This is a genomic window from Pseudomonas sp. xss_2, assembly GCF_043104195.1.
GTDB classification, from domain to species: domain Bacteria; phylum Pseudomonadota; class Gammaproteobacteria; order Pseudomonadales; family Pseudomonadaceae; genus Aquipseudomonas; species Aquipseudomonas urmiensis.
In genome coordinates, this window is the sequence record NZ_JBICKL010000059.1 from 1 (window position 1) to 88,805 (window position 88,805).

The window sequence follows — 88,805 nt, forward strand, 5'->3', positions numbered from 1 at the left end:
GAAGGGCGAAATCGGCGGCGACCGCAAAGAGACGGTGCTGATCACCACCCAGACCGTCACTGGCCATGACAACACCCGCAAGACGCTCACCCATGAGCATTCGCTGAACCATGGCCAGCCCTTGCTCAGCGAGGACGACAACGGGGTGCAGATCCGCTATGAGTACGATGCGCTGCAGCGGGTCACCAAAGAGATCGTGGCGCCGAACCTGGAGGCCTTCAGGGCCGAGCGCGAGTACAGTTATGCCTTGTGTGCCACCGACCAAGATCAGGCCGGGCAAACACGTATTGATGTTCAGGGTGTAGAGACCTACACCAGCTTCGATGGCCTGAATCGGGTTGTGGATGAGAAGCGCCAGGACAAAGACTTCTCGGCTGGCACCGTGCGACAGCTCTATACCGCGCTCTACGATGTACTCGGTCAGTTGCAGGAGCAAGTCCAGACTGACTGGTGCTCTGCGAAGACCGCCGAAGACCTGACCATGACGACCAAATATGAGTACGACGATTGGGGCTCTCAACGTGTGACGGTGAGCCCTGATGGCGTGCGTATGGTGAGCGAAACCGATCCGATTGGAACCGCCCGTCATAGGGGCGTCATCGTGACCCAATGGAGCGAGCCACGCACTGGCAGCCTCAAGACCGGTAGAACCATCGTTGACCAGGACCTGTTTGGCAATCCGGTGCAGATCGAACGCAAAAGAAGCGACAACACCACCCGCGAGAGCGTGCAGGTGAACATGCATGATGGTCTCGGCCGTCTGGTCAAGAAAACACTGGGCAGTGGCTCGCAGCAGGCGCGAATCAGTGAATACGAGTACGACGCCTTCGGCCGTGTGGTGAAAGAGGTGCTGCCTGACAAGTCCGAGGTCATGCGCGAGTATGCGGCACACAGCCGCGAGGATCTGCCCACGAGTATCAAGGTCAAGGATGTGCGCACTGGCTCGACATTCGAGCTCGGTACGCAAACGTTCGATGGTCTGGGGCGGATGTCGGAAAGCGTCACGGGCGGGCGCAATCAGGTCTTCAGCTACCAGCCTGGGATGCGTAAACCCCAGACCGTCACTGTGAACAGTGGCGAAGTGATCAATTATGAATACGAGCCTCGTCACACTGACCAGCCTGTTTCGCGTTCATTGGGCGGGGATGGCAAACGGCAGGCGCAAAGTGCCAGTTATCAGTACCACGGCCAGACTGCACGCTTGTCCTCCTGCAAGGTTGGCGATCAAGAGCTGCTCAAGCGTGAGTACTACACCAATGGCAAGATCAAGAGCGAGGCACGGCCTCAATCCGGACTACCCGCTGCAGCGTACGGATACAGCCACCTCGGGCTGTTGACGAGTTTCACCACGGTGCTCGGCCAGGTTCAGACCTATGAGTACGACCTCACCTCTGGGCAGTTGAAAAAGACCACGATAGGTAGCCTGGCAACGACCTTCCTTTATGATCTGCTTGGACGTCTGCTTTCGTTCACGACAGTCGAAGGTGGCCAATCACTAAGAACGGCCCTGACGTACGATGATTTTGGGCGTGAGCTCACCCGTACGTTCACCTACGAGGGGGGCACCCAGGTGCTGACCCAGGCGTATAACGATGACGATGCCCTCAGTTCCCGGGAGCTAAAGCAAGGTACCACCTCATTGCGCAGAGAGACCTTTGTCTATGACCGGCGCCAGCGCTTGATCGATTACACCTGCATCGGCAGCGAACGCCCGCAGGATCAATACGGCAATCCGATGAAAAGCCAGAAGTTCGAGTTCGACGGCCTGGACAACGTGCGCAAGGTCACCACCGTTCATGACACCGGTACGAACGTGGCCGACTATGCATTCGCCGCTGATGATGGCAAGCAAGGGGACCCTGTACAGCTTGTGAATATCACCAACAGCACTTATCCGGACGCGTCGATTTCGCTCGAATACGACGCCAATGGCAACCTGATCCGCGACGAACAGGGCCGGGTGCTCGAATATGATGGACTCAATCGGCTGCTCAGCGTCAGCGACCCATCGGCCAAGCAGCTTTTGGCCCGCTATAGGTACGATCCGCTGGATATCCTCAGCGCCACGGAGCATGAGGCAGGCACTGAGCAGCGCTTCTATCAGGGCAACGAGCTGATCAACATGGTGGAGGGCGCCAGCAAGCGGACCTTCTTCAAGGCGGGTGGGCAGGTGCTTGGCGAGCAAGAGGATCAGTAGCGCGCAGGAGGCAAGCTGCGGCCTGTGCCATGCCGGCCGCAGCCCCCTTGTCAATGATGGGTGTCAGGTGCGCCGACGCTCAGCAGTTGCTTCTCCTGATGCCAGTCGAATGGCTCGTCATTCTGCTCGGCTTCAAAGCGGCGTTCTTCCAACTGCTGGTACATCGCCAGCTCTTCGTCGGGCATGAAATGCAGGCAGTCACCGGCGAAGAACCACAGCAGGTCGCGCGGCACCAGGTGTGCGATCTGTGGGTAGCGCTGGATCACCTGGCAGATCAGGTCCTGGCCTAGGTACTGGCTTTCCAGCGGGTCCTGCGGTAGCAGGGTCAGCAGTTCGTCGAAGCGGTCGAGGAACAGGGCGTGGCTTTCCTCCGGCACCTGCTCGGCTTCACCCAGGGCGACCAGGATGGTGCGCAAGTGGTTGAGCAGTTGCAGGTGGTATTCCAGGTGGGGGTTGGCCATGGTGGCGGTCCTCGATGAAGTTGAAACGGGCGCGGAGTATACGCGGTATCAGCGCACCTTGCCTTGCTCGGGGAGCAGTTGCTCCTTGTCGAAGGCATCTACATCGATCACGGCTCGCCGTACCTTTTCTGCCTCATGCAGCCGTTGGCCTTCACCTGGCTGCAGCACGCCGATCTCGACTGCCGCATCGATTGCCGACTGCCCGGGCGCTGGTTGCACCTTGCCGTCCTTGATGGTTTGGTGCAGCGCCTTGTGTAGCGGCACTGCTTCGTCCAGCAAATCGCTGGCCCGTTGCAGCGCCGCTACTGGGTCGCCTTCGGCCTGAGGCCTGAAGCAGCCTGCAAGCAATTCTTCCAGCGCTGGGTCGCCCTTGCTGCGGCCGATCAGCTGCGCCACCTCGGCATCCAGTTCGTCGCTCGGCCCGGTGTGGCGGCGGCCGAAGGGGAATACCAGCACCCGCAGGGCACAGCCGACGAAGCGATTGGGGAAGTTGTCGAGCAGGCGGTCCAGGGCGTTTTCCGCCTGGCCCAGGCTCTCTTCCATGGCCCAGCGCAACAACGGCTGCATGTGCTCCGGCGACCCCAGGTCGTGGTAACGCTTGAGCGCGGCCGAGGACAAGTACAGGTAACTCAGCACATCCCCCAGGCGCGCGCTGAGGCGTTCACGCCGTTTCAGTGCGCCGCCCAGCAGCATCATCGACAGGTCTGCCAATAAGGCGAAAGCCGCGGCCTGGCGGTTCAATGAGCGGAAGTAACCTTGACTCAAAGCATCGCCCGGCACCCGTTCGAAGTGGCCCAGGCCCAAGCCCAGTACCAGGGTGCTGGCGGCGTTACCAGCGGCGAACATGATGTGCTTGAGCAGCAGCTCGTCAAACTCCTTGAGTGCCTGATCGCGGTCTTCGCGCCCGGCCAGGGCCATTTCCTTGAGCACGAAGGGGTGGCAGCGGATCGCGCCCTGGCCGAAGATCATCAGGTTGCGCGACAGGATGTTTGCACCCTCGACAGTGATGAAGATCGGCGCCCCTTGCCAGTTGCGGCCCAGGTAGTTGTTCGGCCCCATGATGATGCCCTTGCCGCCATGCACGTCCATGGCGTGTTGGATGCACTCGCGGCCCCGTTCGGTCAGGTGGTACTTGAGAATCGCCGACAGTACCGAAGGTTTTTCGCCCAGGTCCACGGCCTTGGCAGTCAACAGGCGGGCGCTGTCCATCAGCCAGGCGTTGCCGCCGATGCGCGCGAGCGACTCTTGAATGCCCTCGAACGCGGCCAGCGGTACGTTGAACTGTTCGCGGATATTGGCGTATTGGCCAGTCACCAGGCTTGTGTACTTGGCCGCCCCCGTGCCGACTGCCGGCAGGGAGATCGAGCGACCCACCGACAGGCAGTTCATCAGCATCATCCAGCCCTTGCCGAGCATTTCCTGGCCGCCAATCAGGAAGCTCAGCGGCACGAACACGTCCTTGCCACTGTTGGGGCCGTTCATGAACGCCGCGCCCAGCGGTAAGTGCCGTTTGCCGATCTCGACCCCAGGTGTGTCGGTGGGGATCAGCGCCAGGCTGATGCCCAGCTCTTCTTGTTCGCCCAGCAGGTGCTCGGGGTCGTAGGCCTTGAACGCCAAGCCCAGCAGGGTGGCGATGGGGCCTAGGGTGATGTAACGCTTCTCCCAGTTCAGGCGCAGGCCGATCACCTCTTCGCCTTGCCATTGGCCTTTGCAGATGATGCCGGTGTCGGGCATGGCACCCGCGTCGGAGCCGGCCAGCGGACCGGTGAGGGCGAAGCAGGGAATCTCATCGCCACGGGCCAGGCGCGGCAGGTAATGGTTGCGCTGCTCATCGGTGCCGTAGTGCAGGAGCAGCTCGGCCGGGCCCAGGGAGTTGGGCACCATGACCGTGGAGGCCAGGTCGCCGCTGCGGGTGGCCAGCTTCATCGCCACCTGGGAGTGGGCGTAGGCGGAGAAGCCTTTGCCGCCGTATTCCTTGGGGATGATCAGGGCGAAGAAGCCGTGCTCTTTGATGAACTGCCAGGCCTCTGCGGGCAGGTCCAGGTCCTGGCCGATCTGCCAGTCGCTGACCATGGCGCACAGTTGCTCGGTGGGGCCGTCGATGAACGCTTGTTCTTCGTCAGTGAGCTTGGGCGCGGGGTAGTCGAGCAGGGTGTTCCAGGCGGGGCGGCCGCTGAACAGCTCGCCATCCCACCACACGGTGCCGGCCTCGATCGCCTCGCGTTCGGTCTGTGACATCGGTGGCAAGGTGCGCTGAAACCATTTGAAGATTGGGCCGGTGAAGACTTTGCGGCGCCAGTCGGGCAGCACCAGCAGCGCGGTCTTGGCGGCCAGTACCAGCCAGATCAGCGTCAGCAGCCAGCCCGGGGCGCTGCTGAAAATGCCCATCAGCAGCGTGTAGGCGCCGACGATGCCAAGTATCTGCAAGGGCGGCAGGCGCCGATGGGTGAGATACGCCGCGCCGATCACCAGAACCACCAACCACAACAGCAACATAATCCTTCCTCCTTGGAACCTTAGGCGTGGGCCGACCCCACAGAGCTTAGACGGCATCCGGCGAACGGCCTTGTCAGATCAGTGACAGGGTGTGGCGGCAGGAGTTCGCTGGGGGTTGTCAGGGTATGTGTCTGGATTGCCAGGGCTGGCCCTGCGATCAGGCCGGTACAGACGATCGGGCTCTGGAGTAAACTGCCGAATTCGCGCATTCATAAGGACGTTGTCATGCTGAAGATCTGGGGTCGCAAGAATTCGAGCAATGTACGCAAGGCGTTGTGGATCGCCCACGAGCTGGGCCTGGACTTCGAGTCGATCAACGCCGGCGGCGCCTTCGGTGTGGTCAACGACCCCGAGTACCGCTCGCGCAACCCCAATGGCCTGGTGCCGATGCTCGAAGATGGCGACCTGGTGCTGTGGGAGTCGAACGCCATCGTGCGCTACCTCTGCGCCGAGTACGGCCGCGAGCAGGGCTGGTATCTGGGCGACCCTCGCCAGCGCGCCCTGGCCGATAAGTGGATGGACTGGACCACTTCATCCTTCGCCACGCCTTTCCGCCCGCTGTTCTGGGGCCTGCTCCGCACCCCCGAGCAGCAGCGCGACTGGGTCGCGATCAATGCCGCGCAAAAGGCCTGCGCCGAGCTGCTGTCGATTGCCGACCAGACCTTGGCCAGGCAACCCTACCTTTCCGGTGAGCAGATCGGCATGGGTGACATTCCGCTGGGCAGCTTCGTCTACGCCTGGTTCGAAATGCCCATCGAGCGTCCGCACATGCACCACCTGCAGGCCTGGTACCAGCGTTTGCAAGAGCGCCCGGCGTACCAGGCGGCAGTGATGACTGCGCTGACCTGATCGAACACCTGCACTATTTCGATAGTCACTATCAATACACATGACTGTACTTGTGCGGCCAGGCCTTGCACCATGGCCGCACTCACTGCGCCAGTGACCTGATCTGGCGTGTCCTGAACCTCTTCGCATGGTACGTGACCCGCTATGAGTTCTGCCCTGTCCATAAGACAGCTGACCAAGACCTACGGCAATGGCTTCCAGGCCCTCAAGGGCATCGATCTGGATGTCGCCGAAGGTGACTTCTTCGCCTTGCTCGGCCCCAATGGCGCCGGCAAATCCACCACCATCGGCATTCTCTCGACCCTGGTCAACAAGACCAGCGGTACGGTGAATGTGTTTGGCCATGACCTGGACCGCGAGCCAGCCGCGCTCAAGCGCTGCCTGGGCGTGGTGCCGCAGGAATTCAACTTCAATCAGTTCGAGAAGACCTTCGACATCGTCGTCACCCAGGCGGGCTACTACGGCATCCCGCCCAAGCTTGCCAAGGAGCGCGCCGAGCAGTACCTGACCCAGTTGGGGCTGTGGGACAAGCGTGATGTGCAGTCACGTTCGCTGTCCGGTGGCATGAAGCGCCGCTTGATGATCGCCCGCGCGCTGATCCACGAGCCGCGCTTGCTGATTCTCGATGAGCCAACCGCAGGGGTGGACATCGAGCTGCGCCGCTCGATGTGGAGCTTTCTGACCGAGCTGAACCAGAAAGGCATCACCATCATCCTCACCACCCACTACCTCGAAGAAGCCGAGCAGCTGTGCCGCCATATCGGCATCATCGACCACGGCACCATCGTCGAGAACACCAGCATGCGCAAGCTGCTGAGCAAATTGCATGTGGAAACCTTCGTGCTCGACCTCAAGCAGGATCTGGCCGTTGCCCCCACCTTGCAGGGCTACCCGTGCCGGCTGATCACGCCACATACCCTGGAGGTGCAGGTGGATAAGGATATTGGCATCACCGCGCTGTTCGGCCAATTGGCCCTGCAGAACATCGAGGTGCAGAGCCTGCGCAACAAGACCAACCGACTTGAGGAGCTGTTCGTGTCCCTGGTGGAGAAGAACTTGTCGAAGGTGGCGGTATGAATGTGGAGCTGCGCACCAACTGGGTGGCCCTCAATACCATCGTCTACCGCGAAGTCCGGCGCTTCTTGCGCATCTGGCCGCAGACCTTGCTGCCGCCGGCGATCACCATGGTCTTGTACTTTGTGATCTTCGGTAACTTGATCGGCCGGCAGATTGGCGATATGGGTGGCTTCACCTACATGGAGTACATCGTCCCCGGGCTGATCATGATGTCGGTGATCACCAACTCCTATGGCAACGTGGTGTCGAGCTTTTTCGGCAGCAAGTTCCAGCGTTCGATCGAGGAGTTGATGGTTTCGCCGGTGTCGCCGCACACCATCCTCGTCGGTTATGTGCTGGGTGGGGTGTTGCGTGGCCTGGCAGTGGGGGTGATCGTGACCATCCTGTCGCTGTTCTTCACCCACCTGCAAGTGCATCACCTGGGCGTTACCGTGGTGGTGGTCTTGCTCACGGCAACCATCTTCTCGCTGCTGGGCTTCGTCAACGCGGTGTTCGCGCGCAACTTCGATGACATCTCGATCATCCCGACCTTCGTGCTGACGCCGCTGACCTACCTGGGCGGGGTGTTCTATTCGATCAACCTGCTGCCGCCCTTCTGGCAGACCGTGTCGTTGGCCAACCCGGTGCTGCACATGGTCAACTCGTTCCGCTACGGCATTCTAGGGGTGTCGGATATCAGCATTGGTACGGCGATCACCTTCATGCTGGTTGCTACCGCAGTGCTGTATACCCTGTGCATCCGCTTGCTGGTCAGCGGCCGCGGCATGCGTGCATGAAGCCTTGAGTTTGCGCCGGCGCCACTGCCGGCCAACCCACCAGCGCCAATAGAACATGGTGATGAAGTAGGCGGCGATACCGAGTACCACGCCGCAGACCACCGAACCGAGCAGAAACGGCTGCCACAAGGTCGACAGCTGATCGGTGATCCATTCGAAGGTCAGGTCGTCGGGCAGGGTGCGCGGTGGCGTCTGCAACAGCCAGGCGCCGGTCATGTAGGTGACGAAGAACACCGGTGGCATGGTCAGCGGATTGGTCAGCCAGACTAGGCTGACCGCGATTGGCAAGTTGCCGCGCAGCGGAATGGCCAGGCTGGCGGCCAGCAGCATTTGCATCGGGATAGGGATCAACGCCGCGAACAGGCCTACACCCATGGCCCGCGCCACTGAATGGCGGTTCAGGTGCCAGAGGTTGGGATCGTGCAGCAGTTTTCCGAAGAAGCGTAAGGATTTGTGTTCCCGAATGCTGGTCGGATCCGGCATGTACCGTTTGAAGAGGCGGCGCGGCATGTAGGCTCCCCGGGTTTGAAGGGGGTCAGTATGCCTTGATTCCCTGACCGGCTTGTTCAGAGTTTGTGACAATTGTTGAGCAAGATTAGGCGCCAATTGCGCTATTGCTGTGCAGGCTTATCGGCTTGCGGAGCTCTACCTCATGCGCACAGGGATGTTTGCGCTCGCCGCGGGGTTGTTGGCCCTGCGTTTTCTTCCGGTTCTGCCATCGGTCGGATGGCTGCTGACCCTACTTTTGCTAGGGCTGGGCTGCTTGTGTACGCGCGTTTGGCCGCTGGGTTGGCTGCTGCTGGGCTTTTGCTGGGCGTGTTGGTCGGCACAGCAAGCGCTGGATGACCGTCTGGCGGCCACTCTGGATGGCCGTACCTTGTGGCTGGAGGGCAGGGTGGCGGGGCTGCCAGCACAGACTGGCCGAGGCGTACGCTTTGAGCTGGATGAGGCAGCGTCGCGCCGCGCTGATTTGCCCAAGCGCCTGCAATTGAGCTGGTTTGCCGGGCCGCACGTGCAGGCCGGCGAGCGTTGGCGCCTGGCCGTTACACTCAAGCGCCCGCATGGCCTGCTCAACCCCCATGGGCCAGACCGCGAAGCGACGCTTTTGGCTCGCAGGATCGGTGCGACCGGCACAGTCAAGGCCGGGCAACTGCTGACGCCAGTCTCCGGCGGCTGGCGCGACAGTCTGCGCCAGCGCTTGCTGGCTGTGGATGGCCAGGGCCGCGAAGCCGCTTTGGTCGCACTGGTACTCGGTGATGGCTCGGGGCTGGCGCGCGAAGACTGGCAGGCCCTGCAGGCCAGCGGCACAGTGCACTTGCTGGTGATTTCCGGGCAGCACATCGGCCTGGCTGCGGGGCTGATGTATGGGCTGGTGGCGTTCATGGCCCGTTGCGGCGCCTGGCCGCACCGCTGGCCGTGGCTGCCCTGGGCCTGTGGCCTGGCCATGGCGGCAGCATTGGCGTATGGCTGGCTGGCGGGTTTTGCGGTGCCGGTGCAGCGCGCTTGCCTGATGCTCGCGGTAGTGCTGGCCTGGCGCTTGCGTTTTCGTCATCTGGGCACCGGCTTGCCGCTATTGCTGGCGTTGTGCGGCGTGTTGCTGATCGAGCCGGTGGCCAGCCTGTTGCCAGGGTTTTGGCTGTCGTTTGCGGCTGTGGCGGTGCTGGTCTACTGCTTCGCCCACCGGCTCGGTGGTTGGCGACCTTGGCAGGCCTGGACCCGGGCGCAGTGGGTGATCGCTGTCGGCCTGCTCCCGGTGTTGCTGGCGGTGGGGCTGCCGATCAGTGTCAGCGCACCTGTGGCCAATTTGCTGGCTGTGCCCTGGATCAGTCTGCTGGTCCTGCCTTTGGCGTTGCTTGGCACTGTTCTGCTGCCTGTGGCGGGGGTAGGCGAGTCGCTGTTGTGGTTGGCGGGCGGGGCGCTGGATTGGCTGTTTCGCGCGCTCGGCCACCTGGCCCACTGGCAGCCCGCCTGGATACCTCGACCCCTGCCGCTAATCGCTTGGCTGCTGGTCGCCAGCGGCGCCTGGCTGGTGCTGCTGCCTCGTGGCTTGCCGCTGCGAGGCTTGGGGGCAGTGATGTTGCTGGCGTTGTGGGCGCCGAGGGAATCCGTGCCGCATGGCCAGGTGCAGGTGCTGCAACTGGATGTCGGGCAAGGGCTGGCGATACTGCTGCGTACCCGCCAGCACACCCTGCTCTACGACGCAGGTCCCGCGCAAGGCGACAGCGATCTGGGGCAGACGGTAGTGCTGCCCACCCTGCGCAAGCTGGGGGTGGATCAGCTGGACGTCATGCTGATTAGCCATGCCCATGCCGATCATGCTGGGGGGGCGTTGGCTGTTCACCGCGGTCTAGCGATTGCCCAGGTGCTGGCCGGGGAGGCCGCTGAGCTGCCAGCGGTATTGCAGGCCAACACGTGCCTGACGGGCGAGAGCTGGGAGTGGGACGGGGTGAGTTTTTCACTCTGGCATTGGCCCGAGGGGCCGGGGAGCAACGAGCGTTCCTGCGTGCTACTGGTCGAGGCCAATGGCGAGCGGCTGCTATTGGCCGGGGATATCGAAGCCGGCGCCGAACGGGCCTGGCTGGCGGCCAATGGCCAGACGCGGGTCGACTGGCTGCAATCGCCGCATCATGGTAGTCGCAGTTCTTCCACTGAACTGTTCATCCGCGCCACGGCGCCGCGTGGGGTATTGATTTCGCGGGGGCGGTACAACGGTTTTGGGCATCCGCATGCGCAGGTGATCGAGCGTTATCAGCGACATGGGGTGGTGATTCACGACACGGCGGTCGAAGGGGCCTTGAGTTTACGCCTGGGTAGCTTTGGCGGTGTAGAGGGGCAGCGGGGACAGCGGCGGTTCTGGCGTACTGGGGATTGAGTAGAGCATAGGCTGGGCCGACCTCTTCGCGGGGCAAGCCCGCTCCCACGGTGCCTGTGGTTGGTTAGCGTCGAGGGAGGGGATGCCCTGCTGCGCATTGCGACCTCCGGCAGATGAGGCGACCTGCGTCCTATGTTAGAGTGGCGGCCTTTTTCCGAGGGGATGCTTACTGTGTGGGAATTGGTCAAGTCCGGTGGTTGGATGATGCTGCCGATCATTCTGAGCTCCATCGCCGCCATGGCGATCGTCGCCGAACGCCTGTGGACCCTGCGCGCCAGTCGCGTGACCCCGCCGCACCTGCTCGGCCAGGTGTGGATGTGGATCAAGGACAAGCAGCTCACCAGTGACAAGCTCAAGGCCCTGCGCGCCGATTCGCCACTGGGCGAGATCCTTGCCGCAGGCCTGGCCAACTCGCGCCATGGCCGCGAGATCATGAAAGAGTGCATCGAAGAGGCCGCCTCGCGCGTCATTCATGAGCTGGAGCGCTACATCAGCACCCTGGGCACCATTGCTGCGATGGCGCCGCTGCTCGGCCTGCTCGGCACGGTGCTGGGCATGATCGATATCTTCAGCGCCTTCATGGGCTCGCAGATGACGGCCAACGCCTCGGTGCTCGCCGGCGGTATCTCCAAGGCCCTGGTCACCACGGCCGCAGGCCTGATGGTCGGTATCCCGGCGGTATTCTTCCACCGTTTCCTGCTGCGTCGTATCGATGAGCTGGTGGTGGGTATGGAGCAAGAGGCGATCAAGCTGGTCGAGGTCGTGCAGGGCGACCGCGAAGTGGAAGTGGCTGGAGGCAAGGCGTGAAGTTTCGGCGCAATCGCCAGCGCGAGAACGTCGACATCAACCTGGCGTCGTTGATCGACGTGGTGTTCGTGCTGCTGCTGTTTTTCGTCGTCACCACCACCTTCACCCGCGAGAACCAGCTGCGCGTCGAGCTGCCGGAGGCCACCACGGCCGCGCCGCCTAGCGCCGACGAGGGTAAGCGGGTGGACATCACCATCAGCGCCGACGGCGTGTATTCGGTGAACAACCACCTGCTGCCCAAGAGCGACCTGGCGACCCTGACCGAGGCGCTGCAGCAGGAGTCCGGTGGCGACACCCAGTTGCCGCTGTCGATCAGTGCTGATGGCAAGACGCCGCACCAGGCTGTGGTTACCGCAATGGATGCTGCCGGCAAGCTCGGTTTCAGCCAACTGCGCATAACCACCGTCGAGGCGGCGCCGGGGACGCCCTGATGGCTTTCGCCGATCGTCTGCTGGAGGCCTGGTATGCCGGGCATCCGGCCTTGGCCCTGTTGCGCCCGCTGGAGGCGCTGTACCGGCGCGTAGTGCTGCGCAAGCGTGCGCGCTTTCTCAGCGGCGAGAGTGCCAGCTACCGCGCCCCCGTACCGGTGATCGTGGTGGGCAATATCACTGTTGGCGGTACCGGCAAGACGCCGATGATCCTCTGGCTGATCGAGCACTGCCGCCGTCAGGGGCTGCGGGTGGGCGTGGTCAGTCGCGGTTATGGCGCCAAGCCTGCGCAGTTGCCCTGGCGGGTCGAGGCGACTCACAGTGCAGAGCAGGCAGGCGACGAGCCGTTGCTGATCGTCCAGCGCACCGGCGTGCCGCTGATGATCGACCCTGACCGCTCCCGCGCCGTGCAGGCGCTGTTGGCCAGCGAGCCGCTGGACCTGATCTTGTGTGACGACGGCATGCAGCATTATCGCCTGGCCCGCGACCTTGAGCTGGTGCTGATCGATGCTGCGCGTGGCCTGGGCAATGGCCGCTGCCTGCCGGCAGGCCCGCTGCGTGAGCCGGTCGAGCGTCTCCAAGACGCGGATGCCGTTCTGTACAACGGCGCGAGCGGCGACCGTGATGGCGGTTTTGCCTTCCAGTTGCAGCCCTCAGCGCTGATCAACCTGCGCAGCGGCGAGCGCCATTCGCTTGAGCATTTTCCTCCTGGCCAGGCCCTGCACGCGGTGGCTGGTATCGGTAACCCACAACGTTTCTTCAACACCCTGCTGGGGCTAAACTGGCAGCCTGTGCCGCATCCTTTCGCCGACCATGCGCAGTTCTCTGCCCAGGCGCTGACGTTCAGCCCGGCTTTGCCGCTGGTAATGACTGAAAAAGATGCGGTGAAGTGCCGGGCGTTCGCCGCTGATGACTGGTGGTACCTGGCGGTCGAAGCGCAGCCTTCGCCAGCCTTCGTCGGTTGGTTCGACGCTCAGCTCGACCGGTTGCTGCCTGCGCGCCGTCAGCCCTGAGCCTTATTCATTTTTCCGGCCACTGGCCTCAAGGAAGCTTCCATGGACACCAAACTGCTCGACATCCTGGCCTGCCCGATCACTAAAGGCCCGCTCAAGCTCAGCGCCGACAAGACCGAGCTGATCAGCAAAGGCGCAGGCCTGGCTTATCCAGTGCGTGACGGCATCCCGGTCATGCTGGAAAGCGAAGCGCGCACCCTGACTGACGACGAGCGTCTGGACAAATGAGCCTGAATTTCACCGTGGTGATCCCCGCTCGCCTGCGCTCGACGCGCTTGCCGGGCAAGCCATTGCTGCTGATCGCCGGCAAGCCGATGGTCCAGCACGTGTGGGAGCAGGCGCGTAAGAGCGGTGCCAGCCGCGTGGTCATCGCCACTGACGATGCCAGCATCGTCGAGGTGTGCCAGGCGTTCGGCGCCCAAGTGCTGCTGACGCGCGCCGATCATGAATCCGGCACCGACCGTTTGGCCGAAGTCGCCGCGCACCTGGGGCTGCCCAGCGATGCCATCGTGGTCAACGTGCAAGGTGACGAGCCGCTGATTCCGCCAGTGATCATCGATCAGGTGGCGGCCAACCTGGCGGCGCACCCTGAGGCGGGCATCGCCACCCTGGCCGAGCCGATCCATGAGCCGCAGACGGTATTCAACCCCAACGCGGTCAAAGTCGTCAGCGACAAGCATGGCCTGGCCTTGACGTTCAGCCGCGCGCCGCTGCCCTGGGCGCGTGACGCCTTCGCCAAGGATCGTGAGCAGCTGCCTGAGGCAGTGCCTTATCGTCGCCACATCGGCATGTACGCCTACCGCGTGGGCTTCCTGCAAGACTTCGTCAGCTGGGGCCCGTGCTGGCTCGAGCAAACCGAGGCGCTGGAGCAGCTGCGGGCGCTGTGGCATGGCGTGCGCATTCATGTCGAGGACGCCATCGAGGCGCCTGCCGTGGGTGTCGATACCCCTGAAGACCTGGAGCGCGTTCGGCGCTTGCTGGAGGCTTGATGCGCGTCTTGTTCGTCTGCCTGGGCAATATCTGCCGTTCGCCAACGGCCGAGGGCGTGTTACGCCATCAATTGCAGGTTGCCGGCCTGGCTGACCAGGTCCACGTAGCGTCTGCCGGGACGGGCGACTGGCACGTGGGCAAGGCGCCCGACGCGCGTACCTGCCGTGCAGCGCTAAGCCGCGGCTACGACCTGTCGGCGCAGCGTGCCCAGCAGGTCAGTGCACGCCATTTCGCCGAGTACGATTTGGTGCTGGCGATGGACAAGAGCAACCTTGCCCATTTGCAGGCGTTGCGCCCGCACGCGGCAAGCGCTGAGCTCGATCTGTTCCTGCGCCGCTATGGCGCGGCGCTGGATGAAGTACCCGACCCGTATTACGGCGGCGCCGACGGCTTCGAGCAGGTCCTGGACCTGATCGAGGCGGCCTGCCAGGCGCTGGTCGTGGAAATCAAGGGGCAGCTATGACGGCGCAGTGGCAGGAGCGGGTCTCGCTCAAGCCGTTCAACACCTTCGGCATCGACGTCAAGGCGCGCTATTTCACTCAAGCGCGCAATGACGATGACGTGCGTGCGGCGCTGGCCGATGCGGCGCAGCGGCACGTTGCCGTGCTGGTGATTGGTGGTGGCAGCAACCTGTTGCTCACCCATGACATCGACGCCCTGGTGCTGCATATGGCCAGCCGTGGTCGCCGAGTGCTGAGCGAGCAGGGCGATCGGGTGGTGGTCGAGGCCGAGGCCGGCGAGCCCTGGCATGCCTTCGTCCAGTGGAGCCTGGAGCAAGGCCTGAGCGGCCTGGAAAATCTCAGCCTGATCCCTGGCACCGTAGGCGCTGCGCCGATGCAGAACGTCGGTGCCTATGGAGTGGAGATCAAGGATGTGTTCGCAGGGCTGACGGCGCTGGATCGCCAGACCGGCGAGCTGCGTGATTTCGGCCTTGAAGAATGCGCATTCGGCTATCGCGACAGCTTGTTCAAGCGCGAGCCGGGGCGTTGGCTGATCCTGCGGGTACGCTTTGCCCTCGATCGCACGCTGCGGGCGCACCTGGACTACGGGCCGGTGCGTCAGCGTCTGAGTGAGCAGGGCATCGAACAGCCCACTGCCCAGGCGATCAGTGATGCGATCTGCAGTATTCGTCGCGAGAAGCTGCCGGATCCGCTCGAACTGGGTAATGCCGGCAGTTTCTTCAAGAATCCGGTGGTCAGTGCTGCCCTGACTGCACAGATCCGTGCGCGCTATCCGAGTGTGGTGGCTTATCCCCAGGCCAATGGCCAGGTGAAGCTGGCTGCGGGCTGGTTGATCGAGCAGGCGGGTTGGAAGGGGCATCGTGAGGGTGATGCGGGCGTGCATCGTTTGCAGTCGCTGGTGCTGGTCAATTATGGCCACGCGACCGGGGTTCAGCTGCATGAGCTGGCGCGCAAGATCCAGGCGGATATTCTCGAGCGGTTTGGGGTTGAGCTGGAGATGGAGCCAAATCTGTATTGATGGCCTGCCTGTGATGGCCTCATCGCGGGGCAAGCCCGCTCCCACGCAAATCATTCGATTGCGAGGGGTGCGTGGGAGCGGGCTTGCCCCGCGATAAGGCCGGTACAGGCCACACATTACCAAAAGCCATGAAAAAGCCCCGCCAGTTCACACTGGCGGGGCTTTTTCATTCAGCCGTTGCAATCAACCGTGATGAGGCTTCTGCTCTTCGGTTGTTTCCAGGGCTTCAGGTTGCGCAGCTTCAGCAGCCTGTGCTGCGGCAGCGGCAGCAGCGGCGGCCTCGGCTTCACGCTTGCGGCGACGCACTTCACGTGGGTCGTTTGGCGCGCGGCCGTTAGGCAGCATTACCGGTGCAGGTTCGGCGGCAACCGGTGCTGGCTCGACAACCTCAGGCTTGGCTTCGACAGCCGGAGCAGGCTGCTCAGCTACTGGCGCCTCGACCGGTGCGACCGGTGCAGCTTCGGCAACTTCCGGCGCTTTCTCGGCTTCACCCGATTCAACCGCTGGAGTTTCGATCGCTACAGTCTCGACAGCAACTTGTGGCTCAGCAGCTTCAGCGACAGGCGCTTCAACCACAGCTTGCGGCACCACTTCGACAACTGGCTCGGCGCTCGGCTCGACCACAGCTACCGGCTCGCTGAACGGCTGCTCGACCACAGGTGCGGCGGCAACGGTTTGTTCTACCTGGGCGTTAGGCTCAGATGGCAGGGCGATGACTTCGCCTGTCGCAGCCTCTGGGGCCTCGGCAGTGGCGATTTCAGCCTGTTGATTGGCCTGGGCCTCAGCTTCAGCGCTGATGTTGCTGGTGGCAACGGCAGCGGTGACGGCCAGGCCAGCTGCCAGTTCGGCACCCAGTTCGGTCGCTTGGTGCTGCTGTGGCTGCTGCTCATCAGTGGCTTCTTCATCGCCATCGATCAGCTCGCCATTGGCATTGCGCTGACGTTCGCGACGGTTGCTGCGACGACGCTGGCCACGGGAGCGGCGACGTGGACGCTCGCCATCGGCGCCTTCCAGTTGATCGTCCTGCAGCAGCTCTTCGTTTGGCAGTTGCTCGTCGGCGATTTCCGCTGCCTGCTCGGCGGCTTGTTCGGCAGCGCGCGGCTGGCGTTCTTCACGAGGAGCGCGTTCTTCACGCGGTGCACGCTCTTCACGAGGAGCACGTTCTTCGCGCGGTGCACGCTCTTCACGAGGAGCACGTTCTTCGCGCGGTGCACGCTCTTCACGAGGAGCACGTTCTTCGCGCGGTGCGCGCTCTTCACGAGGGGCGCGTTCTTCGCGTGGTGCGCGCTCTTCACGAGGGGCGCGTTCTTCGCGTGGTGCGCGCTCTTCACGAGGGGCGCGTTCTTCGCGTGGTGCGCGCTCCTCACGAGGTGCACGCTCTTCACGAGGAGCGCGTTCTTCGCGGGCAGCCGGTGCGGCGTCCAGAGGTTCGCGCAGTTCGCGAACTGGGCGTTCCTCACGGTTACCGCGGCGGTCCTGGCGTGGAGCGCGTTCTTCGCGAGGTGCTCGCTCTTCACGTGGGGCGCGTTCCTCACGCGGTTGACGCTCTTCGCGCGGGGCGCGCTCGGCACGTTCTTCGCGCGGCTTGCGGTCTTCATCGCGGCGGCCGTTGCGGTTGCGGCTCTGCTGGCGACCGTTGCGCCGCTCTTCGTTGCGCTGTGGGCGCTCGGTAGCAGGCTTCTCGGTGGTGGCAGCGGGTGCAGCGACAGGCTCGTCCTTGCCGGCGAACAGGCTGACCAGCGACTTGACCAGGCCTTTGAACAGGCTTGGCTCAGGCGCATTGGCAGCTGCTGCGGCAGGGGCGGCGGGCTGTTCTGATGCGGCGGCAGGAACCGGAGCGTTGGTGCGGGCCGGGGCCGTCTTGACCGCTGCTTCCTGGCGAACCAGGGTGCGAGTGGCGGCGGTCGGTTGCGGCGCTTCCTCGGTTTCGGTGGCAGCGATTTCGTAGCTGGACTGGTTGGTCAGCACGTCCGGATTGTCGTCGCGCAGGCGCTGGACTTCGAAGTGCGGGGTTTCCAGGTGATCGTTCGGCAGGATGATGATCCGTGCGCGCGTGCGCAGTTCGATCTTGGTGATCGAGTTGCGTTTCTCGTTGAGCAAGAACGCGGCCACCGGGATTGGCACTTGGGCACGCACTTCAGCAGTGCGGTCTTTCAGGGCTTCTTCTTCGATCAGGCGCAGGATTGCCAGCGACAGCGACTCGACGTCACGGATGATACCGGTGCCCGAGCAGCGTGGGCAGACGATGCCGCTGCTCTCGCCCAGCGATGGGCGCAGGCGCTGACGGGACATTTCCAGCAGGCCGAAGCGCGAAATGCGGCCAACCTGGACGCGGGCGCGGTCAGCTTCAAGGCACTCGCGCACACGCTCTTCGACGGCGCGCTGGTTCTTGGCTGGGGTCATGTCGATGAAGTCGATGACGATCAGGCCGCCGATATCACGCAGACGCAATTGACGGGCGATTTCCTCGGCCGCTTCCAGGTTGGTCTGCAGAGCGGTTTCTTCGATGTCGCTGCCTTTGGTGGCGCGCGCCGAGTTGATGTCGATGGACACCAGGGCTTCGGTCGGATCGATCACGATCGAACCGCCGGAAGGCAGGTCGACCACGCGCTGGAAGGCGGTCTCGATCTGGCTTTCGATCTGGAAACGGTTGAACAGCGGTACGCTGTCTTCGTACAGCTTGACCTTGCTGGCGTACTGCGGCATCACCTGGCGGATGAAGGTCAGGGCTTCTTCCTGGGCATCGATGCTGTCGATCAGCACTTCGCCGATGTCCTGGCGCAGGTAGTCGCGGATCGCGCGGATGATGACGTTGCTTTCCTGGTAGATCAGGAACGGCGCAGTGCGGTCCAGCGAGGCTTCTTTAATTGCGGTCCACAGTTGCAGCAGGTAGTCCAGGTCCCACTGCATTTCTTCGCTGCTGCGACCAAGGCCGGCAGTGCGCACGATCAGGCCCATGTCGCCCGGCACGGTCAGGCCATTGAGGGCTTCGCGCAGTTCGTTGCGCTCTTCGCCTTCGATGCGACGGGAAATACCGCCTGCGCGGGGGTTGTTCGGCATCAGTACCAGGTAGCGGCCAGCCAGGCTGATGAAGGTGGTCAGGGCGGCGCCTTTGTTGCCGCGCTCTTCCTTCTCGACCTGGACGATGACTTCCTGGCCTTCGCTGAGCACTTCCTTGATGTTGACGCGGCCTTCAGGGGCCTTTTTGAAGTACTCGCGGGAGATTTCCTTCAGCGGCAGGAAGCCGTGACGGTCGGAGCCGAAGTCGACGAAGGCGGCTTCGAGGCTGGGCTCGATCCGGGTGATCTTGCCTTTGTAGATGTTGGCCTTTTTCTGCTCACGGGCGCCGGATTCGATATCCAGGTCGTAGAGGCGTTGGCCATCCACCAGGGCTACACGCAACTCTTCGGGTTGAGTTGCGTTAATCAGCATTCTTTTCATGTTGTACCGTCGGTTTCCGGGCTGCCGGAAACGGCGTTCGGCACACACGACTTCTCATGGTCGGTGCCAAGGTGCGCAAAGGGTAGCGAGCCACCCCCGTGTCGGCGACATTCGGCACCAGCCGGTTGCCCAGCCTGCCGTGGTCGCGACGACGCGTCCTGTTGCTGCGGTGCCAAGTGCACTCAGTCAGGAGGAGGAATCAGCCAGTGAATCGTGGACGCCCGTAGGCATCTGGAGAACATCGAGGCTCGCTCGCCGGGCCATTACAGAGGGCCGGTGGCCGAACGCCGTGCTACACGATCCGGGAGGCTGTACATCTCCACCCTGCACGTATCCCTGAAAATTCGGGTGCTGCCGCGCGCTGAATCCGCAACGGGTTGCATTTTTCGCCAGCTTCGATTCAGAAGCTGACGCCATTCATGTCCAAGGCAGGTATTTCCGAAGCATTCGCCGGGTGTGACGCGGAAGCGACGGTGGCGGGGCAGAGGTCCAGCGAAAAGAAGCGGGAAAGCAGGTGAAACACCGCGCTTGTCGTTTTTTTTCGGTCTTCTCTACTCGGCGCTGGTGGCGATTCCAGGCATTTCGGTAAACTGGCGAAAACCCCGTAGGACGGCCTCGCGTCCTCGAGAATTGCGATGGTCAGGGCCCGGCGTAGAGCCAGGTGCCGCTGGCCTGCCGCTTTTGGCGGCGTTCGCGACTATAGCAGTAATGATTAAGTGCTTCAATTCCATAAAAAATTGTTATGATCGAGCAATGACGACCAATACCCCTCCGACTTCCGGCGTTCAGCTGATCGAAGTCGCGCCGGAGCTTGCCGGCCAACGTATCGACAATTTCCTTATCACGGCCCTCAAGGGCGTGCCCAAGACCCTGGTCTACCGCATCCTGCGCAAGGGTGAGGTGCGGGTCAACAAGGGGCGAGTCAAGCCTGAGTACAAGATCCAGGCCGGCGACATCGTGCGGGTACCGCCCGTCCGACTGCCTGAGCGCGACGAGCCGGTACCGGTCGCCCAGGCGCTGTTGCAGCGCCTGGAGGCAGCGATTGTCTATGAAGACAAGGCGCTGATCGTGCTCAACAAGCCAGCCGGTATCGCCGTGCATGGCGGCAGCGGCCTGAGCTTTGGGGTGATCGAGGCGCTGCGTCAGCTGCGCCCGGATGCCAAGGAGCTGGAGCTGGTTCACCGCCTGGATCGCGACACTTCCGGCCTGTTGATGATCGCCAAGAAACGTAGCATGTTGCGCCACCTGCATGCCGCCCTGCGCGGTGATGGTGTCGACAAGCGTTACATGGCGCTGGTGCGCGGTCACTGGCCGACCTCGAAGAAGCAGGTCAATGCGCCGCTGCAAAAGAGCAACCTGCGCTCGGGCGAGCGCATGGTCGAAATCAATGACGAAGGCAAGGACGCGCTGACCCTGTTCCGCGTGCTGCGCCGCTTTGGTGAGTTCGCCACCATGGTCGAGGCGCGGCCGATTACCGGCCGTACGCACCAGATCCGCGTACACACCCTGCATGCCGGGCACATGATCGCCGGCGACAGCAAGTACGGTGACGAGGACTTCACTCGCGAGATCCGTGAGCTGGGGGGCAAGCGCCTGTTCCTGCATGCCTATGCCCTGACCGTGCCGCTGCCCGATGGCGGCGAGCTGAAGATCGAGGCGCCGGTCGATGAGATGTGGGCCAAGACCGTGGAGCGCTTGAGTGCGAGCTGATTGTCGATGAGTAAACGCTACGAGCTGTTGATCTTCGATTGGGATGGCACGTTGGCCGACTCGATCGGGCGGATTGTCCTGGCCATGAACCTGGCGGCCGAGCGTGCAGGCGAGGCGCCAAGCGCCGAAGATGCGGTAAAGGGCATCATTGGCCTGGCGTTGAGCGAGGCGATCTCGGTGCTCTATCCCCATCTTCAGCCGGTCCAGGTCGAGGTGTTCCGTCAGCACTACGCTGACGTCTACATGGCGCTCGATCAGCAGCCTTCGCCGCTGTTCGAAGGCGTGCTGGAGTCGCTGGATGCCTTTCGTGCCGAGGGCTATCGTCTGGCGGTGGCAACCGGCAAGGCGCGTCGCGGCCTGGATCGGGTGCTCAAGGCCAATGGCTGGGAGCAATTTTTCGACATCACCCGGGCGGCCGACGAAACCCGTGGCAAGCCTCATCCGCTGATGCTTGAAGAAATTCTCGCGCATTGCCAGGTCGAACCTGGGCAGGCGCTGATGGTCGGAGATTCGGCGTTCGATCTGCAGATGGCCAGCAATGCCGGGATGCATTCGGTGGCGGTGGGCTACGGCGCGATGTCGCTGCAGGCGCTGGCTGAATTCGGTCCGCAGGTCTGTATTGATCATTTTTCCCAGTTGCGCCAGTGGTTGAGCGGTTCGGCGCAACTTCAATTCCAAGGTAGGTGAGCATGGCTGACGAGTGGAAAGCGCCCAAGACCGAGGTGGTCGAGGACGAAGATCGCAAGAGCTGGAAGCTGCTGGAAAAGACCCTGCTGGCCGGTGTGCAAGAGCAGCGCCGAGCGCGGCGGTGGGGCATCTTCTTCAAGCTGCTGACGTTCCTCTATCTGTTCGGCATCCTGTTCCTGTTCTCGCCGCTGATGAGCATGGATAGCACTGCCTCGCGCAGCGACAGCCATACGGCGTTGGTCGAAGTGCGTGGCATCATTGCTGACCAGGAGGCCGCCAGCGCCGACAATATCGTCAAGAGCCTGCGTGAGGCGTTCAAGGACGCCAAGACCAAGGCCGTGGTGATGCGCATCAACAGCCCGGGCGGCAGCCCGGTGCAGTCCGGTTATGTGTATGACGAGATCCGTCGCCTGCGTGCCGAGTACCCGCAGATCAAGTTGTATGCGGTGATCGCCGATCTGGGGGCTTCGGGTGCGTATTACATCGCCAGTGCGGCGGACGAGATCTACGCCGACAAGGCGAGCCTGGTCGGTTCGATCGGCGTGACCGCAGCGGGCTATGGCTTTGTCGGCACTATGGACAAGCTCGGGGTGGAGCGTCGTACCTACACCGCCGGTGAGCACAAGGCGTTTCTTGATCCGTTCTCGCCAGCCAAGCCTGAAGAGACCGAGTTCTGGCAAGGTGTGCTCAACACGACCCATCAGCAGTTCATTGCCATGGTCAAGCAGGGTCGCGGCGAGCGCCTGAAGGACAAAGAGCATCCAGAGCTGTTCAGCGGCCTGATCTGGTCGGGTGAGCAGGCCAAGGCGCTTGGGTTGGTGGATGGTCTGGGTAGTGCCAGCTATGTGGCACGGGATATTGTCGGTGAGAAGAACCTGGTCGATTTCACTGTCCAGGAATCGCCGTTCGATCGTTTCTCCAAGCGCATTGGCGCCAGCGTGGCTGAGCATTTGGCCATGTGGATGGGGTTCCAGGGGCCGACCCTGCGTTAAGGTTGAACGAGTCTGGGGGCAAAGCGCCCCCAAAATTCTCAAGGAATCTGCACGCCCTCCTTAAGCAGCATATCCACCAGCCGAATCAGTGGCAGCCCGATCAGGCTGGTCGCATCGCAGCCATGGGTGCTCTGAAACAGGCTCACGCCCAACCCTTCCGCTTTAAAGCTGCCAGCACAGTCAAACGGCTGCTCGGTCCTCAGGTAGCGCTCAACGCGCCCCCGGTCCAGTTCACGCATCGCAACGGTAAATGGCACGCAGTCGACCTGGCACTGGCCTGTCTGGCTGTTGTATAGCGCCAGGCCGGTGAGGAAGGTAACGTGCTGTCCGCTCGCCGCAAGCAGCTGCTCGCACGCCCGATCGAAGGTATGCGGCTTGCCAAGGATCTGTTCGCCCAGCACGGCAACCTGGTCAGAGCCAATGATCAGATGATCAGGGTGGCTGTGCGCGAGTGCCTCGGCTTTCTGTTGGGCCAGGCGTCGAACCAGTTCGACAGCCGGCTCGTCATCCAGGCGCTGCTCGTCTATATCGGGGCTTGCCCAGGTAAAGGGCAGGCGCAGGCGCTCGAGCAGTTCGCGCCGGTAAGGGGAGCTGGAAGCCAGTAACAGGGGAAGCATGGTAGACTCCTGGGCAGATCATCCGATTCTAACATGTCAGATGCCGCCGAATTTCCTTTGACAGGGGCGGGGGGCATCCCTAGAATGCTGCGCCTATGTTGAATGACCCGATTCCACCTCACGTTGACCCGCGCAAATTAGCCGATCGTGGCGTAACCCTCCAAGGTTCGCTGCAACTCGCTGATTTGGAAAGACTCTGCGACCCGCTTTCCGACAATGTCGGTACGGTGCAGGCGAAGTTCGATTTTGAACGAGACGAACAGAACGCTGTGGTTATCCACAGTGAGCTCGACGTCGAAGTCAAAATGGTTTGCCAGCGTTGTCTTGAGCTGGTCACCCTGCCGATTCACAGCGAGTGTTCCTACGCTGTGGTGAAGGAGGGTGCGAATACCCAGTCGTTGCCGAAAGGCTATGACGTGCTGGAACTGGGCGAAGATCCTTTGGATCTGCAGGCGCTGATCGAGGAAGAGCTTTTGCTCGCCTTGCCCATCGTGCCTGCTCATCATCCGGAAGAATGCCAGCAGCCGGCGGGCGCAGACGAGCCCGAATCGAGCAAGGACGAGGTAACGCGGTCCAACCCGTTCAGTGTCTTGGCGCAGTTAAAGCGTGACCCAAACGTTTAGGAGTTAATCAATTATGGCTGTTCAGCAGAACAAAAAATCCCGCTCTGCCCGTGACATGCGCCGTTCGCACGACGCCTTGTCGGAAAACGCGCTGTCGGTAGAGAAAAGCACCGGTGAAGTACACCTGCGCCACCACGTATCGCCAGAAGGCGTATACCGTGGTCGCAAAGTGATCGACAAGGGCGCTGACGAGTAAATCTTGTCCGCTCAGATCATCGCGATCGACGCAATGGGCGGGGACTTCGGTCCCCGCAGCATTGTCCAGGCAAGTATCGCTTGCCTCTCGGCTACTCCCTCGCTACACCTGACCCTCGTCGGTCAACCCTCCCTTCTTGAAGATCTTGTCAGTGGCCTCTCGGCTGCGGATCGCGCGCGCCTGCAAATCGTGGCCGCCAGCGAAGTGGTGGGCATGGACGAGCGGCCTTCTCAGGCATTGCGCGGTAAGCCTGACTCGTCGATGCGCGTCGCCCTCGAATTAGTGCGTGATGGCAAGGCGCAGGCCTGCGTGAGTGCCGGCAATACCGGTGCGCTGATGGCCTTGTCGCGTTTCGTGCTCAAGACCCTGCCGGGTATCGACCGGCCGGCGATGGTGGCGGCGATTCCGACCCAGTCAGGCTTCTGCCAGTTGCTCGACCTGGGCGCTAATGTCGATTGCAGCGCCGAGAACCTCTTCCAGTTCGCGGTGATGGGCTCGGTCGCGGCCCAGGCGCTGGGCATTCATCGCCCGCGCGTGGCGTTGCTCAATATTGGCACCGAAGACATCAAGGGCAACCAGCAGGTCAAGCTGGCTGCCACGCTGTTGCAGAATGCCCGCGGCCTTAACTACATAGGTTTCGTCGAAGGTGACGGCCTGTACCGGGGTGAGGCTGACGTGGTGGTGTGCGACGGTTTTGTCGGCAATATTCTGCTCAAGTCCAGCGAAGGCCTGGCGACCATGATCAGTGCGCGCATCGAGGCGCTGTTCAAGGGTGGCGTGTTCGCCCGAGCTGTCGGCGCCATGGCCTTGCCGCTGCTCAAGCGTCTGCAGGCCGATTTGGCTCCAGCGCGGCACAATGGCGCGAGCTTTCTCGGCTTGCAGGGTATCGTCATCAAAAGCCATGGCTCGGCGGGCGTCGAGGGCTTGCAGAGCGCAATCCAGCGCGCGCTGATCGAGATCCAGGAAAACCTGCCGCAGCGCTTGCATGGTCGCCTGGAGGACTTGCTGCCTTAGGCATAATCGCCATGAAGTGGTTAAATGTGACCGCTTGGTTTTCGTTTTCATCCAAGTTTTCAGATTGCGCGTCCAGCCTTAGGCTCGGCGCACCCTATCCGACGACAAGATCATAAGGGCTTGTTCAATGTCTGCATCCCTCGCATTCGTCTTTCCCGGCCAAGGTTCCCAGTCGCTGGGCATGCTTGCTGAACTCGGCGCCGAAAAGCCGGTGATCATCGAGACCTTCAAGGAGGCCTCCGAGGCTCTGGGTTACGACCTGTGGAAGCTGGTTCAGGAAGGCCCGGAAGAACAACTCAATCAAACCGACAAGACCCAGCCGGCGATCCTCACCGCGTCCATCGCCTTGTGGCGCTTGTGGCTGGAAGAGGGCGGCGCACAACCTGCCTTCGTCGCAGGTCACAGCCTGGGCGAGTACAGCGCGCTGGTCGCCGCTGGCAGCCTGTCGCTGAAAGACGCCGTTCGCCTGGTCGAGCGTCGCGGTCAGTTGATGCAGGAAGCCGTGCCGTCCGGTCACGGTGCCATGGCCGCGATCCTTGGCCTGGACGATGCCGTGGTAGTCGAGATCTGCGCCAAGGCGGCTGAAGATGAAGTGGTCAGCGCGGTGAACTTCAACTCGCCGGGCCAGGTTGTGATTGCCGGCAACAAGGCTGCGGTCGATCGTGCCATGGAGCTGTGCAAAGAGGCCGGTGCCAAGCGCGCCCTGCCACTGGCGGTCAGCGTACCGTCGCACTGTGCCCTGATGAAGCCGGCCGCCGAGCGTTTCGCCGAGCACGTCAACGCCATCGACTGGAAAGCCCCGCAGATCCCGGTAGTACAGAACGTTACCGCTGGCATCGCCGCTGATCTCGATGCGCTCAAGCGCGACCTGCTCGAGCAGCTGTACAAGCCAGTGCGCTGGGTCGAGTGTGTGCAGACCCTGGCTGCCAACGGCGCGGTCAACCTGGTCGAGTGCGGCCCGGGCAAGGTCCTGGCTGGCCTGAACAAGCGTTGCGCTGACGGCGTGACCACCTACAACCTCAATACCCCTGACGCCGTCGCCGCCACCCGTGCGGCGCTGGCCTGAATTTGGAGAAGCTTGCATGAGCCTGCAAGGTAAAGTTGCACTGGTCACCGGCGCGAGCCGAGGCATCGGCCAGGCTATCGCCCTCGAACTGGGCCGCCAGGGCGCGACCGTGATCGGTACCGCGACCTCGGCCTCGGGCGCAGAGCGCATCGCCGCCACCCTCAAGGAGCACGGCATCACCGGTACCGGCATGGAGCTGAACGTGACCAGCGAAGAGTCGGTCACCGCCGTTCTTGCGGCCATTCAGGAGCAGTTCGGCGCTACCGCGATCCTGGTCAACAACGCCGGCATCACCCGCGACAACCTGATGCTGCGGATGAAAGACGACGAGTGGTTCGACGTGGTCGACACCAACCTCAACAGCTTGTACCGCTTGTCCAAGGGCGTGCTGCGTGGCATGACCAAGGCGCGCTGGGGTCGTATCATCAGCATCGGTTCGGTTGTGGGTGCCATGGGCAACGTCGGTCAGGTAAACTACGCCGCCGCCAAGGCAGGCCTGGAAGGCTTCAGCCGCGCCCTGGCGCGTGAAGTGGGTTCGCGCAATATCACCGTCAACTCGGTCACTCCTGGCTTCATCGATACCGACATGACCCGTGAATTGCCCGAAGCGCAGCGTGAAGCGCTGCAAACCCAGATTCCGCTGGGCCGCCTGGGTCAGGCTGATGAAATCGCCAAAGTGGTGGCCTTCCTGGCATCCGACGGCGCAGCCTACGTCACTGGCGCTACCGTGCCGGTGAACGGCGGGATGTACATGTAACACCGCAACTCAATGTGACGGATTGGTTCAAAAAAGAGTCATACTCCGAGCCTAAAATCCGTTATAAAGCTGCAACCAGATTCCGGACAGAGGGTTGGGTGACTATTCAATGGGGTATGGCAGGGCGCGTTCCGCTTGAAAAGCAAACGTCTTGCTATAAACTTGGTCACCGGCCAGCTGCCTGACATATGTCCATTAGGAGTGAAAACTAGGTATGAGCACCATCGAAGAACGCGTCAAGAAAATCGTCGCCGAGCAACTGGGCGTCAAGGAAGAGGAAGTGACCAACGAGAAGTCCTTCGTCGATGACCTGGGTGCCGATTCGCTTGACACCGTTGAGCTGGTGATGGCTCTGGAAGAGGAATTCGAGACCGAAATCCCTGACGAAGAAGCCGAGAAGATCACTACCGTTCAAGCTGCCATCGACTACGTCAACAGCCACAAGGCCTAAGACGTTTGTAGTCGACGCTTCTTGTCGGGAAAAACCGCACTGCCTTTGCTGGCGTGCGGTTTTTTCTTTGCGAGAACCGTGAATCAAGAGTTTGTTGCCATTGCATTCCGAGTCCTGGATGCAATGGCAAGAGACTCTGTTATTAGAAAATGAGGAGAGTACTGTGTCGCGTAGACGCGTCGTGGTCACCGGTATGGGTATGCTGTCGCCACTGGGTACCGATGTACCGAGCACCTGGCAGGGCATTCTGGCTGGCCGCAGTGGCATCGGTCCGATCGAACACACGGACCTGACCGCTTACTCAACCCGTTTTGGCGGCTCGGTCAAGGGCTTCGAAGTCGAGCAGTACCTGTCGGCCAAGGAAGCACGCAAGCTTGACCTGTTCATTCAGTACGGCTTGGCAGCGGGCTTTCAGGCAGTGCGCAACGCCGGGCTGGACATCACCGATGCCAACCGCGAGCGCATTGGCGTGGCCATGGGCTCGGGCATTGGCGGTCTGACCAATATCGAAGAAACCAGCCGGACCCTGCACGAGCAGGGCCCGCGGCGCATTTCGCCGTTCTTCGTGCCAGGTTCGATCATCAATATGATTTCCGGCTTCCTGTCGATCCATCTGGGTCTGCAAGGGCTGAACTACGCCATTGCCACGGCTTGTACCACCGGCACCCATTGCATCGGCATGGCCGCGCGCAACATTGCCTACGGCGAAGCTGACGTGATGATCGCCGGCGGTGCCGAGATGGCCGCGTGTGGCCTGGGCATGGGTGGCTTTGGCGCCTCGCGTGCGCTGTCGACGCGCAATGACGAGCCGACCCGGGCCAGCCGTCCGTGGGACAAGGGTCGGGATGGCTTCGTACTCTCCGACGGTGCCGGTGCGCTGGTGCTCGAAGAGCTCGAGCACGCCAAGGCGCGTGGTGCGACCATTTATGCCGAGCTGGTTGGTTTCGGCATGAGCGGTGACGCCTACCACATGACCTCGCCACCTGATTCGGGTGAAGGCGCTGCCCGCTGCATGGCCAACGCCTTGCGCGATGCCGGCATCCAGCCTGAGCAGGTCAGCTACATCAACGCCCACGGCACCTCGACCCCTGCCGGCGACATCGCTGAAGTGGCCGCGATCAAGCGCGTATTCGGCGAGCACGCCTACAAGCTGGCAGTCAGCTCGACCAAGTCGATGACCGGCCACTTGCTCGGTGCGGCGGGTGCGGTGGAGGCGATCTTCAGCGTCCTGGCGATCAACAGCCAGATGGCGCCGCCGACCATCAACCTGGATGAGCCGGACGAAGGTTGCGACCTGGACTTCGTGCCGCATCAAGCTCGCAGCATGCCGATCGATGTGGTGCTGTCCAACTCGTTCGGCTTTGGTGGAACCAACGGTTCGCTGGTATTCCGCCGGTTCGCCGACTGATGCACAGCTGGATCGACGGTCAGCCTGCGACTGCGGTGAATCTGCACAATCGTGGACTGGCCTACGGCGATGGTCTGTTCGAGACCATTGCCGTGCACTCCGGTAGGCCGAGCTTGCTGGAGCTGCATCTCGAACGCCTGGCGTTGGGTTGCCAGCGCCTGGCGATCGAAGCCGATTTCCCCCTGATTCGCGATGAACTGACGCGTTACGCCAGCCAGCTTGGCGATGGCGTGGCCAAGCTTATCCTCACCCGCGGCGACGGCCTGCGCGGCTATGGGCCTGCTGCCGGATCACCGGCGCGACGCATTGTGCAAGGCAGCCCGCTGCCAGCTTATCCCGCCGCCAATGCCGAGCGAGGCGTGCGCCTGTTCGCCTGTCAGACGCGTCTGGCGGAACAACCGCTGTTGGCCGGGCTCAAACATCTCAATCGCCTTGAGCAGGTGCTGGCCCGTGCCGAATGGCAGGACGCCGAGCATGCCGAAGGGCTGATGCGTGATACCCAAGGGCGGCTGATCGAAGGCGTCTACAGCAATCTGTTTCTGGTTCGCGATGGCGTCTTGCTGACTGCCGACCTGAGTCGTTGCGGCGTGGCTGGAGTGATGCGCGCAGCGTTGCTGCAGCAGGCGTCAGTGCTGGGTATCCCGTTTGAGGTGCGAGACCTTGAGCTGGCGGACCTGGAGCAGGCCGACGAAGTCTTCGTTTGCAACAGCGTGTATGGAATTTGGCCCGTGCGTGAGTGCCCTGCACACACGCTCGACTGGCCGCCGGGGCCGCTCACCCGTAAACTGCAGGCCGTTGCCCGTACGCTACTGGATACCTGATTCGTGAGACGCAAATTCCTGCTGCTGCTGGAAATGGGCCTTATCCTTGCCGGCCTGGCATTGGGCTGGTCGGCCTGGAAGGTCCATTCGGTCCTGGAGCAGCCGCTGCACGTTGAGCAAGAACGCATGCTCGACGTACCCAACGGCACCACGCCCAACCGTATGTTCTATCGCATGCAAAGCGAAGGGCTGCTGGACGACGCGGTCTGGCTGCGCCTGTATTGGCGCTTCAATATGGCCGGCACGCCGCTGCATACCGGTGAATACCGCCTGACCCCAGGCATGACCGTGGAACAGCTGTTCGACGCTTGGCGTCGGGGTGATGTGGTGCAGTACAATCTGACCCTGGTCGAGGGCTGGACCTTCCGCCAGGTCCGCGCCGCCGTGGCCAAGCACGAAAAGATCAAGCACACCCTCGAAGGGTTGTCCGACGCTGAGGTGATGGACAAGCTTGGCCATACCGGCGTGTTCCCCGAGGGGCGCTTCTTCCCTGACACCTATCGCTTCGTGCGCGGCATGAGCGATGTCGAATTGCTCCAGCAGGCCTACATGCGCCTGGAAGAGGTGCTGGCCAAAGAGTGGGCTGAGCGGGTCAGCGACCTACCGTACCGCGACCCTTACCAGGCGCTGATCATGGCCTCGCTGGTGGAAAAGGAAACCGGCATACCGCAGGAACGTGGGCAGATCGCCGGGGTATTCGTGCGCCGTCTGCGCCTGGGCATGATGCTGCAGACCGATCCGACGGTGATCTACGGCATGGGTGAGCGTTACAACGGCAGGATTACCCGTGCCGACCTGCGTGAGCCGACGCCCTACAACACCTACACCATCAGCGGCCTGCCGCCGACGCCGATCGCCATGGTCGGGCGTGAGGCGATCCATGCCGCGTTGAATCCGTCCAATGGCACCAGCCTGTACTTCGTCGCCCGTGGCGACGGCAGCCATGTGTTCTCCGACGACCTCGACGATCACAACACCGCAGTGCGCGAGTACCAACTCAAGCGCCGCGCCGACTACCGCTCCAGCCCCGCGCCACAGGCCCAGCCAGGGGTAGAAGGGGGCGTAGCGCCAAGCCAGGCGCCTGCTGAGAACGGTGAAGCGCCGGCCGACGCCAACCAAGCGCCAGGCGATAACCCGGCGCCCGAGGCCGACGCCCCTGCTACCGACCCTGTGCCAGCCGATGCGCCGGTACCTGACGAACAACATTAAGGACTGCCCGTGAGCGGCTTGTTTATTACCCTGGAAGGCCCCGAAGGCGCGGGCAAGAGCACCAACCGCGAATACCTGGCGCAGCGTCTGCGCGAGCAGGGGCTGGACGTGGTGCTGACCCGTGAGCCTGGTGGTACGCCCGTGGCCGAGCAGATCCGCGAGCTACTGCTGGCGCCCAGTGACGAGTGCATGGCGGCTGATACTGAGCTGCTGCTGATGTTCGCTGCCCGTGCCCAGCACCTGGCCCAGGTGATCCGGCCGGCCCTGGCGCGCGGCGCGGTGGTGTTGTGCGATCGCTTCACCGATGCCACCTACGCCTACCAAGGCGGTGGGCGTGGCCTGCCGGTGGAGCGCATCGCCATTCTGGAAAACTTCGTTCAGGGCGAGCTACGTCCGGACCTGACCCTGGTCTTCGATCTGCCGATTGAGGTCGGCTTGGCACGGGCTGCTGCGCGCGGTCGCCTGGACCGCTTCGAGCAAGAGGGCCAAGCGTTCTTCGAAGCGGTGCGTCAGGCCTATCTTGAGCGCGCCAAAGGTGAGCCACAGCGTTACAGCATTGTCGATGCTGGCCAGTCCCTGGACGCTGTGCAGCGGGCCATCGACGGTTTGCTGCCGGGCATCCTGGAGCGTTGCCGTGGCTGAGGCCTACCCCTGGCAGCAGTCGATCTGGCAGCAGTTGGCCGGTCGTAGCCAGCACGCCCATGCCTATCTGCTGCATGGGCCGCAAGGTATTGGCAAACGCGCCCTGGCCGAGCGGCTGATGGCGCGTTTGCTGTGCCAGCAACCGCAGGGGCTTGATGCCTGTGGCCAGTGCAAGTCGTGCCTACTGCTCAAGGCCGGTAGCCACCCGGACAACTTCATCCTCGAGCCGGAAGAGGCCGATAAGCCGATCAAGGTTGATCAGGTCCGTGAGTTGGTGGCGTTCGTCGTGCAAACGGCGCAGTTGGGCGGGCGCAAGGTGATCTTGATCGAGCCGGTGGAGGCGATGAATATCAACGCCTCCAACGCTTTGCTGAAAAGCCTGGAAGAGCCCTCTGGCGATACCGTGTTGCTGCTGGTCAGCCACCAACCCAGTCGCTTGTTGCCAACCATCAAGAGCCGCTGCCAGCAGGTCACCTGCCCGCAACCAAGCCTGGCCCAGAGCCAGGCCTGGCTGGCCAGCGCTTTGCCCGACAGTGACGAGACCGAGCGCGAAGAGCTGCTGACCCTGGCGGCCGGTTCACCGCTGATGGCGGTCAGCCTACAAGCGCAGGGTGTACGCGATCAGCGTGCACTGGTCACTGATGGGGTAAAGAAGCTGCTCAAGCAGCAACAGTCCCCCAGCCAGCTGGCCGAGGCGTGGAACACCGTGCCGCTGCTGCAACTGTTCGACTGGTTCTTCGATTGGTCGCAGTTGATCCTGCGTTATCAATTGACCCAGGACGAGGAGGGGTTAGGCTTGGCTGATATGCGCAAGGTGGTGCAGTACCTGGCGCAGAAGAGCCGGCAGGGCAAGGTCCTGGAGGTCCAGGCGTGGATCCTTGAACAGCGCCAGAAGGTGCTGGGCAAGGCCAACCTCAATCGTGTGCTGTTGCTGGAAGCCTTGCTGGCCCATTGGGTCCAATTGCCCGGCGCCCGGTAATTTTTCTTAGATTTCTTTTTGTGTGTCGTGCTCCCATGCTCGTAGATTCCCATTGCCACCTCGACCGTCTTGACCTCAGCGCCCATCAGGGCTCGCTCGATGCCGCCCTGCAAGCTGCCCGTGAGCGCGGCGTGGGCCACTTTCTGTGCATTGGTGTCAGCGCTGATAACGCTGGGGCAGTGAAGGCGCTCAGTGAGCAATATGCCGACGTCGATTGTTCGGTGGGAATCCATCCGCTCGATCTGGCGCCGGGCGAGACGCCTGCGCTTGACTGGTTGCTCAAGGAGCTGGCGCACCCGCACGTAGTGGCGATCGGCGAAACTGGCCTGGATTATCACTACGAGCCTGAGGCCGCTGAGTTGCAGCAGGCGTCTTTCCGCCTGCACCTGGAAGCGTCGCGCCAGACCGGCAAGCCGGTGATCGTCCACACCCGCGCGGCACGGGCTGACACCTTGGCATTGCTGCGCGAGGTCAATCTGCCGCAAGCCGGCGTGCTGCACTGCTTCACCGAAGACTGGGAGATGGCCAAGGCCGCGTTGGACCTGGGTTACTACATCTCGTTGTCCGGCATCGTCACCTTCCGCAATGCCGATGCCCTGCGTGAGGTGGCTCGCCAGGTGCCGGCTGATCGTCTGCTGGTGGAAACCGATTCGCCCTATCTGGCGCCGATTCCCCACCGCGGCAAGCCGAATCTGCCGCAGTACGTGCGTGAAGTGGCTGAGTACATCGCCTCGCTGCGCGGTGTCAGCTATGAGCAGTTGGCTGAGCAGACCACGGGCAACTTCAAGCGGTTGTTCCCGTTAGCCCGGGTTGCGTGATTCCTGCAGCCGTTATCGCGGGTCGAACGGTTATCGCTAACCCTGTAGGAGCGGGCTTGCCCGCGATGAGGCCAGACCAAACACTTCACAGCAGCACCTGCCCATCCTCCCTTTAAACAGCCCAAAAAAAACCCGGGTTCTGGGGGGGGAATCCGGGTTAAGACCATTAGGAGTAAAACAAAGGTACGCGGTCCCTGAGCACCTTTATCGGCGCGCCACTTGGGGGGATGCGCCGCGCCAACACTTCAAGTATTGGTCAGGTTTGGCGCAGTGCCAGCGACAGCTGGTCGTTTTTTAAACAGATTTGGAATACGTGCGGGATCCATAGCGCATTCAGTGCATGGCAATTCGCCGAATATGTCGAAGTGTTTCGTCGATGATCCACTCTGAGGTGTAGAAGTGCGGTGATAAGCGCACACCGCCGCCGCGTTTTGCACAGATCACGCGTTGCTCGCTCATCTGCTGGAAAACCCAGCCACTGTCATGCCCGTCAATAGCGAACGTCACGATGCCGCCCCGGCGTTCTGGCTCACGCGGGCTAAGCAACATTACCCCTGGGATAGCCGAAAGCCCCTCGAGCAATTGCTCGACGCGCCGCTGTAGCTGCTGTGCAACGCTGTCCATGCCCACTTCCTCAAGCAGCGACAGGCTAGCGTCCAGCGCACAGGCACCGAGCATGTTCGGGCTGCCGCACTCGAACCGACGTGCGCTGCGGGCAATTTGCCAGTGTTCACGCTCGAAATCGCCTAGATGTTCCAGCATGTGCCAGCCATAGGCGTGCAGCTTGAGGCGTGGTCGCAGCGCCGCGCGGCAGTAGAACACCCCGAGCCCCTCAGGCCCGAGCATCCATTTATGGCCATCAGCCATGGCAAAGTCGCATTGATAATGCTGTACATCGAAGGGCAGGGCGCCGATCTGCTGGATGGCATCGACGCAGAACAGCACGCCACGTAGCTGGCAAGCCTGGCCCAGGCGGGCCAAGTCCAGGCGCAAGCCGCTGGCGAACTGTACCGCGCTGACCGCCAGCAGGCGGGTGTGCTCAGTGCAAGCGGCCAGCAGCGCCGTTTCTGGCTCGTCGCCAGCGAGGCTTACCTGAATCACCTGCACGCCCTGATCGGCCAGGGCTTGCCAGACGATTCGGTTGGAAGGGAACTCTTCGTCGCTGATCACCACCTGATCGCCCACCTGCCAGTCGAGGCCGAATGCCACCAGCGAGAGCGCCTCGGAAGTATTCTTCACCAGCGCGATATCGCCTGAGCTTGGGGCATTGATCATCCGCGCCAGGCGCTGGCGCAAGCGCCGCTCGGTAGCCAGCCACTGCGGGTACTCGCTGGCCCCTAGGCAAACGTTGTCGCGGGCGAAGCGCGCCACCGCATCGGCACTGCGTCTAGGCCACGGCGCCACGGCAGCATGGTTCAGATAGCACAGGCCCGGGGCCTGCTCGAACTCATCGTGAAACATAGACATGGTTGGATGATCCGTGCAATTTCCTGCAAGTTAGGCATAATAATCGGCTTCGATTGTCAACCAGTCCTTCCTATGCAGAAAGAACCTCGTAAGGTCCGTGAGTTTCGCCGCCGCGAACAAGAGATCCTCGATACCGCCCTCAGGCTGTTCCTCGAACAGGGTGAAGACAGCGTCACCGTCGAGATGATCGCCGACGCCGTGGGTATCGGCAAAGGCACGATCTACAAGCACTTCAAATCCAAGGCAGAGATCTACCTGCGCCTGATGCTCGATTACGAGCGCGATTTGAACGGCTTGTTGCATTCGGCCGATGTCGACCGCGACAAAGAGGCCCTGTCGCGTGCCTATTTCGAGTTTCGCATGCGTGATCCGCAGCGCTACCGTTTGTTCGACCGTCTGGAAGAAAAGGTGGTCAAGGGCAACCAGGTGCCGGAAATGGTCGAGGAGTTGCACCGCATCCGCGCGTCCAACTTCGACCGCCTGACCCAGCTGATCAAGGGCCGCATCAGCGAAGGCAAGCTTGAAGACGTACCGCCGTACTTCCATTACTGCGCCGCCTGGGCCTTGGTCCACGGCGCCGTGGCGCTGTATCACTCGCCGTTCTGGAGCAATGTCCTGGAAGATCAGGAAGGCTTCTTCCAGTTCCTGATGGACATCGGTGTGCGGATGGGCAACAAGCGTAAGCGCGACCCAGAACCGGCCAGCTGAAGGCCTTTGCCGGCATCCGTCCGGCGCGCTCCGATAGGGAGGCTTGCAAAAACCTGATTTATGAGTCAGGTTTTGCACGCCCCATTCTTCCATGTCGGAGTCATCCATGATCGTCGATCGTCAAGGCAGGCGCTTTCGCAACCTGCGGGTCAGTCTTACGGCTGCCTGCAATTACGCCTGTACCTATTGTGTGCCCGACGGCAAGCGCCTGGTGGCGGCGCAGGATGAACTTAGCGGCCAAGCACTGGCCCGCGGCGTGGCCTATCTGGTGGAGGCGGCAGGCATCGAGCGGCTGCGCATCACCGGCGGTGAGCCGCTGATCAGCCCCAGGCTGGACGCCTTCCTGGATTCACTGGCCGGGCTGGGCCTGCAGGATGTCTCGCTGACCACCAATGGTCAGCTGCTTACGCGCAAGTTGCCGCTGCTGCGCGCGGCGGGTATCCGCCGCTTGAACGTCTCCCTCGACACCTTGGATGCTGGCGCTTTCCGCCAGATTGCCCGTGGTGGTGATCTGGCCAGTGTTCTCGATGGCATGGCCCAGGCGCGTGCGGCGGGCATGAGCATCAAGGTCAACATGGTGCCCATGCGCGGGCAGAACCTGGATCAGGTGCTGCCGTTGCTCGAATACTGCCTGGCTCAGGGTTACGAGCTGCGTTTCATCGAGCTGATGCGCATGGGGCACCTGGCGCGTGACGGCAATGCCTTCTTGCAGCAATTTGTCAGTCTGGAGCAGCTGCTGGCGCTGATTGGCCAGGCGTATGACTACCAGCAGGCCAGTGCCGCCCTGGATGCCACTGCCTTGCGCTACCAGATCCCGGGCAGGGGCCATTTTGGAGTGATCGCCAACGAGAGCGTGCCGTTCTGCCGTACCTGCTCGCGCCTGCGCTTGTCCTCCACTGGCTGGCTGCATGGCTGTCTGTCCTCGGGCAATCGTCATTTCATCGGCGATCTGCTCGACAAGCCGCGCCATCAAGCGCTGCCGGCGCTGCAGCGCTTGCTGGTCAAGGCCCTGGCAGACAAGCAGGACATGGCGTTTTCCGGGGGTGTGACGGTGATGAAGGTGATCGGCGGCTGACTCTGGCGCAAAAGCTGCATCTGGCGGCTATTCGCCGGTTTTTCGTCACCGGTTTCTGGAGGAAAGATGCGTAGCCTGGTCTTGCTGCTGGCGCTGATGGCGTTGGGCGGCTGCATGAATGTCAGCGATATGGGCGAGGGTGTCCGTTATCACATGAGCGATGCGGGGTTGCTCGACCACAGTGATACCCAGCGTAACCTGTCGATTCGTTTGCAGCCCGACTCATTCATCTTCATTGGCCAGGGCGCATTCGTGCCACCCGGCAAGGGCCCAGTGCCAGGGCAGAATGTGGTGGCCGAAGAGGCCTTCAAGAGCTTCGTCGAATACTTCCCGCTGGTGCGTCGCGCCCAAGGCCCACTTGGCTTGGAAGAGGCGATTGCCGAGGCGCGCTCGGTGGGCGCGCACTATGTGTTGTACACCCGCTTCGCTCGCACCGATGACCGCATCGGCAATGGCGATCAATGGTATGACGAGCAGGCAGTGGATCGCCTTGGTTGGGATACCGGCGTGGTCCAGCTGATGTTGATCGAGACCAGCACTCGCTATCTGGTCGACACTGCCCGCATCAAGAGCCGTGGCGGTTTGTTGACGTTCCACGACAACGCCCCGCAGGATTTGCTCGCTGCCCCCATGCGCGAGTACGCTCGTAGCCTGTTAGGCATGAGCCGCTGATAGGAGAGGGTGATGACCGATTCCGCCAAGGCCAATGATCTGCTGGCGCAGATCCCCAAGGCGAAAGGGCCGGCGCCGGTGCATCTGTGGAATCCGGATTTCTGCGGCGACATCGACATGCGCATCGTCCGTGATGGCACCTGGTACTACCAAGGCACGCCGATCGGCCGCAAACCCATGGTGCGCCTGTTCTCCACCATCATTCGCCGCGATGGCGACGCTTACTTCCTGGTAACTCCAGTGGAGAAAGTGGGCATCCAGGTGGATGACGTGCCGTTCGTTGCGGTGACGCTGGAGGTGCTGGGCAGTGGCGAGCAGCAGGTCCTGCGCTTTACCAGCAATGTCGACGACCAGGCCGAGGCGGGTGTCGATCATCCGCTGCGGGTGCAGGTCGATCCTGCGACCCAGGAGCCATCGCCCTACATTCTCATGCGCACCAACCTCGAAGCGCTGATTCACCGCAATGTGTTCTATCAGTTGGTGGAGCTGGCGGTGCCGCGTGGAATCGATGGCCAAGAGTGGCTTGGGGTATGGAGCCACGGCCAGTTTTACCCGATTGGGCGTGTTGACTGATATCGAACTGTTTCACTGGCGGCCTCCCGTTTTTTCTCTGAATTGGCCATTTGTCGCTGCACTCCCTGGGCATAACCTGCAGGCAGTTGCCCACTCAGGAGATGCCCCGATGAAACCCGCGCACCCGTCGCTCGCCTTGCTCATGGCTATAGGCCTGGTTACCTCGCAACCTGCCGCCTGGGCTCATGGCGAGCGCCATGACCAGGTCAAGGTCCTGCAAGAACAACTGCCGACAAACGCCCCTGGTAAGAAAGCGGTGATGCTTACCGTCAGCTACGCCCCAGGCGAGGCCTCGCCTGCGCACCAGCATCCGGGCGCAGTCATGGCCTACGTGTTGGAGGGCGCGGTGGTGTCCAAGCTGAACGATGAGCAGGAAAAAACCTACAAGGCGGGGCAATACTGGTACGAAGCGCCAGGGACCGTGCACAGCGTTTCGCGCAATGCCAGTGCGAGCCAGCCGGCCAAGCTGCTGGTGTGGAGCCTGGTCGATCAAGGCAAGCCCGTCACCGAGCCGCTGAAGTAATCCAAGCTCGCGACAGAAATGAAAAAACCTCCAGTGCTTGCGCATCTGGAGGTTTTCAATATTTGGCTCCGCGACCTGGACTCGAACCAGGGACCCAATGATTAACAGTCATTTGCTCTACCGACTGAGCTATCGCGGAATCTGCGGCTATCTTACTGATTGAAAAGGGGAAGTCAAGCCTGATCCCCCTTAACAATCAAGCAGTTACAGCACTTCTACGATGGCCTTGGTGACCACGTGGATATTGCTTTGGTTCAGCGCTGCCACACAGATGCGGCCGGTATCCAAAGCATAGATGCCGAACTGATCCTTCAGGCGCGCTACCTGCTCGGCGGTCAGGCCCGAGTAGGAGAACATGCCGCGCTGGCGACCGACGAAGCTGAAGTCGGTTTTCGCGCCGTACTGGCTCAGCAACTCGACCATCTGCTTGCGCATGCCGTGGATGCGCTCGCGCATTTCGCCCAGCTCCGCTTCCCACATCTGACGCAGCTCAGGGCTGTTCAGCACGGTGGCAACGATGGTTGCGCCGTGGGTTGGCGGGTTGGAGTAGGTGGTGCGAATCACCCGCTTGACCTGCGACAGCACGCGGCTGCTTTCGTCTTTCGACGCGGTGACGATCGACAGCGCACCGACGCGCTCGCCATACAGCGAGAACGACTTGGAGAACGAGCTGGAAACGAAGAAGTCCAGGCCGGATTCGGCGAACAGGCGCACGGCGAAGGCGTCTTCGGCGATGCCGTCACCAAAGCCCTGGTAGGCCATGTCGAGGAATGGCACGTGACCTTTGGCCTTGACCACTTCCAGGACGTTTTTCCAGTCGTCCAGGCTCAGGTCGACGCCGGTCGGGTTATGGCAGCACGCGTGCAGGACGATGATCGAGCCCGCTGGCAGGTTGTTCAGGTCTTCGAGCATGCCGGAACGGTTGACGTCGTGGCTTGGCGCATCGTAGTAGCGGTAGTTCTGCACTGGGAAGCCAGCGGTCTCGAACAGCGCGCGATGGTTCTCCCAGCTTGGATCGCTGATGGCGACGACGGCGTTGGGTGACAGGCGCTTGAGGAAGTCGGCGCCAATCTTCAGAGCACCGGTACCGCCTACTGCCTGCACGGTCACTACACGGCCTGCGGCCAGCAGCGGCGACTCGGCGCCGAATAGCAGTTTCTGCACGGCCTGGTCGTAGGTGGCGATACCGTCGATCGGCAAGTAGCCGCGCGAGGCATGCTGGGCGGCACGCTGGGTTTCGGCTTCGATTACCGCGCGCAGCAGCGGGATACGGCCTTCCTCATTGCTGTAAACGCCCACACCCAGGTTGACCTTGTCGGTACGTGGGTCGGTGTTGAAAGCTTCGTTGAGGCCCAGGATAGGGTCGCGGGGTGCCAGCTCGACAGCGGAAAACAGGCTCATTGTTACCTTGGCTCTGAATGGAGTGTGATAGGACGCGCACGCTCCAGCCGAATGCACTGAAGCGGTGCACAAACGGGGAGTCAGTATAGTGATACCCATCGGTCACTGCGACAGTCTGGCGCAGCTTTTCCGGCGTTTTTGCCGAATTTTTTTCAACCATTGGTCGAATTGCCAGGTCCACTGACACATACACTCACTCAGCTAACCTGAAAGCGATCCTGAAAGGGCTCATTTCGGTATAGACTACTGGCTATATTTACAGTTGCTCGAGGTCAGACATGTCCGAGTTCCAGCTCGTCACCCGTTTCCAGCCGGCCGGCGACCAGCCCGAGGCCATTCGCCTGATGGTCGAGGGCATCGAGGCCGGGCTATCGCACCAGACCCTGCTGGGTGTGACCGGCTCGGGCAAGACCTTCAGCGTGGCCAACGTCATTGCGCAGGTGCAGCGCCCGACCCTGGTGCTGGCGCCGAACAAGACCCTGGCCGCCCAGTTGTATGGCGAGTTCAAGGCGTTTTTCCCGAATAACGCAGTCGAGTACTTCGTCTCCTATTACGACTACTACCAGCCCGAAGCCTACGTACCGTCGTCGGATACCTTCATCGAGAAGGACGCCTCGATCAACGACCACATCGAGCAGATGCGCCTGTCGGCGACCAAGGCGCTGCTCGAGCGGCGTGACGCGATTATCGTTACCACCGTGTCCTGCATCTATGGTTTGGGTAGCCCCGAGACCTACCTGAAAATGGTCCTGCACATCGATCGCGGCGACAAGCTCGACCAGCGTGCGCTGCTGCGCCGCCTGGCTGACCTGCAATACACCCGCAACGAAATGGACTTTGCCCGGGCCACTTTCCGCGTGCGTGGCGATGTGATCGACGTATTCCCGGCCGAATCCGACCTGGAGGCGATCCGCATCGAGTTGTTCGATGACGAGGTAGAGAACATTGCCGCCTTCGATCCATTGACCGGCGAGGTGATCCGCAAGCTGCCGCGTTTCACCTTCTACCCCAAGAGCCACTACGTCACCCCGCGCGAAACCCTGCTCGAGGCGGTCGAGGGCATCAAGGAGGAGCTCAAGGAGCGCCTTGAGTACCTGCACAAGGCCAACAAGCTGGTCGAAGCCCAGCGCCTGGAGCAGCGCACCCGTTTCGACCTGGAGATGATCCTTGAGCTGGGCTACTGCAACGGCATCGAGAACTACTCGCGCTACCTGTCCGGACGTCCGGCCGGCGCGCCGCCGCCGACCCTGTATGACTACCTGCCCGCTGACGCCTTGCTGGTGATCGACGAGTCCCACGTCAGCGTTCCCCAGGTCGGCGCGATGTACAAGGGTGACCGCTCGCGCAAGGAAACCCTGGTGGAATATGGCTTTCGCCTGCCGTCGGCGCTGGATAACCGGCCGATGCGTTTCGATGAGTGGGAATCGGTCAGTCCGCAGACCATCTTCGTCTCGGCCACCCCAGGCCCGTACGAGGCCGAACACGCCGGCCGGGTAGTCGAGCAGGTGGTGCGCCCGACTGGCCTGGTCGATCCACTGGTCGAGGTGCGTCCGGCGCTGACCCAGGTCGATGACCTGCTGTCGGAAATCGGCAAGCGGGTCGCGGCGGGTGAGCGCGTGCTGGCCACCACACTGACCAAGCGCATGGCCGAGGACTTGAGCGATTACCTGGCCGATCACGACGTGCGCGTGCGCTACCTGCACTCGGATATCGACACGGTCGAGCGGGTCGAGATTATCCGCGACCTGCGCTTGGGCACCTTCGATGTTCTGGTGGGGATCAACCTGCTGCGTGAAGGCCTGGACATGCCGGAAGTGTCGCTGGTGGCCATCCTCGATGCCGACAAGGAAGGCTTCCTGCGCTCCGAGCGTTCGCTGATCCAGACTATTGGCCGCGCCGCACGTAATCTCAACGGCAAGGCGATCCTGTATGCCGACAACATGACCGGTTCGATGCAGCGTGCCATCGACGAGACCGAGCGCCGCCGGGCCAAGCAGATCGCCTTCAACGAAGCCAACGGCATCGTGCCCAAAGGCGTGGTCAAGGATGTCGCCGACATCATGGAGGGCGCCAACATCCCGGGTGGGCGCAGCAAGAAGCGCAAAGGCATGGCCAAGGCGGCCGAGGAGAGCGCCCGCTACGAGGCCGAACTGCGTACCCCTGGCGAGATCACCAAGCGTATCAAGCAGCTGGAAGAGAAGATGTTCCAGCTTGCCCGCGACCTGGAGTTCGAGGCCGCCGCGCAATTGCGCGACGAGATCACCCAGCTGCGCGAGCGCTTGATTACCAGCTGATCGGCAAGCGACACGCTCCTGTAGGCGCGCATTCGTGCCGTGATAGCGCCTACCTGGGCGTCGCGGTTGTCAGCAATGACGCTATCGCGGGGCAAGTCCGGTCCTGCACGATTAATAGCACCTGGCGGTCGGATCACACGTGACGATCGCGCCATTGCTGGAGCCAGGTGCCTGCTCCCTGCTAACATCCTGCCTTTGTTTCATCTTTCGTTCGAGACTCTCCATGACCACCGTTCGCACGCGTATCGCGCCATCGCCCACCGGCGACCCCCATGTCGGCACCGCCTACATCGCCCTGTTCAACTACTGCTTTGCCAAGCAGCACGGCGGCGAGTTCATCCTGCGCATCGAAGACACCGACCAGCTGCGCTCGACCCGTGAGTCGGAACAGCAGATCTTCGACGCCCTGCGCTGGCTGGGCATCGAGTGGAACGAAGGCCCGGACGTCGGCGGCCCGCACGGCCCTTACCGGCAGAGCGAGCGTGGCGAGATCTACGCCAAGTACGCCAAGGAGCTGGTCGACGCCGGTCACGCCTTCTACTGCTTCTGCACTGCCGAAGAGCTCGACCAGATGCGCGCCGAACAAATGGCCCGTGGCGAAACCCCGCGTTATGACGGCCGCGCGCTGAAACTGAGCGCCGAGGAAGTGCAGCGCCGCCTGGCTGCGGGCGAGCCGCACGTGATCCGCATGAAGGTGCCGAGCGAAGGCATCTGCGTGGTGCCGGACATGCTGCGCGGCGATGTCGAGATCCCGTGGGACCGCATGGACATGCAGGTTCTGATGAAGAACGACGGCCTGCCGACCTACTTCCTGGCCAACGTGGTCGATGACCACCTGATGGGCATCACCCACGTGTTGCGTGGCGAAGAGTGGCTGCCCTCGGCGCCCAAGCTGATCAAGCTGTACGAGTACTTTGGCTGGGAGCAGCCCAAGCTGTGCTACATGCCGCTGCTGCGTAACCCGGACAAGAGCAAGCTGTCCAAGCGCAAGAACCCGACCTCGGTGACCTTCTACGAGCGCATGGGCTTCATGCCCGAAGCGATGCTCAACTACCTCGGCCGCATGGGCTGGTCGATGCCCGACGAGCGCGAGAAGTTCTCCCTGGCGGAAATGGTCGAACACTTCGACCTGTCGCGCATCTCCCTGGGGGGGCCGATCTTCGACATCGAGAAGCTGTCCTGGCTCAACGGCCAGTGGCTGCGTGATCTGCCCGTCGAAGAGTTCGCCGCACGCGTGCAGAAATGGGCCTTCAACAGCGACTACATGATGAAGATCGCCCCACACGTGCAGGGCCGGGTCGAAACCTTCAGCCAGATCGCCCCGCTGGGTGGTTTCTTCTTCGAAGGTGGGCTCAAGCTCGATGCCAAGCTGTTCGAGCACAAGAAGCTTTCGGCAGACCAGGTGCGCCAGGTCATCCAGCTGATCCTGTGGAAACTCGAAAGCCTGCGCCAGTGGGAAAAAGAGCGCATCACCGGTTGCATCCAAGCCGTGGTCGAAGCCCTGGAGCTGAAGTTGCGCGACGCCATGCCCTTGATGTTCGCTGCCATTACCGGCCAGGCGAGCTCGATCTCGGTGCTCGATGCCATGGAAATCCTCGGCCCTGACCTGACCCGCTTCCGTCTGCGCCAGGCGCTGGATCTGCTCGGCGGCGTGTCGAAGAAAGAAAACAAAGAGTGGGAAAAGCTGCTGGCGAACATCGCCTGAACCACCCAGTAGCATTTGCGTGGAAGCGGGCTTGCCCCGCTATTGCAATGGCAAATCCACCATCGCAATCGCGGAGCAGGCCCGCAACTGCACGATAAAACCCCAGCAGCGATGGGGCAGGGCGGTAAGTGATTGTTATCTGTGAAAAAACTTTTGATTAATTTCAAAAATTCGTTTGACAGCTCTGCAATCCGCTCTTAATATGCGCCCCGTCCACAGCGATGAACGAAACGAAGCGCCAGGCACCCAGCCGGCGATTCCAGTTCAAAGCGACATTCGTGGGGCTATAGCTCAGCTGGGAGAGCGCCTGCATGGCATGCAGGAGGTCAGCGGTTCGATCCCGCTTAGCTCCACCAAATTCCGATTCTCAGTCTGCCAAGGCGGCTGGGGATGAAATCCGGATTCAGCGCCGGGTTTCAAGGTAGAAGGTTCGTCCCCTTCGTCTAGTGGCCTAGGACACCGCCCTTTCACGGCGGTAACAGGGGTTCGAGTCCCCTAGGGGACGCCAGTTTTACACAAGCGATATTTCAGGATGTCGCTGGGCCGCGAGGCTAGAAATCTGGGGCTATAGCTCAGCTGGGAGAGCGCCTGCATGGCATGCAGGAGGTCAGCGGTTCGATCCCGCTTAGCTCCACCAATTTGCCAGGATTCGTGAAAACGGATCTCTACGAAGGTTGTAATGTCCCCTTCGTCTAGTGGCCTAGGACACCGCCCTTTCACGGCGGTAACAGGGGTTCGAGTCCCCTAGGGGACGCCATTTTTACCCGCGTTTTGCGGGGCTTTAAAGGCTCATTCGCATATTGGATGGGCCTTTTGTTTTCGGGGCTATAGCTCAGCTGGGAGAGCGCCTGCATGGCATGCAGGAGGTCAGCGGTTCGATCCCGCTTAGCTCCACCAATTTGCCAGGATTCGTGAAAGCGAATCTCTACGAAGGTTACATGTCCCCTTCGTCTAGTGGCCTAGGACACCGCCCTTTCACGGCGGTAACAGGGGTTCGAGTCCCCTAGGGGACGCCATTTTTACCCGCGTTTTGCGGGACTTCAAAGGCTCATTCGATTATTGAATGGGCCTTTTGTTTGTCTGTAATCCCACTTTTCTTGAGCGCCGACCAGAGGTCGAAGATTTCGCTTGCCTAAAAATATTATAGGGATAATATTTCAACCATAATATTTGTGAGGCCGCCCATGAGCGACAAGAAGAGCAAGACCCGCGAGCGCATTCTCGACGCGGCCTGCAGTGCGCTGATCCAGCAAGGCCCGGCTGACCCCAGTGTGAGTCAGGTGATGAGTGCGGCTGGGTTGACGGTGGGGGGGTTCTACGCGCATTTCGACAGCAAGGACGAGCTCATGCTGGAGGCTTTTCGCCAATTGCTCGGCGAGCGCCGGGGCTTGCTCGCCCAGGTCGATCCAGCACTGGATGGTGCCGGGCGTCGCGCCTTGGCCGCGGCTTTCTACCTTTCGCGCAAGCATCGTGACGCTCACGAGCACGCCTGCCCGCTACCTAACTCCCTGAGCGAAATGCAGCGTCTGCCTGAAGCGTTTCGCGAGGTGCTGGCCGAGCATATCGAGTTGATGACGGCGCAGATGGTCGATTGCCCGGAAGACATCGATAAAGCCTTTGCCGACCTGGCCCTGATGGTCGGTGGTTTGGCCCTGGCTCGCGCCTTGAGCGGCACCGAGTTATCCGACCGTATCCTGCGCGCCGCCAAGTCGGCGGTGATCTGAGCAACCTCAACCCTGGAGCAAGGCGATGACTACCCTGAGCTGGATTCGCGGCGTCAACGGAACGCTCGGTCGGCTGGCCCCCGAGCATGTTGCCGGGAAGATGCGACGGGCGTTCATGACGCCCCGCAACCTGCCACCCAGACCGTGGGAACTGCCGCTGCTGGCGCGTGCTGAACGGATCACCCTGCGCTTCGGACTGTCGGCCCTGCGGTGGGGTAATGGCCCCACCGTGTTGATGATGCATGGCTGGGAAGGGCGTCCGACGCAATTTGCGGCGCTGATCGAGGCATTGGTCGATGCGGGTCACACGGTGGTCTCCCTCGAAGGTCCCGCCCATGGCCGGTCGCCTGGTCAGCAGGCCAACGTGGTGCTGTTCGCCCGCGCGCTGCTTGAAGCCGCTGCAGAGTTACCACCATTGCGGGCGGTGATTGGCCATTCCATGGGCGGCGCCAGTGTCATGTTGGCCTTGCAATGGGGATTGCGCACCGAGGCCGCAGTGAGTATCGCCGCGCCTGCGCAGTTAATCGGCGTGTTGCGCGGCTTTGCTCAGCGTTTAGGGCTACCTGCGCGGGCCAGGGCAGCGTTCATTCGCCAGATCGAACACGATGTCGGCATGCAGATCGCCCGCCTGGACGTCAGTGGCTACCAGCTGGAGCTACCGGGCCTGGTGGTGCACGCGGCTGACGATCAGTTGGTCCCGGTCGGCGAGGCGCAGCTGATCCACAAGGCCTGGTTCGACAGCCGCCTGATGCTGCTGGAAGAGGGCGGCCACCAGCGAGTGCTGGCCGACCCGCGCCTGAGCGAAGCGGTGCTGGATTTGCTCGCGCGCACCCAGGAACCTACCCGGCAAAGCGCTTGAGCTTGGGTTACACTCCGCCCGTTCACTGACATTGGGAGCGGGCATGAGCTGGGATTTGGCATCGCCATTTATCATCGACCTTCGCGTCGGTGCCGACGACATCGATGGCCTCGGCCACGCCAACAACGCGGTCTACGTCACCTGGCTGGAGCGCTGCGCCTGGCGCCACTCGCAGCGCCTGGGTCTGGACCTGGCCGAATACCGCCGCCTGGACCGGGCCATGGCTGTGGTTCGCCACGAAATCGACTACCTGGCCGCTGCCTACGAAGACGACGAGCTGCAGCTGGCTACCTGGATCATCGACTGGGACCAGCGCCTGCGCATGACCCGGCGCTTTCAGCTCAAGCGCCCACGCGATGGTGCAATCTTGCTGCGGGCGCAGACCACCTTTGTCTGCATCGAACTGTCCACTGGCAAGCCCAAGCGTATGCCGACGGAATTTATCGAGGGTTACGGTCAGGCGCTGATCGGTGCCTGAACTGCTGTGATTGTTTGCTAGACTGCCGCCTTTTTCGCCGAGACCCCTTCATGCAAATTGCCCTGGCCCCGATGGAGGGGCTGGTCGACAACATTCTGCGCGACGTGCTTACCCGCGTCGGTGGCATCGACTGGTGCGTTACCGAGTTCATCCGCGTCTGCGACCGCCTGCTGCCGCCTTCGCAATTCGACAAGCTCGCCCCGGAGCTGCGCCTGGGCGCGCGCACGGCGGCGGGCGTGCCGATGCGCCTACAGCTGCTCGGCTCGGATCCGGTGTGCCTGGCGGAAAATGCCGTGCTGGCTTGCGAGCTTGGCGCGCCGGTGATCGACCTGAACTTCGGCTGCCCGGCCAAGACCGTGAACAAGTCGCGCGGTGGGGCGGTACTGCTCAAGGAGCCGGAGCTGTTGCATGCGATTGTCAGCCAGGTGCGGCGGGCGGTGCCGGCGCATATACCGGTGACGGCCAAGATGCGCCTGGGCTTCGACAGCCCTGACGGCGCACTGGACTGCGCCACGGCACTGGCCGAGGGTGGCGCTGCGCATCTGGTGGTGCATGCGCGCACCAAGGTCGAGGGCTACAAGCCGCCGGCACACTGGGAATGGGTGGCGCGCGTGCAGGATGTGGTCAAGGTGCCGGTGTTCGCCAACGGCGAAATCTGGACGGTGGATGACTGGCGGCGCTGCCGTGAGGTCAGCGGGGTAGAGGACATCATGCTCGGTCGCGGGCTGGTGTCACGGCCAGATTTGGCCCTGCAGATCGCTGCCGCGCGGGACGGGCGCGATTACCAGCCGTTGGATTGGCAAGCGTTGCTGCCGCTGCTGCGTGAGTTCTGGCGCCAGGCCCAGGCCAAGCTGTCGCCGCGCTATGCGCCGGGGCGCATGAAGCAGTGGATGGCGATGTTGACCCGCAGTTATCCCGAGGCAGTGGTGATGTTTGCTGAGCTGCGGCGGGTGGATGACTGTGAGCGGATCAGCCAGCTGCTGGGGGTGGATATGCGTGAGGCGCGGTGCGAGGCGGTCGCCTGATTGAACCTGTTGTGTGAGTGCGGGTGTTATCGCGGGGCAAGCCCGCTGCCACAAAGAGCTAGAAAAAATTTTGCAGTCCGCACTTGAAACCTTTTCCCTAGACCTTATCTCTTGAGTACGCGATGCCGAAGTCGGGTCGCGTAATGACTTACTTGCTGAATCTCAGGAGTTTATGACCATGACTACCGCTTTCTCTCTTGCACCACTGTTCCGCCATTCCGTTGGCTTCGACCGTTTCAATGACCTGTTCGAATCCGCGGCGCGTAACGAGGCGGGTAGCAGTTACCCACCCTACAACGTGGAAAAACATGGCGATGACCACTATCGCATCGTGGTTGCCGCAGCTGGCTTCCAGGAAGACGACCTCGACCTGCAGGTTGAAAAAGGCGTGCTGACCGTAAGCGGAGGCAAGCGCGACGCAGGCAACGCAGGCGCAGTGACCTATCTGCATCAGGGCATTGCCCAGCGGGCCTTCAAGTTGTCGTTCCGCCTGGCCGATCACATCGAAGTGAAGTCGGCAGGTCTGGCCAACGGTCTGCTCAGCGTCGATCTGCTGCGCGTCGTCCCGGAAGAGGCCAAGGCCAAACGCATCCCGATCAACAGCGACAAACCTGCGCTGAACTAAGCTTGTCGGGATGTACGAAAGGGCACCTTCGGGTGCCCTTTTTACGTGTCATGGATGTACATGTTATGGATGTACATAGCGTGGGAGCGGACTTGCCCCGCGATTTGCCAAGGCACAAGTGGCGAAGCCGGCCACGCGAACGAGAATCGCGTGGCAAGCCCGCTCCCACGCATTTCTTTCAGTAGTCAGCTGGCGCTTCCAGCAGCATCTGCCGGAACTCCTGCAGCGGCAGTGGCCGGCTGTGCAGGTACCCCTGGTACAGGTGACAGCCCAGCCGCTCAAGAAACTCTAGCTGCTCGGTCAATTCCACACCCTCGGCAATCACCGCGAGCTCAAGACTGCGGGCCATGGCCACGATGGCGCGGACGATCTCGGCATCATTGGGGTCGATCGGCGCGTCGCGGACAAAGGTCTGGTCGATCTTCAGCGCATCCACCGGCAGCCGTTTGAGGTAGGTCAGCGATGAGTAACCGGTGCCAAAATCATCCATGGCAAAACTTACGCCATAGCGCTTGAGCTCGCGCATCTTGGCAATGGTGTCCTCCAGGTTCTGGATGACGATGCCTTCGGTGATCTCCAGCTTGAGCATGTGCCGTGGCAGGCGGTAGTCGTCGAGGCTGCGCAGCACTCGCTCGACGAAATCGTTCTGGCGGAACTGCCGAGGGCTGATGTTCACGCACAGGCTGAAATCGTCGGCATCGATCAGGCCGTCCTGCAGCATATGGGCGCAGGCATCGCAGGCTTCGTCGAGGATCCAGCTGCCAACTTCAAGGATCAAGCCACTTTCTTCGAGTACCTGAATGAACTGGGCCGGTGGCTGCTGGCCCAATTGCGGATGGTGCCAGCGCAGCAGCACTTCGGCGCCAACGATGCGGTTATCGCGGGCATCCACCTGGGGCTGGAAGTGCAGCGCCAGTTCACCCCGGGCCAAGGCCAGGCGCAGGTCGTTCTCCATGCGCAGGCGCTCGCTGGCGGCCTTCTGCATGGTGGTGTGGAACAGCTGGGTGGTGTTGCGCCCGGAGTCCTTGGCCCGGTACAGGGCGATATCGGCGCGCTTGAGCAGGTCGGCGGGGGTGGCGCCATGGTCGGGGATCAATGCCACACCAATACTTGGGGTCACTTGCAGGCGCTGGCCATCCAGCGACATCGGCTCGGCGAGCAGCTCGCGCAGGGTGTCGGCCAGCTCGCGGACTTGGGTTTCCACCGCCTCGCGGCTGCCTTCAAGGCCGGTCAATAGCACCACGAACTCATCGCCGCCCAGGCGCGCCACGGTATCCTCAAGGCGCACGCTGGCTTCCAGGCGCGCAGTGATGATCTTCAGCACCGTGTCGCCGACTGGATGGCCGAGCGAGTCGTTGATGTGCTTGAAATGGTCGAGATCGAGGAACAGCAGCGCGCCGCGCAGGTTGTGGCGCTTGAGCAGGGCGATCTGCTGGCTGAGGCGATCCATCAGCAAGGCGCGGTTGGGCAGGTTGGTCAGCGGGTCGTGATAGGCCAGGTGGCGGATCTGCGCCTGGGCGTTCTTCAGTTGGCTGACGTCGCGCGCGGTCAGCAGCAGGCAATCGCTCTCGTTGAGGCTGATGGGTTCTACCGATACTTCGACGGTGAGAATATCGCCGCGCTTGTTGCGCCCGAGCATCTCCCGGTGATGCACCCGGCCGCGCTCCTTGAGCTCGTTGAGCAGGGCGCTGCGCTGTTTGTCATCGGCCCAGATGCCGATCTCATACACCGACTGCCCGACCACCTCGGCAGCGCTGTAGCCGGTCAGTCGGCAGAAGCCATCGTTGACCTCAAGGTAACGGCCGGTCTCACGCTCGGTGATGGTGATCGCGTCGGGGCTGGAATGGAAGGCCTTGGCGAACTTCTCCTCGCTGGCCTTGAGCGCCGCTTCGGCGCGTTGCTGCTGGGTGATGTCGCGCAGTGAGGTGACGCTGCAGGGTTGGTTGTCGACCGTGATCAGGCGGCTGGAAATCACGCAGGTCAGGGCTGCGCCGCTGCGGTGGTTGACCACCACCGCGACATTGCTCAAGTCCTGCTCGCGGATTACCCGCTCGATGCGGTGTGCGCGTTCGGCCGATTCGGCCCACAGGCCAATCTCCTCGGCGGTACGGCCAATCACCTGCTCGGCGTTCCAGCCGAAGGTCTGGGTGAATGCCGGATTGATCTCGATGAACTGGCCAGAATCCTGGCGGGTTACGCAGATCGGGTCGGGACTGACCTGGAACAGGCTGGCGAACTTCTCTTCCGACGCACTCAGGCGCAGCTCGCGCTCGACCTGGTCGGTGATGTCGAGCAAGGTGCCGGCCATGCGCAGCGGGTTGCCTTGTTCGTCGCGGTAAAGCCGGGCGCGGCTTTCGATGTAGCGCGAGGCGCCGTTTTCCAGCTCCACCCGGTAGGTGATCTGGTAATTGCCGGCCGGGCCTTCGCGCAAACTGCGATAGGCCTGGCGCATGACATTGCGCTCCTGTTCCGGCACGCCTTCGAAAAAGGCTTCGAACGACTCGTGAAAGGGTACTGGGTCTAGCCCATGCAGCTGTGCGGCGCGGGCCGAGCCATACAGCATGCCACTGGGGATGTGCCAGTCCCAGGTGCCCAGTTGCGCGGAATCCAGGGCAAGGTCCAGGCGCTCCTGGCTGTCCTTGAGTGCTTGTTCGGCGCGTTTGCGCTCACTGGTGTCGACGAAGGTACTGAGCAGGAACGTGACGCCTTCAAGCTCAATGCCCTGGGTGCAGAGGATGCCGTCGTGGATCTTGCCGCTGCTGGCGCGAAATTGCACTTCCATGGTCACCGGGCCGCTGGTGTTGCGGGTGGCTTCCAGCACCTGGTGACGCTGGTCGGGATTGACCCACAGGCCGAGCTCGATGCTGGTCTTGCCGACGATCTGCGCACCGGGCCAGCCGAACATGTCTTCGAAGTGCTGGTTGACCTCGAACAGCATGCCGTCGTTACGGCGGGTCAGCAGAATCGCGTTGGGACTCAGGTGGAAGAGGGTGGCGAAGCGTTTTTCCGAGTTGATCAGGGCGGTTTCGCGTTCGCGCTGGCGGGTGATCTCGCGGATCACCCCGATCATCTGCCGCCGGCCATGGCGGTCTTGGGTCAGGCTGCCGTTGATCTCCAGCCAGTGCATGCTGCCATCTGGCCAGCGGATACGATGGCGCATGGCCTGTTCGATCGGTTCGCCGTTGACCACCGCCTGAAAGGCCTGGCGGGTGCGCGCGCGGTCCTCTTCAGGCAGCAGGTCGAGGTAGTCGATGTCGCTGGGCAGCGGCCGCTGCGGGTCGAAGCCAAATAATGCCTGGGTGCCGCGCGACCAGCTGACCCGACCGCTCTCGATGTCCCACAGCCAGGCGCCCAGGCGTGCACCATTGAGGGCGGCCAATAGTTGTGGGGCATTCTGCCAAGCCTGTTCCGACGCCTGCGGGTCGGCCGCAGGGATGCGCGGCAGGCGCGCAAAGCGATTAACTGATTTGGGCATCGATACCAGACCTTTGGCGAATGACGCGTCCCTGAGAGTGAAATGCCGTGCTGACGACCGGTCAGGCGGGCCCTGCGTGGCTGTCGAGCAGGGCCATGAACGCCCTGGCTGCGTTCGACAGCGTTCGCTCGGTGTGCAGAATGTAGCCTAGCTGTCGCGACAGCTTTACGCCGGGTAAAGCGATGGGTGCAACTTGTTCATCGAGCATTGTGCGCGGTAGCACGCTCCAGGCCAGGCCAATCGACACCATCATCTTGATGGTTTCCAGGTAGTTGGTGCTCATGGCGATGTTCGGCGTCAGGCCCTGGCTTTCGAACAGGCGTTGGACAATGTGCCGGGTAAAGGTGTTGCCGCCCGGGAACACGGCCGGGTGGCCGGCGACGTCGGCCAGGCTGACTGCGCCGTTGCTGGTCAATGGATGTTCGGGCGAGGCGACGAAATCCAGTGGGTCGTCCCACACCGATACCGCCCGCACCAAGTGGTGCGGCTCGGGAGCCAGCGTAATAACGGCAATTTCGGCGCGGCCATGGAGAATTTCATCGTAGGCCGCTTCCGAATCGAGGAACTGAATATCTAACGCTACTTTCGGGTGCTCGCGGGTGAAAGCCCGTAAAAGCGGGGGTAGGCGGTGCAAACCAATATGGTGGCTTGTTGCCAGGGTCAGCCTACCGCTCACTTCCCCGGTCAAATTGGTCAGCGCACGTCGGGTATCATCCAACACGTTGAGGATTTGATACGCCCGCGGCAGCAATGCTCGCCCGGCTTCGGTCAAGGTCACCTCCCGGCCCAACCGGTCGAACAAGCGGACGTCCAGTTGCTGCTCAAGGCCAGCGATGCGTTTGCTGATTGCCGGCTGGGTCAAGTGCAGGCGTTCGCCAGCCCCGGAAAAGCTGCCGGTCTCGGCAATGGCGATAAATGCGCTTAGGTTGGCCAGGTCCACCTTTTGTATTCCTTAAGGTTATCCAAAGCATAAAAATTATGAATTTGAGTTATTCAATCTAACCCCATAGCATCGACCGTACAAGCCAAGGGGTTATTGGCATAGAAAGACGCTGATGAGGAACAGTCTGATGGCCGGCAAAACGCTCTACGACAAACTCTGGGATGCGCATGAAGTCAAGCGACGCGACGACGGCTCGTCCTTGATCTACATCGATCGCCACATCATTCACGAAGTGACTTCGCCTCAGGCCTTCGAAGGTCTGCGCCTGGCTAATCGCCAGCCATGGCGCATCGACGCCAACATCGCCACGCCCGACCACAACGTGCCAACCACCCCTGAGCGCAAGGGCGGCATCGAGGCCATCGCCGACCAGGTGTCGCGCCTTCAGGTGCAGACCCTCGACGAGAACTGTGACGAATATGGCATCGTCGAATTCAAGATGAACGACGAGCGCCAAGGCATCGTTCACGTCATCAGCCCAGAGCAGGGCGCGACCTTGCCAGGCATGACCGTGGTGTGCGGCGACTCGCACACCTCGACCCACGGCGCCTTTGGCGCATTGGCCCACGGCATCGGCACCTCCGAGGTCGAGCATGTGCTCGCGACCCAGTGCCTGGTGGCCAAGAAAATGAAAAACATGCTGGTGCGCGTCGAAGGCAAATTGCCTGAGGGCGTCACCGCCAAGGACATTGTCCTCGCCGTGATCGGCAAGATCGGCACCGCCGGTGGCAATGGCCACGCCATGGAGTTCGCCGGTAGCGCCATCCGCGATCTGTCGATGGAAGGCCGTATGACCATCTGCAACATGTCCATCGAGGCCGGTGCCCGGGTTGGCTTGGTGGCAGTGGATGACACCACTATCGATTACGTTGAAGGGCGTCCCTACGCGCCGACGCCTGCTCAGTGGAGCCAGGCAGTGGCCGCCTGGAAGGGCCTGGTCTCCGACACAGATGCGGTGTTCGACACCGTGGTCGAGCTGGACGCTGCGCAAATCAAGCCGCAGGTCAGTTGGGGCACTTCTCCAGAGATGGTGCTGGCGGTCGATCAGCGCGTGCCGGACCCTGCTGCAGAGCCGGACTTGATCAAGCGTGGTTCGATCGAACGTGCGCTCAAATACATGGGCTTGAGCGCCAATCAAGCGATCACTGATATCCGTCTGGATCGGGTGTTCATCGGTTCGTGCACCAACTCGCGGATCGAAGACTTGCGCGCGGCTGCCGACATCGCCAAAGGCCGCAAGGTCGCTGCCAACGTCAAGCAGGCGCTGGTGGTGCCGGGCTCGGGCCTGGTCAAGGCGCAAGCCGAACGTGAAGGGCTGGACAAGATCTTCATCGAAGCCGGTTTTGAATGGCGTGAACCCGGCTGCTCGATGTGCCTGGCGATGAACCCGGATCGCCTGGAAAGCGGCGAGCACTGCGCCTCGACCTCCAACCGTAACTTCGAAGGCCGCCAAGGCGCCGGTGGTCGTACCCACCTGGTGAGCCCGGCGATGGCCGCCGCCGCCGCGGTGACCGGTCACTTCATCGATGTCCGCGAGTTGATCCAAGGGAGCGCAGCATGAAAGCCTTTACCCAGCACACCGGCTTGGTCGCACCGTTGGATCGCGCCAACGTCGATACCGACCAGATCATTCCCAAGCAGTTTCTCAAGTCGATCAAGCGCACCGGCTTCGGCCCGAACCTGTTCGACGAGTGGCGCTACCTGGATGTGGGGCAGCCTTACCAAGACAACAGCAAGCGCCCGCTGAACAAAGAGTTCGTGCTCAACCACGAGCGTTACCAGGGCGCCAGCGTGCTGCTCGCCCGCGAGAACTTCGGTTGCGGCTCCAGCCGTGAGCACGCGCCTTGGGCGTTGGACGAGTACGGTTTCCGTAGCGTGATCGCGCCAAGCTTTGCCGACATCTTCTTCAACAACAGCTTCAAGAACGGCTTGCTGCCGATCATCCTCAGCGATGAGGAAGTCGATGAACTGTTCAAGCAGGTTGAAGCCAACCCTGGCTATCAGTTGACCGTGGACTTGCAAGCCCAGGCGGTGACTCGTCCAGATGGCAAGGTGCTGCATTTTGAGATCGACGCCTTCCGCAAGCATTGCTTGCTCAACGGCCTGGACGACATTGGCCTGACCTTGCAGGACGCCGATGCGATCAAGGCGTTCGAGGGCAAGCATCGCCAGAGCCAGCCGTGGTTGTTCCGCGATGCCTGAAGTGTGTAAGTGACTGTACCGGCCTCATCGCGGGGCAAGTCCGCTCCTGCAGGGGCAGCGCTCATCGTGTAGGAGCGGGCTTGCCCCGCGATAGCGCCGGCACAGGCAAAACCAGATAAGGACCGATGCATGACCAGTAGCCAACACACCGACGTCGTCCAGCGCCAGTTCGGCGAGCAGGCCAGTGCCTACCTGAGCAGCGCCGTGCACGCCCAAGGCAGCGAGTTTGCCCTGCTGCAGGCCGAGCTCGCCGGCCATGCCGACGCCCGGGTGCTGGACCTGGGCTGTGGTGCCGGTCATGTCAGTTTCCACGTCGCGCCATTGGTTGCCGAGGTCGTCGCCTATGACCTGTCGCACTCGATGCTCGACGTGGTCGCCAGCGCCGCGGCACAACGCGGCCTGGCCAATATCACTACCGAACGCGGTGCGGCGGAACGCTTGCCGTTTGCCGATGCCGCGTTCGATTTCGTCTTCAGTCGCTACTCCGCGCATCATTGGAGCGACCTGGGCCTGGCCTTGCGCGAAGTGCGCCGGGTGCTCAAGCCGGGTGGGGTGGCGGCGTTCGTCGATGTCATGTCGCCGGGCAGCCCGTTGCTCGATACCTACTTGCAGAGCGTCGAAGTGCTGCGTGACACCAGCCACGTGCGCGATTATTCGGCCGCCGAATGGCAGCGCCAGGTCAGCGAGGCAGGTTTGCATGTGCGCAGCCACAGCCGCCAGCGCCTGCGCCTTGAGTGGAACTCCTGGGTCGAGCGCATGCGCACCCCTGATGCGCTGCGCGTGGCCATTCGCCAATTGCAGCAAGCGATGGGCGAGGAAGTGCGGCAGTATTACCAGATCGAAGCCGATGGCTCGTTCAGCACCGACGTGCTGGTGTTGTGGGCTGAGCGCTAGTATTTTCCGGCGAAGCCGCTACCGGCGCGCCGTTTGAATGGATAGAGGAAAGCATGAGCAAGCAGATTCTGATTCTCCCAGGTGATGGCATTGGTCCGGAAATCATGGCCGAAGCGGTCAAGGTGCTGGAGCTGGCCAATGACAAGTTCCAGCTTGGCTTCGCCCTGGAGCACGACGTGATCGGTGGCGCGGCCATCGACAAACATGGCGTGCCGCTGGCTGATGAAACCCTGGAGCGTGCGCGCAAGGCTGACGCTGTACTGCTCGGCGCCGTTGGCGGGCCGAAGTGGGACAAGATCGAGCGCGACATCCGCCCGGAGCGCGGTCTGCTGAAAATCCGTGCGCAACTGGGCCTGTTCGCCAACCTGCGTCCGGCCATCCTCTATCCGCAACTGGCCGATGCCTCCTCGCTCAAGCCAGAAATCGTCGCCGGCCTGGACATCCTCATCGTCCGTGAGCTGACTGGCGGCATCTACTTCGGTGCCCCACGTGGCCAGCGCGAGCTGGAGAACGGCGAGCGCCAGGCCTACGACACCCTGCCGTACAGCGAAAGCGAGATCCGCCGGATTGCCCGTGTCGGTTTCGACATGGCCCGCGTGCGTGGCAACAAGCTGTGCTCGGTAGACAAAGCCAACGTGCTGGCGTCCAGCCAGCTGTGGCGTGAAGTGGTCGAAGACGTGGCCAAGGACTACCCGGGCGTCGAGCTGAGCCACATGTACGTCGATAACGCCGCCATGCAGCTGGTACGGGCGCCCAAGCAGTTCGACGTGGTGGTGACCGACAACATGTTCGGCGACATTCTGTCGGATGAAGCTTCCATGCTGACCGGTTCCATCGGCATGCTGCCTTCGGCGTCGCTGGATGCCAACAATAAGGGCATGTACGAGCCGTGCCACGGCTCGGCCCCGGACATCGCCGGGCAGGGCATTGCCAACCCGTTGGCGACCATCCTCTCGGTGTCGATGATGCTGCGTTACAGCTTCAACCAGCACGCCGCTGCCGAGGCGATCGAGCAGGCGGTCAGCCTGGTGCTGGACCAAGGGCTGCGCACTGGCGACATCTGGTCGGCCGGTTGCAGCAAAGTCGGTACGCAGGAAATGGGCGACGCAGTAGTCGCAGCGCTGCGGAATCTGTAATCTCTCTGGCCCGCCACCGTTCTGTCTCGGTGGCGGCCCACTTTTAGCAAAGGTGTAGTTGCGATGAAACGTGTAGGTCTGATCGGTTGGCGTGGAATGGTCGGTTCCGTGCTCATGCAGCGGATGCTCGAAGAGCAGGATTTCGACCTGATCGAGCCGGTGTTCTTCACCACCTCCAATGTGGGTGGCCAAGGTCCGAACGTGGGCAAGGATATTGCTCCGCTCAAGGACGCCTACAGCATTGAAGAGCTCAAGACCCTCGACGTCATTCTGACCTGCCAGGGCGGCGACTACACCAACGAAGTCTTCCCCAAGCTGCGCGAAGCCGGCTGGCAGGGTTACTGGATCGACGCCGCTTCCTCGCTGCGCATGCAGGATGACGCGGTGATCATCCTCGACCCGGTCAACCGCAAGGTGATCGACCAGCAGCTCGATGCCGGGACCAAGAACTACATCGGCGGCAACTGCACCGTCAGCTTGATGCTGATGGGCCTGGGTGGCCTGTTCGAAGCCGGTCTGGTCGAGTGGATGAGCGCCATGACCTACCAGGCTGCCTCCGGTGCTGGCGCGCAGAACATGCGCGAGCTGATCAAGCAGATGGGCGGCATCAATGCGGCGGTCACCGATGAGTTGGCCAACCCGGCCAGCGCCATCCTCGACATCGACCGCAAAGTGGCCGAGGCCATGCGTAGTGAAGCCTTCCCGACCGAGAACTTCGGCGTGCCGCTGGCCGGCAGCCTGATTCCGTGGATCGACAAGGAACTGCCGAACGGCCAGAGCCGCGAAGAGTGGAAGGCCCAGGCTGAAACCAACAAGATCCTGGGTCGCTTCAAGAGCCCGATCCCGGTCGACGGTATCTGCGTGCGCATCGGCGCCATGCGTTGCCACAGCCAGGCGCTGACCATCAAGCTGAACAAAGACGTGCCGTTGGCCGATATCGAAGGCATGATCAGCCAGCACAACCCATGGGTGAAGCTGGTGCCGAATCAGCGTGAGATCAGCATGCAGGAGCTGAGCCCGACCAAGGTCACCGGCACCTTGAATGTACCGGTTGGCCGTCTGCGCAAGCTCAACATGGGTTCGCAGTACCTGGGCGCCTTCACCGTTGGCGACCAGTTGCTGTGGGGCGCTGCAGAGCCGCTGCGGCGGATGCTGCGGATCTTGCTCGAGCGTTGATTGCGCCTGGCTTGACCGAAAACCCGTGCTCTCGCTGAGCGCGGGTTTTTTGCTTTTAGGGGGCTGTTAAGGCTCTATCGCGGGGCAAGCCCGCCCCCACGCAAGTTTCGCAGCCAAGGTCGGGGCTGGCGTGGGAGCGGGCTTGCCCCGCGATAGCAATAGCGCATCCGAGGCTATTCAAATGCCCTGAAGGTACCCCAAGCCCAATAATCCAAGTAAAGTGCCGCTCCCGCCGAACCCGCAGAGGATTTCCCATGAGCCAACCCCTAGACATCGCCGTCATCGGCGCCACCGGTAGCGTCGGTGAAACCCTCGTGCAGATCCTCGAAGAACTCAGCTTCCCGGTCAAAACCCTGCACCTGCTCGCCAGCATGGAATCTGCTGGCAGCAGCGTAATGTTCGCTGGCAAGAAAGTGCGTGTGCGCGAAGTTGACAGCTTCGACTTCAGCCAGGCCCAGCTGGCCTTCTTCGCCGCGGGCCCGGCCGTCAGCCGCTGTTTCGCAGCCAAGGCCCATGCCGCCGGCTGCACGGTCATCGACCTGTCAGGTGGCCTCGATCAGGCGCTGGCGCTGGTCCCGGAAGCCAATGCCGATCAGCTGGCCAAGCTGACCCTGCCGGCGCAAATCACCAGCCCAAGCGCCGCCGCCGTTGCGCTGGCGGTGGCCCTGGCGCCGCTTAAAGGTCTGCTGGATATCGAGCGCATTCAGGTCATGGCCAATCTGGCAGTGTCGGCCCAGGGCAAGGAAGCCGTCAGTGAGCTGGCGCGCCAGACCGCCGAGCTGCTCAATGCCCGTCCATTGGAGCCACGCTTCTTCGACCGGCAGATCGCTTTCAACCTGCTGGCCCAGGTCGGTGCCAGCGATGAGCAGGGCCACACCGCCGTAGAGCGGCGCTTGGTCAATGAGCTACGTGTGCTACTGGACATGCCTGCGCTGAAGATTTCCGTGACCTGCGTTCAAGTCCCGGTGTTTTTCGGCGATAGCTTGAGTGTGGCCGTACAAAGTCGTCGCCCGGTGGACTTGGCGGCGGTCAATCAGGCCCTGGACGCGGCCGACAGTATCGAGCTGGTCGAAGCGGACGATTATCCGACGCCGGTGGGTGACGCAGTGGGCCAAGACGTGGTCTATGTTGGTCGTGTACGCCATGGCATTGATGAAGAGCAACAGCTCAACCTCTGGCTGACCACCGACAATGTGCGCAAAGGCGCTGCGCTCAATGCCGTACAAATCGCTCAATTGTTGATAAAAGACAGGCTCTAAAAGATACTTCAGAGGGTTTGCACGAAAAGTCGCGCAGGCACTTTTTGTACAAAGCCAAGCAATTTTGTCCTATATCACATTTAGATTTTGGGACGATCCATACAAGGGAAGAGGTCATGCTTCGAATTCGCAAACTGGTTTTGGCCATGGCGGCAGCATCTGCGCTGTCGTCCGGCATGGCGAATGCCCTGGGGTTGGGTGAGCTGACCCTCAAGTCGGCACAGAACCAGCCGCTGGACGCCGAGATCGAATTGCTCGACGTGCGCGACCTCTCCGCTGCCGAAGTGGCGCCGAGCCTGGCGTCGCCGGAAGAATTCGCCAAGGCCGGGGTGGCCTACCCACCCTATGTCGAGGACCTGACCTTCACCACGGTGCTCAATCCCAATGGCAAGAGCGTGCTGCGGGTTACCTCCAGCCGGCCATTGAGCGAGCCCGTGGTCAAATTCCTGGTCCAGGTGATGTGGCCGCAGGGCCGTCTGCTGCGCGACTACAGCGTCCTGCTCGACCAGGCCAAGGCCCAGGGCGAGCAGCCTGCGGCGGCCAACATCAGCGCGCCGGTCAGCGGCGCTGGCAGCTACACCACCAAGCGCCGTGACACCCTTTGGCAGATTGCCGCGCGCAACAGCCAGGGCGGCTCGGTCCAGCAGACCATGCTGGCGATCCAGGCACTGAACCCGGATGCCTTCATTGGCAACAACATCAACCAGCTGAAGATCGGCCAGGTCTTGCGCCTGCCGGATCAGCAGCAGATTCAGAGCATTGCCCAAGGCGAAGCGAACCGAGAGGTCGCCGAGCAGTACGCCGCCTGGCGCGAAGGCCGCCGTTTGGGGCCGCGCGCGCGTCAACTCGACGCGACCCGTCGCGGCGCAGCCGAGGCGGCGCCATCGCGCATCGCCCAGGGCGACAACCTGCGTCTGGTCAGCCCTGGCAATCAAGCAGGGGCGGCTGGGGCGAAGGAGCTCAACGACAAATTGGCGGTCGCCCAGGAGAGCCTGGACACCAGCCGACGCGACAACGAAGAACTCAAGAGCCGCATGACCGACCTGCAGAGCCAGCTGGACAAGCTGCAGCGTCTGATCCAACTGAAAAATGACCAACTGGCGCGCCTCGAAGCCCAAGGCGCCGCCGGGCAAACGCCGCCAGTCGCTGCTCTGCCAGGTGAGCCTGCGCCGGCCCAGCCAGCCGTCAACGCCCAGCTGACGCCAGCGGAGCCTGTCGTCGAGCCAGCACCCGCAGCGGTCGATACCGCGCCGCAAGCCGCGCCGGGCGCTGAAGCCAAGACTGAGCAGAGCGCACTCGACGAGCTGCTCGGTAATCCATTGCTGTTGGGCCTGATTGCCGGCTCGGCGTTCCTTGTGCTGTTGTTGCTGCTGTTGTTGGCACGCAAGCGTAAGGCTCAGCAGGAAGCCGAGAAGCACCTGCGCATGGCCCGCGCCTTGTCGGAGGAGGGGGAGCGCAACCCTGATCTGGACCTGCCGCCAAGCAGCTTCGATGGGCTGGATGTGTCGGCGCCAAGCGTCACCCTGTCGCCTGCAGTGGTGGCGGCTTCTGCCGCAGCCGCTACGGCAGCGGAGAAGCCTGCGGTCGTCGCCCCGGTGATGGCGCCTGCGCCAGAGCCGCAAGAAGATCCGCTCGACAAACTGTTGGCCGAAGTCGAACTGAGCTTGCAGCGTGGTCGCCTCAATCACGCCGCCGACCTGCTCGAGACGGCTGTGGCCGCCGAGCCTGAGCGCAGCGACCTGCGCTTGAAGCTGATGGAGGTCTACGCACGTCAAGGCGACCAGAACGCCTTTGCCGATCAGGAGCGCAAGCTGGCGGGCAATGAGCAGAACAAGGCTGAGGTCGAATCGCTCAAGGAACGCTTCCCGGCCATGGTCGCCGTGGCGGCTGCTGGCCTTGGCGCGGCGGCCCTGGCGGCAGAGCTGGACGAGCAATACGTTCAAGAGCTGCTGCAAGACGAACAGGATATCCCGGCTACTGAGCCTGTGGTCGAGCCCGAGCCTGTGGTCGAGGAGCTGGCGTCCGAGCCTGTAGTCGAGCCTGAGCCGCAAGTACTTGCCGATGTGACACCTGTCGAAGAGAGCGATCTGGACAGTGCCTTCGATCTGAGTCTGGACGATGACCTGGCGCTGGATGATCAGTTGCAGTCGCCGATCCTGGATGAGATTGAGCCTGCTATTGAACCTGAGGCTCAGTTCGAGCAGGCCGAGGTGGTTGAGCCGGCAGTCGGTGAAACGGATGCCGATGACGACTTCGAAGCGCTGCTGGCCCAGGCCCAAGCTGAGGCCGAGCCGCAGAGCGTCGACGACCTGGCCGACTTCGATCTGGATGTCGGTGATTCGCCAGTTGCGGCTCCGGCCGAGGAAGCCCCGGTGGATGTGGCCGCTGAGCTGGCAGCGTTCGACGAGATTCCCGAGTTCGATCCGATCTCCGAACTGGAGCTGCCAGACGACTTCGACCTGTCGCTGTCGCTGGAAGACGACTCGCCCGCGGCAAAGAACTTTGCCTCGGAGCTGGACGACGTCAACGCCGAACTGGACAAGCTCTCGCAGAACCTCGAAACGCCGTCGCTGGAGGCGCAATTCACCGCTGCCGACGCCGCGCAGGAGCCCGAGCCGCTGGACGACCTGGACTTTGACTTCTTCTCCGGTGCCGACGAAGTGGCCACCAAGCTCGATCTGGCCCGTGCCTATATCGATATGGGTGATCACCAGGGCGCGCGCGACATCCTCGATGAAGTGGTCAAGGATGGTGATGACGGTCAGCGCAGTGAAGCCGAGGAGATGCTGTCTCGGTTGGTGTAAGGCTTCAGGTCGGTGGTGTTCTTTTCGCGGGCAAGCCCGCTCCCACAGGTACCGCATTGATCTTGAGGGTCGTGCGATCCCTGTATGAGCGGGCTTGCCCGCGAAGAGGGCGACGTGGCCCCTGATGCAAGCCCCGCAACGGCAGCCCAGAAGGCTGCCGTTGTCGTTATAATGCCGCCCTTCGTTCCATCCACAGGTTTCAGTTACTTGGACATCATCGATAACGACGCGGCCGAATCGGCGGCCGAAGGCTACTCGCGCATCGCCCTGGGCGTGGAATACAAAGGCGCTCGCTACCGCGGCTGGCAACGCCAGGCCAGCGGTGTGGCCAGTGTCCAGCAGGCCCTTGAGCAGGCGTTGTCGAAGGTGGCCAATGCGCCGATCTCGGTGGTCTGCGCCGGGCGCACCGACGCCGGCGTGCATGCCTGCGGGCAGATCGTGCACTTTGATACCAATGCCGTGCGCGATGAGCGCGCCTGGACCATGGGCACCAACTTCAACCTGCCGCGAGACATCAGCGTGGCCTGGGCGCAGCAGATGCCGGCGGATTTTCACGCGCGCTTCAAGGCCACCGCCCGGCGCTACCGCTACGTCATCTACAACGATCCGATCCGCCCGGCGCACCTGGCCGAGGAAGTCACCTGGAACCATCGCCCGCTGGACGTCGAGCGTATGGCCCAAGCGGCGCAATACCTGCTCGGTACCCATGACTTCAGCGCTTTTCGTGCCAGCCAATGCCAGGCCAAATCGCCGGTCAAGCACATGTACCACCTGCGCGTCACCCGCCATGGCCAGATGATCGTCCTGGACATCCGCGCCACAGCGTTCCTGCATCACATGGTGCGCAACATCGCTGGGGTGCTGATGAGCATTGGCAGCGGCGAGCGGCCGATCGAGTGGGCCCGCGAAGTGCTGCAAAGCCGCGATCGCCGCGAGGCCGGGGTGACCGCGCATCCGTATGGCCTGTACCTGGTGCAGGTGGAGTACCCTGAGCCGTTCGTCTTGCCCCAGCGTTACATTGGCCCACACTTTCTCACCGGTTTCGATGCCTTGGCAGACTGACGGGCGAAAAGTGATTTGCTAACATCCGGCCTTTCACCGATTACTCAAGGTTCGCCGTCCATGAGCAACGTTCGCAGCAAGATCTGCGGGATTACCCGCATCGAAGACGCCCTGGCCGCCGCCGAAGCCGGCGCCGATGCCATCGGCCTGGTCTTCTATGCCAAGAGCCCGCGTGCGGTGGACGTGCAGCAGGCGCGGGCGATCATTGCCGCGCTGCCGCCGTTCGTGACCACCGTTGGCCTGTTCGTCAATGCCTCGCGCTGCGAACTCAACGAGATCCTCGAGGCGGTACCGCTGGACCTGCTACAGTTCCACGGCGACGAAACCCCAGCTGACTGCGAGGGTTTTCACCGGCCCTGGATCAAGGCCTTGCGGGTGCGTCCTGGCGATGACCTTGAAGCTCAGTGCAAGCACTACGCCAATGCCAGCGGGATTCTCCTGGATACCTTCGTCGCCGGCGTCCCGGGAGGGACTGGCGAAGCTTTTGACTGGTCGCTGGTGCCGCAGCGTCTGAGTAAACCGATTATCCTTGCCGGTGGTCTGAACCCGGGCAACGTCGGCCAGGCGATTGCCCAGGTTTGCCCTTACGCCGTGGATGTCAGCGGTGGAGTCGAGCAGGCCAAGGGCATCAAGGACGCCGCCAAGATCGAGGCGTTCGTGCGTGCAGTGAAGCAGGCGTGAAGGCAGATGTGACGGCTGGCCGCGCGCCATCGTCCATAGCTATCGCAGCCTTGTGCTGCCAGGCGCGCGTGCTGTTGCAGGCGCAGCCAGGTGCAGAGTCGGTGTCAATGACGCCGGCATGACAGATTGAAGAGGGTTCGGTCGTTCGGTTGGCTTCGCGCAGTAGCGGGCCCCGGAGCCGGTCCATCATCGTTTCATTGAAGAATATGAGCTCAAGGGTAGGGCATGGCCGGCCAGATCGGTCCCCGCCCGCCAAATACTGGAGAAAGAAAGCATGAGCAACTGGTTAGTCGACAAACTGATCCCATCGATCATGCGTTCCGAGGTGAAGAAGAGCTCGGTGCCGGAAGGCCTGTGGCACAAGTGCCCAGCCTGCGAGAACGTGCTGTATCGTCCGGAGCTGGAAAAGACCCTGGATGTCTGCCCCAAGTGCAATCATCACATGCGTATCGGCGCCCGTGCGCGCATCGACATCTTCCTCGACGCCGACGGCCGTGCCGAGCTCGGTGCCGATCTGGAGCCGGTTGACCGCCTGAAATTCCGCGACGGCAAGAAGTACAAGGACCGCCTGGCTGGCGCGCAGAAGCAGACCGGCGAGAAAGACGCCCTGATCTCCATGAGCGGCACCCTGATGGGCATGCCGATCGTGGTTAGCGCCTTCGAGTTCTCCTTCATGGGTGGCTCGATGGGTGCCATCGTCGGTGAGCGTTTCGTCCGCGCCGCCAACTACGCGCTGGAAAACCGCTGCCCGATGATCTGCTTCTCCGCCTCGGGCGGTGCACGTATGCAGGAAGCGCTGATCTCGCTGATGCAGATGGCCAAGACCTCGGCAGTGCTGGCGCGCCTGCGCGAAGAAGGCATTCCGTTCATCTCCGTGCTGACCGACCCGGTCTACGGTGGCGTTTCCGCCAGCCTGGCGATGCTTGGCGATGTGATCGTTGGCGAGCCCAAGGCGCTGATCGGCTTTGCCGGCCCGCGCGTCATCGAGCAGACCGTTCGTGAGAAGCTGCCAGAAGGCTTCCAGCGCAGTGAGTTCCTGCTCGAGCACGGCGCCATCGACCTGATCATCTCGCGTCACGAGCTGCGTCCGCGCCTGGCTCGCCTGCTGGCACAGATGACTGGCCAGCCGACCCCGGCCGAAGCTCAGGAAGTGGCGGCCGTCGCGTAATGACTCAACGTACCCTCGGCGACTGGCTCGCCTATCTCGAGCAGCTGCACCCTTCGGCCATCGACATGGGCCTGGAGCGTTCGCAACAGGTTCTCCAGCGGCTCGGGCTGGGCAAGCTGGCGCCTCGGGTAGTGACCGTTACCGGTACCAACGGCAAGGGTTCGACCTGTGCCTTCGTCGCCGCCTTGCTCCAGGCCCAGGGCCTCAAGGTCGGCGTCTACAGCTCGCCGCACCTGCTGCATTACAACGAGCGGGTGCGCATCGATGGCGTCGACGCCAGCGATGAGCAGTTGTGCCAAGCCTTCGCCGCCGTCGAGGCGGCGCGCGGCGAGATTTCCCTGACCTATTTCGAAATGGGCACCCTGGCGGCGTTCTGGCTGTTCCATCGGTCGGCTCTGGATGCCGTGGTGCTCGAAGTCGGCCTCGGTGGCCGGCTGGATGCGGTCAACCTGGTCGATGCCGACCTCGCGCTGGTTACCAGCATTGGCGTCGATCATGTCGACTACCTGGGCGATAGCCGCGAGTCAGTGGCCTTCGAAAAGGCCGGTATCTTCCGCCAGGGCAAACCGGCCCTGTGTGGCGATCTGCTGCCACCGCAACCGTTGCTGGACAAGGCCCGCGAGTTGGCCTGCCCGCTGTTGCTACGCGGGCGCGATTTCGATCTGGCCGAGACGGCTAATCATTGGCAGTGGCGTGGGCGCAAGCTCGATGGCGCGGCGGTCGAGTTGCATGACCTGCCGCTGCTCGACCTGCCGATGGAAAACGCCGCGCTGGCGTTGCAGGCCTACCTGTTGATGGGCTTGCCGTGGGAGGCCGGGCAAGTCCGCCAGGCCCTGCTCGATACTCGCATCACCGGTCGTCTGGATCGTCGTGCATTGGTCTGGCACGGCAAGCGCGTCGAGCTGCTCCTGGATGTGGGGCATAACCCCCATGCTGCCGAGTACCTGGCTCGTCGCCTCGCCGCACGAGCGCCGCAGGGCAAGCGCCTGGCGGTGTTCGGCCTGCTCGCCGACAAAGACCTGCAAGGCGTGGTAGCGCCGCTGCAGGGCCTGTTCGACAACTGGGCGGTGGCACCTTTGGCTACACCGCGCACGCGCCCGGCGGCTGAGTTGGCAACGGCCTTGACGAACCTCGGCGCTACGGTGAAGTCTTATGCCAGCGTCGAGGCTGCTTTGGAAGGACAGTGCGCGCAGGCGACGGCAGATGATCAGATCGTGCTGTTCGGTTCGTTTTTCTGTGTCGGTCAGGCCCTGGAATGGCTTGAACGGCAGGCTCCTGAGGGTGGAGTAGATGGCAGTGCTGGATAAGGGAATGAAACAGCGCATGGTTGGTGCGCTGGTGCTGGTGGCGCTGGCGGTGATCTTCTTGCCGATGTTGTTCAGCCGCGAGGACGAAATGCGTCAGGTGCAGGTCGATGCGCCGCAGGCGCCGGCGATGCCGAGCTTGCCGCAAGTGCAGGTCGAGACGATCCAAGTGCCTGAGCAGCAGCCGGTAGCGGATCTGTCCGAACAGCCGCCAGTGGTCGTCGATGAGTCGACTGCACCGGCTAGCACGCCGAGCCAGCCGATTGCGCCGGCGCCGTCTGCCGTGCCGCAGGCCCAGGCGCCCGCCGCCAAGCCGGTGGCACCGGCGCCAGCGGCCAAGGTCGAGACCCGTCCGGCGGCAACTCCAGCGCCGGCGACAGCAGCCAGCGCCGCCAAGCCTGCAGCACCGTCGAAGATCGACGCCAATGGCCTGCCGGTGAGCTGGTCGATCCAGTTGGCCAGCCTGTCCAACCGTGTCGGTGCCGATAATCTGCAGAAAACCTTGCGCAGCCAGGGCTACAACGCCTATATCCGTTCTGCCGATGGCATGAACCGGGTGTATGTCGGGCCATTGATCGAGCGCGCCGAGGCCGAGCGTCTGCGTGATGTGATCAATCGCCAGCACAAGCTCAAGGGCTTCGTGGTCAGGTTCCAGCCGGAGCGTAGCTGACCACGGGTGCCTTCGTGTTCAAGGTATTTGCTGCCTGGCCTGAGGCTATCGCGGGGCTGGCCCGCTCCCACGCGGTACCTGCCTGGCCAGAATATTGGAGCCTACGCTTGCTACGTGGGAGCGGGCTTGCCCCGCGATAGCAGCAGCCGGGGTAAACCGTCCCTTGAGGCCATGTCGATGATGCCAATGCCTCAACGCCCCGACATTCCGCTTACCCCCGGCCCGCCGCTCTGGTAAAATGCGCCGCCTCAAACGTCTGCAGGCAGCACCGTGGCATTTACCTGGGTTGATTGGGCGATCATCGCGATCATCGCCGTTTCCACATTGATCAGTCTTACGCGCGGCTTCGTCAAGGAAGCCCTGTCGCTTATCATCTGGATAGTGGCGGGCGCTGTGGCCTGGATGTTCGGCGGTTCGTTGTCGCAGTACCTGGAAAGCTATATCCAGACGCCTTCGGCACGGGTCATCGCCGGCTGTACCATTCTTTTCATCGCCACCCTGATCGTTGGAGCGATGCTCAATTTCCTCATAGGCGAGCTGATCCGCGTAACCGGGCTGTCCGGTACCGATCGCTTCCTGGGCATGGCCTTTGGCGCCGCCCGGGGTGCCTTGCTGGTCGTCGTGGCGGTCGGGCTGCTGAGCCTGGGGCCGGTGCAACAGGATCCGTGGTGGCAGGAATCACGCCTGATACCACAATTTCTATTGGTCGCTGACTGGTCAAAAAACCTTATCCTAGGGATGACCGGTCAGTGGATGTCCAGTGGGGTCAGCGTACCTGCTGATCTTCCGTTCAAGGAACAGTTGCTCGGGCCTGCCAGGCCTTGAGCGCTATTCACTCAAGTTTCATCAAAGTAGGGGTTGCGTCGCATGTGTGGCATCACCGGTATTGTCGGTAAGTCGAACGTCAATCAGGCGCTGTATGACGCGCTAACGGTCCTTCAGCACCGCGGCCAGGATGCTGCCGGTATCGTGACCAGCCATGACGGCCGGTTGTTCCTGCGCAAGGACAATGGTCTGGTGCGCGACGTCTTCCAGCAGCGGCACATGCAGCGCCTGGTCGGCCACATGGGTATCGGCCATGTGCGCTACCCAACCGCGGGCAGCTCGACTTCGGCCGAGGCTCAGCCGTTCTACGTCAACTCGCCGTATGGCATCACCCTGGCGCACAACGGCAACTTGACCAACGTCGAGCAGCTGGCCAAGGAGATCTACGAGTCTGACCTGCGCCACGTCAACACCAACTCCGATTCGGAAGTGTTGCTCAACGTGTTCGCCCACGAGCTGGCCGTACGCGGCAAACTGCAGCCGACCGAAGAAGATGTGTTCGCTGCGGTTTCCCATGTGCACAGCCGCTGCGTCGGCGGCTACGCGGTCGTGGCGATGATCACCGGCTACGGCATCGTCGGCTTCCGTGACCCTAACGGTATCCGCCCGGTGGTATTCGGCCAGCGTCACACCGACGAAGGCGTCGAGTACATGATCGCCTCGGAAAGCGTGGCGCTGGACGTGCTCGGCTTCACCCTGATCCGCGACCTGGCGCCGGGCGAGGCGGTGTACATCACCGAAGAAGGCCAACTGTACACCAAGCAGTGCGCGACCAATCCGCAGCTCAAGCCGTGCATCTTCGAACACGTCTACCTGGCCCGTCCTGACTCGATCATGGATGGCGTCTCGGTGTACAAGGCGCGTCTGCGCATGGGTGAGAAGCTGGCCGAGAAAATTCGCCGCGAGCGCCCTGAGCACGACATCGACGTGGTTATCCCGATCCCGGACACCAGCCGCACCGCCGCGCTGGAGCTGGCCAACCACCTGGGCGTCAAGTTCCGCGAAGGGTTCGTCAAGAACCGCTACATCGGCCGTACCTTCATCATGCCCGGCCAGGCCGCGCGCAAGAAATCGGTCCGCCAGAAGCTCAACGCCATCGAGCTTGAGTTCCGCGGCAAGAACGTGATGCTGGTCGACGACTCGATCGTGCGTGGCACCACGTGCAAGCAGATCATCCAGATGGCCCGCGAGGCCGGTGCCAAGAACGTCTACTTCTGCTCCGCCGCTCCGGCGGTGCGTTACCCCAACGTCTACGGCATCGACATGCCGAGTGTTCACGAACTGATCGCCCACAACCGTACCACCGACCAGGTGGCCGAGTTGATCGGCGCCGATTGGCTGGTCTACCAAGACCTGCCAGACCTGATCGAATCGGTCGGTGGCGGCAAGATCAAGATCGAGCATTTCGATTGCGCAGTGTTCGACGGTGAGTACGTCACCGGCGACATCGACGACGCCTACCTGGAACGCATCGAGCAGGCCCGCAACGATGCGGCCAAGGTCAAGACCCAGGCAGTCAGCGCGATCATCGACCTGTACAACAACTGAATTGGGAGCGACGGCATGACTGATCAATGGGATGCCGGGCGACTGGACAGCGACCTGGAGGGTGTCGGTTTCGACACCCTGGCGGTGCGCGCCGGTCAGTACCGCACGCCGGAGGCCGAACACAGCGACCCGCTGTTCTTCACCTCCAGCTATGTATTCCGCACGGCTGCCGATGCGGCTGCGCGCTTTGCCGGTGAAACACCGGGCAACGTTTATTCGCGCTACACCAACCCGACCGTGCGCGCCTTCGAAGAGCGCCTGGCGGCGCTGGAAGGTGCAGAACAGGCCGTGGGTACGTCCACGGGCATGTCGGCGATCCTGTCCACGGTGATGGCGCTGTGCAGCGCCGGTGACCATGTGCTGGTGTCGCAGAGCGTGTTCGGTTCGACCATCAGCCTGTTCGAGAAGTATTTCAAGCGCTTTGGCGTGCAAGTGGACTACGTGCCGCTGGCTGACCTGAGCGGTTGGGAGCGGGGCATCAAGGCCAACACCAAGCTGCTGTTCGTCGAGTCGCCATCCAACCCCTTGGCGGAGCTGGTGGATATCGCCGCGCTGGCCGAGATCGCCCATGCCCGTGGTGCGATGCTGGTGGTGGACAACTGCTTCAGCACCCCGGCGCTGCAGCAGCCGCTCAAGCTCGGGGCCGATATCGTCGTGCATTCGGCGACCAAGTTCATCGACGGCCAGGGCCGTTGCATGGGCGGCGCCGTGGCGGGTCGTAGCGAGCAGATGAAAGAAGTGGTGGGCTTCCTGCGCACTGCGGGGCCGACCTTGAGCCCATTCAACGCCTGGGTGTTCCTCAAGGGGCTGGAAACGCTCAAGTTGCGCATGCGTGCCCACTGCGAGGGCGCCAAGGCGCTGGCGCAGTGGCTGGAGCAGCAAGAGGGCGTGGAGAAAGTCCATTACGCCGGTCTTGCCAGCCATCCACAGCACGAGTTGGCCAAGCGCCAGATGAGCGATTTCGGCGCAGTGGTGAGCTTTGAGGTCAAGGGCGGCAAAGACGGCGCCTGGCGCTTCATCGATGCCACGCGTCTGCTCTCGATCACCGCTAACCTGGGTGATAGCAAAACCACCATCACCCACCCGGCCACCACCTCCCACGGCCGTCTGTCGCCGCAAGAGCGCGAGGCTGCCGGAATCCGCGACAGCCTGATCCGCATTGCAGTGGGCCTGGAAGATGTCGCTGACCTGCAAGCCGACCTGGCACGTGGGCTGGCTGCGCTGTGATCGACTGGAAGGGCGGCGAACCGGGCCATAACGGTCGGGTAGCCCTGGTTACCGGTGCCGCACGCGGCATCGGCCTGGGCATCGCTGCCTGGCTGATCTGCGAAGGTTGGCAGGTGGTACTCAGCGACCTTGACCGGCCGCGCGGCGCCAAGGTGGCCAAGGCACTTGGCGACAATGCCTGGTTCATCACCATGGACGTCGCCGACGAAGCCCAGGTCAGTGCCGGGGTCTCCGAGGTGCTTGGGCAGTTTGGTCGATTGGACGCGTTGGTGTGCAACGCGGCCATTGCCAACCCGCACAACCACACCCTCGAGAGTTTGAGCCTGGCTCAATGGAATCGGGTGCTGGCGGTCAACCTCAATGGGCCGATGCTGTTGGCCAAGCACTGTGCACCTTATCTGCGCGCCCATGGCGGGGCGATCGTCAACCTGACCTCGACCCGTGCACGCCAGTCCGAGCCCGATACCGAGGCTTATGCGGCGAGCAAGGGTGGCCTGCTGGCGCTGACCCATGCCCTGGCGATGAGTCTGGGTCCGGAGATCCGTGTCAATGCAGTCAGCCCGGGTTGGATCGATGCGCGTGATCCTGCCCAACGCCGTGCCGAGCCGTTGAGCGATGCTGACCATGCCCAGCATCCTGCGGGCAGGGTAGGGACCGTGGAAGATGTCGCGGCGCTGGTGGCCTGGCTGTTGTCCAGGCAGGCGGGGTTCGTCACCGGCCAGGAGTTTGTGGTCGACGGCGGCATGAGCCGTAAGATGATCTACACCTGAGCGGTAAGCAGAAAGACAAGAAGAGGCCAGAGGGCCTCTTTTTCGTTTCTGCGCGAGGATGGCGGTGTTGCCTGGGCCAACCTCTTTACCGGCAAGCCCACTCTGCAGAAGACCTAAGGGTTTTTGCTCTTTTTGAAAAAAAATTCAATGGGGGTATTGACTTAGCATCGGTACCTGCGTAAATTTCGCGGCCTCAGCGAAGCAAACGTAACACGCAACACAAGCAGCACAATGGGTGATTAGCTCAGCCGGGAGAGCATCTGCCTTACAAGCAGAGGGTCGGCGGTTCGATCCCGTCATCACCCACCACTTCCTGAGATGTTCCTGAACTTGGAGCCTTCGCAAGAAGCTTCCTAATCGAGAGGAACAGGACGCAAGTCCACTATGCGCAGCGGTAGTTCAGTCGGTTAGAATACCGGCCTGTCACGCCGGGGGTCGCGGGTTCGAGTCCCGTCCGCTGCGCCACTTTTCTCCAGATGGGTGCTTGTCACCGGTCTGAGGTACTAAGGCCAAGCCTTGGTGCCAGATCCCAGTTTCAATCGGGCGCAAGCCTGAACGATACGCAGCGGTAGTTCAGTCGGTTAGAATACCGGCCTGTCACGCCGGGGGTCGCGGGTTCGAGTCCCGTCCGCTGCGCCATCTTCTGCTACGAGGCCCCTTGAACGCCTCGCAGCAAAACAAGAGAAGCGATCAAGATATCGCTTTTTTTGTGCCTGACTTCCAAGTGCGACTTGGAAAGCAGATCCCAGTTTCAATTGGGCGCAAGCCTGAATGATACGCAGCGGTAGTTCAGTCGGTTAGAATACCGGCCTGTCACGCCGGGGGTCGCGGGTTCGAGTCCCGTCCGCTGCGCCATCTTCGCCTCCAGGCCCCTTGAACGCCTGAGGCAACACAGAGAAAGCGACCTTCGGGTCGCTTTTTTTGTTTCTAAAGCCTAGTGTTTCTCCATGGCGCAAGATTTACACGAACCTGACAGTGTCTTCACCGATCAGCGGTTTCAGTACCGGGTGATGTGATGCACAATAGGCGCCATTCGTCTTTTTCCGGTATCTAAGATGTCCAGATCATCCGTCTTCGGTGCGCTCGGGCTGGCCCTTGTGCTGGCGGGCGTATCCGGTTGCTCCTCGAAAAAAACCGCAGTCTACGAGCACGAGAACTTCGATGACTCGGGCACCTTCTCGCGCAGCTTCCCGGTCAGTGAAGCCGGTTCCTGCGAGGCCGCCCGTCGCGCCTTGCTCAGCCAGGGCTACATCATCACCAGCAGCGGTGCCAATCAGATCGCTGGCAACAAAAGCTTTCAGCAGAACAGCGAAAACCACCTGCAGATCAGCTTCAACGTCACCTGCGCGCCTGACAGCAGCGACGAACAGCGCTCGACCATGTTCGCCAACGCCCTGCAGGATCGCTATGCGCTGAAAAAATCCAACACCTCTGCCAGCCTTGGCGTCGGTGTATTGGGCTCGGTGTCGATGCCCATTGGCTCTAGCGACGACTCCATGGTCAAGGTTGCCAGCGAGACGGTGACTGCGCCGCAGTTCTACGAGCGTTATTTCGCCTTGGTCGAAAGCTTCCTGCCCAAACCGAAGAAAACCAAGAAGGCCGAACCCCAGGCTGAGGCGCCGAAAGCTGACAAGCCAGCGCCGGCCTTGGGCCTGCCTGAGCAGGCACCTTCCGCCTTGGCGCCAGCGGTACAGCAGGGCACGCCTGCGGTTGCCGCCAGCGAGCAGCCTGCGGCTACAGCACCGGTCGAGGCACCGGTTGCAGCGCCTCCGACTGAGCCCGTTGCGCCCCCGGCGCCTGCCGCGGTTGCGCCTGCCAGTGAAGTTCAGCCAGCGCCGGCGGTGGATGACAGTCAGGGCTCCCAGCCGATTGCGCCGCCTAGCGAGGCTACGCCAATCCAAGTGCAGCAACAGGCTCCCGTCACTGAGCCGGCTCCTGCGCCGCTTTAATTGATCACGGGGGCTGTGCCGGCTCTTCGCGGGCACCCCGTTGAGTTCGAAGCCAGCGCGGTACCTGTGGGAGCGGGCTTGCCCGCGAAGAGGCCGGCGCCGCTAGCGCATAAACTTCTGTTACAGCTTGCCCCTGATAACGTGTCGAACCCCTGCTACGTTTACCACTCATAAGACTGTCATCAATGGTTCATCCGGCCGGCTTAGCTTGGCCTGGACACCAAACAAATCATGAGTGAAGAGGACGTAGGGCGATGGACGATTATCAAGAAGAACTGCTCGAATTCCAGGCCTACGAACTGGACATCCCGGAACCTACCGACGACGCCACCGAGCTCTAGCCGGTGCGCCGCTGATTGCGGCGAAACTCTCCCGGCGTCAGGCCCGTCCAACGCTTGAATGCGCGCTGGAAGGCCTCAGCCGAGGCAAACCCCAACAGATAGGCGATCTCGCCAAATGCCAGTTCCGTGTCGCGGATATAGGTCTCGGCCAAGTCGCGCCGCGTGTCGTTGAGCAGGTTGCGAAACCGCGTGCCTTCTTCGGCCAGCTTGCGCCGCAAGGTCCAGGTTGGCAGCTCCAGATGCTGCGCCACCTCTTCCAGGTCAGGTTCCCGGCCGCCATTGAGCAATGGCCCGAGCAGATGGGTAATGCGCTCGCCAAGGCTACGCACACGGGTACGCTGGGCGAGTTCTGCCTCGCACAGCTGTAACAGGTGCTGCCAGGTGCTGGGGCAGTGCTGGGGATTGACCAGCGACAACGTTTCTCGGCTCAGGCGCAATTGATTGTGCGCCGCGCCGAACTGCACGCTGTTGCTGCACAGGGCTTGGTACTGGCTTGCATAGCGCGGGGCATCGAATTCGATGTCCATGCGCTCGGCCAACACCTGTATGCCTGCCAACTGACCCAGCTGGGCCAGCCAGCCGGCCAGCAGCGAGTCGACTACGAAGCGGTTGTAGCCGTTGTAGGGGCTGATCGAGTAGAAGCGCAGCCAGGCGCCCTGAGCGTCCTCGATGAACAGCGAGCGGCCGCGATAGTTGGCCGCATACAGCGGCTCGTAGCGCAGCAAGGTACGCGCAGCTTCACCTACGCTGGGTGCCTGGGCCGCAGTGACGCCAGCCAGGCCCGCCTGGGCCAGGCGGCTCAGTTGCCCCATGCGCAGGCCCAGCGCTGGATCGCCACTGAGCTCGATGGCGGCATGCCCCAGGTGCATGTAGCGCGGGATCGACAGGCGTGCGCAGGGCTCGGCAACGCGCGCGGCATCCAGCCCATAGCGCTGCAGCAGCGGCAGCGGGTCGTGGCCTGACTGGCGCAATGCCTCGGCCAGCGGCTGGACGAAACCTACCGAAAGGTCACCCAGGCGTACGCGGGGGCGCGGCATCGGTCACAACCACAGGTTGAGCAAGCGCGCACCAGAGTGCTGGCTGCCGGCCAGTTGCTCGCCAGCATGGTTGGCAAAACCCTGGCCATCGCCGCCCAGCTCCCAGAACTGGCCACGCAGGAACACGCTCATGCTGGTGATGCCAGCGTTGGCGGCCAAGGTCAGTTGCTGCCAGGCCGTCTGCTCGCTGACCTCGCCGCGCTGCACCGGCAGGTCGGCGGCAGCATCCTGATGGCGGTTACCGCGCCAAGGTGCACTCCAGCTGCCCTTGCCGCTGAGAAACACCGGATTGGCGATCAACTGCACCGACTGCCCAGCCAGCTGGCGGTAGTTTTCTGGGTACCAACTGTCGCTGCCCACCAGCACGCCAAGCCGGCCTGCGGGGGTCTGAATCACTTGTAGGGGGTGCTTGCGACCGTCATGAATGTAGCGGCGCACCTCGCTGTCGGGGAATTGCTGCAGTTGTGGCTGACCGAGCACGGCGCCATTGCTGCCGAACACCAGGCTGCTGTTGAACAGCGGGCCGTTGCCTGCGTACAGCACACCTTTTTCCACGTAAGGGGCCGGCAGCACGATCGAGCCCGCCACCAGGGTGACGCCGAACTCCTTGGCCAGGCCGCCAAACAGGGCCTGGTAGTCGGCGGCCATTTGCCCGGCCTTCATCCGTAGGTGGGCGTCGGCGCGGCGATCATCGCCGGTGGCCCAGAGCATGGCCAAGCCATAGCGCAGCGGGTTGCTCAACTCCAGCCACTGCACTGCCTCGCGCTGCTGGGTGACCTGGTACAGCTGGTTTTTTTCGCCGCGCGCCCACAACCAGGTGCCGATGTGTTCTGGCAGCACGACCACTGTGCGCGAATTGATCAAGCCTTGGCCGCGCGCCTGCTGCAGATAGGCCGACAGCTTGCGGTGCAGGCGTTGCAGGTTCTGGTAATCACTGGGGTTGAGCTGCGGCTCGACGCCCAGCAGGTTGCCGTGTTCGCCCGGCACGCCCTGGTTGAGCGCCAGTTCGATGCGCAAATCGGAGAGGTAGTGGCCTTCCGGACGCTGCAGGGTCCAGAAACCATAGCCACACAGGGCGGCGATCATCACCAGCGCCAGGGCGCTTGCCAGGAGTTTGCGCATGAAGCGGTCAGGCACCATCGGAACAAAGGTGTCCTAGGGTAGACCTGCTGTGCAGCAGGATCAATAAGTTGTCAGTTTCGATCATTGAGCCGGTTCAAACGGCTGTTTAATGTCGTCACCAGACAAACGACGGGGCCCGCATGGTACGTGAGGCGCCCGCATACCGTGATCACGCCACATGGGGAGTACATCCATGGCCGCCGACCGTTACCCGCACCTGCTCGCCCCGTTGGACCTGGGCTTCACCACGCTGCGCAACCGCACCCTGATGGGCTCGATGCACACCGGCCTCGAAGAGCGCCCAGGCGGCTTCGAGCGCATGGCGGCGTACTTTGCCGAGCGCGCCCGTGGCGGAGTCGGCTTGATGGTCACCGGCGGCATTGCCCCCAATGATGAAGGCGGTGTGTACTCGGGGGCGGCCAAGCTGAGCACCGAGGAAGAAGCCGACAAGCACCGCATCGTCACCGACGCCGTGCACGCGGCAGACGGCAAGATCTGTTTGCAGATCCTCCACGCTGGGCGCTACGCCTATAGTCCGCGGCAGGTGGCACCCAGCGCCATTCAAGCGCCGATCAACCCGTTCAAGCCCAAGGAGCTGGACGAGGAGGGCATCGAGAAGCAGATCCACGACTTCGTCAACTGCGCAGCGCTCGCCCAACGCGCTGGCTACGACGGCGTCGAGATCATGGGTTCGGAAGGCTACTTCATCAACCAGTTCCTCGCCGCGCACACCAACCATCGCACCGACCGTTGGGGTGGCAGCTACGAGAACCGCATGCGCCTGGCGATCGAGATCGTCAGCCGCGTGCGTGCAGCGGTAGGACCGAACTTCATCATCATTTTCCGCCTGTCGATGCTCGACCTGGTCGAGGGCGGCAGCAGCTGGGACGAGATCGTGCTGTTGGCCAAGGCCATCGAAAAGGCCGGCGCCACCCTGATCAACACCGGCATCGGCTGGCACGAGGCGCGGATTCCGACCATCGCCACCAAAGTACCGCGCGCGGCCTTCAGCAAGGTCACCGCCAAATTGCGCGGCGAGGTGCAGATTCCGCTGATCACCACCAACCGCATCAACACCCCGGAAGTGGCCGAAGCGGTGCTGGCCGAAGGCGATGCCGACATGGTGTCCATGGCCCGGCCGTTCCTGGCCGACCCAGACTTCGTCAACAAGGCCGCTGCTGGTCGTGCTGATCTGATCAATACCTGCATCGGCTGCAACCAGGCCTGCCTGGACCACACCTTTGGCGGCAAGTTGACCAGTTGCCTGGTCAACCCACGGGCCTGCCACGAAACCGAGCTCAACTACCTGCCGGTGGCCCAGGCCAAGCGCATCGCGGTAGTCGGCGCCGGCCCGGCTGGGCTGGCCGCCGCCACCGTGGCCGCCGAGCGTGGTCACCAGGTGACCCTGTTCGATGCGGCGGGCGAAGTTGGCGGGCAGTTCAACGTGGCCAAGCGGGTGCCGGGCAAGGAAGAATTCTTCGAGACCCTGCGCTACTTTGCCAACAAAGTGAAATCCACTGGGGTCGAGCTGCGCCTCAATACCCGGGTGGGCGTCGATGAGCTGGTGTCCGCCGGCTTTGACGAGATCATCCTCGCCACCGGTATCTCCCCCCGCAACCCAGCCATCCCCGGCATCGACCACGCCAAGGTGCTCAACTACCTGGACGTGCTGCTCGAGCGCAAGCCGGTGGGTAACCGCGTGGCAGTGATTGGCGCGGGCGGGATTGGTTTTGACGTTTCCGAGTACCTGGTACACAAGGGCGTGGCCACCAGCCAGGACCGTGAAGCGTTCTGGAAAGAGTGGGGTATCGATGCCCACCTGCAAGCCCGTGGCGGCGTTGCCGGGATCAAGGCCCAGCCACATGCGCCGGCGCGCCAGGTGTACCTGCTGCAACGCAAGAAAACCAAGGTCGGCGATGGCCTGGGCAAGACCACTGGCTGGATTCACCGCACGGGTTTGAAGAACAAACAGGTGCAGATGCTCAACAGTGTCGAATACCTCGGGATCGATGACGACGGCCTGCATGTGCGCATCGGCGATGGCGAGCCGCAGGTGTTGGCGGTGGATAACGTGGTGATCTGCGCAGGCCAGGAGCCAATGCGCGAATTGCACCAAGGCTTGGTTGCGGCGGGGCAGTCGGTGCACCTGATCGGCGGCGCCGATGTGGCAGCTGAGTTGGATGCCAAGCGGGCGATCAATCAAGGCTCGCGCTTGGCGGCTGAGCTGTAGACATCTGGGCTGACTAAGCGGGGCAAGCCCGCTCTTGCAGGGATCTTCACAACCTTTGTGGGAGCGGGCTTGCCCCGCGATGGCATCGGCCCAGGCAACTGATAGACTCGCGCCATGATTGCTGATTTCGACTGTCTCCCCATCGCCCCACTGCAACCGTTGCCAATCCCATGGCTCGACCACGCCCGCATCCAGGCAGCGGTCTTGCGCCTGGACCTGATCGACCCGCTGATCAGCGGCAACAAGTGGTTCAAGCTGCGCGATCACCTGATCCAGGCTAAAAACGCCCAAGCCCCCGGGCTGATCAGCCTCGGCGGCAACCATTCCAACCATCTGCACGCCCTTGCCGCTGCCGGCAAACGCTTTGGCTTCGCCACCGCCGGCCTGCTTCGCGGCCATCCCCAAGACACGCCAACCGTGCGCGATCTGCAAGCCCTGGGCATGCACCTGCACTGGCTCGGCTATGGCGGCTACCGCGCGCGCAATGAGCCGGGGTTCTGGGCGCCGTGGCAGGCGCGTTATCCAGGCTGGCAGTGCATCCCCGAAGGCGGAGGTGGCCTGGCAGGCGCGCAGGGCTGCCGGCTTATCGTCGAGCAGGCGCAGGCCCAGTTGGGTGCGCTGGGCTGGGATGATTACGATGGCTGGTGGCTCGCAGCAGGGACTGGCACGACCTTGGCCGGCCTGGTCCTGGCCGAGGCGGGCAGGCGCCAGGTACACGGGGCGCTGGCTGTGCCCGCTGATCACGGCGTTGCGCAGACGGTCGCAGGCCTGGTCGGCGAAAGCGGCTACCAGTTGCACGATGCATGTCGTGGCGGCTTTGCCCGCATCGATCCCGAGCTGCTGGCCTTCATCGAGCGAACCGAGCGCGACAGCGGCCTGCCGCTCGAAGCCCTGTACACCGGCAAGGCCCTGCTGGCCCTGCGTGCGCACGCCGAGGCAGGTTTGTTTGCCCCCGGCAGCCGCCTGATCTTCGTGCACACAGGCGGGCTGCAGGGCCGCCGCGGTTACTTGTAGGGCAGCATGCGCAGCAGGGTGTTGTCGCGCCGCACATAGTGGTGATACAGCCCGGCCAGGGCATGCAGGCCGATCAGCCAATAGCCCCAACTGCCAATCCGCTCGTGCCAGCCCTTGATGAACTTGGCCTGATCCGGGTCGGCGCCAATCAGCGCGGGCAGCTCCAGCCCATAGAACGGAATCGGCTTGTCCGCTGCGCTGAGAATCAGCCAGCCGGCCAGCGGCAGGCCGATCATCATCAGGTACAGCAGCGCGTGAACCAGGTGGCCAAGGCCCGTCTGCCAGGCCGGGGGCTTGGGCACGATCGCGGGCGCCGGGTGCAGCGCGCGCATGGCCAGGCGCAGCCAGACCAGCACGAACACCGTCAGGCCCAGCATGAAGTGCAGGTCCTTCATCAGGTTGCGCTCGGCGCTGTCCTTGGGGAACAGGCCGCGTAGCTCGATGCAGGCGTACACGGCTGCCAGCAGCACCAGCATCAGCCAGTGCAGGGCGATCGACAGGCGTGCGTAGTGTGGCGTGGGGGTGGATGACAGCATGGGCGTTCCTCTTGTTCAGGTCATCAGGTCGAAAACGGCGCTCTTGTTGGCACCTGGCTTAACTCTACCCGCTGGCTGGAATATTTCTTTGCTTCAGATCGGGTAATCGTTGCCGACATAGCAAACTGGATGATGGCACTGAGCTATTGACTCTGGCGTATCCGCTTCACCAATCGCACAAGGATTCTGTGTAAATGAAACACCTCCCGACTGCCGCCAAGGCAGCGCTGTACTCGACCTTTTCCACGCTGCTGCTGGGCTGCCAGCAGACCCCCGAGGCGCTCAAGCCGATTAGCGCAATGACCATCCCGGTCTGCGTCAACGATCAATGCGCGGTGCTCGACCAGACCGGTGCGCTGCGCGTAGGGCCGGACAACGATTACCAGGCGATCTACGCCCAACCCATGACCGACAGCTTCATTTTTGGCCGCGACGGTTACTGGAACCTGGCCAGTGGCGATGGCAAGCAGGTGCTCAAAGCCAACTTCACCGACGAGTTGTACAGCCTGACTCCGGGCTACTTCGGCTTCGTGCGCGAGGGCAAGGTCGGGGTCATGGATGAGCAGGGCAAGGAAGTCCAGCCAGCAGTTTTCGATGATGTCTTCGTCGGCGGCGACAACGATTTCATCGTCTACGAAGTCAACGAAAAGCGCGGCATCCTCAGTGCCACTGGCGAGAAGGTCAGCGAACCACTGTTCGACTCGATGGTGGTGCGTGACGATTTCACCAAGCGCGGCAATTGGGTGCTGGCTGAACACGATGGCCAAAGCTGGGGTTACAACCTGGCCAGCAAGGTGCTGCAGAAACTTGAATTCGACAGCATCGAGAGCGCTGCCGATGGGCATCTGGTGGTCGCCAAGGAAGGCGTCACTGGCGTCGGACTGGCCGATGCTGCGGGCAATCTGCTGATCCCGATCGGTCAGTACTCGCTGGGTACCCCTGGTGGCGGGCTGGTGGCGTTCAAGACCGCCTACGACAGCGCGTGCGGTTATCTCGACTACCAAGGCAAGGTGGTCATCCAGGCCACCTTCGAGACCTGTGAAACCTTCGGCAAGAGCGCTGGCATGGTGCAGCTGCGCCGCACCGAACAAGGTCGCGGCAAGGCCGGCATGATCGATCACACCGGCAAATGGCTGATCGAGCCGCAGTACGACTCGATCGGTGATGCAGGCCTGGGTGTGCTTGGCATGAGCGGGCATCGCCCAGGCTTCAATCACATCGGTAAGCTGCAGAGCGCATTTTTGGCCACCTACGGCACCGTCGACCTGGACCAGGGCACGGTAGTGTTCCAGCCCAGCTACAGGCAGATCGGGGTGATCACGTCAGAGCGCTTCGCCTTCTCCGAGGCCCAGTCACCAAGCAAATCGATCAAGGTCTTTGGCATGGACAGTCCGGTGCAGACCGTGGGTGTGATGGACGCCAAGGGCAAGGTGTTGATCAAGCCGGAGCAGTTCGTGGCGGTCAAGCTCACGGCCGACCAGCATCATCTGCTCGCTGCCGAAGGCAGCACGGACGACGCCAACCGCGCGCTGTACAACCTCGATGGCAAGCTGCTGGTGCCGGCCAAGTGGCAGGACGTGCGAGTCGATGAAGCGCGTGGGGCGATCTTTGCCTATCAGGTGCAGGGTAATGGCGACGATGCCGTGCGCAGCTTGCGCGCGCTGTATCGCCTGGATGGCAGTGTGGTGTTCGACACCAATCGACTGCCGTGCGGGGCTGAGCAGGTGGTCGATGGCAAGGGCAAGGTGCTCTGGCCGGCCGATCCGCAGGCGCATTGCCCGCAGGCGGAGCCGGTGGCTGATGCGTCCTGATAGCCAGTAGATTGATGTTGAGTGGACCTGTAGCGGGCTTGCCCGCGATTAACCCCGTCCACTCAACCCCTCAATCAGGCAGGTGCGGCCAACTGTCAGCCACCAGAAACACCCGCTCCACCTCCTGCCAAACGCCATCCTCACCTTGCTCCAGCCTGACCAACAACTGCGCCGGAGCAAAGCCATCGAGCTGGGCCAACCAGCCATCAAAGCGCTCGGCTGTCCAGCACGCTGGCTGCTCGATGCGCGCCGGTGCCAGCCATTCATGCCGGGCCAAGGGCTGCCAACGGCCGTCCGCCAGGCGCGAGCGATAAGCCATCCAATCCCGCCGATGCAGCCAGCGCCCGCGCAGATGCTGGGCATTGGCGCCTGCCGGTGGCTGCGTATGCCCAGGGCTTGGGTAGAACAGATACCCCCCCAGCCATAGATGCGCCTGCACCTCGCTCACCCCCAGCGTTGCCAGAATCGCGCGGCTTTGCGGGCGAGCCGAGATCGGCAATTGATGCCCGAGCAGATGCGCCAGCTTAAGGTCCAGGCGGTCGTGGCAGCCGGGGCCAAGCCAGTGCGCCGGATCATGCCCATCGCCCCCAGGCGGGCCGAGGTAGAGCTTGATCGCCAACTCCAGATGGTGCACGCCTTGGCAGTCGCGCAGCAGGATGTCCAGCTCGCCAAGCGTGTGTCCGCCCTCGCGGATGGCCAGGTTGGCGGCCAGCAACTCGACGCCTGGGGCGTGGCTCAGGGCAAATTGCCAAAGACTTTCGTAGTACAGGCCCAGGCGCCGGCTGGTGAGCCGCGCCAGCCAGTCGCGCAAGGCGTGCTCGTCGCGATCCAGCGTCCGCAGCCAGTGGGCCAGGCGCTGTGGGTCCGCGGCCCAGGCACTGGCCGCCAGCGGGTGGCGCTGGGGGCAGGGCGGGTCGTCCAGCAGGGGGGGCGACAGTATCGCCCAGGCCAGATCGCGCACGTGTGGGCGCTGCAGTTGGCGGGGCAGGTCGCTCAGGTCGGCGAACGGCGTCATCCTGCGAGCATAGCCGGTTTGCCGCTGGCCGGTCGTTTCGCCCATAATCCTCGTTATCGTTACCCGCCGCAGAGCCTTGCAGGAGCACCATGGAGCAATTTCGCAATATCGGTATCATCGGCCGCCTTGGCAGCTCCCAGGTGCTCGACACCATCCGCCGACTGAAAAAATTCCTCCTCGACCGCCATCTGCACGTGATCCTCGAGGACACCATCGCCGAAGTGCTGCCCGGCCACGGCCTGCAGACCTCCACGCGCAAACTGCTCGGCGAGGTCTGCGACCTGGTCATCGTGGTCGGCGGCGATGGCAGTCTGCTGGGCGCCGCCCGCGCCTTGGCCCGGCACAACATCCCGGTACTGGGCATCAACCGTGGCAGCCTGGGCTTTCTCACCGACATCCGCCCGGATGAACTGGAGGTCAAGGTCGCCGAGGTGCTCGACGGCCATTACCTGGTGGAAAACCGCTTTTTGCTGCAAGCCGAAGTGCGTCGCCACGGCGAGGCCATCGGCCAGGGCGATGCGCTCAACGACGTGGTGCTGCACCCCGGCAAGTCGACGCGGATGATCGAGTTCGAGATCTACATCGACGGGCAGTTCGTCTGCAGCCAGAAGGCCGACGGCCTGATCGTCGCCACCCCGACCGGCTCCACCGCCTACGCCCTGTCGGCCGGTGGGCCGATCATGCATCCCAAGCTCGACGCCATCGTCATCGTGCCGATGTATCCGCACACCTTGTCGGGGCGGCCGATCGTAGTCGATGGCAACAGCGAGCTGAAGATCGTCGTCTCGCAAGACCTGCAGATCTATCCGCAGGTGTCCTGTGATGGCCAGAACCACTTCACCTGCGCCCCGGGCGATACCATCACGGTGAGTAAAAAGCCGCAGAAACTGCGCCTGATCCATCCGCTCGACCACAATTACTACGAGGTCTGCCGCACCAAACTCGGCTGGGGCAGCCGCCTGGGAGGTGGAGGCGACTGATGCTCGATCCGGCGCGAAGTTTCGACATCATCGGCGACGTGCATGGCTGTGCACAGACCCTCGAACGCCTGCTCGACACCCTCGGCTACAAGCGCGTGGCGGGTGTTTGGCGGCATCCAAGGCGCCAGGCGCTGTTCCTCGGCGACATCGTCGACCGCGGCCCGCGCATCCGTGAGGCGCTGCATATCGTCCACGACATGGTCGAGGCCGGCCAGGCGTTCTGCATCATGGGCAACCATGAATACAACGCCCTGGCCTGGGTCACCCCGGCGCTGCCGGGCAGTGGCAAGACGTTCGTGCGCGAGCACACCCCGCGCCATGCGCGGCTGATCGATGAAACCCTGACCCAGTTCGCCCAGCATCCGGCCGACTGGCATGATTTTCTCGACTGGTTCTATGAGCTGCCGCTGTTCGTCGACGCGGGTCGGTTCCGCCTGGTGCACGCCTGCTGGGACCCACGCCTGATCGAGCCCCTGCGTCAGCAGTACCCCCGAGGTTGCATCGACGAGCATTTCGTCCAGGCCTCGGCAGTGTCCGGCAGCTTCGCCTCGACCGTGTGCAACCGCCTGTTGCGTGGTACCGACATGCGCCTGCCGGACGGCTTGACCCTGACCGGCGGCGACGGCCTGACCCGGGCCTTTTTCCGTACCAAGTTCTGGGAAGAAGACCCGCAAACCTACGGCGATATCGTCTTCCAGCCCGATGCCTTGCCTGACGCTGTGGCCAGTACGCCGCTCAGTCACACCCAGAAAAATGCCCTGCTGCGCTACGACGAAGACGAGCCGTTGCTGTTCGTCGGCCATTACTGGCGCAGCGGCCGGCCCGCGCCGATCCGCCCCAACCTGGCCTGTCTGGACTACAGCGCCGTGCTCTACGGCAAGCTGGTGGCATACCGGTTGGATGATGAAACCCGCATCGACCCCCACAAGTTCGTCTGGGTCGATGTCGACCGCCCACAGGCCAATCAATGAACGTGATCGAAGTGCTGCGCTTGCCGCTGGCGGTCGACCTCAGTGGTTTCGTCGGCCTGCTGCGCCGTCTGCAGGTGCCCCATCGGGTGGTCGAGGAGGGCCAGGAGCAAGTGCTGTGGGCACCGCCGAACCTTGCTGAAGATGTGCGCCAGCTGTACCAGCGCTACCCCGAAGGCAATGACCAGATCGAACTGCCGGCCGAGGCCCAGGCCAATCTGCCGCAGCGCCCGTCACTGGCCGAACAGGCCCGGGCCTGCAAGGTCACGGCCGGGGTCCTGCTGCTGTGCGTGGTGGTCGCCGGGCTCACCGGCCTTGGCGACAACCTGTCGACTATCGGCTGGTTCACCTTCCTCGATTTTCGCGTGCAGGGTGAATACCTGTACTTCACCTCTCTGGCCCAGGGCCTGGCCGAAGGCCAATGGTGGCGGCTGGTGTCGCCAATGCTGCTGCACTTCGGCGTGCTGCACCTGGCGATGAACGGCCTGTGGTACTGGGAGCTGGGCAAGCGCATCGAACTGCGCCAGGGGCCATGGGTGTTATTGAGCCTGACCCTGTTGTTCAGCCTGGTATCCAACCTGGCCCAGCACTACGTGGGCGGGCCGAGCCTGTTTGGTGGCTTGTCTGGCGTGTTGTATGGGCTGCTCGGCTATGTCTGGCTCTATCAGTGGCTGGCGCCCAACCCTCATTACAGCCTGCCCAAGGGCGTGCTGGTGATGATGCTCATCTGGCTGGTGGTGTGCCTGTCGGGCGTCATCAGCCAACTCGGCTTCGGCCAGATCGCCAACGCCGCGCATGTCGGCGGCCTGCTCATCGGATGCCTCGCTGGCCTCTTGGGCGGTGGCCTTGCCCGGCGTAAACTGTCGGCTTGATTCAGGAGACCCTATGTCCACCTTCGCGCAAATGATCGAAAACATCACCCCGGAAATCTACCAGAGCCTGAAAACGGCGGTGGAACTGGGTAAATGGGCTGACGGGCGCAAGCTCACCGTCGAGCAGAAAGAGCTGTCGCTGCAGGCGGTGATCGCCTGGGAGCTGCAAAACCTGCCCGAAGAACAGCGCACCGGTTACATGGGCCCGCAGGAGTGCGCATCGAAATCCGCACCGATCGCTAACATTCTGTTCAAGTCGGACTCGGTACATTGATCGAACTCGCTCGTGGCTCTTTGAGCAAGATGGCGGTGCGTCTTGAAGCACCGGTCGTGCAGTACAGCTTTCGCCTGGGCGAACAGCACGTGCCAGTCAATCCGCTGATCGGCAAGTCGCTGCGCCTGGAATACCTCGGTGCCATCCACTGCAGCCATTGCGGCAAGCGCACCAAGACCAGCTTCAGCCAGGGCTACTGCTACCCATGCATGACCAAGCTGGCCCAGTGCGACATGTGCATCATGGCGCCTGAACGCTGCCACTACGACGCCGGCACCTGCCGCGAGCCGTCCTGGGGCGAGCAGTTCTGCATGACCGACCATGTGGTCTACCTGGCCAACTCGTCGGGGATCAAGGTCGGCATCACCCGCGCCACCCAACTGCCGACCCGCTGGCTCGACCAGGGCGCCAGCCAGGCCCTGCCGATCATGCGCGTGGCCACCCGCCAGCAATCGGGCCTGGTCGAAGATGTGCTGCGCAGCCAGGTGCCCGACCGCACCAACTGGCGCACCCTGCTCAAGGGCGATGCCGAGGTGCTGGACCTGCCTGCCATCCGTGAACAGATCTTCGATGCCTGCGCCGATGGCATCCGCACCTTGCAGGAGCGCTTTGGCCTGCAAGCGATCCAGCCGCTGCCGCAAGCAGAGGTGGTAGAGATGCGTTATCCGGTCGAGGCTTATCCGAAAAAGATCGTCAGCTTCAACCTCGACAAGGACCCGATCGCCGAAGGCACCCTGCTCGGGATCAAGGGTCAGTACCTGATTTTCGACACCGGCGTGATCAATATTCGCAAATACACGGCCTACCAGCTGGCCGTGCATCAGTAAAAAGGACAGCCACATGCGCACCGAACAACCGCAAGTGATCTACCTCAAGGACTACCAGGCGCCCGAGTACCTGATCGATGAGACGCACCTGACCTTCGAGCTGTTCGAGGACCACAGCCTGGTCCATGCGCAACTGGTGATGCGCCGCAACCCCGCGCGTGGCGCCGGGCTGCCGCCGCTGGTGCTCGACGGCCAGCAGTTGCAGCTGCTCAGCGTGCAGCTGGATGACCAGCCGCTGTCCGCCGCCCACTACCAGCTCGACGACGACAGCCTGACCCTGCAGCCCAAGGCCGCTAGCTTCACTCTCGACACCACGGTGAAGATCCACCCGGAAAGCAACACTGCGCTGGAAGGCTTGTACAAGTCGGGCAAGATGTACTGCACCCAGTGCGAGGCCGAGGGCTTTCGCAAGATCACCTATTACCTCGACCGCCCGGATGTGATGAGCACGTTCACCACCACGGTGATTGCCGAGCAGCATCGCTATCCGGTGTTGCTGTCCAACGGTAATCCGGTCGGCAGCGGACCGAGTGAGGACGGCCGGCATTGGGCAACCTGGGAAGACCCATTCAAGAAACCGGCCTACCTGTTCGCCCTGGTCGCTGGCGACTTGTGGTGCGTGGAGAACAGCTTCACCCGTCAGTCCGGCCGTGAGGTGACCTTGCGCATCTATGTCGAGGAAGAGAACCTCGACAAGTGCGAACACGCCATGACCAGCTTGAAGAAGTCCATGCGCTGGGATGAACAAGTCTATGGCCGTGAATACGACCTGGACATCTTCATGATCGTCGCGGTCAACGACTTCAACATGGGCGCCATGGAAAACAAGGGCCTGAACATCTTCAACTCCAGCTGTGTGCTGGCCCGTGCCGAGACCGCCACCGACGCCGCCCACCAGCGCGTCGAAGGGGTCGTGGCGCACGAGTACTTCCACAACTGGACCGGCAACCGCGTGACCTGCCGCGACTGGTTCCAGCTGTCGCTCAAGGAAGGCTTCACGGTGTTTCGCGACGCCGAGTTCAGCGCCGACATGAACTCGCGCACGGTCAAGCGCATCGAGGACGTCGCCTACCTGCGCACTCACCAGTTCGCCGAAGACGCCGGGCCCATGGCCCATCCGGTGCGCCCGGACAGCTTCATCGAAATCTCCAACTTCTACACCCTCACGGTGTACGAGAAGGGCGCTGAAGTGGTCGGCATGGTCCGCACCCTGCTCGGCGCCGAGGGCTTTCGCAAAGGCAGCGACTTGTACTTTGAGCGCCACGATGGCCAGGCTGTGACCTGCGATGACTTCATCAAGGCCATGGAAGACGCCAATGGCGTCGACCTGACCCAGTTCAAGCGCTGGTACAGCCAGGCCGGCACGCCGCGCCTGGAGGTCAGCGAGGCCTATGACGTCGCTGCTCAGTGCTACAGCCTGACCTTCCGGCAAAGCTGCCCGCAGACCCCGGACAAGGCAGAAAAACTGCCGTTCGTGATCCCCGTGGCCCTGGGCCTGCTGGATGCCCAGGGCAATGATCTGCCGCTGCGCCTGCAAGGCGAAGCCGCTGCCCAGGGGACCAGCCGCGTGCTGTCGTTGACCGAGGCCGAGCAGACCTTCACCTTCCAAGACGTTGCCGCCAAGCCGTTGCCCTCGCTGCTGCGTGGCTTCAGCGCGCCGGTCAAGCTGAGCTTCCCCTACGATCGCGATCAGCTGATGTTCCTCATGCAGCACGACAGCGACGGCTTCAACCGCTGGGAGGCCGGCCAGCAGTTATCGGTGCAGGTGTTGCAGGAACTGATCGGCCAGCACCAGCGTGGCGAAGCGCTCACCCTCGACCCACGTCTGATTACCGCGCTGGGCACGGTGCTGGGCAATGAGTCGCTGGATCCGGCGATGGTCGCCGAAATGCTCTCGCTGCCAGGTGAGGCTTACTTGACCGAGATCAGCCAGGTGGCGGACGTCGACGCGATCCACGCCGCCCGCGAGTTCGCCCGCAAGCAGATCGCCGATCAGCTGTTCGATGCCTTGTGGACGCGTTATCAGGCCAATCGCGACGTGTCGCGCAAGACCGCCTATGTCGCTGCGGCCGAGCACTTCGCCCGTCGCAGCCTGCAGAACATCGCGCTGTCGTACCTGATGCTCAGCGCCAAGCCGCAGGTGCTGGAGGCGACCCTGGAGCAGTTCGAGCAGTGTGACAACATGACCGAGCGCCTGACCGCGTTGGCGGTGCTGGTCAACTCGCCGTTCGCAGCCGAGCGCGCCAAGGCGCTTGAAGCCTTCGCCGAGCACTTCAAGGACAACCCGCTGGTCATGGACCAGTGGTTCAGCGTCCAGGCGGCCAGCGCGCTGCCCGGTGGCCTGGCGCGGGTCAAGGCATTGATGCAGCACCCGGCGTTCACCCTGAAGAACCCGAACAAGGTGCGAGCCTTGATTGGCGCCTTTGCTGGGCAGAACCTGGTCAACTTCCATGCGGCCGATGGTTCTGGCTATCGCTTCCTGGCGGAGCTGGTGATCGAGCTCAATGCGCTGAACCCGCAGATTGCCTCGCGCCAGCTGGCGCCGCTGACGCGCTGGCGCAAGTATGACGCTGCGCGTCAGGCGTTGATGAAGGCGGAGCTTGAGCGGATTCTGGCGTCTGGGGCGCTGTCCAGCGATGTGTATGAAGTGGTGAGCAAGAGCCTGGCCTGAAACCGGGTT

Annotated in this window: 77 protein-coding genes, 11 tRNA genes and 1 pseudogene; 75 read left to right on the forward strand and 14 right to left on the reverse strand. The window is 62.6% G+C overall.

What is annotated here, in order from left to right; genetic code table 11:
* Positions 1 to 2,197 (forward strand): annotated as a pseudogene (locus tag ACF8K2_RS14410) (sugar-binding protein); the annotation flags it as partial.
* Between the two features lie 50 nt (positions 2,198 to 2,247).
* Here ACF8K2_RS14410 and ACF8K2_RS14415 read toward each other — a convergent pair.
* Complete coding sequence (locus ACF8K2_RS14415; RefSeq protein WP_392465453.1) at positions 2,248 to 2,658, reverse strand: PA2817 family protein; 411 nt, start codon at positions 2,656 to 2,658, stop codon at positions 2,248 to 2,250.
* A gap of 48 nt (positions 2,659 to 2,706) precedes the next feature.
* Positions 2,707 to 5,154: an acyl-CoA dehydrogenase gene (locus tag ACF8K2_RS14420; protein ID WP_392465455.1), complete on the reverse strand. Its 2,448-nt coding sequence runs from the start codon at positions 5,152 to 5,154 to the stop codon at positions 2,707 to 2,709.
* A 225-nt stretch (positions 5,155 to 5,379) separates the two neighbouring features.
* Here ACF8K2_RS14420 and ACF8K2_RS14425 point away from each other — a divergent pair, with 225 nt between their 5' ends.
* From ACF8K2_RS14425 to ACF8K2_RS14435, 3 genes are all read left to right on the forward strand, one after another.
* A complete protein-coding gene (locus tag ACF8K2_RS14425; protein WP_392465456.1) occupies positions 5,380 to 6,003 on the forward strand; it encodes a glutathione S-transferase in 624 nt (207 codons plus the stop codon).
* Positions 6,004 to 6,147: 144 nt separating this feature from the next.
* The gene (locus ACF8K2_RS14430) at positions 6,148 to 7,080 is read left to right on the forward strand and encodes an ABC transporter ATP-binding protein (protein ID WP_264236936.1); all 933 of its coding nucleotides are present in this window, start codon (positions 6,148 to 6,150) and stop codon (positions 7,078 to 7,080) included.
* Positions 7,077 to 7,856, forward strand: a complete 780-nt coding sequence (locus ACF8K2_RS14435) for an ABC transporter permease (protein WP_186556939.1) — start codon at positions 7,077 to 7,079, stop codon at positions 7,854 to 7,856. The genes ACF8K2_RS14430 and ACF8K2_RS14435 overlap by 4 nt, the downstream gene beginning before the upstream one ends.
* On the opposite strand, the gene ACF8K2_RS14440 is transcribed toward ACF8K2_RS14435, so the two are convergent.
* The gene (locus tag ACF8K2_RS14440) at positions 7,740 to 8,366 is read right to left on the reverse strand and encodes a DUF2062 domain-containing protein (RefSeq protein ID WP_186556937.1); all 627 of its coding nucleotides are present in this window, start codon (positions 8,364 to 8,366) and stop codon (positions 7,740 to 7,742) included. The genes ACF8K2_RS14435 and ACF8K2_RS14440 overlap by 117 nt on opposite strands.
* A gap of 142 nt (positions 8,367 to 8,508) precedes the next feature.
* Here ACF8K2_RS14440 and ACF8K2_RS14445 point away from each other — a divergent pair, with 142 nt between their 5' ends.
* The 8 genes from ACF8K2_RS14445 (at position 8,509) to murB (ending at position 15,445) form a co-directional block, all read left to right on the forward strand.
* Entirely contained in the window at positions 8,509 to 10,728 is a 2,220-nt protein-coding gene (locus ACF8K2_RS14445; protein WP_392465462.1) for a DNA internalization-related competence protein ComEC/Rec2, read from the forward strand.
* A 171-nt stretch (positions 10,729 to 10,899) separates the two neighbouring features.
* Complete coding sequence (locus ACF8K2_RS14450; protein WP_186556935.1) at positions 10,900 to 11,535, forward strand: MotA/TolQ/ExbB proton channel family protein; 636 nt, start codon at positions 10,900 to 10,902, stop codon at positions 11,533 to 11,535.
* Positions 11,532 to 11,966: a biopolymer transporter ExbD gene (locus tag ACF8K2_RS14455; protein ID WP_264236939.1), complete on the forward strand. Its 435-nt coding sequence runs from the start codon at positions 11,532 to 11,534 to the stop codon at positions 11,964 to 11,966. The genes ACF8K2_RS14450 and ACF8K2_RS14455 overlap by 4 nt, the downstream gene beginning before the upstream one ends.
* Positions 11,966 to 12,976: a tetraacyldisaccharide 4'-kinase gene (lpxK, locus tag ACF8K2_RS14460; protein WP_392465467.1), complete on the forward strand. Its 1,011-nt coding sequence runs from the start codon at positions 11,966 to 11,968 to the stop codon at positions 12,974 to 12,976. The genes ACF8K2_RS14455 and lpxK overlap by 1 nt, the downstream gene beginning before the upstream one ends.
* Before the next feature lie 42 nt (positions 12,977 to 13,018).
* A complete protein-coding gene (locus tag ACF8K2_RS14465; protein WP_028633616.1) occupies positions 13,019 to 13,204 on the forward strand; it encodes a Trm112 family protein in 186 nt (61 codons plus the stop codon).
* Positions 13,201 to 13,965 (forward strand): 3-deoxy-manno-octulosonate cytidylyltransferase, encoded by a 765-nt coding sequence (kdsB, locus tag ACF8K2_RS14470; RefSeq protein WP_392465470.1) that lies wholly within the window; start codon positions 13,201 to 13,203, stop codon positions 13,963 to 13,965. Before ACF8K2_RS14465 ends, kdsB begins: the two co-directional genes overlap by 4 nt.
* On the forward strand, positions 13,965 to 14,429 hold the full coding sequence (locus ACF8K2_RS14475; protein ID WP_392465472.1) for a low molecular weight protein-tyrosine-phosphatase: 465 nt from the start codon (positions 13,965 to 13,967) through the stop codon (positions 14,427 to 14,429). The genes kdsB and ACF8K2_RS14475 overlap by 1 nt, the downstream gene beginning before the upstream one ends.
* Positions 14,426 to 15,445 (forward strand): UDP-N-acetylmuramate dehydrogenase, encoded by a 1,020-nt coding sequence (gene murB / locus ACF8K2_RS14480; RefSeq protein WP_392465473.1) that lies wholly within the window; start codon positions 14,426 to 14,428, stop codon positions 15,443 to 15,445. The genes ACF8K2_RS14475 and murB overlap by 4 nt, the downstream gene beginning before the upstream one ends.
* Before the next feature lie 183 nt (positions 15,446 to 15,628).
* On the opposite strand, the gene rne is transcribed toward murB, so the two are convergent.
* Complete coding sequence (gene rne, locus ACF8K2_RS14485; protein ID WP_392465476.1) at positions 15,629 to 18,886, reverse strand: ribonuclease E; 3,258 nt, start codon at positions 18,884 to 18,886, stop codon at positions 15,629 to 15,631.
* Positions 18,887 to 19,639: 753 nt separating this feature from the next.
* Here rne and rluC point away from each other — a divergent pair.
* From rluC to sppA, 3 genes are read left to right on the forward strand one after another with little or no spacing between them, the layout of a single operon-like run.
* Positions 19,640 to 20,596, forward strand: coding sequence for a 23S rRNA pseudouridine(955/2504/2580) synthase RluC (rluC, locus tag ACF8K2_RS14490; RefSeq protein WP_186556922.1), 957 nt, complete (start codon positions 19,640 to 19,642; stop codon positions 20,594 to 20,596).
* 6 nt (positions 20,597 to 20,602) lie between these two features.
* Complete coding sequence (locus ACF8K2_RS14495; RefSeq protein WP_392465479.1) at positions 20,603 to 21,283, forward strand: HAD family hydrolase; 681 nt, start codon at positions 20,603 to 20,605, stop codon at positions 21,281 to 21,283.
* Between the two features lie 2 nt (positions 21,284 to 21,285).
* Positions 21,286 to 22,275 (forward strand): signal peptide peptidase SppA, encoded by a 990-nt coding sequence (gene sppA, locus ACF8K2_RS14500; protein ID WP_264236949.1) that lies wholly within the window; start codon positions 21,286 to 21,288, stop codon positions 22,273 to 22,275.
* A gap of 38 nt (positions 22,276 to 22,313) precedes the next feature.
* On the opposite strand, the gene ACF8K2_RS14505 is transcribed toward sppA, so the two are convergent.
* Positions 22,314 to 22,892 carry a Maf family protein gene (locus tag ACF8K2_RS14505; protein WP_392465482.1) on the reverse strand — a complete coding sequence of 193 codons (579 nt, stop codon included), beginning with the start codon at positions 22,890 to 22,892 and terminating at the stop codon, positions 22,314 to 22,316.
* A gap of 95 nt (positions 22,893 to 22,987) precedes the next feature.
* On the opposite strand from ACF8K2_RS14505, the gene ACF8K2_RS14510 reads away from it, so the two are divergent.
* The 12 genes from ACF8K2_RS14510 to ACF8K2_RS14565 all read left to right on the forward strand — a co-directional run bounded on the left by ACF8K2_RS14510 (position 22,988) and on the right by ACF8K2_RS14565 (position 32,876).
* On the forward strand, positions 22,988 to 23,515 hold the full coding sequence (locus tag ACF8K2_RS14510; RefSeq protein WP_186556915.1) for a YceD family protein: 528 nt from the start codon (positions 22,988 to 22,990) through the stop codon (positions 23,513 to 23,515).
* 13 nt (positions 23,516 to 23,528) lie between these two features.
* A complete protein-coding gene (gene rpmF / locus ACF8K2_RS14515) occupies positions 23,529 to 23,711 on the forward strand; it encodes a 50S ribosomal protein L32 (RefSeq protein ID WP_008096416.1) in 183 nt (60 codons plus the stop codon).
* A gap of 3 nt (positions 23,712 to 23,714) precedes the next feature.
* A complete protein-coding gene (plsX, locus tag ACF8K2_RS14520; protein WP_186556913.1) occupies positions 23,715 to 24,725 on the forward strand; it encodes a phosphate acyltransferase PlsX in 1,011 nt (336 codons plus the stop codon).
* A gap of 127 nt (positions 24,726 to 24,852) precedes the next feature.
* A complete protein-coding gene (gene fabD / locus ACF8K2_RS14525; protein WP_392465491.1) occupies positions 24,853 to 25,791 on the forward strand; it encodes an ACP S-malonyltransferase in 939 nt (312 codons plus the stop codon).
* A 16-nt stretch (positions 25,792 to 25,807) separates the two neighbouring features.
* Positions 25,808 to 26,548 carry a 3-oxoacyl-ACP reductase FabG gene (gene fabG / locus ACF8K2_RS14530; protein WP_186556909.1) on the forward strand — a complete coding sequence of 247 codons (741 nt, stop codon included), beginning with the start codon at positions 25,808 to 25,810 and terminating at the stop codon, positions 26,546 to 26,548.
* Positions 26,549 to 26,762: 214 nt separating this feature from the next.
* Positions 26,763 to 26,999 (forward strand): acyl carrier protein, encoded by a 237-nt coding sequence (gene acpP, locus ACF8K2_RS14535; protein ID WP_008096410.1) that lies wholly within the window; start codon positions 26,763 to 26,765, stop codon positions 26,997 to 26,999.
* A gap of 163 nt (positions 27,000 to 27,162) precedes the next feature.
* Positions 27,163 to 28,407 (forward strand): beta-ketoacyl-ACP synthase II, encoded by a 1,245-nt coding sequence (fabF, locus tag ACF8K2_RS14540; protein WP_392465495.1) that lies wholly within the window; start codon positions 27,163 to 27,165, stop codon positions 28,405 to 28,407.
* Positions 28,407 to 29,228: an aminodeoxychorismate lyase gene (gene pabC / locus ACF8K2_RS14545; protein WP_392465498.1), complete on the forward strand. Its 822-nt coding sequence runs from the start codon at positions 28,407 to 28,409 to the stop codon at positions 29,226 to 29,228. The genes fabF and pabC overlap by 1 nt, the downstream gene beginning before the upstream one ends.
* 3 nt (positions 29,229 to 29,231) lie before the next feature.
* Entirely contained in the window at positions 29,232 to 30,437 is a 1,206-nt protein-coding gene (gene mltG / locus ACF8K2_RS14550) for an endolytic transglycosylase MltG (protein WP_186556904.1), read from the forward strand.
* A gap of 9 nt (positions 30,438 to 30,446) precedes the next feature.
* On the forward strand, positions 30,447 to 31,079 hold the full coding sequence (tmk, locus tag ACF8K2_RS14555; RefSeq protein ID WP_368972583.1) for a dTMP kinase: 633 nt from the start codon (positions 30,447 to 30,449) through the stop codon (positions 31,077 to 31,079).
* Positions 31,072 to 32,058, forward strand: a complete 987-nt coding sequence (locus ACF8K2_RS14560) for a DNA polymerase III subunit delta' (protein ID WP_392465504.1) — start codon at positions 31,072 to 31,074, stop codon at positions 32,056 to 32,058. The genes tmk and ACF8K2_RS14560 overlap by 8 nt, the downstream gene beginning before the upstream one ends.
* Before the next feature lie 35 nt (positions 32,059 to 32,093).
* Complete coding sequence (locus tag ACF8K2_RS14565; protein WP_186556869.1) at positions 32,094 to 32,876, forward strand: TatD family hydrolase; 783 nt, start codon at positions 32,094 to 32,096, stop codon at positions 32,874 to 32,876.
* Positions 32,877 to 33,209: 333 nt separating this feature from the next.
* Here ACF8K2_RS14565 and ACF8K2_RS14570 read toward each other — a convergent pair whose 3' ends face one another.
* Positions 33,210 to 34,343, reverse strand: a complete 1,134-nt coding sequence (locus ACF8K2_RS14570; protein WP_312152484.1) for an aminotransferase class V-fold PLP-dependent enzyme — start codon at positions 34,341 to 34,343, stop codon at positions 33,210 to 33,212.
* Positions 34,344 to 34,415: 72 nt separating this feature from the next.
* Between ACF8K2_RS14570 and ACF8K2_RS14575 the strand changes: the two genes are divergently transcribed.
* From ACF8K2_RS14575 to ACF8K2_RS14595, 5 genes are all read left to right on the forward strand, one after another.
* Complete coding sequence (locus tag ACF8K2_RS14575) at positions 34,416 to 35,051, forward strand: TetR/AcrR family transcriptional regulator (RefSeq protein ID WP_186556865.1); 636 nt, start codon at positions 34,416 to 34,418, stop codon at positions 35,049 to 35,051.
* A 106-nt stretch (positions 35,052 to 35,157) separates the two neighbouring features.
* The gene (locus ACF8K2_RS14580; RefSeq protein WP_392465507.1) at positions 35,158 to 36,126 is read left to right on the forward strand and encodes a GTP 3',8-cyclase MoaA; all 969 of its coding nucleotides are present in this window, start codon (positions 35,158 to 35,160) and stop codon (positions 36,124 to 36,126) included.
* A gap of 66 nt (positions 36,127 to 36,192) precedes the next feature.
* Positions 36,193 to 36,798, forward strand: a complete 606-nt coding sequence (locus ACF8K2_RS14585; protein ID WP_186556859.1) for a DUF4823 domain-containing protein — start codon at positions 36,193 to 36,195, stop codon at positions 36,796 to 36,798.
* A gap of 12 nt (positions 36,799 to 36,810) precedes the next feature.
* Positions 36,811 to 37,371, forward strand: coding sequence for a DUF1285 domain-containing protein (locus ACF8K2_RS14590; RefSeq protein WP_392465511.1), 561 nt, complete (start codon positions 36,811 to 36,813; stop codon positions 37,369 to 37,371).
* A gap of 109 nt (positions 37,372 to 37,480) precedes the next feature.
* Positions 37,481 to 37,894: a cupin domain-containing protein gene (locus ACF8K2_RS14595; protein ID WP_392465514.1), complete on the forward strand. Its 414-nt coding sequence runs from the start codon at positions 37,481 to 37,483 to the stop codon at positions 37,892 to 37,894.
* Between the two features lie 63 nt (positions 37,895 to 37,957).
* Here ACF8K2_RS14595 and ACF8K2_RS14600 read toward each other — a convergent pair.
* Both ACF8K2_RS14600 and ACF8K2_RS14605 read right to left on the reverse strand, forming a co-directional pair.
* A tRNA-Asn gene (locus ACF8K2_RS14600) sits at positions 37,958 to 38,033 on the reverse strand.
* 65 nt (positions 38,034 to 38,098) lie between these two features.
* Positions 38,099 to 39,295, reverse strand: coding sequence for an amino acid aminotransferase (locus ACF8K2_RS14605; protein ID WP_392465517.1), 1,197 nt, complete (start codon positions 39,293 to 39,295; stop codon positions 38,099 to 38,101).
* Positions 39,296 to 39,573: 278 nt separating this feature from the next.
* Between ACF8K2_RS14605 and uvrB the strand changes: the two genes are divergently transcribed.
* The 13 genes from uvrB (at position 39,574) to ACF8K2_RS14670 (ending at position 48,005) form a co-directional block, all read left to right on the forward strand.
* On the forward strand, positions 39,574 to 41,589 hold the full coding sequence (uvrB, locus tag ACF8K2_RS14610; RefSeq protein ID WP_186556854.1) for an excinuclease ABC subunit UvrB: 2,016 nt from the start codon (positions 39,574 to 39,576) through the stop codon (positions 41,587 to 41,589).
* A 223-nt stretch (positions 41,590 to 41,812) separates the two neighbouring features.
* Positions 41,813 to 43,294 (forward strand): glutamate--tRNA ligase, encoded by a 1,482-nt coding sequence (gene gltX, locus ACF8K2_RS14615; RefSeq protein WP_392465519.1) that lies wholly within the window; start codon positions 41,813 to 41,815, stop codon positions 43,292 to 43,294.
* A 280-nt stretch (positions 43,295 to 43,574) separates the two neighbouring features.
* Positions 43,575 to 43,650, forward strand: a tRNA-Ala gene (locus tag ACF8K2_RS14620).
* A gap of 76 nt (positions 43,651 to 43,726) precedes the next feature.
* Positions 43,727 to 43,802: transfer RNA gene (locus ACF8K2_RS14625), tRNA-Glu, on the forward strand.
* A 53-nt stretch (positions 43,803 to 43,855) separates the two neighbouring features.
* Positions 43,856 to 43,931 (forward strand) — tRNA-Ala (locus ACF8K2_RS14630).
* Between the two features lie 44 nt (positions 43,932 to 43,975).
* Positions 43,976 to 44,051: transfer RNA gene (locus ACF8K2_RS14635), tRNA-Glu, on the forward strand.
* Positions 44,052 to 44,115: 64 nt separating this feature from the next.
* Positions 44,116 to 44,191 (forward strand) — tRNA-Ala (locus ACF8K2_RS14640).
* A 43-nt stretch (positions 44,192 to 44,234) separates the two neighbouring features.
* A tRNA-Glu gene (locus ACF8K2_RS14645) sits at positions 44,235 to 44,310 on the forward strand.
* A 168-nt stretch (positions 44,311 to 44,478) separates the two neighbouring features.
* Positions 44,479 to 45,018 carry a TetR/AcrR family transcriptional regulator gene (locus ACF8K2_RS14650; RefSeq protein ID WP_186557671.1) on the forward strand — a complete coding sequence of 180 codons (540 nt, stop codon included), beginning with the start codon at positions 44,479 to 44,481 and terminating at the stop codon, positions 45,016 to 45,018.
* A gap of 25 nt (positions 45,019 to 45,043) precedes the next feature.
* Entirely contained in the window at positions 45,044 to 45,877 is an 834-nt protein-coding gene (locus tag ACF8K2_RS14655; RefSeq protein WP_186557672.1) for an alpha/beta fold hydrolase, read from the forward strand.
* A gap of 43 nt (positions 45,878 to 45,920) precedes the next feature.
* Positions 45,921 to 46,355 (forward strand): thioesterase family protein, encoded by a 435-nt coding sequence (locus tag ACF8K2_RS14660; protein ID WP_186557673.1) that lies wholly within the window; start codon positions 45,921 to 45,923, stop codon positions 46,353 to 46,355.
* A 50-nt stretch (positions 46,356 to 46,405) separates the two neighbouring features.
* Entirely contained in the window at positions 46,406 to 47,380 is a 975-nt protein-coding gene (locus ACF8K2_RS14665) for a tRNA dihydrouridine synthase (protein WP_392465522.1), read from the forward strand.
* Between the two features lie 178 nt (positions 47,381 to 47,558).
* Positions 47,559 to 48,005, forward strand: a complete 447-nt coding sequence (locus ACF8K2_RS14670) for an Hsp20 family protein (RefSeq protein ID WP_186557675.1) — start codon at positions 47,559 to 47,561, stop codon at positions 48,003 to 48,005.
* 178 nt (positions 48,006 to 48,183) lie between these two features.
* Here the strand turns inward: ACF8K2_RS14670 and ACF8K2_RS14675 are convergent, their stop codons facing one another.
* Positions 48,184 to 51,480, reverse strand: a complete 3,297-nt coding sequence (locus tag ACF8K2_RS14675; protein ID WP_392465524.1) for a PAS domain S-box protein — start codon at positions 51,478 to 51,480, stop codon at positions 48,184 to 48,186.
* Between the two features lie 61 nt (positions 51,481 to 51,541).
* Positions 51,542 to 52,420, reverse strand: a complete 879-nt coding sequence (locus ACF8K2_RS14680) for a LysR family transcriptional regulator (RefSeq protein WP_264236974.1) — start codon at positions 52,418 to 52,420, stop codon at positions 51,542 to 51,544.
* Positions 52,421 to 52,550: 130 nt separating this feature from the next.
* On the opposite strand from ACF8K2_RS14680, the gene leuC reads away from it, so the two are divergent.
* From leuC to ACF8K2_RS14785, 21 genes are all read left to right on the forward strand, one after another.
* Positions 52,551 to 53,984 (forward strand): 3-isopropylmalate dehydratase large subunit, encoded by a 1,434-nt coding sequence (gene leuC, locus ACF8K2_RS14685; RefSeq protein WP_392465526.1) that lies wholly within the window; start codon positions 52,551 to 52,553, stop codon positions 53,982 to 53,984.
* Positions 53,981 to 54,625, forward strand: coding sequence for a 3-isopropylmalate dehydratase small subunit (gene leuD / locus ACF8K2_RS14690; protein WP_264236976.1), 645 nt, complete (start codon positions 53,981 to 53,983; stop codon positions 54,623 to 54,625). The genes leuC and leuD overlap by 4 nt, the downstream gene beginning before the upstream one ends.
* A gap of 129 nt (positions 54,626 to 54,754) precedes the next feature.
* Entirely contained in the window at positions 54,755 to 55,519 is a 765-nt protein-coding gene (locus ACF8K2_RS14695; protein WP_186557680.1) for a class I SAM-dependent methyltransferase, read from the forward strand.
* Between the two features lie 53 nt (positions 55,520 to 55,572).
* A complete protein-coding gene (gene leuB, locus ACF8K2_RS14700) occupies positions 55,573 to 56,655 on the forward strand; it encodes a 3-isopropylmalate dehydrogenase (RefSeq protein ID WP_392465529.1) in 1,083 nt (360 codons plus the stop codon).
* Between the two features lie 63 nt (positions 56,656 to 56,718).
* Positions 56,719 to 57,831, forward strand: a complete 1,113-nt coding sequence (gene asd / locus ACF8K2_RS14705; protein WP_186557682.1) for an aspartate-semialdehyde dehydrogenase — start codon at positions 56,719 to 56,721, stop codon at positions 57,829 to 57,831.
* Positions 57,832 to 58,085: 254 nt separating this feature from the next.
* Positions 58,086 to 59,090 (forward strand): aspartate-semialdehyde dehydrogenase, encoded by a 1,005-nt coding sequence (locus ACF8K2_RS14710; protein ID WP_392465531.1) that lies wholly within the window; start codon positions 58,086 to 58,088, stop codon positions 59,088 to 59,090.
* A gap of 116 nt (positions 59,091 to 59,206) precedes the next feature.
* On the forward strand, positions 59,207 to 61,894 hold the full coding sequence (locus ACF8K2_RS14715) for a FimV/HubP family polar landmark protein (protein WP_392465534.1): 2,688 nt from the start codon (positions 59,207 to 59,209) through the stop codon (positions 61,892 to 61,894).
* 171 nt (positions 61,895 to 62,065) lie between these two features.
* The gene (gene truA, locus ACF8K2_RS14720; protein WP_392465536.1) at positions 62,066 to 62,956 is read left to right on the forward strand and encodes a tRNA pseudouridine(38-40) synthase TruA; all 891 of its coding nucleotides are present in this window, start codon (positions 62,066 to 62,068) and stop codon (positions 62,954 to 62,956) included.
* Positions 62,957 to 63,016: 60 nt separating this feature from the next.
* A complete protein-coding gene (locus ACF8K2_RS14725) occupies positions 63,017 to 63,637 on the forward strand; it encodes a phosphoribosylanthranilate isomerase (RefSeq protein ID WP_392465539.1) in 621 nt (206 codons plus the stop codon).
* Positions 63,638 to 63,911: 274 nt separating this feature from the next.
* The gene (accD, locus tag ACF8K2_RS14730; RefSeq protein WP_186557687.1) at positions 63,912 to 64,805 is read left to right on the forward strand and encodes an acetyl-CoA carboxylase, carboxyltransferase subunit beta; all 894 of its coding nucleotides are present in this window, start codon (positions 63,912 to 63,914) and stop codon (positions 64,803 to 64,805) included.
* The gene (folC, locus tag ACF8K2_RS14735; RefSeq protein ID WP_392465542.1) at positions 64,805 to 66,112 is read left to right on the forward strand and encodes a bifunctional tetrahydrofolate synthase/dihydrofolate synthase; all 1,308 of its coding nucleotides are present in this window, start codon (positions 64,805 to 64,807) and stop codon (positions 66,110 to 66,112) included. Before accD ends, folC begins: the two co-directional genes overlap by 1 nt.
* Positions 66,096 to 66,779: an SPOR domain-containing protein gene (locus ACF8K2_RS14740; RefSeq protein WP_186557689.1), complete on the forward strand. Its 684-nt coding sequence runs from the start codon at positions 66,096 to 66,098 to the stop codon at positions 66,777 to 66,779. The genes folC and ACF8K2_RS14740 overlap by 17 nt, the downstream gene beginning before the upstream one ends.
* A gap of 270 nt (positions 66,780 to 67,049) precedes the next feature.
* Positions 67,050 to 67,604, forward strand: coding sequence for a CvpA family protein (locus ACF8K2_RS14745; protein WP_186557690.1), 555 nt, complete (start codon positions 67,050 to 67,052; stop codon positions 67,602 to 67,604).
* Between the two features lie 42 nt (positions 67,605 to 67,646).
* Entirely contained in the window at positions 67,647 to 69,152 is a 1,506-nt protein-coding gene (gene purF / locus ACF8K2_RS14750; RefSeq protein ID WP_186557691.1) for an amidophosphoribosyltransferase, read from the forward strand.
* Between the two features lie 15 nt (positions 69,153 to 69,167).
* Positions 69,168 to 70,379: an O-succinylhomoserine sulfhydrylase gene (locus tag ACF8K2_RS14755; RefSeq protein WP_264236987.1), complete on the forward strand. Its 1,212-nt coding sequence runs from the start codon at positions 69,168 to 69,170 to the stop codon at positions 70,377 to 70,379.
* A complete protein-coding gene (locus ACF8K2_RS14760; RefSeq protein ID WP_186557693.1) occupies positions 70,376 to 71,149 on the forward strand; it encodes an SDR family oxidoreductase in 774 nt (257 codons plus the stop codon). Before ACF8K2_RS14755 ends, ACF8K2_RS14760 begins: the two co-directional genes overlap by 4 nt.
* Before the next feature lie 233 nt (positions 71,150 to 71,382).
* A tRNA-Val gene (locus ACF8K2_RS14765) sits at positions 71,383 to 71,458 on the forward strand.
* 79 nt (positions 71,459 to 71,537) lie between these two features.
* A tRNA-Asp gene (locus ACF8K2_RS14770) sits at positions 71,538 to 71,614 on the forward strand.
* A 97-nt stretch (positions 71,615 to 71,711) separates the two neighbouring features.
* Positions 71,712 to 71,788, forward strand: a tRNA-Asp gene (locus ACF8K2_RS14775).
* Positions 71,789 to 71,927: 139 nt separating this feature from the next.
* Positions 71,928 to 72,004 (forward strand) — tRNA-Asp (locus ACF8K2_RS14780).
* A gap of 200 nt (positions 72,005 to 72,204) precedes the next feature.
* On the forward strand, positions 72,205 to 73,098 hold the full coding sequence (locus ACF8K2_RS14785; protein WP_392465548.1) for a DUF2242 domain-containing protein: 894 nt from the start codon (positions 72,205 to 72,207) through the stop codon (positions 73,096 to 73,098).
* Between the two features lie 337 nt (positions 73,099 to 73,435).
* Here ACF8K2_RS14785 and ACF8K2_RS14790 read toward each other — a convergent pair whose 3' ends face one another.
* Together ACF8K2_RS14790 and ACF8K2_RS14795 are read right to left on the reverse strand one after the other, a co-directional pair.
* The gene (locus ACF8K2_RS14790) at positions 73,436 to 74,476 is read right to left on the reverse strand and encodes an AraC family transcriptional regulator (RefSeq protein ID WP_392465550.1); all 1,041 of its coding nucleotides are present in this window, start codon (positions 74,474 to 74,476) and stop codon (positions 73,436 to 73,438) included.
* Positions 74,477 to 74,479: 3 nt separating this feature from the next.
* Positions 74,480 to 75,598, reverse strand: a complete 1,119-nt coding sequence (locus ACF8K2_RS14795; RefSeq protein ID WP_392465553.1) for a carbon-nitrogen hydrolase family protein — start codon at positions 75,596 to 75,598, stop codon at positions 74,480 to 74,482.
* A gap of 193 nt (positions 75,599 to 75,791) precedes the next feature.
* Between ACF8K2_RS14795 and ACF8K2_RS14800 the strand changes: the two genes are divergently transcribed.
* Positions 75,792 to 77,828, forward strand: a complete 2,037-nt coding sequence (locus tag ACF8K2_RS14800; RefSeq protein ID WP_312154864.1) for an NADPH-dependent 2,4-dienoyl-CoA reductase — start codon at positions 75,792 to 75,794, stop codon at positions 77,826 to 77,828.
* Positions 77,829 to 77,942: 114 nt separating this feature from the next.
* Positions 77,943 to 78,842, forward strand: coding sequence for a 1-aminocyclopropane-1-carboxylate deaminase/D-cysteine desulfhydrase (locus ACF8K2_RS14805; RefSeq protein WP_392465556.1), 900 nt, complete (start codon positions 77,943 to 77,945; stop codon positions 78,840 to 78,842).
* Here the strand turns inward: ACF8K2_RS14805 and ACF8K2_RS14810 are convergent.
* Complete coding sequence (locus tag ACF8K2_RS14810) at positions 78,833 to 79,378, reverse strand: cytochrome b (protein ID WP_186557295.1); 546 nt, start codon at positions 79,376 to 79,378, stop codon at positions 78,833 to 78,835. The genes ACF8K2_RS14805 and ACF8K2_RS14810 overlap by 10 nt on opposite strands.
* A 194-nt stretch (positions 79,379 to 79,572) precedes the next feature.
* Between ACF8K2_RS14810 and ACF8K2_RS14815 the strand changes: the two genes are divergently transcribed.
* Positions 79,573 to 81,189, forward strand: coding sequence for a WG repeat-containing protein (locus ACF8K2_RS14815; RefSeq protein WP_392465560.1), 1,617 nt, complete (start codon positions 79,573 to 79,575; stop codon positions 81,187 to 81,189).
* Positions 81,190 to 81,259: 70 nt separating this feature from the next.
* On the opposite strand, the gene ACF8K2_RS14820 is transcribed toward ACF8K2_RS14815, so the two are convergent.
* Positions 81,260 to 82,249, reverse strand: coding sequence for a DUF1853 family protein (locus tag ACF8K2_RS14820; RefSeq protein ID WP_392465562.1), 990 nt, complete (start codon positions 82,247 to 82,249; stop codon positions 81,260 to 81,262).
* Between the two features lie 44 nt (positions 82,250 to 82,293).
* Here ACF8K2_RS14820 and ACF8K2_RS14825 point away from each other — a divergent pair, with 44 nt between their 5' ends.
* Genes ACF8K2_RS14825 through pepN form a run of 6 tightly spaced genes read left to right on the forward strand, consistent with a single transcriptional unit; the run spans position 82,294 to position 88,796 of the window.
* Complete coding sequence (locus ACF8K2_RS14825) at positions 82,294 to 83,184, forward strand: NAD(+) kinase (RefSeq protein ID WP_119139528.1); 891 nt, start codon at positions 82,294 to 82,296, stop codon at positions 83,182 to 83,184.
* A complete protein-coding gene (locus tag ACF8K2_RS14830; protein WP_312154682.1) occupies positions 83,184 to 84,155 on the forward strand; it encodes a metallophosphoesterase in 972 nt (323 codons plus the stop codon). Before ACF8K2_RS14825 ends, ACF8K2_RS14830 begins: the two co-directional genes overlap by 1 nt.
* Positions 84,152 to 85,024 carry a rhomboid family intramembrane serine protease gene (locus ACF8K2_RS14835; protein WP_312154681.1) on the forward strand — a complete coding sequence of 291 codons (873 nt, stop codon included), beginning with the start codon at positions 84,152 to 84,154 and terminating at the stop codon, positions 85,022 to 85,024. The genes ACF8K2_RS14830 and ACF8K2_RS14835 overlap by 4 nt, the downstream gene beginning before the upstream one ends.
* Before the next feature lie 13 nt (positions 85,025 to 85,037).
* Complete coding sequence (locus ACF8K2_RS14840; protein ID WP_392465565.1) at positions 85,038 to 85,298, forward strand: YeaC family protein; 261 nt, start codon at positions 85,038 to 85,040, stop codon at positions 85,296 to 85,298.
* Positions 85,295 to 86,125 carry a DUF2797 domain-containing protein gene (locus tag ACF8K2_RS14845; RefSeq protein ID WP_392465566.1) on the forward strand — a complete coding sequence of 277 codons (831 nt, stop codon included), beginning with the start codon at positions 85,295 to 85,297 and terminating at the stop codon, positions 86,123 to 86,125. Before ACF8K2_RS14840 ends, ACF8K2_RS14845 begins: the two co-directional genes overlap by 4 nt.
* A 13-nt stretch (positions 86,126 to 86,138) precedes the next feature.
* A complete protein-coding gene (pepN, locus tag ACF8K2_RS14850) occupies positions 86,139 to 88,796 on the forward strand; it encodes an aminopeptidase N (protein WP_392465568.1) in 2,658 nt (885 codons plus the stop codon).
* Positions 88,797 to 88,805: the final 9 nt, after the last annotated feature.

Coding starts and splice junctions, on each gene's coding strand:
- ACF8K2_RS14415 (WP_392465453.1), bottom strand. CDS start 2,658: ATGGCCAACCCCCACCTGGAATACCACCTGCAACTGCTCAACCACTTG.
- ACF8K2_RS14420 (WP_392465455.1), bottom strand. CDS start 5,154: ATGTTGCTGTTGTGGTTGGTGGTTCTGGTGATCGGCGCGGCGTATCTC.
- ACF8K2_RS14425 (WP_392465456.1), top strand. CDS start 5,380: ATGCTGAAGATCTGGGGTCGCAAGAATTCGAGCAATGTACGCAAGGCG.
- ACF8K2_RS14430 (WP_264236936.1), top strand. CDS start 6,148: ATGAGTTCTGCCCTGTCCATAAGACAGCTGACCAAGACCTACGGCAAT.
- ACF8K2_RS14435 (WP_186556939.1), top strand. CDS start 7,077: ATGAATGTGGAGCTGCGCACCAACTGGGTGGCCCTCAATACCATCGTC.
- ACF8K2_RS14440 (WP_186556937.1), bottom strand. CDS start 8,366: ATGCCGCGCCGCCTCTTCAAACGGTACATGCCGGATCCGACCAGCATT.
- ACF8K2_RS14445 (WP_392465462.1), top strand. CDS start 8,509: ATGCGCACAGGGATGTTTGCGCTCGCCGCGGGGTTGTTGGCCCTGCGT.
- lpxK (WP_392465467.1), top strand. CDS start 11,966: ATGGCTTTCGCCGATCGTCTGCTGGAGGCCTGGTATGCCGGGCATCCG.
- ACF8K2_RS14465 (WP_028633616.1), top strand. CDS start 13,019: ATGGACACCAAACTGCTCGACATCCTGGCCTGCCCGATCACTAAAGGC.
- kdsB (WP_392465470.1), top strand. CDS start 13,201: ATGAGCCTGAATTTCACCGTGGTGATCCCCGCTCGCCTGCGCTCGACG.
- ACF8K2_RS14475 (WP_392465472.1), top strand. CDS start 13,965: ATGCGCGTCTTGTTCGTCTGCCTGGGCAATATCTGCCGTTCGCCAACG.
- murB (WP_392465473.1), top strand. CDS start 14,426: ATGACGGCGCAGTGGCAGGAGCGGGTCTCGCTCAAGCCGTTCAACACC.
- rne (WP_392465476.1), bottom strand. CDS start 18,886: ATGAAAAGAATGCTGATTAACGCAACTCAACCCGAAGAGTTGCGTGTA.
- rluC (WP_186556922.1), top strand. CDS start 19,640: ATGACGACCAATACCCCTCCGACTTCCGGCGTTCAGCTGATCGAAGTC.
- ACF8K2_RS14495 (WP_392465479.1), top strand. CDS start 20,603: ATGAGTAAACGCTACGAGCTGTTGATCTTCGATTGGGATGGCACGTTG.
- sppA (WP_264236949.1), top strand. CDS start 21,286: ATGGCTGACGAGTGGAAAGCGCCCAAGACCGAGGTGGTCGAGGACGAA.
- ACF8K2_RS14505 (WP_392465482.1), bottom strand. CDS start 22,892: ATGCTTCCCCTGTTACTGGCTTCCAGCTCCCCTTACCGGCGCGAACTG.
- ACF8K2_RS14510 (WP_186556915.1), top strand. CDS start 22,988: ATGTTGAATGACCCGATTCCACCTCACGTTGACCCGCGCAAATTAGCC.
- rpmF (WP_008096416.1), top strand. CDS start 23,529: ATGGCTGTTCAGCAGAACAAAAAATCCCGCTCTGCCCGTGACATGCGC.
- fabD (WP_392465491.1), top strand. CDS start 24,853: ATGTCTGCATCCCTCGCATTCGTCTTTCCCGGCCAAGGTTCCCAGTCG.
- fabG (WP_186556909.1), top strand. CDS start 25,808: ATGAGCCTGCAAGGTAAAGTTGCACTGGTCACCGGCGCGAGCCGAGGC.
- acpP (WP_008096410.1), top strand. CDS start 26,763: ATGAGCACCATCGAAGAACGCGTCAAGAAAATCGTCGCCGAGCAACTG.
- pabC (WP_392465498.1), top strand. CDS start 28,407: ATGCACAGCTGGATCGACGGTCAGCCTGCGACTGCGGTGAATCTGCAC.
- ACF8K2_RS14565 (WP_186556869.1), top strand. CDS start 32,094: ATGCTCGTAGATTCCCATTGCCACCTCGACCGTCTTGACCTCAGCGCC.
- ACF8K2_RS14570 (WP_312152484.1), bottom strand. CDS start 34,343: ATGTCTATGTTTCACGATGAGTTCGAGCAGGCCCCGGGCCTGTGCTAT.
- ACF8K2_RS14575 (WP_186556865.1), top strand. CDS start 34,416: ATGCAGAAAGAACCTCGTAAGGTCCGTGAGTTTCGCCGCCGCGAACAA.
- ACF8K2_RS14580 (WP_392465507.1), top strand. CDS start 35,158: ATGATCGTCGATCGTCAAGGCAGGCGCTTTCGCAACCTGCGGGTCAGT.
- ACF8K2_RS14585 (WP_186556859.1), top strand. CDS start 36,193: ATGCGTAGCCTGGTCTTGCTGCTGGCGCTGATGGCGTTGGGCGGCTGC.
- ACF8K2_RS14590 (WP_392465511.1), top strand. CDS start 36,811: ATGACCGATTCCGCCAAGGCCAATGATCTGCTGGCGCAGATCCCCAAG.
- ACF8K2_RS14595 (WP_392465514.1), top strand. CDS start 37,481: ATGAAACCCGCGCACCCGTCGCTCGCCTTGCTCATGGCTATAGGCCTG.
- ACF8K2_RS14605 (WP_392465517.1), bottom strand. CDS start 39,295: ATGAGCCTGTTTTCCGCTGTCGAGCTGGCACCCCGCGACCCTATCCTG.
- uvrB (WP_186556854.1), top strand. CDS start 39,574: ATGTCCGAGTTCCAGCTCGTCACCCGTTTCCAGCCGGCCGGCGACCAG.
- gltX (WP_392465519.1), top strand. CDS start 41,813: ATGACCACCGTTCGCACGCGTATCGCGCCATCGCCCACCGGCGACCCC.
- ACF8K2_RS14650 (WP_186557671.1), top strand. CDS start 44,479: ATGAGCGACAAGAAGAGCAAGACCCGCGAGCGCATTCTCGACGCGGCC.
- ACF8K2_RS14655 (WP_186557672.1), top strand. CDS start 45,044: ATGACTACCCTGAGCTGGATTCGCGGCGTCAACGGAACGCTCGGTCGG.
- ACF8K2_RS14660 (WP_186557673.1), top strand. CDS start 45,921: ATGAGCTGGGATTTGGCATCGCCATTTATCATCGACCTTCGCGTCGGT.
- ACF8K2_RS14665 (WP_392465522.1), top strand. CDS start 46,406: ATGCAAATTGCCCTGGCCCCGATGGAGGGGCTGGTCGACAACATTCTG.
- ACF8K2_RS14670 (WP_186557675.1), top strand. CDS start 47,559: ATGACTACCGCTTTCTCTCTTGCACCACTGTTCCGCCATTCCGTTGGC.
- ACF8K2_RS14675 (WP_392465524.1), bottom strand. CDS start 51,480: ATGCCCAAATCAGTTAATCGCTTTGCGCGCCTGCCGCGCATCCCTGCG.
- leuC (WP_392465526.1), top strand. CDS start 52,551: ATGGCCGGCAAAACGCTCTACGACAAACTCTGGGATGCGCATGAAGTC.
- leuD (WP_264236976.1), top strand. CDS start 53,981: ATGAAAGCCTTTACCCAGCACACCGGCTTGGTCGCACCGTTGGATCGC.
- ACF8K2_RS14695 (WP_186557680.1), top strand. CDS start 54,755: ATGACCAGTAGCCAACACACCGACGTCGTCCAGCGCCAGTTCGGCGAG.
- leuB (WP_392465529.1), top strand. CDS start 55,573: ATGAGCAAGCAGATTCTGATTCTCCCAGGTGATGGCATTGGTCCGGAA.
- asd (WP_186557682.1), top strand. CDS start 56,719: ATGAAACGTGTAGGTCTGATCGGTTGGCGTGGAATGGTCGGTTCCGTG.
- ACF8K2_RS14710 (WP_392465531.1), top strand. CDS start 58,086: ATGAGCCAACCCCTAGACATCGCCGTCATCGGCGCCACCGGTAGCGTC.
- ACF8K2_RS14715 (WP_392465534.1), top strand. CDS start 59,207: ATGCTTCGAATTCGCAAACTGGTTTTGGCCATGGCGGCAGCATCTGCG.
- truA (WP_392465536.1), top strand. CDS start 62,066: ATGCCGCCCTTCGTTCCATCCACAGGTTTCAGTTACTTGGACATCATC.
- ACF8K2_RS14725 (WP_392465539.1), top strand. CDS start 63,017: ATGAGCAACGTTCGCAGCAAGATCTGCGGGATTACCCGCATCGAAGAC.
- accD (WP_186557687.1), top strand. CDS start 63,912: ATGAGCAACTGGTTAGTCGACAAACTGATCCCATCGATCATGCGTTCC.
- folC (WP_392465542.1), top strand. CDS start 64,805: ATGACTCAACGTACCCTCGGCGACTGGCTCGCCTATCTCGAGCAGCTG.
- ACF8K2_RS14740 (WP_186557689.1), top strand. CDS start 66,096: ATGGCAGTGCTGGATAAGGGAATGAAACAGCGCATGGTTGGTGCGCTG.
- purF (WP_186557691.1), top strand. CDS start 67,647: ATGTGTGGCATCACCGGTATTGTCGGTAAGTCGAACGTCAATCAGGCG.
- ACF8K2_RS14755 (WP_264236987.1), top strand. CDS start 69,168: ATGACTGATCAATGGGATGCCGGGCGACTGGACAGCGACCTGGAGGGT.
- ACF8K2_RS14785 (WP_392465548.1), top strand. CDS start 72,205: ATGTCCAGATCATCCGTCTTCGGTGCGCTCGGGCTGGCCCTTGTGCTG.
- ACF8K2_RS14790 (WP_392465550.1), bottom strand. CDS start 74,476: ATGCCGCGCCCCCGCGTACGCCTGGGTGACCTTTCGGTAGGTTTCGTC.
- ACF8K2_RS14795 (WP_392465553.1), bottom strand. CDS start 75,598: ATGCGCAAACTCCTGGCAAGCGCCCTGGCGCTGGTGATGATCGCCGCC.
- ACF8K2_RS14800 (WP_312154864.1), top strand. CDS start 75,792: ATGGCCGCCGACCGTTACCCGCACCTGCTCGCCCCGTTGGACCTGGGC.
- ACF8K2_RS14805 (WP_392465556.1), top strand. CDS start 77,943: ATGATTGCTGATTTCGACTGTCTCCCCATCGCCCCACTGCAACCGTTG.
- ACF8K2_RS14810 (WP_186557295.1), bottom strand. CDS start 79,378: ATGCTGTCATCCACCCCCACGCCACACTACGCACGCCTGTCGATCGCC.
- ACF8K2_RS14815 (WP_392465560.1), top strand. CDS start 79,573: ATGAAACACCTCCCGACTGCCGCCAAGGCAGCGCTGTACTCGACCTTT.
- ACF8K2_RS14820 (WP_392465562.1), bottom strand. CDS start 82,249: ATGGGCGAAACGACCGGCCAGCGGCAAACCGGCTATGCTCGCAGGATG.
- ACF8K2_RS14825 (WP_119139528.1), top strand. CDS start 82,294: ATGGAGCAATTTCGCAATATCGGTATCATCGGCCGCCTTGGCAGCTCC.
- ACF8K2_RS14830 (WP_312154682.1), top strand. CDS start 83,184: ATGCTCGATCCGGCGCGAAGTTTCGACATCATCGGCGACGTGCATGGC.
- ACF8K2_RS14835 (WP_312154681.1), top strand. CDS start 84,152: ATGAACGTGATCGAAGTGCTGCGCTTGCCGCTGGCGGTCGACCTCAGT.
- ACF8K2_RS14840 (WP_392465565.1), top strand. CDS start 85,038: ATGTCCACCTTCGCGCAAATGATCGAAAACATCACCCCGGAAATCTAC.
- pepN (WP_392465568.1), top strand. CDS start 86,139: ATGCGCACCGAACAACCGCAAGTGATCTACCTCAAGGACTACCAGGCG.